Source organism: Bradyrhizobium sp. S3.12.5, from assembly GCF_040548225.1.
Taxonomy (GTDB): Bacteria; Pseudomonadota; Alphaproteobacteria; order Rhizobiales; family Xanthobacteraceae; genus Bradyrhizobium; species Bradyrhizobium cytisi.
Window position 1 is genome coordinate 1 of record NZ_JBEPRF010000001.1, and the last position, 113,117, is coordinate 113,117.

General features: G+C 61.9%; 101 protein-coding genes and 1 pseudogene (1 of these 102 running past the window's edge). 50 read left to right on the plus strand and 52 right to left on the minus strand.

Going from position 1 to position 113,117, the window contains the following annotated elements; genetic code table 11:
* Positions 1-112 precede the first annotated feature (112 nt).
* Positions 113-613, minus strand: coding sequence for a YkgB family protein (locus tag ABIC09_RS00005; RefSeq protein ID WP_354108016.1), 501 nt, complete (start codon positions 611-613; stop codon positions 113-115).
* Positions 614-1,778: 1,165 nt separating this feature from the next.
* On the opposite strand from ABIC09_RS00005, the gene ABIC09_RS00010 reads away from it, so the two are divergent.
* Positions 1,779-2,693: a helix-turn-helix domain-containing protein gene (locus ABIC09_RS00010; protein ID WP_354108017.1), complete on the plus strand. Its 915-nt coding sequence runs from the start codon at positions 1,779-1,781 to the stop codon at positions 2,691-2,693.
* Between the two features lie 118 nt (positions 2,694-2,811).
* Here ABIC09_RS00010 and ABIC09_RS00015 read toward each other — a convergent pair whose 3' ends face one another.
* Together ABIC09_RS00015 and ABIC09_RS00020 are read right to left on the minus strand one after the other, a co-directional pair.
* Positions 2,812-3,330 carry a YkgB family protein gene (locus tag ABIC09_RS00015; protein WP_354108018.1) on the minus strand — a complete coding sequence of 173 codons (519 nt, stop codon included), beginning with the start codon at positions 3,328-3,330 and terminating at the stop codon, positions 2,812-2,814.
* 47 nt (positions 3,331-3,377) lie between these two features.
* Complete coding sequence (locus ABIC09_RS00020) at positions 3,378-3,914, minus strand: carboxymuconolactone decarboxylase family protein (RefSeq protein WP_354108019.1); 537 nt, start codon at positions 3,912-3,914, stop codon at positions 3,378-3,380.
* 117 nt (positions 3,915-4,031) lie between these two features.
* On the opposite strand from ABIC09_RS00020, the gene ABIC09_RS00025 reads away from it, so the two are divergent.
* The 10 genes from ABIC09_RS00025 (at position 4,032) to ABIC09_RS00070 (ending at position 13,011) form a co-directional block, all read left to right on the plus strand.
* On the plus strand, positions 4,032-5,042 hold the full coding sequence (locus tag ABIC09_RS00025; RefSeq protein WP_354108020.1) for an AraC family transcriptional regulator: 1,011 nt from the start codon (positions 4,032-4,034) through the stop codon (positions 5,040-5,042).
* A 611-nt stretch (positions 5,043-5,653) separates the two neighbouring features.
* Positions 5,654-6,208, plus strand: coding sequence for a YkgB family protein (locus ABIC09_RS00030; RefSeq protein ID WP_354108021.1), 555 nt, complete (start codon positions 5,654-5,656; stop codon positions 6,206-6,208).
* Positions 6,209-6,285: 77 nt separating this feature from the next.
* The gene (locus tag ABIC09_RS00035) at positions 6,286-6,861 is read left to right on the plus strand and encodes a carboxymuconolactone decarboxylase family protein (protein ID WP_354108022.1); all 576 of its coding nucleotides are present in this window, start codon (positions 6,286-6,288) and stop codon (positions 6,859-6,861) included.
* Between the two features lie 81 nt (positions 6,862-6,942).
* Complete coding sequence (locus tag ABIC09_RS00040; RefSeq protein ID WP_354108023.1) at positions 6,943-7,647, plus strand: glutathione binding-like protein; 705 nt, start codon at positions 6,943-6,945, stop codon at positions 7,645-7,647.
* A gap of 66 nt (positions 7,648-7,713) precedes the next feature.
* Positions 7,714-8,253: a 2,4'-dihydroxyacetophenone dioxygenase family protein gene (locus tag ABIC09_RS00045; protein WP_502917633.1), complete on the plus strand. Its 540-nt coding sequence runs from the start codon at positions 7,714-7,716 to the stop codon at positions 8,251-8,253.
* Positions 8,250-9,068, plus strand: coding sequence for an alpha/beta fold hydrolase (locus tag ABIC09_RS00050; protein WP_354108024.1), 819 nt, complete (start codon positions 8,250-8,252; stop codon positions 9,066-9,068). Before ABIC09_RS00045 ends, ABIC09_RS00050 begins: the two co-directional genes overlap by 4 nt.
* A 66-nt stretch (positions 9,069-9,134) precedes the next feature.
* Positions 9,135-10,019 (plus strand): D-2-hydroxyacid dehydrogenase family protein, encoded by an 885-nt coding sequence (locus ABIC09_RS00055; protein WP_354108251.1) that lies wholly within the window; start codon positions 9,135-9,137, stop codon positions 10,017-10,019.
* Positions 10,020-10,034: 15 nt separating this feature from the next.
* A complete protein-coding gene (locus ABIC09_RS00060; protein ID WP_354108025.1) occupies positions 10,035-11,150 on the plus strand; it encodes an SDR family oxidoreductase in 1,116 nt (371 codons plus the stop codon).
* Between the two features lie 9 nt (positions 11,151-11,159).
* Positions 11,160-11,411, plus strand: coding sequence for a DUF2798 domain-containing protein (locus ABIC09_RS00065; protein WP_502917630.1), 252 nt, complete (start codon positions 11,160-11,162; stop codon positions 11,409-11,411).
* A gap of 682 nt (positions 11,412-12,093) precedes the next feature.
* Positions 12,094-13,011: a haloalkane dehalogenase gene (locus tag ABIC09_RS00070; RefSeq protein WP_354108026.1), complete on the plus strand. Its 918-nt coding sequence runs from the start codon at positions 12,094-12,096 to the stop codon at positions 13,009-13,011.
* A 110-nt stretch (positions 13,012-13,121) separates the two neighbouring features.
* On the opposite strand, the gene ABIC09_RS00075 is transcribed toward ABIC09_RS00070, so the two are convergent.
* A complete protein-coding gene (locus ABIC09_RS00075; RefSeq protein ID WP_354108027.1) occupies positions 13,122-13,712 on the minus strand; it encodes a hypothetical protein in 591 nt (196 codons plus the stop codon).
* A 222-nt stretch (positions 13,713-13,934) separates the two neighbouring features.
* Between ABIC09_RS00075 and ABIC09_RS00080 the strand changes: the two genes are divergently transcribed.
* Entirely contained in the window at positions 13,935-14,063 is a 129-nt protein-coding gene (locus ABIC09_RS00080) for a hypothetical protein (RefSeq protein WP_354108028.1), read from the plus strand.
* Between the two features lie 390 nt (positions 14,064-14,453).
* Here the strand turns inward: ABIC09_RS00080 and ABIC09_RS00085 are convergent, their stop codons facing one another.
* The 11 genes from ABIC09_RS00085 to ABIC09_RS00135 form a co-directional block, all read right to left on the minus strand.
* Positions 14,454-15,557, minus strand: coding sequence for an alkene reductase (locus ABIC09_RS00085; protein ID WP_354108253.1), 1,104 nt, complete (start codon positions 15,555-15,557; stop codon positions 14,454-14,456).
* A gap of 87 nt (positions 15,558-15,644) precedes the next feature.
* Complete coding sequence (locus tag ABIC09_RS00090) at positions 15,645-16,304, minus strand: peroxiredoxin-like family protein (RefSeq protein ID WP_354108029.1); 660 nt, start codon at positions 16,302-16,304, stop codon at positions 15,645-15,647.
* 146 nt (positions 16,305-16,450) lie between these two features.
* On the minus strand, positions 16,451-16,768 hold the full coding sequence (locus ABIC09_RS00095) for a hypothetical protein (RefSeq protein WP_354108030.1): 318 nt from the start codon (positions 16,766-16,768) through the stop codon (positions 16,451-16,453).
* A gap of 374 nt (positions 16,769-17,142) precedes the next feature.
* Positions 17,143-18,021 (minus strand): LysR family transcriptional regulator, encoded by an 879-nt coding sequence (locus ABIC09_RS00100; protein WP_354108031.1) that lies wholly within the window; start codon positions 18,019-18,021, stop codon positions 17,143-17,145.
* Positions 18,022-18,432: 411 nt separating this feature from the next.
* The gene (locus tag ABIC09_RS00105; protein ID WP_354108032.1) at positions 18,433-18,987 is read right to left on the minus strand and encodes a carboxymuconolactone decarboxylase family protein; all 555 of its coding nucleotides are present in this window, start codon (positions 18,985-18,987) and stop codon (positions 18,433-18,435) included.
* A 243-nt stretch (positions 18,988-19,230) separates the two neighbouring features.
* On the minus strand, positions 19,231-22,134 hold the full coding sequence (locus ABIC09_RS00110; protein ID WP_354108033.1) for an ATP-binding protein: 2,904 nt from the start codon (positions 22,132-22,134) through the stop codon (positions 19,231-19,233).
* Between the two features lie 153 nt (positions 22,135-22,287).
* Positions 22,288-25,224: an ATP-binding protein gene (locus tag ABIC09_RS00115; protein ID WP_354108034.1), complete on the minus strand. Its 2,937-nt coding sequence runs from the start codon at positions 25,222-25,224 to the stop codon at positions 22,288-22,290.
* Between the two features lie 147 nt (positions 25,225-25,371).
* Complete coding sequence (locus ABIC09_RS00120) at positions 25,372-26,304, minus strand: helix-turn-helix transcriptional regulator (RefSeq protein WP_354108035.1); 933 nt, start codon at positions 26,302-26,304, stop codon at positions 25,372-25,374.
* Positions 26,305-26,571: 267 nt separating this feature from the next.
* A complete protein-coding gene (locus ABIC09_RS00125) occupies positions 26,572-26,895 on the minus strand; it encodes a histidine kinase dimerization/phospho-acceptor domain-containing protein (protein WP_354108036.1) in 324 nt (107 codons plus the stop codon).
* A gap of 193 nt (positions 26,896-27,088) precedes the next feature.
* Positions 27,089-27,421: a nuclear transport factor 2 family protein gene (locus tag ABIC09_RS00130; RefSeq protein ID WP_354108037.1), complete on the minus strand. Its 333-nt coding sequence runs from the start codon at positions 27,419-27,421 to the stop codon at positions 27,089-27,091.
* Between the two features lie 488 nt (positions 27,422-27,909).
* The gene (locus ABIC09_RS00135; RefSeq protein ID WP_354108038.1) at positions 27,910-28,167 is read right to left on the minus strand and encodes a hypothetical protein; all 258 of its coding nucleotides are present in this window, start codon (positions 28,165-28,167) and stop codon (positions 27,910-27,912) included.
* Between the two features lie 890 nt (positions 28,168-29,057).
* Here ABIC09_RS00135 and ABIC09_RS00140 point away from each other — a divergent pair.
* The 3 genes from ABIC09_RS00140 (at position 29,058) to ABIC09_RS00150 (ending at position 31,479) form a co-directional block, all read left to right on the plus strand.
* On the plus strand, positions 29,058-29,855 hold the full coding sequence (locus tag ABIC09_RS00140) for a sensor histidine kinase (protein WP_354108039.1): 798 nt from the start codon (positions 29,058-29,060) through the stop codon (positions 29,853-29,855).
* A gap of 529 nt (positions 29,856-30,384) precedes the next feature.
* Positions 30,385-31,014, plus strand: a complete 630-nt coding sequence (locus ABIC09_RS00145) for a response regulator transcription factor (protein ID WP_354108254.1) — start codon at positions 30,385-30,387, stop codon at positions 31,012-31,014.
* A gap of 99 nt (positions 31,015-31,113) precedes the next feature.
* Entirely contained in the window at positions 31,114-31,479 is a 366-nt protein-coding gene (locus ABIC09_RS00150) for a response regulator transcription factor (RefSeq protein WP_354108040.1), read from the plus strand.
* Between the two features lie 35 nt (positions 31,480-31,514).
* Here ABIC09_RS00150 and ABIC09_RS00155 read toward each other — a convergent pair whose 3' ends face one another.
* On the minus strand, positions 31,515-37,088 hold the full coding sequence (locus tag ABIC09_RS00155; RefSeq protein ID WP_354108041.1) for a trifunctional serine/threonine-protein kinase/ATP-binding protein/sensor histidine kinase: 5,574 nt from the start codon (positions 37,086-37,088) through the stop codon (positions 31,515-31,517).
* Between the two features lie 547 nt (positions 37,089-37,635).
* On the opposite strand from ABIC09_RS00155, the gene ABIC09_RS00160 reads away from it, so the two are divergent.
* Positions 37,636-38,544 carry a winged helix-turn-helix domain-containing protein gene (locus ABIC09_RS00160; RefSeq protein WP_354108042.1) on the plus strand — a complete coding sequence of 303 codons (909 nt, stop codon included), beginning with the start codon at positions 37,636-37,638 and terminating at the stop codon, positions 38,542-38,544.
* Positions 38,545-38,693: 149 nt separating this feature from the next.
* Here the strand turns inward: ABIC09_RS00160 and ABIC09_RS00165 are convergent, their stop codons facing one another.
* A complete protein-coding gene (locus tag ABIC09_RS00165; protein ID WP_354108043.1) occupies positions 38,694-39,455 on the minus strand; it encodes an enoyl-CoA hydratase/isomerase family protein in 762 nt (253 codons plus the stop codon).
* A 611-nt stretch (positions 39,456-40,066) separates the two neighbouring features.
* On the opposite strand from ABIC09_RS00165, the gene ABIC09_RS00170 reads away from it, so the two are divergent.
* The 4 genes from ABIC09_RS00170 (at position 40,067) to ABIC09_RS00185 (ending at position 44,091) form a co-directional block, all read left to right on the plus strand.
* On the plus strand, positions 40,067-41,458 hold the full coding sequence (locus tag ABIC09_RS00170) for an FAD-dependent oxidoreductase (protein WP_354108044.1): 1,392 nt from the start codon (positions 40,067-40,069) through the stop codon (positions 41,456-41,458).
* Positions 41,459-41,777: 319 nt separating this feature from the next.
* Positions 41,778-42,758 (plus strand): NHL repeat-containing protein, encoded by a 981-nt coding sequence (locus ABIC09_RS00175; protein WP_354108045.1) that lies wholly within the window; start codon positions 41,778-41,780, stop codon positions 42,756-42,758.
* An 11-nt stretch (positions 42,759-42,769) separates the two neighbouring features.
* The gene (locus ABIC09_RS00180) at positions 42,770-43,693 is read left to right on the plus strand and encodes an alpha/beta fold hydrolase (RefSeq protein ID WP_354108046.1); all 924 of its coding nucleotides are present in this window, start codon (positions 42,770-42,772) and stop codon (positions 43,691-43,693) included.
* Positions 43,690-44,091: a hypothetical protein gene (locus ABIC09_RS00185; protein WP_354108047.1), complete on the plus strand. Its 402-nt coding sequence runs from the start codon at positions 43,690-43,692 to the stop codon at positions 44,089-44,091. Before ABIC09_RS00180 ends, ABIC09_RS00185 begins: the two co-directional genes overlap by 4 nt.
* Before the next feature lie 55 nt (positions 44,092-44,146).
* On the opposite strand, the gene ABIC09_RS00190 is transcribed toward ABIC09_RS00185, so the two are convergent.
* The 6 genes from ABIC09_RS00190 to ABIC09_RS00215 form a co-directional block, all read right to left on the minus strand.
* The gene (locus ABIC09_RS00190; protein ID WP_354108048.1) at positions 44,147-44,335 is read right to left on the minus strand and encodes a hypothetical protein; all 189 of its coding nucleotides are present in this window, start codon (positions 44,333-44,335) and stop codon (positions 44,147-44,149) included.
* A 474-nt stretch (positions 44,336-44,809) separates the two neighbouring features.
* A complete protein-coding gene (locus tag ABIC09_RS00195) occupies positions 44,810-45,112 on the minus strand; it encodes a Rid family hydrolase (RefSeq protein WP_354108049.1) in 303 nt (100 codons plus the stop codon).
* Between the two features lie 244 nt (positions 45,113-45,356).
* The gene (locus ABIC09_RS00200) at positions 45,357-48,527 is read right to left on the minus strand and encodes an efflux RND transporter permease subunit (protein ID WP_354108050.1); all 3,171 of its coding nucleotides are present in this window, start codon (positions 48,525-48,527) and stop codon (positions 45,357-45,359) included.
* The gene (locus tag ABIC09_RS00205) at positions 48,524-49,918 is read right to left on the minus strand and encodes an efflux RND transporter periplasmic adaptor subunit (RefSeq protein WP_354108051.1); all 1,395 of its coding nucleotides are present in this window, start codon (positions 49,916-49,918) and stop codon (positions 48,524-48,526) included. Before ABIC09_RS00205 ends, ABIC09_RS00200 begins: the two co-directional genes overlap by 4 nt.
* The gene (locus ABIC09_RS00210; RefSeq protein ID WP_354108052.1) at positions 49,915-50,322 is read right to left on the minus strand and encodes a FixH family protein; all 408 of its coding nucleotides are present in this window, start codon (positions 50,320-50,322) and stop codon (positions 49,915-49,917) included. The genes ABIC09_RS00205 and ABIC09_RS00210 overlap by 4 nt, the downstream gene beginning before the upstream one ends.
* Positions 50,323-50,425: 103 nt before the next feature.
* Positions 50,426-50,773, minus strand: a complete 348-nt coding sequence (locus ABIC09_RS00215) for a hypothetical protein (RefSeq protein ID WP_354108053.1) — start codon at positions 50,771-50,773, stop codon at positions 50,426-50,428.
* 29 nt (positions 50,774-50,802) lie between these two features.
* Between ABIC09_RS00215 and ABIC09_RS00220 the strand changes: the two genes are divergently transcribed.
* From ABIC09_RS00220 to ABIC09_RS00235, 4 genes are all read left to right on the plus strand, one after another.
* Positions 50,803-51,033, plus strand: a complete 231-nt coding sequence (locus tag ABIC09_RS00220; RefSeq protein ID WP_354108054.1) for a hypothetical protein — start codon at positions 50,803-50,805, stop codon at positions 51,031-51,033.
* The gene (locus tag ABIC09_RS00225; RefSeq protein ID WP_354108055.1) at positions 51,030-51,215 is read left to right on the plus strand and encodes a hypothetical protein; all 186 of its coding nucleotides are present in this window, start codon (positions 51,030-51,032) and stop codon (positions 51,213-51,215) included. The genes ABIC09_RS00220 and ABIC09_RS00225 overlap by 4 nt, the downstream gene beginning before the upstream one ends.
* A 166-nt stretch (positions 51,216-51,381) precedes the next feature.
* Complete coding sequence (locus tag ABIC09_RS00230) at positions 51,382-51,954, plus strand: hypothetical protein (RefSeq protein WP_354108056.1); 573 nt, start codon at positions 51,382-51,384, stop codon at positions 51,952-51,954.
* A 10-nt stretch (positions 51,955-51,964) separates the two neighbouring features.
* Positions 51,965-52,789 carry a hypothetical protein gene (locus ABIC09_RS00235; RefSeq protein WP_354108057.1) on the plus strand — a complete coding sequence of 275 codons (825 nt, stop codon included), beginning with the start codon at positions 51,965-51,967 and terminating at the stop codon, positions 52,787-52,789.
* A 371-nt stretch (positions 52,790-53,160) separates the two neighbouring features.
* On the opposite strand, the gene ABIC09_RS00240 is transcribed toward ABIC09_RS00235, so the two are convergent.
* The 4 genes and pseudogenes from ABIC09_RS00240 to ABIC09_RS00255 all read right to left on the minus strand — a co-directional run bounded on the left by ABIC09_RS00240 (position 53,161) and on the right by ABIC09_RS00255 (position 56,332).
* A complete protein-coding gene (locus tag ABIC09_RS00240) occupies positions 53,161-54,855 on the minus strand; it encodes a DUF6538 domain-containing protein (RefSeq protein ID WP_354108058.1) in 1,695 nt (564 codons plus the stop codon).
* A gap of 257 nt (positions 54,856-55,112) precedes the next feature.
* Positions 55,113-55,273: pseudogene (locus ABIC09_RS00245) on the minus strand (beta-ketoacyl-ACP synthase II); the annotation flags it as partial.
* A gap of 22 nt (positions 55,274-55,295) precedes the next feature.
* Positions 55,296-55,604, minus strand: coding sequence for an alpha/beta fold hydrolase (locus ABIC09_RS00250; protein WP_246230415.1), 309 nt, complete (start codon positions 55,602-55,604; stop codon positions 55,296-55,298).
* Between the two features lie 149 nt (positions 55,605-55,753).
* A complete protein-coding gene (locus tag ABIC09_RS00255; RefSeq protein WP_354108059.1) occupies positions 55,754-56,332 on the minus strand; it encodes a TetR/AcrR family transcriptional regulator in 579 nt (192 codons plus the stop codon).
* 157 nt (positions 56,333-56,489) lie between these two features.
* Here ABIC09_RS00255 and ABIC09_RS00260 point away from each other — a divergent pair, with 157 nt between their 5' ends.
* The 5 genes from ABIC09_RS00260 to ABIC09_RS00280 are packed head-to-tail and all read left to right on the plus strand — an operon-like array spanning position 56,490 to position 61,835.
* Positions 56,490-57,596: an efflux RND transporter periplasmic adaptor subunit gene (locus ABIC09_RS00260; protein ID WP_148755840.1), complete on the plus strand. Its 1,107-nt coding sequence runs from the start codon at positions 56,490-56,492 to the stop codon at positions 57,594-57,596.
* Positions 57,597-57,636: 40 nt separating this feature from the next.
* Positions 57,637-58,095, plus strand: coding sequence for a nuclear transport factor 2 family protein (locus ABIC09_RS00265; protein WP_148741716.1), 459 nt, complete (start codon positions 57,637-57,639; stop codon positions 58,093-58,095).
* 3 nt (positions 58,096-58,098) lie between these two features.
* Positions 58,099-61,209 (plus strand): efflux RND transporter permease subunit, encoded by a 3,111-nt coding sequence (locus ABIC09_RS00270; protein ID WP_354108060.1) that lies wholly within the window; start codon positions 58,099-58,101, stop codon positions 61,207-61,209.
* Positions 61,210-61,224: 15 nt separating this feature from the next.
* A complete protein-coding gene (locus tag ABIC09_RS00275) occupies positions 61,225-61,626 on the plus strand; it encodes a TetR/AcrR family transcriptional regulator (RefSeq protein ID WP_354108061.1) in 402 nt (133 codons plus the stop codon).
* A complete protein-coding gene (locus ABIC09_RS00280; protein WP_354108062.1) occupies positions 61,620-61,835 on the plus strand; it encodes a hypothetical protein in 216 nt (71 codons plus the stop codon). Before ABIC09_RS00275 ends, ABIC09_RS00280 begins: the two co-directional genes overlap by 7 nt.
* Before the next feature lie 136 nt (positions 61,836-61,971).
* On the opposite strand, the gene ABIC09_RS00285 is transcribed toward ABIC09_RS00280, so the two are convergent.
* Together ABIC09_RS00285 and ABIC09_RS00290 are read right to left on the minus strand one after the other, a co-directional pair.
* Positions 61,972-65,601, minus strand: a complete 3,630-nt coding sequence (locus ABIC09_RS00285; protein WP_354108063.1) for a hypothetical protein — start codon at positions 65,599-65,601, stop codon at positions 61,972-61,974.
* A gap of 355 nt (positions 65,602-65,956) precedes the next feature.
* Positions 65,957-66,907 carry a LysR family transcriptional regulator gene (locus ABIC09_RS00290; RefSeq protein WP_354108064.1) on the minus strand — a complete coding sequence of 317 codons (951 nt, stop codon included), beginning with the start codon at positions 66,905-66,907 and terminating at the stop codon, positions 65,957-65,959.
* A 99-nt stretch (positions 66,908-67,006) separates the two neighbouring features.
* On the opposite strand from ABIC09_RS00290, the gene ABIC09_RS00295 reads away from it, so the two are divergent.
* Positions 67,007-68,188, plus strand: a complete 1,182-nt coding sequence (locus ABIC09_RS00295; protein WP_354036230.1) for an MFS transporter — start codon at positions 67,007-67,009, stop codon at positions 68,186-68,188.
* Between the two features lie 39 nt (positions 68,189-68,227).
* Here the strand turns inward: ABIC09_RS00295 and ABIC09_RS00300 are convergent, their stop codons facing one another.
* From ABIC09_RS00300 to ABIC09_RS00325, 6 genes are all read right to left on the minus strand, one after another.
* Positions 68,228-69,133, minus strand: a complete 906-nt coding sequence (locus ABIC09_RS00300) for a DUF6492 family protein (RefSeq protein WP_354108065.1) — start codon at positions 69,131-69,133, stop codon at positions 68,228-68,230.
* A gap of 8 nt (positions 69,134-69,141) precedes the next feature.
* Positions 69,142-70,125 (minus strand): glycosyltransferase family 2 protein, encoded by a 984-nt coding sequence (locus ABIC09_RS00305; RefSeq protein ID WP_354108066.1) that lies wholly within the window; start codon positions 70,123-70,125, stop codon positions 69,142-69,144.
* A 15-nt stretch (positions 70,126-70,140) separates the two neighbouring features.
* Entirely contained in the window at positions 70,141-71,106 is a 966-nt protein-coding gene (locus ABIC09_RS00310) for a glycosyltransferase family 2 protein (protein WP_354108067.1), read from the minus strand.
* Positions 71,107-71,153: 47 nt separating this feature from the next.
* Positions 71,154-72,341, minus strand: a complete 1,188-nt coding sequence (locus ABIC09_RS00315; RefSeq protein ID WP_187435415.1) for a hypothetical protein — start codon at positions 72,339-72,341, stop codon at positions 71,154-71,156.
* 195 nt (positions 72,342-72,536) lie between these two features.
* Positions 72,537-74,150, minus strand: coding sequence for an amidohydrolase family protein (locus tag ABIC09_RS00320; RefSeq protein ID WP_354108068.1), 1,614 nt, complete (start codon positions 74,148-74,150; stop codon positions 72,537-72,539).
* Positions 74,147-74,965 (minus strand): uracil-DNA glycosylase family protein, encoded by an 819-nt coding sequence (locus ABIC09_RS00325; protein WP_354108069.1) that lies wholly within the window; start codon positions 74,963-74,965, stop codon positions 74,147-74,149. The genes ABIC09_RS00320 and ABIC09_RS00325 overlap by 4 nt, the downstream gene beginning before the upstream one ends.
* Positions 74,966-75,203: 238 nt before the next feature.
* Here ABIC09_RS00325 and ABIC09_RS00330 point away from each other — a divergent pair, with 238 nt between their 5' ends.
* The 5 genes from ABIC09_RS00330 (at position 75,204) to recQ (ending at position 82,283) form a co-directional block, all read left to right on the plus strand.
* Positions 75,204-76,781 carry an amidase family protein gene (locus ABIC09_RS00330; protein WP_354108070.1) on the plus strand — a complete coding sequence of 526 codons (1,578 nt, stop codon included), beginning with the start codon at positions 75,204-75,206 and terminating at the stop codon, positions 76,779-76,781.
* A 217-nt stretch (positions 76,782-76,998) separates the two neighbouring features.
* Positions 76,999-78,300: an O-acetylhomoserine aminocarboxypropyltransferase/cysteine synthase family protein gene (locus ABIC09_RS00335; RefSeq protein WP_354108071.1), complete on the plus strand. Its 1,302-nt coding sequence runs from the start codon at positions 76,999-77,001 to the stop codon at positions 78,298-78,300.
* 12 nt (positions 78,301-78,312) lie between these two features.
* Entirely contained in the window at positions 78,313-79,314 is a 1,002-nt protein-coding gene (gene metA, locus ABIC09_RS00340; RefSeq protein ID WP_354108072.1) for a homoserine O-succinyltransferase MetA, read from the plus strand.
* 105 nt (positions 79,315-79,419) lie between these two features.
* Positions 79,420-80,163, plus strand: a complete 744-nt coding sequence (locus ABIC09_RS00345) for a polysaccharide deacetylase family protein (protein ID WP_354086397.1) — start codon at positions 79,420-79,422, stop codon at positions 80,161-80,163.
* A gap of 254 nt (positions 80,164-80,417) precedes the next feature.
* Positions 80,418-82,283 (plus strand): DNA helicase RecQ, encoded by a 1,866-nt coding sequence (recQ, locus tag ABIC09_RS00350; protein WP_354108073.1) that lies wholly within the window; start codon positions 80,418-80,420, stop codon positions 82,281-82,283.
* A gap of 192 nt (positions 82,284-82,475) precedes the next feature.
* Here the strand turns inward: recQ and ABIC09_RS00355 are convergent, their stop codons facing one another.
* Positions 82,476-83,492, minus strand: a complete 1,017-nt coding sequence (locus ABIC09_RS00355; RefSeq protein WP_354108074.1) for a 1-aminocyclopropane-1-carboxylate deaminase — start codon at positions 83,490-83,492, stop codon at positions 82,476-82,478.
* Between the two features lie 160 nt (positions 83,493-83,652).
* Between ABIC09_RS00355 and ABIC09_RS00360 the strand changes: the two genes are divergently transcribed.
* The 3 genes from ABIC09_RS00360 (at position 83,653) to ABIC09_RS00370 (ending at position 86,058) form a co-directional block, all read left to right on the plus strand.
* A complete protein-coding gene (locus tag ABIC09_RS00360; protein ID WP_354086395.1) occupies positions 83,653-84,117 on the plus strand; it encodes an Lrp/AsnC family transcriptional regulator in 465 nt (154 codons plus the stop codon).
* A 107-nt stretch (positions 84,118-84,224) separates the two neighbouring features.
* The gene (locus tag ABIC09_RS00365) at positions 84,225-85,370 is read left to right on the plus strand and encodes a PLP-dependent cysteine synthase family protein (protein ID WP_354108075.1); all 1,146 of its coding nucleotides are present in this window, start codon (positions 84,225-84,227) and stop codon (positions 85,368-85,370) included.
* 127 nt (positions 85,371-85,497) lie between these two features.
* Positions 85,498-86,058, plus strand: coding sequence for a carboxymuconolactone decarboxylase family protein (locus ABIC09_RS00370; protein ID WP_354108076.1), 561 nt, complete (start codon positions 85,498-85,500; stop codon positions 86,056-86,058).
* An 8-nt stretch (positions 86,059-86,066) separates the two neighbouring features.
* On the opposite strand, the gene ABIC09_RS00375 is transcribed toward ABIC09_RS00370, so the two are convergent.
* Positions 86,067-86,939 carry a hypothetical protein gene (locus ABIC09_RS00375; RefSeq protein WP_354108077.1) on the minus strand — a complete coding sequence of 291 codons (873 nt, stop codon included), beginning with the start codon at positions 86,937-86,939 and terminating at the stop codon, positions 86,067-86,069.
* 217 nt (positions 86,940-87,156) lie between these two features.
* On the opposite strand from ABIC09_RS00375, the gene ABIC09_RS00380 reads away from it, so the two are divergent.
* Positions 87,157-87,405, plus strand: a complete 249-nt coding sequence (locus ABIC09_RS00380) for a hypothetical protein (RefSeq protein ID WP_148756471.1) — start codon at positions 87,157-87,159, stop codon at positions 87,403-87,405.
* A gap of 7 nt (positions 87,406-87,412) precedes the next feature.
* Here the strand turns inward: ABIC09_RS00380 and ABIC09_RS00385 are convergent, their stop codons facing one another.
* Entirely contained in the window at positions 87,413-88,348 is a 936-nt protein-coding gene (locus ABIC09_RS00385) for an alpha/beta hydrolase (protein ID WP_354108078.1), read from the minus strand.
* A 124-nt stretch (positions 88,349-88,472) separates the two neighbouring features.
* Here ABIC09_RS00385 and ABIC09_RS00390 point away from each other — a divergent pair, with 124 nt between their 5' ends.
* Complete coding sequence (locus tag ABIC09_RS00390) at positions 88,473-89,369, plus strand: branched-chain amino acid aminotransferase (protein ID WP_354108079.1); 897 nt, start codon at positions 88,473-88,475, stop codon at positions 89,367-89,369.
* 6 nt (positions 89,370-89,375) lie between these two features.
* On the opposite strand, the gene ABIC09_RS00395 is transcribed toward ABIC09_RS00390, so the two are convergent.
* Both ABIC09_RS00395 and phaR read right to left on the minus strand, forming a co-directional pair.
* Positions 89,376-89,993, minus strand: coding sequence for a class I SAM-dependent methyltransferase (locus ABIC09_RS00395; protein WP_354086391.1), 618 nt, complete (start codon positions 89,991-89,993; stop codon positions 89,376-89,378).
* A gap of 105 nt (positions 89,994-90,098) precedes the next feature.
* The gene (gene phaR / locus ABIC09_RS00400; RefSeq protein ID WP_354108080.1) at positions 90,099-90,695 is read right to left on the minus strand and encodes a polyhydroxyalkanoate synthesis repressor PhaR; all 597 of its coding nucleotides are present in this window, start codon (positions 90,693-90,695) and stop codon (positions 90,099-90,101) included.
* Positions 90,696-91,000: 305 nt separating this feature from the next.
* Between phaR and ABIC09_RS00405 the strand changes: the two genes are divergently transcribed.
* From ABIC09_RS00405 to yddG, 3 genes are all read left to right on the plus strand, one after another.
* Positions 91,001-92,179: an acetyl-CoA C-acetyltransferase gene (locus ABIC09_RS00405; RefSeq protein WP_148756466.1), complete on the plus strand. Its 1,179-nt coding sequence runs from the start codon at positions 91,001-91,003 to the stop codon at positions 92,177-92,179.
* Positions 92,180-92,408: 229 nt separating this feature from the next.
* Complete coding sequence (gene phbB, locus ABIC09_RS00410; protein WP_085403614.1) at positions 92,409-93,134, plus strand: acetoacetyl-CoA reductase; 726 nt, start codon at positions 92,409-92,411, stop codon at positions 93,132-93,134.
* Between the two features lie 100 nt (positions 93,135-93,234).
* A complete protein-coding gene (gene yddG / locus ABIC09_RS00415) occupies positions 93,235-94,104 on the plus strand; it encodes an aromatic amino acid exporter YddG (protein WP_148756465.1) in 870 nt (289 codons plus the stop codon).
* Positions 94,105-94,110: 6 nt separating this feature from the next.
* Here yddG and ABIC09_RS00420 read toward each other — a convergent pair whose 3' ends face one another.
* The 3 genes from ABIC09_RS00420 to gloB all read right to left on the minus strand — a co-directional run bounded on the left by ABIC09_RS00420 (position 94,111) and on the right by gloB (position 96,111).
* Positions 94,111-94,794 carry a flavin reductase family protein gene (locus tag ABIC09_RS00420; RefSeq protein WP_148756464.1) on the minus strand — a complete coding sequence of 228 codons (684 nt, stop codon included), beginning with the start codon at positions 94,792-94,794 and terminating at the stop codon, positions 94,111-94,113.
* Positions 94,795-94,869: 75 nt separating this feature from the next.
* Positions 94,870-95,292 (minus strand): cupin domain-containing protein, encoded by a 423-nt coding sequence (locus ABIC09_RS00425; RefSeq protein WP_148756463.1) that lies wholly within the window; start codon positions 95,290-95,292, stop codon positions 94,870-94,872.
* Positions 95,293-95,343: 51 nt separating this feature from the next.
* A complete protein-coding gene (gloB, locus tag ABIC09_RS00430; protein WP_354108081.1) occupies positions 95,344-96,111 on the minus strand; it encodes a hydroxyacylglutathione hydrolase in 768 nt (255 codons plus the stop codon).
* Positions 96,112-96,219: 108 nt separating this feature from the next.
* Between gloB and ABIC09_RS00435 the strand changes: the two genes are divergently transcribed.
* Positions 96,220-96,960, plus strand: a complete 741-nt coding sequence (locus ABIC09_RS00435) for a methyltransferase domain-containing protein (protein WP_148756461.1) — start codon at positions 96,220-96,222, stop codon at positions 96,958-96,960.
* 64 nt (positions 96,961-97,024) lie between these two features.
* Here ABIC09_RS00435 and ABIC09_RS00440 read toward each other — a convergent pair whose 3' ends face one another.
* Positions 97,025-97,816: a DUF4167 domain-containing protein gene (locus tag ABIC09_RS00440; RefSeq protein WP_148756460.1), complete on the minus strand. Its 792-nt coding sequence runs from the start codon at positions 97,814-97,816 to the stop codon at positions 97,025-97,027.
* A gap of 462 nt (positions 97,817-98,278) precedes the next feature.
* The gene (prmC, locus tag ABIC09_RS00445) at positions 98,279-99,175 is read right to left on the minus strand and encodes a peptide chain release factor N(5)-glutamine methyltransferase (protein ID WP_148756459.1); all 897 of its coding nucleotides are present in this window, start codon (positions 99,173-99,175) and stop codon (positions 98,279-98,281) included.
* Positions 99,176-99,266: 91 nt separating this feature from the next.
* Here prmC and ABIC09_RS00450 point away from each other — a divergent pair, with 91 nt between their 5' ends.
* A complete protein-coding gene (locus ABIC09_RS00450) occupies positions 99,267-99,692 on the plus strand; it encodes an HIT family protein (protein WP_354108082.1) in 426 nt (141 codons plus the stop codon).
* Between the two features lie 11 nt (positions 99,693-99,703).
* Here the strand turns inward: ABIC09_RS00450 and ABIC09_RS00455 are convergent, their stop codons facing one another.
* From ABIC09_RS00455 to ABIC09_RS00470, 4 genes are all read right to left on the minus strand, one after another.
* Entirely contained in the window at positions 99,704-100,402 is a 699-nt protein-coding gene (locus tag ABIC09_RS00455) for an ABC transporter ATP-binding protein (protein WP_354108083.1), read from the minus strand.
* Complete coding sequence (locus ABIC09_RS00460) at positions 100,399-102,231, minus strand: branched-chain amino acid ABC transporter ATP-binding protein/permease (protein WP_354108084.1); 1,833 nt, start codon at positions 102,229-102,231, stop codon at positions 100,399-100,401. Before ABIC09_RS00460 ends, ABIC09_RS00455 begins: the two co-directional genes overlap by 4 nt.
* Positions 102,232-102,242: 11 nt before the next feature.
* On the minus strand, positions 102,243-103,118 hold the full coding sequence (locus ABIC09_RS00465; RefSeq protein ID WP_354108085.1) for a branched-chain amino acid ABC transporter permease: 876 nt from the start codon (positions 103,116-103,118) through the stop codon (positions 102,243-102,245).
* 98 nt (positions 103,119-103,216) lie between these two features.
* A complete protein-coding gene (locus ABIC09_RS00470) occupies positions 103,217-104,551 on the minus strand; it encodes a substrate-binding protein (protein ID WP_354108086.1) in 1,335 nt (444 codons plus the stop codon).
* 252 nt (positions 104,552-104,803) lie between these two features.
* Between ABIC09_RS00470 and ABIC09_RS00475 the strand changes: the two genes are divergently transcribed.
* Both ABIC09_RS00475 and ABIC09_RS00480 read left to right on the plus strand, forming a co-directional pair.
* Positions 104,804-105,418: a hypothetical protein gene (locus ABIC09_RS00475; protein ID WP_354036200.1), complete on the plus strand. Its 615-nt coding sequence runs from the start codon at positions 104,804-104,806 to the stop codon at positions 105,416-105,418.
* 108 nt (positions 105,419-105,526) lie between these two features.
* Entirely contained in the window at positions 105,527-106,006 is a 480-nt protein-coding gene (locus ABIC09_RS00480) for a MarR family winged helix-turn-helix transcriptional regulator (protein ID WP_354036199.1), read from the plus strand.
* A 15-nt stretch (positions 106,007-106,021) separates the two neighbouring features.
* On the opposite strand, the gene prfA is transcribed toward ABIC09_RS00480, so the two are convergent.
* The 3 genes from prfA to ABIC09_RS00495 all read right to left on the minus strand — a co-directional run bounded on the left by prfA (position 106,022) and on the right by ABIC09_RS00495 (position 110,951).
* Positions 106,022-107,107 carry a peptide chain release factor 1 gene (gene prfA / locus ABIC09_RS00485; RefSeq protein ID WP_354108087.1) on the minus strand — a complete coding sequence of 362 codons (1,086 nt, stop codon included), beginning with the start codon at positions 107,105-107,107 and terminating at the stop codon, positions 106,022-106,024.
* Positions 107,108-107,159: 52 nt separating this feature from the next.
* Entirely contained in the window at positions 107,160-109,427 is a 2,268-nt protein-coding gene (gene ptsP, locus ABIC09_RS00490; RefSeq protein ID WP_148756450.1) for a phosphoenolpyruvate--protein phosphotransferase, read from the minus strand.
* A 267-nt stretch (positions 109,428-109,694) separates the two neighbouring features.
* Positions 109,695-110,951 carry an aspartate kinase gene (locus tag ABIC09_RS00495; RefSeq protein ID WP_148756449.1) on the minus strand — a complete coding sequence of 419 codons (1,257 nt, stop codon included), beginning with the start codon at positions 110,949-110,951 and terminating at the stop codon, positions 109,695-109,697.
* A gap of 178 nt (positions 110,952-111,129) precedes the next feature.
* On the opposite strand from ABIC09_RS00495, the gene ABIC09_RS00500 reads away from it, so the two are divergent.
* The 3 genes from ABIC09_RS00500 to ABIC09_RS00510 all read left to right on the plus strand — a co-directional run.
* Positions 111,130-111,597, plus strand: coding sequence for a PH domain-containing protein (locus ABIC09_RS00500; RefSeq protein ID WP_148756448.1), 468 nt, complete (start codon positions 111,130-111,132; stop codon positions 111,595-111,597).
* 15 nt (positions 111,598-111,612) lie between these two features.
* Positions 111,613-112,386 carry a bifunctional 2-polyprenyl-6-hydroxyphenol methylase/3-demethylubiquinol 3-O-methyltransferase UbiG gene (ubiG, locus tag ABIC09_RS00505; RefSeq protein ID WP_187435493.1) on the plus strand — a complete coding sequence of 258 codons (774 nt, stop codon included), beginning with the start codon at positions 111,613-111,615 and terminating at the stop codon, positions 112,384-112,386.
* Between the two features lie 120 nt (positions 112,387-112,506).
* A protein-coding gene (locus tag ABIC09_RS00510; RefSeq protein ID WP_354108088.1) for an EamA family transporter crosses the window boundary here: on the plus strand, positions 112,507-113,117 show its 5' portion. Its footprint extends 289 nt past the window's final position; only the first 611 of its 900 coding nucleotides appear in the window; its start codon is at positions 112,507-112,509; its stop codon lies beyond the right edge, outside the window.

Sequence of the window (113,117 nt, forward strand, 5' to 3'; positions counted from 1 at the left end):
TCCCCACAGCCGCCCAAACCACCCGTTGCCACTGCGAGGAATTGCCGCATCCTTAGATGGACCACGCAAAACGAGAAAGATTGGCAAGCTCTCAGCGCGCCATCTAGAATGCTCATCGCTTTAGCTCGATGGCCGCACGAGCCAGATCATGCTTGAGCAGATAGAACGAAGCGGCGAGGAACATAACGTCCTTCACCAGGAAGCCGAGCGGCAAGGTCATGATCGGAAATCCGCCGGCCTCGGGGGCCCAACCACCGGGCAGGAAGGGAATGATGCCCGTGGTGCCGATGAAAGTCACAATCGATCCAAGCGCGCCAAGGATGCCAAGCCGCGGGCTCCAATAGCCGAGAAAAATGAGACAGCCGAAGATCGTTTCGGTTGTTCCGAGAAAGTAACCGGCTCCCCGGACGCCGAAGGCTGGGAGCAGCCAGAACACGACAGGGCTATGGCTGATCAGGGGGACCAGCATCTCGGCGGTATACTGGCTCCATTTTTGGATGCTGAAGGTCAAGAACGTAAAGACCATCGCAGCACGAATCAAATGACGGTCCAGGCCGCTGCGGAATGGAGCGGTCCTCGATGCATAAAGAATAAGCCCGTTCAACTGGTTCATGATGCCGTCTTTCTCATTCCTGTTTCCGCCAGCCTCGTGGACCGGTTCGGGGCGCCGTAAGTGCCTTTGCCTGCCCCGGGTAAGCGAATAGATAGAACGTGAGGTTCATCGAGACACGAGTGACGCGATAATCTGAGCAGATCCGAATGCTCGAAAAGCTAGACGGAACGCGCCCCGCGGCGTGAGTTCAACGATGTAAGAAGGTGTTAATCGTGCGGCTTTGTTCGTCGTGCAGAGAGATTTCGCAATGACCTTCCCATCGACAAATCCGATCGTGCGCGAAGTCTGCCTTACGGCGCATTGACATTATTTCGCTCGGGCCTGCCCAGGCCTCGTCAGGCGTCCGGGCTCGCTGGCGTCGTGGCGTCGCGTTTATGTCAGGCGCAAGACCGGGGTTGATTTCTCCGGGATCGAGAGGTGCCGTCGGTTTGGGCGTGGCAAGCGTCACGGTCGCGCCTTTATCGTCGCCAATCGGCGGCACGCAGCCCAGTGACAGGTGTGGCCCGTCAACGATGTCACCGAGGTGTTTCGCCCAGGAAGCGCTGCAGCGGCCTGATGGAGATTGCCTCCTAGTATTCGAATTGTGCGCGTTTCCTATCTCTAGGTTTCGAGTTTCGGCGCGCGCTATCGAGAAAGGGACGGTCGTCAAGTACGATCGACCACCTCTCCGCTCGACTGTTTTGCTGGCCTATGCGCGGGTCACCGACTCGCTAAAGGACGAGTCAGTCGCGAGCAGCATGGGGCTGAGCCTGAGATTTAACGACTTATTGCAAGATTAAACTCGTTTGGCTCGTGGGATTGCCCGAGAGATGATTTAGGGAGAGAAAATTGCGGGACCGCCGCGCGACCGCGCCGTATCACGACAAAGTAGACGGGCTCGATCATTTTGGCGGTTGAGAGTACGAGCTTCGACCTACGATAGTCTTGGAAATACATCAAACACCGGACGTTTGCTCTCGAACGAAGTGTGCACGGGGCGAGAGTCGGACGTCGGGAGCCGGCGCCGCCGATTTCGTCCGCCGAACTAGTGACCTTGGCGCAGTGTATCGCGACAAGCTGTTGCGCGCCGCTTTGCGCGCTTTCGAGGGACGGCGCTGCTGTGATCTGACCGTAAGCCACGTGCTGTCCGAATCTGAGCTGGAGGCATGCGATGGGAAGATCCAGGTTGTCGGGCCGCTCGACTGGCCTTTACGGTCGAAGCTTGGGAGAAAAGCTTGGCCTGGAGGAAGCACCGGCCATCGTGACGCGGACGCTAGGGCAGGCCGAGGTCGCCGCGACTCACCTTCAGGTGATCAATCCAACCCATGAGTTGTCAGGCTCCTTGCCATCCGTAGATGCGTACATGATCTCGCTTGCCATGGATGACGCCGCAAGGAACCACTATTGGGAAGGTGGTCGGCAGGTTTCATCCGCGCCGATTCGAGCGGGCCAAATACTGATCAGCGATATCAGGCGCGATCCGCGTGTGCTGGTGGATAGGCCCTACCAATCTGTCGTTTATTATTTGCCGAGAATGGCAATCGACCTCTTAACGGATGAAGCGGATCAGCCTCACATAGACGAGCTCCAGTACGAGCCCGGCGTGTGGATTTCGGACGAGACCATCAAACATCTGACGTTCTCGCTGACGCCGGCGTTTCGCAATCCCGAAGAGGTCAGTCGGCTTTTCATGGATCACGTGACGCTTGCCGTTGCAAGGCATACCACTCAAACCTACGGCGCAATAGCAGCGCCGAGGCCGGTGAAGGGTGGCCTTGCGCCGTGGCAGGAAAGACTGGCGAAAGAATTGATTGCCAACAATCTGGACGGGGCAATATCGCTCGGCAAGATCGCCGTAGCGTGCGGACTGTCGGTTGAGCATTTCTCGCGGGCTTTCCGCAATTCGACCGGCTTCCCACCGCATACTTGGTTGCTTCGCGCTCGCGTCGAGGCTGCGAAGGTCATGCTTCGGAACCAGGACGCCTTGTTGCCGGCGATTGCTCTCCGCTGCGGCTTTGCGGACAGAAGTCATTTTACGCGCGTATTCGGCAGGTTCGTGGGCCTCAGTCCTGGCGCTTGGCGTAAGTTGGTAACGCGATGACTTGTCGCGTTGCTGACCTTTGGGAGTTGGCGGTCGTCGAAATTGAATGCCTAAGCGCAATCGCCGGCGAGCGCGATGCTCGCCGGCGACGCAACGCCAATCATCGGCAGAGTGCCACCTAATGCCGAGTCAGGCGAACCAGGTCCTGTCTCAAGAGGTAGAACGAGACAGCGAGCAGAACGACGTCCTTCATGAGGAACGGGACGTTTCCGGTCATGGCGGGAAAGCCTCCCGCAGCTACATCCCAGCCTTCCGGCATAAAGGGGATGATCGTAACGGTCGCGATGAAGGTCCCGGTCGAGCCCAGGGCGCCGAGAACGCCGAGGCGCTTATCCCAGAACCCGGCGAGCAGCAGGGCTCCGAAGGTCCACTCCGATGTGCCCAGGAAATAGCTCGCGCCCGCATGCCCGAAGACCGGATAGAGCCACCAGATCAGCGGCCCGTTGCTGATGAACGGAACTAGGCGTTCGAACTCGTACGGAAACCACTTCTGATAGCCGAAGAAGAGGAACATGATCACCATCGAAGTTCGAACGACGTGATAGTCGAGGTCCTCCGCCAAGACGCCGGAACTGCGAAGCACTCGGGCGAATAGATTTTGGGCGCTTGAAGGGGCGGTGGAAGAAAGCACGGTCATTGTCGCGATCCTTTCATAGATTTGAGATCCGAGGCGCGGACTTCGCTTCATGCGGCCGCGGGAAAATCGATCTCGGTGTCGTTGATGCGGTTGAAGACGTTGGTGAAGACAGTGGTTGCGAACGCCAGGCTGATTTCGACCAACTGAGCGTCGGTGTACCCGGCGGCCTTGATGGCGGCGAAGTCTTCGTCGCTGACCGTGCCGCTCGAGCGCGCCAGCTTTCGGACGAAAGCAACCAGTGCGTCGCGCTTGGTGTCGCCGGTGGGTTCGCCGCTGCGGATCTGATTGAGCGCCGTCGGCACTACTCCTGCGAGCTTGGCGAGGTGATTATGTGCCGCCACGCAGTAATGACAGCCGGCAGCGTCGCTGATCACCAGCTTGATCACTTCTTGGTCGCGCCTGCTGAGCGATCCGGAGGCGAGCACGGCATCTGCCGCCAAGATAGACTTGAGGGCGGCGGGGCCATGGGCGCCGATGGCCGCGAACGTGTTGGGCACTCCACCGATCGCCTTTTTCAGTTGCGCGTAGATTTCACCGGTGGCGCCTGTGGCGGACTGAAGATCGGGAACGGATAGACGGGACATTTGACACTCCTTGTTTGGGGGTTGGGTAACGATTGCGGAGTGATTGTATGACCAGGCGATGAGACGTTGAATGCCTACCGGTCTCGAGTATATGCTTGATCGTCTCATGAGAACGGGGTGTCCGCCATGGATTGGCTGAGTCGACTTTTCGAAATGATGCCGGTGCGGGGGCGGCTCGACCTGCGATGCTCCTATGGCGCGCCATGGCGCATCGATCAGGGGCCGGGCGAGGCAAGCGAAATTCCGTATCACGCGGTCGTCGGCGGATCGGCCTTGCTGGACGACCCGGCCGGCGGCAAGCCGCTGCGGCTGGAGACCGGAGACATCCTGTTGCTTCCCGGCAATCCGCGTCACGTCATGCACGACGGCAGCGGCGCTCGCGCGAAGCGGGCGCAAAACCACCAACAGGTCAACCTGATCGTCAGCGAGAACGCCGGCCGCGGCGAGCGGCTCGATCTGCTCTGCGGCCACTTCGCGATCGCGCCTCCGCACGACCGATTGCTGCGCGGCTATCTGCCGCCGCGCTTGGTCGTGCACTCCGCCATCGGAAGCGGGCGGGCCGAGACGGCCGCTCAGCTCGCAGGGCTCGTATCCTTGATGCGCAGCGAATCGATGGACGACCATCTGGGCGGTCGTGCGATGCTGAACGCGCTATCGACGGCGATGTTCGCGCTCGCGTTGCGGCTCGCCAGCGAGGCTGAGAACGCGCCCCGCGGCATTCTTGCCCTGGCCGGGCACCCTCGGTTGGCGCCGGCGGTGGCGGCTCTGTTCAACGAGCCGGCACGCCCATGGTCTCTGCCGGACCTGGCGCGCCTGTGCAACATGTCGCGGGCGACGCTCGCGCGTCAATTCCAGGAGAAGCTGGGTCGCTCGGCCAGCGATCTTCTGTTGGATGTCCGGATGACGCTCGCCGCGACCGAACTGAGAAAATCGTCTCTTTCCACCGGCGCCGTGGCGGAAGCTGTGGGGTATCAATCGGAAGCCGCCTTCCAACGAGCTTTCAAGGGCCACATGGGTCTCACGCCGGCTCAATGGCGCAGGATGCAGGAGTTGCCGGGCCAAGGTATTTTCTCGAGCCTGGCAACTCCCAGCGAGGCCAATCGGCCGCGGGCCGATGTCGGCGGTTAAGGCGCTACCTCACTAGCGACCGGCGGGCGCCGACCAGCCCCCCGTGTAGATGCTTGACGGTACCGATGGAGCGGCCGGAATCGCAGCGTTACTGTCGCGCCAACTCTCCGACTTCGGGCCGCCGAAATAGCGCTCGGAGCCTTGCGCTGAGATCGGTTGTGCCTTGGCATGGTGGCGCATCTTGGCCGACGACGGCTGAATCGTCGAAGTGACTGAAACGGATAGCACGAGAACGGAAGCGAGAATCGAAAGTCGTGACATTGGACACTCCTTGTTGCCGGTGAGCAGTGATCGCGGAGCGCATGTAGGCGTCGGCTCGGGATCGCCAGTGTAGTTTCGTTCGCGATGAGCAACGATTTACGCCAATTGACATCTCACAACGATCCACGACCTCCGCGTTTGCGGTGCATCGTGACCGCACAGGCCTTGGCTCGCTGCTGTCGGCGCCGGAGCTAAGCTCGATTAACAGTATCTTAGACTGTTTAACTCGCCCCAATAGCGAAACTGCGCGACGCTTTGCGAGAAATGCATTCTGACGTTGCCAAAACGCCTGTCCCGGTAGAGCGGTTGCGGTGCTGCCATTTCGTCCGGTGCTCTTTGGAGGAAAAGACATGATCCTTCTCAACACGATCATCGCTCCCATTGCCCTGATCATGCGTCGCTTCGGACTTCTGACCGAAGATCTCGATTATCATCTGGTTCGCGCATCGATGGTGATCATGTTCTTTCTCTTCGGGTACCAGAAGTGGTGGCCCTATGAAGCGGAACGCCTGGTGCCCTATATCAGCAACGGGCCGCTGATCTGGTGGCTGTATCCCGTATTCGGACATCAAGGCGCATCCTATTTCCTGGGTATCTCCGAATGGACTTTCGGCGCTTTGCTGTTCGCGGGCTTCTGGGAAAAGCGGCTCGGTATTCTCGGTGCGCTTGGCTCGACCGGGACCTTCATCGCGACCGTCACGATCATCCCCTTCATGCCAAACGGCTGGGATCCCGCGGCAGGATTTCCTGCGATGTCGGGTGATGTCCCGTTCTTGTTGAAGGACCTCATTCTGCTCGCCGTGTCGTTCTATCTGCTTCGACAAGACGTGGTCCGCGTCGCCAGGAACGCTCGTGTGGTCTCCAATTCCAGGCTCGGCAGGCTCGTGCATTCCGGCCAGGAATGAATGATATCGCTTCAGGCAGTCTGCTCTGGAGCCGGACGGCCGGGCAAACCTAGCCGTCACATCATGGGAGACGACAGATGATCAACGGCTTCACGCTTCACGACGCTGCGACCGCACCAACCGCATCGTCCAAGGTGCTTGAGGGGGTACAGAAGGCCTGGGGATTTGTTCCCAACCTGCATCGCGTGCTGGCGGAGAGCCCGGCTGCGATCGAGGCCTACGCGACCTTGTGGGGGATCAGCGAAAAGACGGCATTCACGCCGGAGGAGCGGAATATCGCCTACATCGCGATCATCTACGAGAACGAGTGCACCTATTGTATGGCCGGGCACACCAATCTGTCGCGCGTGGCCAAGGTAGAGCCTGACACGATCGCCGCGGTTCGCGAGGGGCGCCCGATCGCCGATCCGAAACTTGAGGCGCTGCGGCGGTTCGCCGCCAAAGTGACCCGCGACCGCGGTGCAGTCAGCGAGGCGGACGTCTCCGCCTTCAAGTCGGCCGGTTACGACAATCGCGCTGTCCTGGACGTGCTCGTTCTCGCGGCTACCAAGCTGATCTCGAATTACACCAACCACCTGGCTCAGACGCCGCTCGATGCCTTCATGAAGGGTGCCGAGTGGGATCCGCCGGGCAGGCTCAAGCCCGCCGCCTGACCCGTGGCCGGCGCCGCCCGTTCCCTCATAGGACGGGCGGCGTGGTCGTCCTGCATATAGCGCCGAGCCGTGGAGACCCACATGATTGAATTCTATTACTGGCCCACGCCCAACGGGCACAAGATCACGATGTTTCTCGAAGAAGCCGAGCTGGATTACCGGATTCATCCGGTCGACATCAGTTCTGGAGACCAGTTCAAGCCCGACTTCCTAGCGATCTCTCCGAATAACCGTATGCCGGCGATCATAGATACCGCGCCGTCCGACGGAGGCGAGCCGATCAGTGTATTCGAGTCGGGCGCTATCCTGCTTTACCTCGCGGAGAAGACCGGTCGCTTCCTGCCGACGGATGTACGTGGTCGCAAGACCGTGACGGAGTGGCTGTTCTGGCAGGTGGGCGGGCTCGGGCCAATGGCCGGGCAAAATCACCATTTTGGGGTCTACGCACCCAGCAAGATTCCGTATGCGATCGATCGCTACGTTGCGGAGACAAACCGTCTCTATGGCGTGCTCGATCGTCGTCTCGAAAGCCGTGCGTTCGTCGCCGGCGATCGCTATGGCATCGCTGACATGGCCTGCTATCCCTGGGTCGTCCCTTGGAAGCGTCAGCAACAGAATTTGGAGGACTTCCCGAATTTGCGTCGCTGGTTCGAGATGGTGCGCCAGCGTCCCGGGACGTTGCGGGCCTACGCGCGAGGCGAGCCGTTCTCAGGCCGCCCGACGGTCACGGAAGACGGAAAGAAGATTCTGTTCGGGCAAACAGCGAGCAGGGCGTCGGTGGTCTGACGGCGTGGATAGAGCGTCGTTTCAAGCGATGGAAGGAGAACAGCGATGAGGTCATCGTTGGAAAACATGCAGCCGTCTGGAAGCAGGCCCATCGATCAAAGCAAGATCGCTTACCAGAAACCGCAGCCCGGCGGCATGGTGCGGGATGTATTCATTGGCTCTGCACTGGAGCTTGACGGGGACGAACGGGAATGGGTCCCGCAATCGCCGACCGTCGCCTTCAAGCCGCTCGTGCTCAATGTGAGCCAAGGCTACTACATCAACATCCTTCGGGTCCGGTCCTCGGGTGTGTTGTCGCGCCACAGACATTCCGGACCGGTGCATGCCTTCACGTTGCGCGGAAGCTGGCGGTACCTCGAGCACGACTGGGTAGCGTCCCCCGGGGACTATGCGTTCGAGCCGCCCGGCGAGACGCACACGCTCGTCGTTCCGGATGCCGTCAAGGAGATGGCCACGCTCTTTCACGTGACGGGCGGGTACACCTACGTCGATCCTTACGGCGAGGCGCTCGGATATGAGGATGTCTTCACCAAGCTCGAACACGCCGTGCAGCATTACGAGGCCGTCGGGCTCGGCAAGGACCATGTGAAGAGGATCGTTCGATGACAAGAAGAGAGACTGTCGATGTGGCCGGCGTTCCCATCAGCTATCTGACCGCCGGCGAGGGGGGGCAGTTGCTGCTGTTGCTTCATGGCACCTATTGGAGTCGTGTCTGGCAGCCGGTGCTCGACGATATAGCCGCGGGGGGGCTTCGTCCGGTCGCGATCGATTTTCCCGGTTTCGGCCGTTCCGGGGGTGAACTGACGGTCGAACAAGCATCGATTCCTAGCCTCTCAAATTGGCTCGTTGGCTTCCTCGAAGCACTCGGACACACGGGGCCGGTCATGGTTGCCGGCCACGACATCGGCGGAGGGGTGGCGCAGCATCTTGCCCTCGGAGGTGTCATCGAAGTGCCGCGCGTGGCCGTCATCAACGGTACGATGTACGACTCGTGGCCGGTGCCGGGCGTCGCCCGTTTCCGGGATCCCGCCGTGGCCGCGGCGACCACACGCGACGACGTACTCGCCGCGCGACGGGTATCCGCCGTCAAAGCGCTAGGCCGTTCCGCGAGCGAAGCCGAACTGAGCGAATATCTCGATCCATGGAGAGATCCGAGGGTGGCCCGATCGTGGCTGGCGCTCGCGGGAGCGGCTGACCATCGGTACACGATGGAGATGCTGCCCGCCCTCCTGAAATCGCAGATGCCAAAGCTTCTCGTGTGGGGCGAGGACGACCAATTCCAGACTATCGATTATGCCGAGCGATACGCTCGTGAGATTCCGCAAACGCGCCTCGTTCGGATCAAGTCTGCCGGCCACATTCCGATGGAGAACAACCCGAAAGCGGTAGCTCGAGCGCTGACCGATTTCTTCGCCGCATAACACGAGTGACGGAGGACTTCTGTGAAGGTTGCAATTCTGGACGACTATCCGAACGTGGCACTGCAAATGGCCGATTGGTCCGCGGTGAGGCGGCAAGCTGATATCACTGTATTCAACGATCACGTTGCCGATCCCTCGGCCGTCGTCGCGCGTCTGCACCCGTTCGACGTGGTGTGTGCCATGCGTGAACGTACGCCGCTGACCAGAGAAATCCTGGAGAAACTGCCGAATCTCGGGTTGATTGCATCGACCGGACCGCGCAACGCCGCGATCGACAGTCAGGCTGCAGCCGAACTTGGCATTGCGGTGACCATGACCGGCTACGACTCGACGCCGACGATCGAATTCACCTGGTCGCTGATTCTCGCCAGCGTGCGAGGACTCGATCGGGAAGCGGCTTCGCTCCGCCGCGGTGGCTGGCAAACGGGGCTCGGCGCCAACCTGAGAGGCAGGACATTGGGTGTTCTGGGGCTTGGCAACGTTGGAAGAGAAGTCGCCCGCATCGGAGCCGCCTTCGGAATGAAGGTGATCGCCTGGAGCCAGAACCTGACTGCGGACAATGCCGACGCGGTCGGCGCAACTCTCGTCGACAAGCAAACACTGTTTCGAGATGCCGACATCGTCACGGTCCATGTCGTGCTGAGCCATCGCACGAATGGCCTGGTCGGCGCAGCCGAATTTGCCCTGATGAAGCCGTCAGCGCGGCTCGTCAACACGTCGCGCGGGCCGATCGTGGACGAGCCCGCCTTGATCGAAGCACTACGAACGCGCCGGATCGCGGGCGCTGCGGTTGACGTCTTCGATATCGAGCCGTTGCCCGCCGACCATGCCTTTCGGAAGCTCGAAAACGTTCTTGCGACACCGCACATCGCTTACGGCACCGAAGATCTCTACCGGATTTTCTACGGCGATGTCGCGTCGAACATCGCAAGATGGCTCGAGTCCCGCTGACATAAGGTCAAGTTGATGAAGCGGAGCAGCGCAAAGAAGCCCGTTCGGAACAAGGTTCTGGTTACCGGTGCCAGTGGCCTCTTGGGTATCGCCGCGATCGAGAAATTCCTGTCCGCGGAGTGGAACGTCGTGGGCGTGTCACGCCGTAGGCCCGAGCTCCCCAGCGGCCGAAGCGTCGACTATCTTTCGGTCGATCTCCGGGACGAAACGAAGGCCCGCGATGCGTTCGAGAAGCTCACCGACGTCACGCACATTGCCTATACGGCTCTGCACGAGAAGCCCGAGCTGGTCGCCGGCTGGTCGAGCAAGGATCAGATCGATACCAACAACGCCATGCTGCGCAACATGGTCGAGCCGATATTGCGAAAGGCCCCCAACTTTCGGCACATCAGCATCCTGCAGGGAACAAAAGTCTACGGCGTGCACCTGCATCCGATCCCGATTCCGGCTCGTGAGCGCGACGCCCATCCGGATCACCCGAACTTCTTTTTCGACCAGGAGGCCTTCGTCCGCGAAAGGGGGGCAAAGCATGGGTTCGACTACACCGCGTTACGTCCCCAACTCGTCACCGGTCCGACGCCGGGGGCGTTGAACGTTCTCCCCGCGATCGGCGCGTATGCGGCGATCCGCCGCGAGAAGGGCGAGCCGTTCGGCTTTCCGGGTGGGCCGTCGTTCGTTTGGGAAGCTGCCGACGCAGACCTCGTCGCCGACGTCATGGTATGGGCGTCGCAATCGCCCGAAGCCGCGAACCAAGCGTTCAACATCACCAACGGCGACGTCTTCGAATGGCGCAACGCTTGGCCGGGTCTGGCCGAAACGCTAGGCGTGCGAGCCGGGCCTGATGTGGAAACGAGTCTCGCCGTGTATCTCAAAGAGAATGAGGACGTTTGGGACCGGATCGCGGCCAAACACGAACTTCGTGCCCGGAACCTGAGGGAGTTCGTCGGTCAGGGCGACCAACATGCGGACTTCGCATTCGCTCTCGGCGCTCCCGCTGGGCCGCGGGCTTTCGTGAGCACTATCAAGCTCCGACAAGCCGGGTTCACGAAGACTGTCGATACCGAAGCCTCTTTCAGCGCCGCGCTCCGATCCCTGATGGATCGCAAGTTCCTGCCGGCAGCGGTGACGTGAGCCGACGAAATGTCAGCGTCGAAGGTGAGTATGCCGGCGATTCCGCAGAAATATAGCCACTTCGTCTTTGGGACCCTGCAGTCGGGTTTGACCAGCGCAATTGCCACAGCCATCGCCAGTTATCCGCTCATGAATTCGGGCCACATTCTGACTCACTGGGTCCAGTCGTGGCTCTTCTCCTGGTTGGTCATGCTACCCGTCGTGCTCTTTGCCGCGCCGGTCCTTCGCAAACTGTCGCTCGCTCTCACCAGCAAGGAATGAGAGTTCAATAAGGTCGCATCGGCCCGGTGCGGCGCCGCCCGGGAACGCCGATCTGGAATGGTCAGATAGGCGGCGTGCGGAATAAAAGTTATTCCGATTGGGAATGAGAGCTTGGAGGAGGTTCCGAGCTAGGATTCGGGGCGGATGACTCGGCGAAGCCGGGTCCAGTTAGGGCTTAGGCGCGGCCTCGGATCTTGCTTTTGTGCTTCCTATAGAAGTCTTTCAGGCGCGGCATCAGTCACCTGCCCGCGAAAGTCGGCCGCGTTGCGAGATGCAGGGATCCTCGGCCGGCGGGGTATGCCATGGCCCGCAACGATGCTCTGCCGATACGCTGCAGCGCGCCGGTGAGTTCGCGCTGATACATGGCACCGACTTCCGTGAGGGCGATCCGCCATCCCTCGCGACGGAACGGGTGACTTCCATAAGTGCCTCAAGTGCAGTGCCAGCCAGCTTATCGCGCGCAGAGCGAGCGACGTTTGTCCGCTGCGTGTGTGAAGCTGAGATGCCTGGCGGGCGCGACGACATCGAAGGAGTGAGGCAGCGTGGCTGGATCCATAAGCTCAGCCCGAAAACGTCGCTCGCTTGAGTTCGCGGAGGGGCAAACCAACGTTGTGGCACCGCTCCACTCGTTTGAGAGTGATGGAAACAAGGAATCGCGGTCACGGATCTAGGGAGGAGTTGGATGTATGGACGAAGCAGTGCGGTGAAGCGGCGGCCGATAAGCGCTGCATTCCCGTACGAAATGAAACGAATGCCTGTGCTCGGCACCGAGATGGCGTACGTGGATATCGGACAGGGTGATCCGATCGTGTTCCTTCATGGCAATCCGACATCATCCTACATGTGGCGGAACGTTATCCCATATGCAGTGCCGTTCGGACGCGTCCTCGCGCCCGACCTGATCGGCTTTGGCCGATCTGGCAAATCGCCGCGGGGCGCGTATCGCTTCTTCGACCACGTCGCCTATCTCGACGCCTGGTTTGAGAAGATGGCTCTGACCAAGAATATCGTGCTCGTAGTGCAGAATTGGGGTGCCGCTCTTGGGTTCAATCGAATCTTTCGTCATCCCGATAGCGTTTCAGGCGTCGTCTACATGGAGGCGATGGTCCGCCCTCGTCGATGGACCGATATGCCTCCTGAGCGTCAGATGATCTTCAGGCGCCTGCGCGGCATCGAAGGAGCGAGTCTTGTGCTGCGTGACAACTTTGCCGTCGAAAAGATGCTGTTCGAATACGGCATCATTCGAAGGTTGAGTGACGAGGAGAAGGCGGTTTATGCGGCCCCGTTCGATACGCCGGAATCGAGATTGCCGACACTAGTCTTACCTCGCGACACTCCGTTCGAAGGAGAGCCTGCCGATATCAGCGCTGCAGTCGAGCGTTATAGTGCGTGGATCGGGGCGAGCGGATACCTTCCCAAACTCTTTATCGATGTATCGCAAGGCCACGGCACGGCCGGAGCGGCCCGAAAGCACTGTCTCAATTGGCCGAACCAGATCGTGGTCAGAGTCGAAGCGAAGCACTATGTACCCGAGGATGCCCCGCACGAGATCGGTGAAGCCCTCGTCGAATTCCTAAAGCAGGTTCGGGGCCGCGTATGAACAAGAGCTCGCGCCCTCGCGAGAACGCGCTTCGTGACGCGCTCGGTCCGGCGGTTCGCTTCGATACAGCGCATAAGGCCGCGTACGCATCTGACGCCTCCAACTAAGCGTCACCTACAAGCGATCTCCAGCTCATCGAAATCGCGTGTTGCCTCGTCCTTGTCCGCGCCTTTCGCGTTGACAAACCGCATATTTACCCGCGGCGGAAGGGCGAAGTCTACGTCTAGGTAAGCAGTTCCAAACTTCATGGTATTTTGGATTCGTTTGGCCGCAACGGCGCTGCTGATTAACCCAGCGACCAGTACACCGGCGCCTGCCGATCCTTTCGCGGCAATCTCCTCAATTTTCTGAGCCGGCGGCGCACCTCCCGACTTCAATCGCAGGCGCGCCTTGGGTGGCAGGCCCCACGTAACTTTGAAACTGCTGACCTCATATCCCATTTGCTCCAGGAGCGGCAGCGCAGCTCCGACTTGCTGAGTAAAGGAATTGAATTCAGCCATCATCTTGCTTGAGGTATCGGAGAAATCTGGAATGCTGAGATCGGGGACAGAGGGGAGTGACACCGATGGAAGTGACAGCATAGACGGCAACATATCCTTCGCCGATTTTGCGATGGTGTCGATTGTGCCCGCGGGCTTTTCGTCCGCCCCGACGGCGCTAATGCTGGCGATCATTGCGACCGAAGCGACGAACATTCTCATCACGCTATTCTCCCGCGTTATGGTGGCGCTCAGCGCGAAATTGTTTTGCGATAATCATCGATCATGGCGGCTGTGACATCAGCCGGGTAACAGAGCGGTGCAGCGCCGCCCGGTCGCGAATAGGCGCTTCTCCCTCCGCATGCGCGACCGCTGCGGGTGAGGTCATCCGGGCAAGCGCAAGGGTGGCCGGTGGCGTAATAGCGGTCTCGACTAGCCTTAACGATGATTGCCGCGATCGCCGCCGCAGTCAGCGCAACCTCGAGCTTCTGCTTTACTTCCGATGTCGGAGGCGCCAGCTTCGATGGATTGGGCTTCGCCGCCGTTTGCGTCGATGTGCTCGGCGAGGGCTGAGGCTTGTCAGGTTGGGCTTCCTGCGGTGTTTCGGCGAGCGCGACTGGCTTGGCTGTGCGGGGTGCAATTGCTGACTGCGGCGGCGGAGCCGTAGGCGCGTCATGGCGCCCGGCCGTATAGGCAATCAGGGCTGTAAGCCCTACTAGGATAAAGACCGCTCCTCCCCGCATGGCGGATATTCAAACTGAGGAGGCTGACCCGCGCAAGATGTACCAATGGCTAGAGACACCGCGTTCAGTCTCAATTTCATCCAGCGTAATCGATTGCGACCAGCCTTCTCAAAAAGTACCCCAGTCGCTCGAAGCGCGTATAAGCTTCGAGTTTAAGTGATGCCATCGTCGGCGAGCCCTGAACTCGCCGGCGATACCTTCGATATCGGGCGAACGTCGCTCAGGCGGCGACCGCAGCTTCCGCGGGTGGGTAGTCCGTATAGCCCCGCGCGTCACCGCCGTAGAAAGTCGAGCGGTCGTAGCGGGTGAGCGGCAATTCGCGCCGAATGCGCTCCGGCAGATCCGGATTCGCGATAAAGTGGCGGCCGAAGGCGACGAGGTCGGCATCGCCGAAAGTGACGGCGGCCTCGGCCGAAGCCGGGGTGAAACCGCCGGCGGCGATCAGCGTCCGTGAGAATCTCTTACGCAGGTGCTGGGCACCGATCGCAGTCTCGTCGTGCGCGACGTCCTCGGTGCCTTTGATGCGCGGCTCGACGACGTGGAGATAAGCGATCCCCAGGCGGTCAAGCTCGGTCGCGACATACCCGAAGGTCGCCCGTGGATCGCTGTCCGACATGGATCCATAGGTGCTGCTCGGAGAGATGCGCACGCCGACGCGATCGGGTCCCCAGACCGAAATCGCGGCCTGCGTCACCTCAAGCAGAAAACGCGCGCGGTTCTCGATCGGACCGCCGTACTCATCGGTGCGCTTGTTCGTCCCGTCCTGCAGAAATTGATCGGGTAGATAGCCGTTCGCGCCGTGGATTTCGACGCCATCGAAACCAGCCCGCAGCGACCGTTCGGCGCTCGACCGAAACTCCTCGATGATGGCGGGGATCTCATCCAGCTCGAGGGCGCGCGGCACCGAGAAAGATGCTTCGCCGCGTTTGGTGTACGCGTAGCCCTCGGCCGCGATCGCGGACGGCGCGACCGGCGCATCTCCGTGCGGCTGCAGGTCGACATGCGATTGCCGGCCGACGTGCCACAATTGCTGGAAGATGCGGCCACCCTCGGAATGGACCGCGTCGGTGACGCGCTGCCATCCTGCGATCTGGGTGTCTGAGTAGATGCCTGGTGCGCCGGCATATCCATAGCCGCGGATCGAGACAGGCGTCGCCTCGGAGATGATCAGGCCGATTTTGGATGCGCGCTGGGTGTAGTATTTGACCATCAGCTCGTTCGGAATGTTACCCGGATCGGATCGCATCCGCGTCAGGGGAGCCATCACGACGCGATGGGACAGTTCGTAGGGACCGACCTTGCTGGAGGTGAACAATTTGGACATCGGAGTCTTCCTTTGGGAATCTGAATGAAGATGACAGCGACCGATGGTCGGCGGCGGTCCGCGCTCCATCGGCCGCATCATGGACCGTCAGGCATGGACGGAGACTGCCCGCTGCAGGACCGGGATCATGTCGCTGGGCTCGGGCCGGCGGGTGTAGTCCGGGTTGACTTCTGAGTAGAGGATCACGCCGTCCTGGCCGATGACGTAGCGGGCCGGCATTGGCAGCGTCCAACTCGGATCATCATTGAACGTCGGCAGGTCGTTCTTGAGCTGCTTGTAGAGCTCGACCAGATATTCTGGCAGGTGGAAGCGCAGACCGAAGGCGGAGCCAACGTTGCCCTTCACGTCCGACAGGATCGGAAAAGAGAGTTTGTTCTGACGCACCGATTTCCGGCTATTTGGAGCTGTTTGCGGCGAGATCGCGATCAGGGAAGCGCCATACCTGTCGAATTCGGGCTTGAAGGCCTCGAGCGCCTGTAGCTCCATGTTGCAGTAGGGGCACCAGACGCCTCGGTAGAAGCTTAGGATCAACGGGCCGCGCCTCAACAGGTCCCCCGAGTTGACGACGTTCCCGTCCGGATCCTTCAGAGAGAAGGACGGGGCGACATCGCCAGCCTTCTTGGCGCGCCGGGCGGCTCCCGACTCGGTCAACTCGGCGGTGGCGCGGAGCATGATCTCGATCATTGCGGCAGGCTTTCCAGCCTGGAATTCGGCTCTGAAAGCGTCGAGCTTGGCTTGTAGCGACATGACGGTCTCCTTTGAATTGCGTGGGACGGCGGAGCCGCCCGTTTCGTTGAACTCATGCGAGGAAAATAGAGCAGACCGTCTCATCAGGTAGCTGGGTCGCTGGACTAGAGCTTATTCCATCGCGGAATGATCGATGCCGGCCGGAGTTAGCAGCGCCTGCAGATCACCAGCTTAGCGTCCAGCTCGCGGTCTTCCTGGATTTGCTGGCGCTCCCAGTCCGAAACCGCTTCGTGCTGCGGGACGTCCGCCTGGCTCGGTTGGCGGTGACCGACCGGAGCGATCCACGGCGTGCTCGATGTCAACAGGATCGGCTTATGATCTTGGACGGCGGCCGCCGGCAGTTCGGGAAATACCGCAGCGTTATCTTGTCGAGGGGTCGCGTTCGCCGACGAGATCAGGCTGGCGAGTGCGGCGGCGACGGCGACAGCGCGGACAGAGCTATTCAGGGTAACAGGGCGGGGCATGGTGACACTCCTTTGCGGGAAGCTCGGGATGAGCAACTCCCTGGAATGTCACCAGCTTACGGATTTTCATGAGATGATGAATGCTAAGAGAGCGCAGAAATATGCTCGTTCAACTCATACGCAGGAATGCTCTCCGGGTGGCCGCTGGAGACGGCATTGCGCGCTCCGAAGCGGGCTCGGACGCCCAGGATCCGGAAACGCCGCTTTCGGATATGAGGGGGCTGTGGAAGGTCCCGAGACCGGGGAGGTTTTTGGTCGAGATTCTCGCGCGAAGCGTTCTGAGGCGCGTCCAATCCGACGACAATGTGGTCGGGGCGACCGGATCTCAATTCGAGAGTGCAGCAGAGCGATCCGAAGAATGCGCTTGCTGCCGGCTATGACTTGAACATGCGCTCGAAGAAATCCACGAACGCCCTCGCCTTGGCGGTCGCGGCGCGTCCGGTCGGAAGCACGGCCCATAGGTCGAGCGGTGGTAGGCTCCATTCCAAGAGGACCGCGCGGACCGCGCCCGATCGAAATTCGGGGCTGAACATCCACTCGGACGCAATGGCAACGCCTGCATCGGCGAGCACTGCGGCTCTGAGGCCTTCCGCGGCGGTCACCCGAAGCCGGCTCTGAACGGTCACGGCCAATTCCGTGCTTTCGCGTTGGAAGGACCAAACGCTCCCCTCCCGCAGATAGATTATGGTCTGGTGCTGGCTTAGTTCACTCGGCGTGGAAGGCGTGCCCGCACGATCGAAGTAGGAGGGCGTGCCCAGTACGAACCGCTTGCATCGCGCAACACGGCGAGCCGTCAGTGACGAATCCATCATCTTTCCCATACGTAGCGCCACATCTATGCCTTCCTGGACGAGATCGATCTGGCGGTCGTCCATAACGACCTCCAACTCCAGGTCCGGATGTTGCGCCAAGAACCTCGGTAGTATCGGAATGAGATGGATCCGGGCGAAAGTGACGGCCGCGCAGACGCGCAGGCGTCCCTTTAGTCCCGCGCCGGCGCCCCGCGCCGCAAGCTCTGCCTCAGCCGCTTCTTCCAGCGCCCGCCTGGCGCGCTCCAGATAGCCCAGACCTGCTTCCGTCGGAGTGAGCCCCCTGGTTGATCGCGTCAGCAGCTTGACCCCGAGATAGTCCTCAAGCTGCGCAATCGACTTCGATACTGCCGGCTGGCCTACCCGAAGCTGCCGGGCCGCCCCGGAGAAGGATCCTGTCTCCACTACCCGCACGAAAGTCTCCATCGAGGCCAGACGGTCCATCCTATTCTCCGCAGAAATGAGCGATATCGCTCCGCCCTGTCTGCCATGTCGCCCGGGAATTGGCCACCAGTGCGTGCATCCGACCGGCCGTGGAGAGAAGCGATGACGACCTATCCGCGCCCGATCGTAACATCCGCCCGAAGCGCGAGATCCGACGCTCGTCGCATGTAGCGGGCGAAGGCCGCCGCGCACGGAGCAGCTCAGACTCGAGAGAAGCTCTGCTTGCCTACGCGACGACGGGAAACCCTGTGGCGAGCGTCGCGATCATCGTCGCGTCGCATCTTGAGTTGCTACTGAGATTCATTCCCTCCGGCAGAGGATAATCCCCGAGCGCGTTGCGGAAAAAGGCGCCGCCCTCCGAGGGAAGAGGGCGGCCAGTCCGGGAGGAACTCGAGCGTCTACTTGTGTGGGTCAGTGAACAAGATCGCGTTCTTCGATCGCAGGGAAATCGATTGCCGTATCGTTGATGCGGTTGAACACGTTTGTGAATACGGCCAACGCGAAGGCGAGACTTATATCCACGAGCTGGGCGTCGGTGTATCCGGCGCTTTTGATCGCGACGAACTCCTGTTCGCTGATGGTGCCGCGTTTCTTCGCGATCGTGCGGACGAACCGGACCAGCGCATCACGTCTGAGGTCGCCGGTCGGGCTGCCGTCTCGGATCTGCTGCAACGCCTCCGGCGTCAGCCCGGCAAGTGTCCCGAGTAGGTTATGCGCCGCCACGCAATAGTCGGATCCGGCGATACTGCTGACGACAAGCTTGATAGTCTCTCGATCGCGTTTCGTAAGCGTCCCGGTACTGAGCACGGTATCCGCTGCGAGCATCGTCCTCAGCGCTGCGGGCCCGTGCGCCCCCATGACAGCGAAGGCATTTGGCACGCTGCCGATAGCCGCCTTGATTTGACCGTACAGCTCTGCCGTTCGCCCCGTTGCGCGGTCTATGTCGGGAACAGCGATGCGAGACATTTGACCCTCCTCTTGACTGCTCCGAAGCGCCGCGAAAGTCGCCGTGTGAGAGTGCGTTACATGAACGTGACGCAATCCCGTGACCCGAGCGAGTTTAACCTCGTAAGATCATGTAAAATGTTGTGTGCGATAGGTGAGGCAACGCACGGAGCATTGTTTTTGCGGCGAGCAAGGACTCATCATGACTAGCCGAACGGCCAATCGCGCCTGATGCCAGGCAGTCCACGTGTCTTAGGGAACTGATCAGGCCAAGGACGCAAGCATCTCGCTTGCCGCAATGAGATCCGGCGTTTCGACGTCGCCTTTGAGACGATCGTAGATCGGGCTCAAGATGTTTCTGGCTTTGTCGCGCTGGCCGCCTTCCGACAGCAATCGCGCCAAGCTCGTGGCGGAACGTAACTCGTAGACCGCGGCGGACTGCTCGTGCGCGGTCCTCATGGCTTCTTTTAGAAGACTCGCGACTTCCTTCCGGTTTCTCCGCGGCATGTTGACGAGCACCTCCGCCTTCAGGCGCAACAGTTCGGCCATGTCGAACGTCGAGCCGAATCCCTTCGCTCGATTAATCGCTCCGTTGATCGTGAGGAGAGCCTCCTCCAATTGGCCGGTCTTGAGTAACCCCTCGGCGAGGGAGGCAGTAAAGACGGTCAGCAGAACGTTATGCTGATCCGCGTATAAGACCTCCAGCGCCTCCCGCAACAATCGAAGACCGGCTTCCGTTTCGCCTCTCGCCAACGCGAGTTCGCCTTTCAGTGCAACGCCGACTGCTCGGTAAGGCGCCAGCGAGTATCGCTCCGCGTTTTCGACGAGCCGATCGACCAGACGGTCGGAGCGTTCGAGATCGCCGATCCAGCGGAAGACAGGCGACGAGTAGATCAACGATATGCAGACCGAAATCGGCTCGTCCTTCTCGGCGGCCTCATCGATGGCTTGCTGCGCGGTTTTGAGTGCTTGCCTGGAGTTTCCCCGAAGCCACAAGGCTCGTGCCAGTGCGACCAGCGCACGAACGCGATGGTCGTACCCAAAAAACCTGGGCGGCGGCACGCCAAGCGATGCTGCTTGGACCATTCCGCTTTCGCAGTGATACTGGGCGGCCTCCTGGTTTCCGACAAGATGATGTGAGACCCCGACCATCCACTCGGCGGTTACGAGAGTGACGGCGGTCTTGTCCGCCTGCGCGATAGGCATCGCCCGCAGGGCGACGTCGAGGGCCCCTTGGAAATCTCCGATTCTCGTGAGAAAGATGTTTAGACCGGCCAAAAGCTCGAATTGGTGACGAGGGTCATCCCACTGTTCGGCGAGCTCGAGCCCTCGCGCGATAGCGGATCTGACTTCGGCGCTGTTCCCCTTGGTGAACATCGACGAAAGAGCAAGAGCCTTCTGCAGAATCATTTCCCATCGCGTGCCGCGAGAAGCTTCGTCGATCAGGGCAAGAGCCCTTTCGCAATAACTGCGGCATTCGTCGAGTGAGGAGAGGCGGATCAGCAACGGAGCTGCGCAAGCGGCTAGTTCAACCGCCATCACTCGATCGCTCGCTTCGGAAAGCGCCCAGTCGAGAGCCGCGCGCACATTACCGATCGGCGTCAAGTAGTGTTCGTCGTCACCGGTTCCAAAGACGTAGTCGTCATGAAGATATCTACGAAATGCTGCAGCATGCCGCTGCGCGAGCCGATCCGTCTCTCCGCGGTCGGCGAGCTTTTGAAGGGCGTAGGCCCGCGTGGTGTCGAGCAGCCGGTGGTAGATCGATCGCCCGAGTTGGGTCGTCGAAACCAAGGATTTCGCTACGAGAGCGGCGATGGCCTCCGTGATGCTCTCACTGTCGAGCATGTCGTCGGCGGCGATGTCACACGCTGCGTCGACCGTGAATTCGCCGGCGAAGACAGATAGCCTGCAAAACACCCTCTTTTCCGGTTCAGAGAGCAGGTTGTAGCTCCAGTCGAGCATCGACTCGAGCGTCTGATGTCTCGGCAAGGCCGTCCGTCGTGCATTCCAGACGCCTCTGAATCTGTTATCTAGCAGTTCTGCCGTCCCGCCGATCCCAAGTGAGCCGACGCGACTCGCTGCGAGCTCGATCGCGAGGGCGATACCGTCGAGGCGACGGCAGATGTTCGCGACGACCGGGGCATCGGAGTCGGACAGGTCCGAGCGATGGCCGCCGGCGACGGCACGTTCCATGAAGAGCTGCACGGCCGGAAATTTGAGAGCCTCGGAGGCCGGCAAGTCGACACGATCCGGTGGGGTATCGAGTGAATACAACAAGTGGATATGCTCGCCCTCGGCCCGCAGTGCTTCGCGGCTGGTCGCAAGGATGTGGGTTTGCGGCGCTTCACTCAATATGCGTTCGCCGAGTTGGGCAGCCGCGTCGACGAGATGCTCGCAATTGTCCAATATTAGAAGGACTCGCTTATCCCGGAGGCCACCGATCAGGTTGAGGAGCGGATCCTTCAACGTCATCATGAAGCCGAGCGCGGTGGCGACGGCGCTTGGGACCAAATACGGATCAGCGAGTGCACTCAGGTCGACAAAGAAAACCGAACCTTGGAAGCTTCCAACCAACGCATGGGCTACGGCGGCCGCGACCGTGGTCTTTCCGACGCCTCCCGGGCCGACGATGGTCACGAGTCGGCAGGTCGTCAACTCACTGAGAAGTATCGCGACGGATTCGTCCCGCCCGACCACCCTGGTTGGGAGAGCGGGTAGCCTTTGAACCGCACCCGAGGGGGCGGCAGCGGCGCCTGTCGATGGAACTTGGATTGCGTCCGCACGCGTGACCTCGGACACGAAGCAGTATCCGCGTCCGGCGACGTTCGATATGTATCGGGCGCCGTCGACGCCGTCGCCGAGTGCCTTGCGAAGCGCGGCGATGTGCACGCGAAGATTCGCTTCCTCGACGATTACGTCGGGCCAGACGCGCGCCACCAGCTCTTTGTTTGTGACCACTTCGCCTGCGTGTCTCAGCAGCGTGATCAAGACATCGAGCGCGCGGCCGCCGATGGCTACTGATTTGTCGTCTCGCTTGAGTTGTCGTGCGGCGAGGGAAAACTTGAAGGGCCCGAAACAGAGAACGTCGCCCGCGCGGAGACCGTCCATGACGGACACCGGGACGGCGTTGCTCAGCTCAGCTTCAGGCCCGGGCTCGTGGTTCGGCATAGCAAATGTCATCTCCGTGAAGAGCGCGCTGTTTGCCGCCCTTTGCGGCCGGACAGAGCGTCTTCGCCTCGGCTCGGCGAAACGGCGCCGAGAAGAACATGAGAGCCTCGCTTGGTGAGCCTGACTTGAATTTGAGGGCCACCAAAGGCAAACCTATCCGGATAGGATCGTGCGAGCGGTCCGCAGGTCGGCCGTCTCGAACCCCTCCGTGAATTGTCCGTAGATGTGCGACAGAAGGCTGCGCGCTTCCTCCGCGCGCCCGTGTTCGCTCAACAAATGACATAGCGAAATTGCCGAACGCAATTGCCAAGCCAGCGAGAATTGCTTTCGACCCCGATCGAGGGAGGCCATCAGAAGCGTTTCTGCCGTTGTGCGGTCTTCGGGCGACAACACCATCAGGGCTTTGGCTTTGGTCCGGAGTAGATCTGGGAGCTCAAATGTTCTGCTACCGCGCTCAGCGTTGGCGACGGCGGCGTCGATCACATCGAGTGCCTCCTGCGGGCGCCCCTGCTGGAGCAATCCCTCGGTCAGAGCGCGAGAAATCGCGGGGGCCAGAACATGATTGCGTTCGGAGGTCAGAATCGCGTGCGCGCGGCGAAGATGCCTGATACCGGCAGATGCTTTGTTCTGTGCGACCAGAAGCTCACCCGATCTGGCGAGGCCGGTCGCGGAATAAAAGACCAGCGAGTAATTTTCCGCAACGGACATCAATTCGCTGATGAGCTTTTCGGCAAGCTCCTCGTCGCCACGCCAAAGAAAGACCTCGACGCCAAATAGCAGGCATCTACACAGCGTGATCGGATGTCCATCTCGGCGGGCGAAATCGATGCCGCGCTGAGAGAAATGCGCCGCGCTGACTGGGAATCCCCGCAGCCATAGAGTTCTGGAAAGGCCGATACGGGCCCATAACTCGTGGTCGATGCAGAAGTAGCGGCTGTCGCTCAATCCGGTGGCGGCGGCGCGTTCGAAGCCAATTTCGAAGAACCGCTGCGCCTCGGCCTGGTTTCCGATAAGATGCTGGCTGTTTCCCAGCATCCAATCGGCCACCGCTTTCTCGCGAGAGCCGGGGAATTCGTTCGCCGCGGCGGAGAAGCGTTCCGCAGCGACGCGCGCTCCTGCGAAATCTCCGGCTCTCGTGCGAAAGAGATTTCGACCGGCGAGCAAATGCAGCAACTGGTCCGTGTTCCGAAGTGCCTCGGCTAAAGCTATTCCGCGTTCGATAGCCCGATCGGCCTCTCCACTGTCGCCTTGAGCGAACATGGACGACATGGCGAGCGAAGTCTGGAGCGTAAGCTCGCTTTGGGTTCCCCTAGTCGTGTCGTCGAGCGCGGAGATGGCCTTTCGACACCAGTAAGCGCAGTCGCTCAGCAGCCAGTTCAGGAAAAGGGGGGCGCTGCAGACCGCGAGCGCGACGCCGATTGATGGGTCACCCGAAGGCGAGAAGCTCCATTCCAAGGCCGCCCTGATATCTCCTATCTGCTTGGCGTGATTCTGGCTGCGGTGGCTTTGGGAGAAGTCGGGGCGGATCGCCGCTAGGCTCTGTGCGAAATAGTTCGCGTGGCGGGTCGCGATCGTGCGTTCATCCTCGCGTCCCGGCAGCTTCAGGGCGGCATAGGCTCGTGTCGTGTGCAGGAGGCGGTAGGATCCCAGATCATCGCCCGTGCAAGCCAATAGGAGCGATTTGTCGACCAGCTTGGTAACTGTGCCGATGAAGTGCGGTGGTGCTTCGTCCGGCTCTGCCGCCACAGATTGGGCAGCGTCGAGAGTGAAGGGGCCGACGAACAGTGAGAGCCTGCAGAGAACGCTCTTTTCGTCCTCCGATAGAAGATTGTAGCTCCAGTCGAAGGTCGCCCTCAACGTCTGATGTCGAGACGTGCTCCGACGCCCCCGCCAAGAGAGCGCCAAACGGTCGCTGATGAGTCCGGAGACTCCCCGAATCCCGTACTTGCTCACTTGTCCAGCGATCAGTTCGATAGCCAAGGGTATGCCGTCGAGTTGGCGGCAAATGCTCGCGACAATATCGGCATCGTCGTGCCCAACGGTTTTGGTGTAGCCACCTGCCGCCGCTCGCTCCAAGAAAAGTTGGACCGCCGGAAAGGAATAAAGCTCGGCGCCCGTCGCTTGACCCGGTGGGAGTGCGAGTGGCGGGAGCCAGTAGAGATTTTCGCCGAGAACCTGCAAAGGCTCGCGGCTTGTAGCGACGATGTGAACCGAGGGCGCGTCGCGGAAGAGGCATTCCGCCAAGGCGGCGACGGTGTCTACTACGTGCTCGCAGCTATCGAGGACAAGAAGGAGCTGGTGCTCGGTGAGAAAAGCCAAGAGCGCTGCAAGGGAGTTCTGGGCCTGGACGTGATAGCCGACGGCCGACGCAACGGCGGGAATGACAAGCGAGCCATCTTCGAGAGTGGAGAGATCTATGAAGCAGACCCGACCGTCGAAATCCGTCTTCATCGCATGAGCGACGGCGATGGCAACCGTCGTCTTGCCCATGCCGCCGGTACCGACGATGCTAACGAATCTATGGGACAAAATCATCGTTCGGACGGATTCGATGCTTTCATCACGACCGATCATTCGTTGTAGGCGGGGCGGAAGGCGTTGGATTTCGATAGCCCTAGTCGCGGCCAACGTCTTTTGATCGGATTGCCCTTGAGCCGATTCGACGAAGCAATAGCCCCTGCCGGCTACATTCGTGATGTAGCGCGCGCCGTCCTTGCCATCGCCCAGAACTTTGCGGAGAGTAGCAACATGTACGCGGAGGTTAGCCTCCTCTACCGCAACGCCAGGCCATGCCTGTATGCTTAGCTCCCTGTGAGTCAGGACCCGGCCGGGCCGCTTCGCGAGGACGATCAAAAGATCGAGTGCTCGACCCCCGATCGAAAGCGGCTCGTCGCCTCTCTTCAACAGCCGTTCGGCCACTAATAGCCTGAAAGGACCGAACTCTACGATCTCGTGGGCATGGGAGTTTACGAGCATGGCCGGAGATCCGAAGTACCCGACCTTGCCGATAGGCTGCTTGCCATGTGAGGTAAAGACCGCGCTTGGCAAATAGTCGCGTCGCTTGCTGGCAAGCACCGTTTCGTGCGCCAATCGTGCACAAAATGCATGGATCGTACACAGCCGGCAAGCCGGCACGCGCCATTCTGTGTGTCCTTCAAAAGCTGGAGCATAGCGCCCTTTAGAGTAGTGATTTCGGCTGCGCCGGCAGGCGCACTTCGAAGTTTGACCTCGGGGTTTTTATCCAATGATTGTGTTGCTCCAGGCTCGCGGGCTGACTCCCACCAGCCTCGTAAAAACGCGGGTGAAGTGGCTTCTGTCGGCGAACCCGCAACTGAGAGCTACCTCGGAGAGAGACGCGTTTGGATGCCGAAGCTTAAGCTTGGCCGATTCAACGCGTGCATGGAGTAGCCAAGCGTGCGGAGCAAGACCGGTCGATGCACGGAAAGCCCGCGAGAAATGACCGATCGAAAGCCCGCACGATTTGGCGATTTCGTTCAACGAAATGGTACCTGATAGATTGTTGGCTATTACTTCTTTTGCCAGTCTTTCCTGCCACGGCGCCAGGCCGCCCTTGATCTGTTTCGGATTCATGCGGATGCCGCCGTAGGTCTGCACCGTATGACTGGCGAGCGCGAGCGTTACGTGATCCAGGAACAGCCTGTTGGCTTGAGCGGGGGCGTTGAACGCAGGCATCAGCGAGAGGCTGAGGTGCTTAACGGTCTCGTCCGAGATTCCCGCGCCGTGTTCGTAACGAAGATCGTCGATGCGGGGTGCGCCGGCCTGATCCGTGAGAGCATCGATTGCCGTTCTTGGTAGATAGAAGAGAACGGAGTGGAAAGCACTGTCCATCAGCACACGGGGCTCATACCTCGCGTCGCTGATTACCATTTGGCCCGCAAGGAGCGGCCTGGAGGAGATTTCGCGACCGTCTTCCCAATAGTAATTTCTATCTACGCCGGAGACGGTCAAACTGATCAGATACGCGTCCACGCGCGGAAGGGGGGCCGAAAGTTGCCCGGACGGATTTCTGACTTGGAGGTCGGTTACGGCAATCTCCGCCTGTCCCAGCGTTCGCGTCACGATGGCAGGCGCGGCTTCCAAGCCGAGTGCCTCTCCCAGTTTTCGCCCGTAAAGAAGGGAGGGAGCTCCTAGAGAGACCGATTTGGTCATTGCTACCTCAAAGCGTTCGATCCGGGCCCGTAATGGTATGGCGGCATTCCGTTTGGTGTACCCAAAATCCGAGCTGCGGCGATCGTTGAATTAGAACGCACGTCGCGAGCTTATTTCCGGCCTGATGTCTCAACCCATTTCCGACGCTGCAGTGCCTTACGAAAGCGTGACGCGGCGGGCGCAAGCGGCGCCGGGCGGAGGAGCCGGTCGCGCATGCACGCCGACAAAGCCGCATGCGGGACGGGCAGGCGGCAAGTGGCGCACGGTTCAGCTCTCCGAGCTTGTGGTGCGAGGCCGCAGCGCGTCGAGCAACTGATCGAGTTGGTCTCTCAGCCCATTGATTGCGGTTTGGCCATAGCTCAGTACACGCAACTCCGCTTCCGTTCGTTCTCCACTCCCGAGCAGGTCGTGGACGCTTTGGATAGCCTGGAGCGGCTGGCGAAGATCATGTCCCGCTATCGCAAGCAAAACGGACTCAAAATCTGAGAACTGAGAACCTGCATCATCGCCATCCATCACCGGAGGAATTGGCCGCCCTTCCATCCGTATGACATCGCTGTAAGGCATGCGGCTGGCCTCTGTCTTGCGCATCGGCAATTCCGTGCTTGAAGGTGGACCAAACAAGTGCGGTTGCTGGCTCACGAGTATCGAGCAAGCCTACTGCCGAGGAAAGTTCAGCGTTGTGAGATGATGTTAATCGTCGTTGTCAAAGACTTGCCGCGCATAGCGACGGCGCAAGCGTGAAGCGGCCCTTTCGCGGCCGCGAAAGCTTCGAATCTCAAGCTCAGATATCGTATCGATTCCGAAGGATGATCAACTGCACCAGGTGATTTCCGTGTGCAGCAAAATAGAAAGCGAGCACATACGGATCTGGTAGGCCGCGCTTGTCGAAGTTACCGTCGACATCGGCGGTCACGATGCAATTGCCGTAGTGGTTGACCACCTTGGTTGCCTTGATCGTCAGCTTCTCGCCTACGATGTCGCGCTCTGCCCACTGTCTGATCGCCAGCTTGCCCCAGTAATCCCGCAACTGATCGTTGACGAGGGCATCTTCGGCGAATGTAGCCAGCAGCCGCTCAATATCGGAGCTGTTGGTCGCTTCGATGAAGGTGGCCACTAGAGGCGGGAGCGTTACCGGCTGGTCCGGGGGTGTGGATGGCTCGATCACAATTTAGGCCCTGAGCTATGGTGCTACTTCGACGAGCTATGCCCGATAGACGACATCGTGGCGCGTTGATTTCTGTTAAAATCTGAAAAACCGCAGGGCGGTCAAGGCCGCGATCATAGCCGGGAATAGTCCGGCCGAGGGCGTCGATAAGCTGCGGGCCTTTTGGCATGCAGTAACCGCCAGCCCGGGTTTGGCTGGGTGTCCGTGTTGGAGACCCCTGGACGAAGGGTGACTTCGTGCGTGGGTTCTTCAACCAGATGCGCGCGGCCATGGTCATGGTCCAGGGAGCGGCCAATTTCTTCTCCCCGAGGTATCCGCCGCCTTGGCTGAATGGGGATGGTACGATCGAGGCGCCGACCGTGCGGATCCGGCTAGGCTGCGGCAGGTGATGCCGGGCGCCGAAAGTGAGAAGATATGGCGCCCGGCTCGATGGCTGCCTAGCAACCGCGACAGATGCGGAGCCTTCTATCGAACGCAGTATTGATAGCGTCTTGGTCCCCATTGAAGATGGTCAGACGACGTTGCACGATATCGTCCTGCGATGTGTTCGGCACGAAGCCGGGGCCGCGGGGCTGCACGTGTACGCCTTCCGGCGGTCGCGAGTCAGCTTTTTGCGTGGACGGACTTTCGGCGAAGGCGTCGACGGAAAAGGCGGCGAGCGCGAGGAAGGCTGCAAGTGACGGAATCGGATTCATACGTGAGTCTCCATTCAATCAACGTTCGGTCGAAGCCGATCTTGCAGGAGTATGTTGGATATCGAGATGGCGCGAGTTTAACTTGGTAAGATTGTGCTAATTGTCGATCGGAAGACTAGTACGCCCGATGCCCGAATTATTTCGCGACGCGGGCCGCGAGATAGCGATTGCAGTCCACATCAATCTCGCCCTGATCGAAGACTTTGCAAACTTTAGCGCAAGCAACGGAAATTTTGCGACCGCTCGCGTCGGGCGCGCTGTATGACCATATGGATCTGCACTGCACTCGTCGTGGGGGTGGCGCTCGTTGACGGCATTTGGACATCTGCCGAGTTTCAGGGACTTGTGTGTTTGATTTCGGCCTCATCGATTATGGGCTATCGATGGTTTCGGCGTGCCACCTCCCCTGTCGATCGAGCGAGGCTCGGCTAGACACGCTGATTTGCGAAAATTGGAGAATAATGCGGTCCTAGGCCCCGATCCGGGTGAGGGCGCCTTAGGGAAGCTCGGGCGTCAAGGTGGCTCAAGGTAGCCTCTCGTCGGCGTAAGAGGGGGCTTGGAGAGGCAATTGTCATCTGCCGCGAGCTTCCCCTCAGGCCGGTCTCCAAAAAGCCTGGAGGGCCGTCCTCTCCGACGGGGGGTTATCGATCTCTCGCATGCTGCTGACGTCCCATTTGGAGCATAGGCTATCACGACCGATCGCTTGCCGGCGGGGCTGTTTGAGGGGGGAGGGCGCTTGTGAAAGCGAAACGACCGTTGTTCGGTGCCGGCTGCGCCATAGTCCTATTTTGCAGGTTATTAGAACGTTTAACTGGCGATGTGGGGAGCGATCGCGCGAGTCTTGCCGCTGCATCGGGATATCGGATGCGCCCTTCTGCGAGAGAACGCATATGAACGGGACAGGAAGCGGTATTGGCACGGTCGAGTGGGAAGAGGAGCCTTCCGCAGCCGGCATCGTCTTGAACCAGGCGGTGCGGACCGCGAGCAGTGATGCTCGGACGCATGTGAATGCGACGCTGCTGCTTAGGATGACGGGTGAGGAGCTCCTTCGATCGGTGGAGGTAATTCAAAGCGCTCACGAGCATTTCAACTTTGGTGTCCGGACGACCTCCGAGCAGAGGTGGTTGCAGTGTAGCAAAAGAGCGATTGACCGGTTCAAGGAGCAACTGGAGCAGATCCAGATTGCGCTTCAGGTCCATGATCGCGCGCGGCTGCTGGAGCTCAAGCCGGTCTGCGTTCACGAGGTGCTACGGCGAGCCTGTCGCGAGTATGAACATGCGGCACTGAGCAAAGGCATCTGCATGCACGTCGTGGCGAGTAACGACTTGATAATCAGTGACGCTCTTCTGCTTGGCGCCGCACTGCGGAATTTGGTCAGTAATGCTATCAGATATACCGAGCCAGGCGGACGCATCCTGATCGGTTGCAGGCGGTCCGGCGCGTACATCCGGATCGATGTGTACGACACCGGCGTGGGAATTCCGGGCGAGCAGATTCCGAAGATTTTCGACGCATTCACCCGTCTCAGTCCCCAGCGATGCGAAGGTTTTGGCGTCGGCTTATTCATCGTCCGCCAAGCGCTCGGGATCCTAGGTCATAGAATAGACGTCGCCTCGACGCCACGTCGTGGGTCTCGCTTCTCCATTTTCGTGATGCGTGCGGGCGGCGCGGCCGGGCGTCGGCAGTGAGGTCCAGAGCGGGCGCTGATGCGTCTGCGTCCCGTGGTCGTGATAGCGTGAAGAACCGACCCTCAAAGGCGGGAGCACGCCCTCGCCGGCCCGTCAGGGAGTGCTCGGACGCGTCACCGAACTTCCAGATTAGCCTCGTTCCCCCCGCCTAGTCGCGGGTTCCGCCGAGCGCGGACCCGTCGGCCGGGCCCGTGCAGGGTTGCGATCGCGCGCTGCGGGAGCGGACTTTGCAGGCGCAGGTTAACGGGTCGCAGGCTCAAGACGCGGCCGCCCCCTCCAATGAGTGCGACGCTTTTGAGCCATATCCGGATTGGCGTCGACCGTCGGCCGAAAAGGAGAGCGGCCTTCTTGGCGCAGTTCAGCCCAGAGCCCTTTTTGTTGCAAAGCGAAAGCGATATGCTACAGCGCGCGCATCTTCCAATTTTGCCAAGGGAAGGCGCTCCTGGTCGAAGTTCAGGCCATGGCCGAACGGACTCTGGATCGTGCGGGCTTTAGAACTGTTTCCGTCAATAGGACCTCGCCTCGGATCATGGAAGCAAGGATAGAGGGCCAAGTAGTGCTAGTAGTCGACGATGACGCGTCAGTGCGAAAAGCGCTGACGTATCTCTTCGAGTCCATGGACTTGCCGGTGCGAGCATTCACCGGCGCTTCCGAATTGCTCAAAACCAAACTCCCGGATGTGCCACGTTGTCTGGTGCTCGACATCAGGTTGCCCGGTGGTAACGGTCTGGAGTTTCAGGATGAATTGTTGAAAGCCGGTATTCATATTCCGATTGTTTTTCTAACGGCACACGGGGACATTCCCATGTCCGTGAAGGCAATGAAGGCCGGTGCCATCGACTTCTTGACCAAGCCGTGCCGCGATCAAGACATGTTGGACGCTGTGACAAGGGCGCTCGACTACGATCGGAAGAGGCGGACCGGTGAAAAAACGCAATCCGAACTGCGGCATCGGTACGAGACGTTAACCCCGCGCGAGCAGGAAGTAATGGCATTAGCCGCTTCCGGATTGAGAAATAAGCAAATCGCATATGAGCTTGCGGTGGAAGTGATCACCGTGAAGATTCATCGCGGAAGGGCCATGAAGAAGATGGCGGCGCGATCTATTGCAGATATGGTCAGTATGGCGGCGGAGCTCGGACTCAAGCGAGCGCTCTAACACGCAACCTAAGTATGATATTCATCTATCGTACCAAAGGTAGAGTTCTTCGCCTGGGATATTTCGAGTTCCCCCGAGGCGGCGTTGAAGAAGGCTCCGATGATCGCAATCATCGACGACGATGAGACTATGCGCATCGGCTTGCGCTTCTTGGTGTCGTCGCTCGGTTACGGTACATGTGTGTTTGGCTCGGCCGCGGACTTCCTTCAATCGCCGCAAGCGCGCTGCGCTTCTTGTGTGATCTCTGATATTCGCATGCCGGGGATGAGCGGAATTCAGCTTCAGGCTCATCTGCGCAGCGCCGGTTGCAAAATACCCTTCATTTTCATGACGGCGGTTCCAGACGACAATGTTCGACAGCAGGCGTTCAAAGATGGTGCCATCTGTTTTTTGAATAAGCCGCTGGACGAGCAGGCTTTGATAGCGTGCTTGGAAGAGGCCGTCGAAGCGGGGGAGCCTCTCTAGCGATTGCGCTTTCTAAAAGGAACGAGGAGCTCCTATCAAGTGATGTTCCGCCCGGCGGGCTGTTGGCCTGCCAAGCCACGCGTAGGAACTTGCTCTGGATAAGCCGGTAATATGAAATGAAACGAGGCGCCCGGAGGTCGACTGTTCGTCGCCCACAACCGTCCCTGATGCTTTTCGATGATGGAACGGCAGATCGACAGACCCATACCTAGACCGTTCGGCTTCGTGGTGTAAAAGGCATCAAACAGATGCTCGATTGTTTCCGGCGCCAGTCCGGGGCCCGAATCGCACACCTCGACGAGTACGTCAGAAGGTTCCGCCTTCCTCGTGCGGATGAGTAGTTGCCGTTCTCCATCGCTCGTAGCGCTCATAGCTTCCAGCGCATTGATAGCCAGATTGAGGATCACCTGCTGCAATTGAACCCGGTCGCCCTCAATAGCCGGCAAGCTCTCCGCGAGGTCGAGCTGCACGGAAGCGCCGCTCCTCACCGCTTCACCACGGATGAGCTCGACCACCTCCAAAACCATCGTACGGATATCAAGGCGCTCGCTTCGATCGGGCGCCTTCTTGATGAGAGCGCGAATTCTGTCGACGACGTCGCCCGCTCGGTGGCCAGTCTCAATGATGATTTCAAGCGTCTCGCGCACTTTACCCAAATCGGGTGGCAGACGGGCCAGAAAACGTAGCGCGGCTTGAGCGCTGACGACCGCGGCGGCGATAGGCTGCTTTACTTCATGTGCGATGGAGGCGGTAAGCTGACCCATGGTGGCGACGCGGTTGGCATGGGCCAGTTCCATTTGGACGTCGCGGAAGCGTTGTTCGCTCGTACGTGCCTCAACTTCGGCTCGCTTGCGCTCCGTTAGATCGAGTACAAACGTGACTCCCTCGTCGCGGCCTACGTCAAACGCCGCAGCGCCAATCAAAACCGGTACGATGCTGCCGTCCTTGCGCAGATACTCCTTTTCATAAGCTTGAGCGGCTCCCGTCGTATCTAACTCTTCGATCGCGTCAGCCGTGGCGTTGAGCCGTTGCGGTGGTGTGAGATCGGTCCAGCGCAGAAGGCCGGCGGAGAGATCTTCCCGGCCATAGCCCACAATCTTGAGAAACGCGTCGTTGGCCTCGACGATTCGCCCGTCCCGACTGGAGATGAAGATGCCGATGATGTTGGCTTCGACTAAGCGCCGGATCTTGGTCTCGCGCTCTGCGAGGTCGCGATACAATGAGGCATTCTCCAGCGCGATGGCTGCCTGAGACGCGAGTAGCTTAAGAGCTGCGGTGCGTGCGGGGGCAAAAGCTCGTGCGGTCAAGTTGTTTTCAAGATACAGGGCTCCAATGAGCTTGGACTGGGTGATCAAAGGCAAGCAGAGAATCGACCTGGCTTGCTGCTGGCGGACGTATGGATCGACGCTAAACGATGGCTCGGCAACGGCATCGTCAAGAATGACGTTCTCCCGGGTGCGCAAGACGTAGTTGAGGACCGAGATAGGGAGCGCAGCCGCAGTCGCAGGCTCGCTGCGCAGCTCGACGACGACCTTCTCGCCGCGAGTCATGGCTTCCGCTTCGACATGCGGCTCGGCATCTGTCCGCACGATCAATAGGCTGCGATCCGCGCCGGCTTGAGCAGTCGCCGTGCGCATGATCGCGTCGATCAGTCTGTCTAGAACGATCTCGCCGGATATCGCCTGTGAGAGCTTTATTACCGTGGCAAGGTCTAGTTGTTCAACAGACGTCGATGTCGTGCTCGTCGGATCCGGCAGCGACCTTTGATGTCTGAGGTGCGGATATAGGCCCTCGAGTTGCTGCACCTTTCCATCGGCCCCCCATTGGAGATAGCAGTCGCGAGCGTCCCGCAAATGCGCCTGCGCGTTTTTCTCCAAGTCGCACGCAACATAGAAGCGCGCCGCGAATTCGTTGGCCAGCGCTTCGTTGTGAACAAAGCCATTCGCGCGCGCCGACCTGATCGCCTTCTGGTACAAGTGCATGGCGTCGAGGTGACGGCCTTCTATACGTGCGATTTCCGCGTTCACAAGCGCGGCGCGACTCTCGAAGTTTTGCGGGCAATTCTCAGCCCATAGCTCAAGGAAGGCACGGTGGGTTGTCAGAACCTCAAAATGACGGTCTCTCTCATCCGCGGCGGCCGAATCCCAGCCCACCGCATGAGCAAGCGCACTGTGGAACCTAAACTCGGCCGTCTCAAAATGAGAAGTCGAGCTCCGGAGGAGAGGGTGCGCGCGGCACGACGCGGCGACAGCCGCAGGGTAGTCTGCCGCAAACAAGTGAGCTTGTATTTTTCGGACCCAATACCGAAACTCCGATATCGTCAGAAACGGATTGGCAGCTAGATGACGTTCATATCGAAGTTCATTGAATCCGGGTTCGTCGAAGGAGCCGAATTTTGGCGTCAGCCCGCGAAGCGTACGGATAAGCCCGAGCTGTACGGTTAGGTTATTGATCACATGGCTGAACCGAATTTTCCTTGCGAACTCTAACCGATCCTCGGCCTGGCGTTGTACGCTTGCGAGCGGTTCGCCTAATGCGACAAGGTGTGTTATCATAAAATTGCAGCTGACGGCCGCGAAGGTGAGATCACCCATCTCGTTCGCAATCTCAAATGCGCGCCGCCCCAGCGCTGGGCCGGCCCGGATATGTTCGATCCATGGCAGGACCATATTTCCGAAGGCCCCATAGGTTCGCGCCCGATAGCGCGTCAATCCGCGTTTTTCGACGAGCTCATATCCCAATCGGCCAAATTCGATCGCGGCCTTGTAATTGCCGAAGCGTGGTCCAGCAATGGCAGCAAAGAATACATAGGCGAAGCATGAACCATCGGTGTTTCCATGCTCAAGACTGATATTGACCATGCGACAAGCGACGAGCGAAGAGAGATTCGGGTCGACGTAGTAGGCTCCGGATACGACCCTTGTTAGAACATCCATGGTGGCGAGAGCGTCGGGATTGCTGATTAAATGCAGATCGCCAAGACTCCGGATCGCCCGATCTCCGAGCAGCGACCAAACACGATCGTACTCCTGTCGGACCTCCTCTTCTGTTGGATGCGCGGACCATTCGATACCGAGGTATCGAATGTACTCGAGGCAAACGGCGACCGCGCGATCGAACTTGTCCAAGATCGTGTACAGATCATCCTGTAAGCAGGTAACTCTTGAATGTTCGACCGCGCCAACAGCGCGGGTGGACAGCGTGGCGAGGCGCTTCTCCGCGGCCGGGGACTGGGTCAGGAACTCGCATTCGGCCCGGTGCAATTCAAGGGAGAAGACCAAATCACGGTGACGTTCCCATGCGTCGCCGGCAAGAAGTGCGGCGCCATTCGTGAAATAGTTGAGCGCTGCAGGATAGGCCGTAGATGCCTTGGCACGCTCGCCCGCGGCCAGGTTGAGTCGTGCCACTTGATCTCGCTCGCTTTGTGAGGTGATCAAGCTGGCGCCGCGGTTGAGCTGATTGACGATGTCGAAGATCGCCTCATCCCGCGCTGCGGGACCGGCATATGACAACAGAATGCGTCCGATCCGCAGATGTGCTTCGGCCCGAGCATCCTCCGGGATCAACGAATATGCCGCCTCCCGGACTCTGTCATGAAGAAATCGATAGGCATGCTGGGAGGAAAGGACGAGCCCCGCGAGTACGGCTTCGTGCAGGGCGCTGTGCATCGCATCCGTCGATTCCGCACAAGTCAAAGCCAGTAGCTCGGACTCCACGCTGTCGCCCAAGCACGATAGCTGCCGCAAGGCGATCTGGGTTCCTGCGGGCAGCCGGTGCAACTTTTCCAGCATGAAGTCCAGTACATTGTCGGTGTAATCCTTGGCCTCGATCCGCTCGAGATCCCAATCCCACTGCGCTTGCCGATGATCGAAGGTGAGCAATCTCTCCTCGGCGAGCGAGAACAGGAACTGAATAGTAAAGAACGGATTTCCCGCAGTCTTCGTGTACACGAGATCCGCAAGCGCGGCGGTGTGCTCCGGTCTGCGCCGCAGAGAATCACCGATCATTTGTTCCAAGTCCTGACGGCCCAGCGGAGCAAGCACTATGTCCTGTACGCAACCTCCCGCGCCACGAATTGCGTCGAGCCTCTGCACCAGCGGATGTGTCGAATCGACTTCGTTATCCCGATAGGCGCCAATCAGCATCAGGTGCCGCACATCCGGCTGCGTCAGCAGGTCTTCGATTACATCCAGCGTCGCTGCGTCGAGCCAATGCAGGTCATCGAGAAAGAGAGCGAGCGGATGCTCGGCTCGTGCGAAAACGCCAATGAAACGCCGGAATGTGAGTTGGAAGCGATGTTGCGCATCCTGTGGCGGAAGAACGGCGACCGGTGGTTGCTCGCCAATAATGAGCTTCAATTCAGGTATGAGCTCGACCACGAGTTGGCCGTTGGGGTGGAGCGCGGTTTCCAACGCACCCCGCCAGTCTTGCAACTCAGCTTCGCTCTTGCCCAGGAGAGGACGGACGAGGCTCTGGAATGCCTGCACCAAGGTAGCATAGGGGATATCCCGCTTGTACTGGTCGAATTTTCCCGAAGCAAAGAGGCCTCGAGACGGGACGAAAGCCTTATGCAATTCGTTGACGACAGAAGATTTGCCGATACCGGAATAGCCTGAGACGAGCACCAACTCGGGCCTGCCCGTTGTAACGACCCGATCGAATGAAGCGAGCAGCATCTCGATCTCGGATGAGCGCCCGTATAGTCTCTCAGGTATCAAGAGCCGCTCTGGTGTATCGTGCCCGCCGAGCATAAAATCTCCGATGCGGGACTCGGCCTTCCATTCAGCGAGACAGTGCCGCAAGTCATGTTCAACCCCGGCTGCCGTTTGATAGCGATCTTCTGCCGTCTTCGCGAGAAGCCTCATGATAATCGCCGAGATGGGGACTGGAACACTCTCCATGCGCTGGCATGGCGGGACCGCCTGTCTCGCTACATGGCAGTGAACCCACTCGATCGGCTCGGAGGCAGCGAATGGAAGATTGCCGGTGAGCATCTGGTACAGGGTGACGCCCAAAGAGTAGAGGTCACTTCGGGAATCGATCGATCGGTTCATCCTTCCGGTCTGTTCCGGTGCCATATAAGCAAGTGTTCCGGCAATCAGCTCGGGAGGTTCAGGCGACACGCGCTCACGCGGAAAGTGCGAAGCGAGTCCAAAGCCCATCAGCCACGCCTGGCCGGTTCTCGCATTGACCAGCACATTCGTTGGCTTGATATCTTTGTGGATAAGACCACGGGCATGCACTTGGCAAAGCGCAGCCGCCAGGCCGATCGCGAGCCGCAGGAATAGTTCGACCTCCATGGGCGGCCCAATGAGATGGTCGAGCGGCTCGCCTCCTGGATCCTGAAGCAGGAGCATTACCCGCCCGTGTTCGCGCACAAGGTCCAGCGGCCGGGCTGCCCACGCGTCGTCGAGATCGTCCCTTAACTCATACTCGCGCCCGATACGGTTGAGGTTCGCCGGCGTTGGGTGCTCCGCGGTGGGGATCACCGCCAAAAGTGTCTGGGCAACGCCGTTAGTGACCCGCGCTATCCTGTGGACGATTCGTGCGTCGTCCTCGCAGAGCGCGCGATGGTCCCCATTTAAGTCCGCCAATTGGGACAAGTTCACCCAAGAAACTCCTCTAGCGGCCGGTCCGGACGGATTTTCCCTTGATCTCTGGATTATCCAAGGCCGCACAGTGCGCTGGAGCCTTGCCACAGGTCTCGACATGCAACGAGTCAAAGGAATGCATGTAAACCGGCCCCAAAGAGCAACGCCTGATAGTCCAGAGAACTGGTCAATTACCGATGAGCTTCCAGAAGCCGACCGAACTACTCCGCCTTCGTACCCGACTGTACCAGAAGAGAGTGTTGTTGGCACGGGTGCTCCGGAGCACGCCATGGTCTGAATAAACGCTCAGACGATCGAGCTTTAGTGGCGTCCCTGGACCAGGACGCGCCCTCGGCCACGTCTCGGAGCGAGCGTGGAAACTCACGCCTGTTCGTACCTAAACCAAGGTATGATCGAGGCGACAAAAGGTGAAAACCTAAGTGTAATTTGGCTTTTCTGGGTATTCTTTATGCTGGGAGGATGAGGCCGCGGCCGCGGGAGATTTGTCTGGACGGTCATGACGCGGTGCATGGTCATCCGAAGCAACCAAAGATGGTGATAAATCATGCTCATGGAACGGTCTCTCGACATGAAGAGCCGCCCACGTTCGCCAATCAAGCATCTGCATTCTGGGCCTATGGCGACGGGCAAGCAGTCGTCCGATCTCATCCCTGACGTCATCGCTTCGAATGTCAGGAACGAGTTCATATTTGGCCCGTTCGTGCTGTCGGCGGCCGAGAGGTCGCTGAAAAGGGACGGAGAGGCGCTTTCGATTGGCGATCGTGCGCTGGATCTTTTGATTGTCCTGGTCGATCGTGCTGGGGAAACTATCAGCCACAAGAATCTGATCGCATCGGCTTGGCCTGGCGTGGTCGTGGCGGAAACAAACCTCAGAGTGCATATCTGTGGCATTCGCAAAGTGCTCGGCGATGGTCAGGATGGCGCTCGGTATGTTTCCAATGTTGCCGGCCGGGGTTATTGTTTCGTAGCGGCCGTATCACGCTCTTCTATGAAGCCAACTTTGCCGCAAGCCGATGCCGCATATGCCGCGAGAAGGGGCCTCGGGGTCGGGCCGAGTCGTGAGGTCTTAGTGACGGTCGAACAACCTATGGCAGCCCTTGGAATGCTTCGGGAAGTGCTCAAAACTTTGCATTCCGAACAGGACAATGCCGCCTTCACGATATTTGCCGACGCCTTAGCGCAGGGGCTATCGAAAGCTTTGATTGCAGCGGCCTCGAGATCGGACTGTGTACCCACCGTGGATTGCCTAAAGGAAGCGCTGAGGTTCGCGCGCGAGAAATCTGCTCTTGTCGGCGAGTTGCGCTCAGCAATCATCCTTGCGCGTCTGCTTTCTCAGAGCGGCCAGCGGGAGGCGGCACGAAGCATCCTACAGCCAATCTATGACCGCTACACTCAGGGGTTTGAGATGAAATATCTTCGAGACGCGCGAGCTCTTCTCGTGTCTCTGTGCTGATCTCGACCCACTCATATTCCGGGCTATGATGTGGGGAGTCCTATCTGACAACGAAGATGTTCGCGGGCAGCCGGTCGTCGCTGACTTTGGTCACATTGTGACCCGAGGGACAGCTTCGATCGGTTGCTCGCGCTAACAATCGCTTTTGACTACTTCATGCTTCGGGCCACGTCGGCGGCGCTGATCCCCTCAAGCGCAAGACCGTAGCCGGTGCCTTCGTCAATGATCCTGCGCAGGCGCTGCGTGAGTGCGATTCGCGTGTAGCGACTCGTCAAGGGTGGAAGCGCGGCAATGCCGTCAGCGATCTCGTGCGCTCGCGCCAGAAGCCGATCGGACGGCAATATCTCGTTGACGACGCCCCAGGACTTTGCGGTGGCCGCGTCGAGGACTTGGCGGGTCAAGATGAAATAGCGACCTCGAATGGAGCCCAGAATTTCCGGCCAGAGAAGATTCACGCCGTCTCCGGGGACGATGCCAAAGTCGAAATGAGGCTTGTCCTGAAAGACGGTTTCCGGAGTAGCCAGGATGATGTCGGTCAGAAGAGCGTACTCGCTGTGCAGCAGAACGGACCCGTTCAGCGCCGTGATCATCGGCACTTCGATGTCGAGAATATTGGATAGGACCTTGCGCCCTTCGCGGAGAATCTTGTCGTAGCCCTGAGGGGTAAAGAAATCGAACCCCTCGGGGCTGATGGCGTCCATGAAAGCGTTTCCGGAGCCCGTAAGAATGACTACGCGGTTGTCGCGGTCTTCTCCGACAGCGTGGAACAAGTCGACGAACTGCTCGTGCGCATGGCCGTCGAAGACCAGCTTGTCGTTCTTGGTGTGCAGCCGGATCGTCAGAACTCCGTTCTCCTTGCGAGTCAACACGGCATTGGGAAAGCGATCGCGGTAGTCTTCGAACTTGCTCATTTTGGTTTCCTGCTTAGTGGGAGTTAAGTTCTTCGAACGGAGTAGTCGTCTCCGCTCCTGTAGGGATGATCTTCCGTAGTGATAGCCTTCATTCCACGCGGGAATGGTCGAACGACCTGAATTGATCCGAATGTGGAGGGCCCCGCCTGCGATACGATGTCTTCGCACCCGGAGCGGGCACGCGGCCCCACCGGTGCTGCCAAGCTCTCTCAGCTTTGCAGCGCGGATTCCGGATTGCAGGCGAAAGCAGCATCGCGCAATCCCCCGAAGGGGAGGAGTTTAGCGTTGTGAGATGGCGTTAATCTTCGTTCGACACGCTGCCCTTGAAGAGCTCTTGCCGAATGTAGGGCTCGTCGAAGATACACCGTGCGTCCCGCCGGGCGGGGTTTTAGACGACTGGGCACGACGTCGGCGCGCACGATTAACAGTATCACACACCGTTAAACTTGCTCGGCCGGTTGGGCGTGGTGATGATGCCCTACTCGCTCGTACTCCCAATCGGGTTTCGAGGCTCGAAGAGAGCGCGAGAGAGTCGAGCGCCGGCAACTTCGGCACGAGCGCGGTTGCCTCCGATACAGATCATTTCCGAGACAGGACCGAGAGGAATACCCGTGCCCCAGACAGAACACTTCGACTGTGTCATCCTCGGCAGCGGGCAGGGCGGAAAGCTGCTGGCGTGGCACCTTGGCCGATCGGGTAAACGAGTCGCCGTCGTTGAACGTCGTTGGGTCGGTGGCTCCTGTCCGGCGGTCGCATGCCTCCCGTCGAAAAATGAACTATGGAGCGCAAGGGTCGCTCACCTGGTTCGACACGCCGCCAAATACGGCACGATCACCGATGCCGTGAAGACCGACATGCGCAAAGTGCGTAGCCGCAAGCAGGACATGATCGATCGGGAAGTCGCCTTCCATCTGAATGCCTACAAGGAGAGCGGCGCCGAACTCATCATGGGCGGTGGTCGCTTCGTCGGTCCGAAAACCGTGCAAGTCGCTTTGAACGACGGAGGCCTTCGTCTGCTCGCCGGCAAGGAAGTTGTCATCAATGTCGGGTCACATGCGGCCATCCCGAGTATCCCAGGTCTCGAAGAGGCTCGCGCGCTCACCCACATCGAAGCTCTTGAGCTCGACTATTTGCCGTCGCACCTGATCGTACTCGGCGGCGGTTACGTCGGTATCGAGATGGCTCAGGCGTTCCGCCGGTTCGGCAGCAGGGTGACGATCTTGGAGCCGGGTCGCCAGCTCCTCGGTCGGGAAGACCACGATATTTCGGAGGAAATTCGGCGTGTTCTCGGCGGTGAAGGGATCGATGTGTTGTTGAACGCTCTTCCTTATGCCGTTAGCGGAGTTTCCGGCGATGCTGTCACCGTAAAGGTACGCACGGCCGAAGCCGAACGGACAATCGAAGGCAGCGACTTGCTGGTGACGGTTGGTCGGGTCGCCAACACGAGCGGGATCGGGGTCGACGAGGCCGGAGTTCAACTCGATGCGCGCGGCTTCATTCAGGTCGACGAACGCCTGCAAACGACGGCTTCCGGCGTCTGGGCCATCGGTGATTGCTGCGGCAGTCCTGAATTCACGCACGTTTCGGTCGATGACTTCAGAATTGTCAGGGACAACATGGCCGGCGGCAACCGAAGGACGGACGATCGCCTTATCCCTTATGTGGTGTTCACCGATCCGCCGATAGCGAGGGTCGGCATGTCCGAGGAAGAAGCCAAGCGACTGGGTATTCCCGTGCGCGTGTCGAAGTTGCCGATGAGCCACGTCCTGCGGACGGAGGCGACAGACGAGACGGACGGCTTCATGAAGGTGCTGGTTGGCGCGAACGACGATCGGATTCTCGGATTTTCGATGATCGGTTCGGAGGCCGGAGAGGTCATGGTCGCGATCCAGGCTGCGATGATTGCCGGCCTTCCGTTCCAAAAGCTGCGTGATGCAGTCATCGCTCATCTGACGATTGCAGAGGGATTCGGCCCATTGTTCGGGAGCGTTCCACCGCGTTAGCGGGCGCGTCCAGGCCCGCGAGGCCGAGGTTCTTGCGCATTGCAAGCGATGTTCTCGTCGTAGAGTAAGCCATGGAGCCAGTATGCTGAGCAAGGAATATGAAGCGACGGCGCAGACGTTCCGTCGGCTCGCGCGGGACATCACCGACCCAATGATCGCTGGGCGTCTCCAGGCTCTTGCGGATGATTACGATCGTCGAGCGGAGGTGGCTTCGAGAGCCACCGACAGTTCCGACGTGAAGCCGGTACGTCGGCGCAGAGCGCACGTCGCGGACCACATTGACGACGAAGCTGGTCAATAGGCCGCGGGTCTGGCGCGGGTGCGTCTGGATTGGCGCCGGCCCGTTGGGCCGACCGCTTCATTCCTGATCGGAATAGGATTTATCGCCACGTACACGCTGGTTTGTGCGGATGGCGCAAAATATCAAGAAGGATGCGCTAACGAGCAGTGCATCGCAGCAGCGGGAGTTGTAATGGCGCTTCTCGTAACAAGTGCTTCAGGGGCCAACGGCGCCGGCCGCGGCAAGCTGCTGGCCTTCAGCGATAATGGGGAGTTGTTGGGCTCCTTCAGCGAGGATGCCCGGATCGTTGATCCGCGGGGCCTCGGCGTCGACGACGATCTGTTGTTCTTGAACAGCGGTTCGAACCGCATTTTGGCGCTCGACGACAGAGGGCGCGTCGTGCGGGAGACCGGTGCCCTGCAGGGGTTGGACCCCGGTGGTGGAAATTTTGGACCCGACGGCCGTTATTATGTCGGATTGCGTGCCGCGCGCACGATCATGGCGTTTCCGCCCGCGCTCGGTGGCGCCGGCGAAGCCATATTTCCGTCTCCAGTGGTCCCGTTTCCGCGCGGCTTCGCCTTCGGTTCGGACGGCACGCTGTTTCTCGCCTCCGGCATCGGGCCAAGCGGAGACGGTGACGATACCATTCTGGCGTTCGATCCCGAGCTTGCGATCAAGTCCACCTGGAAGGTCGAGGATTCCGCGTTGAGTCCGCTCGATCTTGCAATTGCGCCGAACGGGAATGTGATCGTGAGCAGCGAACATCCCTTTGGAGATCCGGATGCGGTGGCGACCGTGCGCGAATACGATCGCGCCGATGGCAAGCTTGTCCGCGTGTTCGCTGCGGATCGGCGAGTCGGCTTCAGGAAGCCGCGCGGCCTTCGCTTCGGCCCCGATGGGAAGTTGTATTGCGTGGCTCGGGACGTGGTCGTCGCGTTCGATTTCGCGAGTGGCAAATATTTGGGAACAGTGGTCGAGCTGCCTGGTATCAACGGGCAAGCTTTGATTTTCTTTGGTTAGGGAGGAGTGGCATGGAGGTTTCGGGCGCGTCGCAACCCTTCGCGCATGAGCAATGGTCGTACGAGCCGAGGTTCAAGCAAGTCAACGGCTGGCGTATGCACTACATCGACGAAGGTACCGGCGATCCTGTGGTTCTGCTCCACGGAAATCCGGCGTGGGGATTTCTGTACCGGAAGTTCGTTAAGCCGCTGACAGCCGCGGGAAGGCGGGTGATCGTTCCGGACATGGTCGGCTTCGGCCTATCCGAGAAACCCGTTCGCGAGCAGGCGCATACGTTGGACGGACACATCGCGAACCTGACCGGCTTGCTGCGTCAACTCGACGTGCGCAACGCGACGATGGTCTGTCACGACTGGGGCGGGCCGACCGGTCTTGGATTCGCCCTCTCGAATTCCGATCGCGTGCGCGCGCTGGTCATCATGAGCACGTGGGCATGGCCGCTGCCGCCCGCGGAATTCCACAAGCGGATTTTTCCCTGGCGGATGATGCACGCGCCACTCGTCGGTCCTTACCTGCTCGGACGGCACAACGCGCTTGCGGGCCGCGGGATGTACCTTTCGGTCGTCGACCGAAAGAAGTTCAAGGCGGAGGCCCAAAGCGTCTACGAGAACATCCTGCCGGATCCGGCATCGCGTCTTCTCACGTGGACCTGGCCGCGTTGGATCCCCCTGGATGAAGGTGCCCGCGGCCTCGCTCGCTTCGAGTGGCTCGAGCGCGAGCTGAAGAAGTCGAAACTGCCGACCTTGCTGGTCTGGGGCCGGGAGGATGAGGTGTTCGACCAACAGACTTTCGCGACCCGTTTCAAGAAGCTCGTGCCGCACGCGGAAGGACCCGAGCTTGTGACGGGTCGGCATTTCCTCCAGGAGGACTCCGGTGAGGAAATCGCCGGCAAGATCGATCGTTTCCTGGAACGCATCGAGGGGAGGCAGCCATGACAACTATTCAGATCATCGAGAATCCTGTCCTACAAGGCTCCAGAAGAGCGCTCGTGCTTACGGAAGACCGAGTAGGGCATTACGCCGAATTCCAGGAGTTCTTCGTTCGGCAGTTTTCGCTCGACACGGGTGGGCTTTCCCGTCCCGGTTATGTACGAGCGCCGTCGGGGATGACGTACGCGCTCGTATTCATTGGTCGTAGTGGAGAGCCGTTTCCGGACGGAATTGAAATCTATGCTTTGCCGGACGCGCTGGAACCTCTGAACGATGCGGATGTCGACGCCGACCTCTGGGCGTTGCTGAGGTGGATGGTTGCCGGCGTCGGTGGCGAATGGCGCATAGAGGATCTTGACGCGACGGGTCGCCTCTATCAGTTGAGCGTGGCTGCTGATGCGTAGCGGGTGAACGTCACGGTGGCGAAGCGCCGCGGCCGCGACGCCGTTCGCGAGTAGTCTATTCGGCGGCGGTCAGGGCGCGATGACCCGCGGCCCGCAATCCTTCCTCGCTCTGCTCGCCGCGTGCTGCGGCTTCAAGTATTTTGCAGGCAACCCTTGACCACGTTTCGGTCTCGCATTTGGGGATCTGGGCACAGACTTCCTTGAGAACGGAACGCACGCGATCGATGACTTCCGCCGAAAACATGGATTGACCTCCCGCCGTTTATCTGTGGCGAAGCTCCATGTTTTGTCGCGAGTGAACCAGCTTATTGTTGTAATATCCTGCAAATCGTCGCCCAAAAGAACTTTTCGTTCGTAGAACGGACCGACTACGCGATTCCGCTGCGCGCATTCGCGGCGGGCGCTATCGCGGTCGCTGCTATGGGCCGCGCCTGCGCCACTCCGCTGAGTAAACCCGGCCAGCAGAGGCGAGCGATAGCAAAACGCCAGCCTCGATCGAGATCGAATACTCGCCGAGGGGCGGAAAAGTCTTGTGAAAGTTGGTCGACAAAGTGGGTCGGGTTGAGCGAAACTCCGACCCAAGGTCTGCGAGGTCTCGGAAGAAGATCAGCTACTCGCGGCGGCAACGGCCTTGATCTCGATGATCAGGCCAGGGCGCGCTAAGCCCGCGATGTCGAGAATAGTCCACGTCGGGAAAGGTTCGGGGACATACTGGCTCTTAAACTTTCGCAAACTCGGCGAGATGCGTACTGAGCCCGACGTGATAAGAGACGAGTTCGACCAGATCCGTCATCTGGCAGCCGGTTTCCTCAAGGACCAATTTCAGTCGTTCAAATGCGTTAATGAATTGCTGCTCGGGCTTCTCAGGAATCGAACCGTCAGCGTTGAGGCCGATCTGCCCGGCCACGAAGACGAGACCGCCGGCTCTTACCGCGGACGAATACTGGAATTTGTCGAAGATCGTGCCGCCGCCGGCTGCGGCGAACATCGGATTCTTGGAGGCGTAGGTCTTCTTGGTCATCGAACATCCTTGCTTTCGATCGGTGGTTCAAAGGCGGGTGCCGGACGCCAGTTCGAGATCGAGCAGGAGGCGACCGTAGGCCTCTGAGATCGGTTCTGGCTGAAGTAGAAAGTGCGAGCTCATCGCATCGATGTCGCGGAATAGCCGCTCGATACGCGTGCCTTAAGTTCGGTTTCTCGGTTCGTCATCTGCGTATCTCTGGTAGTTCGGTCTTGCGGCCCGTCCGGTCACAGTGACCGGCGCGTTATTCCGCAGCTTCCGGACGGTCGAACGCGCTATCCGCCGGAACATCGGCGATCCCGCCGGTCGGCAGCCCGATGCCTTTGACGAGGCCGAAGATCGCAGGGATCACGATCAGCGTCAGCAAAGTCGAGGAGACCATGCCGCCGATCATCGGCACCGCGATGCGCTGCATGATCTCGGAGCCGGTGCCGGTGCTCCACATGATCGGCAACAGCCCGGCCATGATGGCGACCACCGTCATCATCTTGGGGCGGACGCGCTCCACCGCGCCCTCCATGATGGCGTCGTAAAGGTCGCTGCGCGTCAGCATCCGGCCCTCGGCTTCGCGCCGGCCCTTAATCTCGGCCAGTGCCTGATTGAGGTAGATCAGCATCACGACGCCGGTCTCGGCGGCGACGCCGGCGAGCGCGATGAAGCCGACGACGACAGCGACGGACAGGTTGAAGCCGAGCCACCACATCAGCCACAGCCCGCCTACCAGCGCGAATGGCAACGAAAGCATCACTATCAGCGTCTCCGCGATGGAGCGGAAATTCAGGTACAGCAGCAGGAAGATGATTAGCAGCGTAACCGGCACAACGATCTTCAACCGAGCGGCGGCTCGTTCCAGATATTCGTACTGGCCGCTCCACATGACGTAGTAGCCGGGCGGAAACCGGATGCTGGCCTCGACGGCGCGCTGCGCGTCAGCGACGTAGCCGCCGAGGTCGCGGTCGCGGATGTCGACGTAGATGTAGGTCGCCAACTGGCCGTTCTCGGTCCGGATTGACGTCGGGCCTCGCGCCGGCGCGACCTTTGCGACCTCCCCGAGCGGCACGGCGCCGCCGGCTGGCATCGGCACCAGCACGTCGCTTGCGATGGCCTGCGGATTATCCCTCAGGTTCCGCGGGTAACGCATGTTGACCGTGAACCGCTGCCGGCCCTCGACCGTCGTGGTGACGGTCTGGCCGCCGAGCGCGGTCGCGATCACGTCCTGGACGTCCTGGACCATGATGCCGTAGCGCGCCATCGCCGCGCGGTCAGGCGTCACGTCGAGATAGTAGCCGCCGATGCCGCGCTCGGCATAGGCGGATGAGGTCCCGGGCACGGCCTTCAGGACTTGCTCGATCTGCTTGGCGAGCTTGTCCATCTCGACCAGATCGGTACCGATCACCTTGACGCCGACCGGCGTCCGGATGCCGGTCGACAACATATCGATGCGGGCCTTGATCGGCATGGTCCAAGCGTTGGAAACGCCCGGGAACTGCAGCGTCTTGTCCATTTGCGCTATCAGACCGTCGATCGTGACGCCGGGACGCCATTGCTCCTTGGGCTTCAGATTGACGACCGTCTCGAACATCTCTGACGGCGCCGGATCGGTCGCGGTCGCGGCGCGGCCGGCCTTGCCGTACACCGAAGCCACCTCCGGGAACGACTTGATGATCCTGTCCTGCGTCTGCATCAACTCGCCTGCCTTGGTGACAGAGATGCCCGGCAGCGTGGTCGGCATGTAGAGCAGCGTGCCCTCGTTGAGGTTGGGCATGAATTCGGTGCCGAGCTGGAGGGCCGGCCAGACGGTGACCGCAAGAACGGCGAGCGCAAGCACGATCACCAACAACTTGGCACGCATCACGCCCTTGATGACCGGGCGATAGATCCAGATCAGAAAGCGGTTGATGGGGTTCCGATGTTCCGGAACGATCCGTCCGCGGACGAAGATCACCATCAGTGCCGGCACCAACGTCACCGACAGCAGTGCGGCCGCCGCCATGGAGAACGTCTTGGTGAACGCCAGCGGACTGAACAGCCGCCCTTCCTGCGATTCCAGCGTGAAGATCGGCATGAAAGAGACGGTGATGATCAGCAGGCTGAAGAACAGGGCCGGTCCGACCTCGGAGGTTGCGTCGATCAGGATATCGATCCGGGACTTGCCGGGATCTGCCCGCTCAAGATGCTTGTGGGCGTTCTCGATCATGACGATCGCAGCATCGATCATGGCACCGATCGCGATGGCGATGCCGCCCAGGCTCATGATGTTCGAGCCCAAGCCCAGCAGCTTCATGGCGCCGAAGGCCATCAGCACGCCGACCGGCAGCATCAGTATCGCCACCAGGGCGCTGCGAACGTGAAGCAGGAACACGATGCAGACCAGCGCGACCACGACGCTCTCCTCGAACAGGGTGTGCTTGAGCGTGTCGATGGCTGCGTAGATCAGGTTCGAGCGGTCGTAGACCGGCACGATCTCGACCGATTTCGGCAGGCTGGAAGCGATCTCCTTGAGCCGCTTCTTGACGTTTTCGATCACATCGAGCGCGTTGACCCCGAAGCGCTGCAGCACGATGCCGCTCGCCACCTCGCCTTCGCCGTTCAGTTCGGTGATGCCCCGACGTTCGTCGGGGCCGAGTTCGACGCGGGCGACGTCCCGCAACAGCACCGGCGTGCCGTTGTTCACCTTCAGCACGATGTCACCGAGATCGTTGATGCTCTTGATGTAGCCCTTTCCGCGGATGACGTACTCGAATTCGGAAAGCTCCACGGTCCGCCCGCCGACGTCGGCATTGCTGGCGCGGATAGCGTCTCGCATCTTCTGCATGGTGATCCCGAGGTCGCGCATCCGCTGCGGATCGAGGATGACATTGTACTGCTTGACGAAGCCGCCGACGCTCGCGACTTCGGCCACGCCTTCCGCCTTCGCCAGGGCGAACTTCAGGTTCCAGTCCTGGATGGTCCGCGTGTCGGCGAGGTTCAACTCCTTCGACATCACCGCGTATTGGTAGACCCAGCCGACGCCGGTCGCGTCCGGACCGATGGTGGGCGTCACGCCCGCCGGCAGCCTGGAGGTCGCGCCGTTGAGGAACTCGAGCACGCGCGAGCGCGCCCAGTAGATGTCGGTGCCGTCCTCGAAGATTACGTAGACGAACGAGACGCCGAAGAACGAAAACCCGCGCACCACCTTCGAGTGCGGCACGGTCAGCATGGCCGTCGTTAGCGGGTAAGTGACTTGGTCCTCGATCACCTGGGGCGCCTGGCCCGGATACTCGGTGTATACGATGACCTGAGTGTCGGAGAGGTCCGGGATGGCGTCGAGCGGCAGATGGACCAGCGCGTAGATGCCGGCGGCCGCGGCGAAGCCGGTGCCGAACAGCACTAGGAGCAGATTATTCGCCGACCAGGCGATGAGGCGGACGATCATTGCTGGGCTCCTTCGGCAAAGCCCTTGAGCGCCGCCTTCAAGTTGCTTTCCGCGTCGATCAGGAAGTTCGCGGAGATCACGACCGACTCGCCTTCGGCTACGCCCTGCCTGATTTCGACGTATCCGGCGCTGCGGTGGCCGGTTTTGACCTCACGTGGTTCGAAGCGGCCCTGTCCCTTGTCGATGAACACCGTCTGCCTGCTGCCGGTATCCATCACCGCGCTCTCTGGTACGGCGAGAACCGGCTCTCGCGTGCCGGTGTCGATCTCGGCGTCGACGTACATGTCGTGCAGTAGCGCCAGGTCTGGATTGGGCAGTTCGATGCGGATGCGGGCCGTCCGGGTCTCCTTGTTGATCTCCGGATAGATGACCTCGACCTTCCCGGAGAACTCGCGCCCGGGGAAGGCCCTTGCCCTCACGGTGGCCGTTTGGCCCTTCGACACCGCGCCCAAATCGCGCTCCGCGACGTCGATCAACGCCCACATCACCGAGTGATCGGCGATTCTGAATAGCACGCCGCCCGGCTGTACGCGCATGCCCTCGATCGCATTGCGCGCCAGTACGATGCCGTCGCGCGGCGCGGTCCATTCGATCGAGATCGGCACGATTTGGGTTTTCTCGATGGCCGAGATCGCCGCGTCTGGTACGTCGAGGTTCATCAGACGCTGTTTTGATCCGCGGCCGTACGCGAGATCATTGCCTACCGTCTTCGACGTGATGGTGGCGAGATACTCGGCCGCCGCGGACGAGACCGAGGGACTATAGACGTCCATCAGCGGCTGCCCCCTCACAACATGCGATCCGGTAGTGACGTTGGCGACCTTCAGGATGAAGCTTTCGGACCGCATCGCGATGACGGAAATCCGCCGCTCGTCGAGCGCGATCGTGCCGGGGGCGCGGACTATCGTCCGGATCACGCGCCTGGCCGCCGGCTCCGATTTCGCGCCGGTGCGCTGGATCTTGCCTGGAGACAGCTTGACGGAGCCGTCGTCAATGTCGTCGCCTTCGTAGACTGCGATGTAGTCCATCCCCATGGAGTCCTTCTTCGGCGCCGGCGAGGTGTCCGGCAGACCCATGGGATTGCGGTAGTATTTGATCTTGCGGTCGGAGGCGCCCGCGGTCGCCGTTGACGGCATCGCCGCCTCGTCGAAGTTGACATCGGCGGCGGCCGGGACTGGCCGATAGTCGCGGCCATCCAGGGTCTTCTTCGGGTCCAGCGAGTACGAAGGTTTGCCATCCGGATCCTGGAAATAGATCGGCGCGGACTCTGCCGCCGCCACGGGGCCGACTATGGCGATGGCACGCGCAGGCTGCCGTTGCGTCACGACGAAAGCGGTGCCAGCCGCTGCGATCAACGCGGCGACTGCGGTTACGGTAAGGGCGCGGATCATTTCTGCGCCGTGATGACGAGCTTGTTCTCGACGGTGCCGGTCTCGCCCTGGACCTTGGCGCCGAGCGAAAGCTGCCAGCGGCCGGCCATGCCGAAGCTGGCCTTGAACTTGTAGGTCCCGGGCTCCCCGCCCGGCGCCGGCGCGATCTTCGTCACCATCTCCTGCATGCCGTCCGGAGCCATGTCGAGCCGGGTCGCGAAGATCACCGCATCGGGCACGGGCTTGCCGGTCTTCGTGTTCATCAGCCGGACGGTGATGATCTTGTCTGGGCCGGCCTGCACGGTCTGGTCGACGAGTTCGAACTTGTAGTCCTTGATGTCGGCCATGACGGCCGTGCTCGTGCCGGTGATGACGGCAGCGATCAGCGCCGCCTGGACGGCGCGCGTCAGAGTGAACGTCTTCATTTTTTTAAAGTCCTCGATTTTCCTGAAGCCGTCGCAAGACGGCATGCGTCGTCCGCACGCCCGAAGGCGAGCGGCAGCAACCGGCGGCTAGGCGCCGGTCAGGTCAGCTTCGAGGGGGATGGTCGGGAGGCGGACGGTCGAGCCCGTCGGCGGGAACATCGTTACTAACCGCGTGCGTCGCCCGGATGGCATGCCGCAGCGGGAGCGCTTCAGTGGCGGACGGGCCGGCCTGGGCGGTTTTCAGGACGCACATCGCGAGCAGTGGGCAGTCCTGGCAAGCCTTGTTTTTCGGCTCGTCCGGGCAGCAGGGCATGTCTCCGGATGCCGACATGTCGGTCATGCCGGCCATTTGTGGGTGCGCCGAAGCCCCTGGCGTCGCCAAGGGCGACAACGCCAGACCGACGGTCACGAAGACCGCAAACAACAGATTGAGGAGCCAGCGATAGTCCATGGGTGCTATCATTCCACGGCAGAGAACCCATGCAAAGCCCGGTTTCTTCACGAATCCGCCAACAGTGCCCGAGCGCGTCGCGGCTGTCGGGCATGAAAAGCCGGGGTCGTGCATGGTGGTCATTCAGCAGCGGCCGCAACTGCGGTAGTGGACACGCCGAATCGGCGCAGCGGTCCGTCGAGGCCCTGAAATTCGCTGGAGACGCCATTTTCACCGACGTGGCGGCATTCTGCCAGGCGCTGAAGCGCAAGGGCGGATGAGCGACGTCACGCAATCCGTCAGCTCCGCGTTCTGGTTGATCCCCGAGGCCGACTCCGAACTCCTCGGCATCGTCGCGCTCTCGCTGCGGGTCAGCCTGACCGCGAGCATCGTCGCGCTGCTGGTCGGAGCGCCCATCGGCGCCAGCACTTCCCTCCAAGCACTTCCTTGCCGGCGCATCTGATGTTCTCCCGGCCAGACACTCCTGGCTTGCGGGGAATGGGGGAAAAAACGGCGGCGATGTACAAATAGGGAACAATTTCGAGATCCGGATCGAGAATCGGGTAGTATTCGGGACAGTAAAGAATCACCGGTTGTGGCTGAGGCCCGCCGGCACTACGGAGCCAAAGATGGAAGAGCTTTTATTTCAGAAGTCGTTTTATCAGGTCTGGCAGCTTCAGATGCAGGCTGCTGCTGCGGACGTGCAGAAACTTGATCGAAAGATGTTTAAGGACCCGTCCCTCGGCGGCGTCCTCCAGTCGATCTCAGAAAAATACAAGATCGAGGTGGCCCGCTTACAAGGCGAAATGACCGCCACAAGGCGGACGGAAGAGCGGCAGCGCCAGGATGGATGGGGCGACTACCGAATGATGAAAACAACATGGCTCGATGTAAGCATTCCGTTCGTGGGCGAGGCGGAGACACTGAGGATTGGGCCGTCATCCATGACGCTCTTAGATCGGCGAGCGACGATCGGACGCAACACGCTGACAATCAGCGTGACGGACGATGACCGGGCTGACGCCGCCGTGCAGAACTTCAAACAGATGGTCGAGGGCAATCTGCAAACGTTGCGTACAGAATATGAGCGGAACAAGCCTCAGCTTGAGCAAGCGATCCAACAGGCGGCGTCTCAGCGAAAAGCCCAAATTGAAGCTGAGGATGCGCGCGATAAAGGTCGCAGTTTCCGCGTGACAAACTGAGGGGCGATTCGTGACCGACAACGACGCTGCAGGCAATCTGCCCGAGCTACCGAAAGGCGGTAAGGCCAGCGGCGCCGCTCGGTTTGTGCTCAACACCGCGGCTGGCGCGATTCCGTTCGTCGGCGGAATTTTAGCGGCTGGTGCGGGAGCTTGGTCGGAGCGCGAGCAAGCGCGGATAAACGATTTCTTAAAGCACCTGGCGGACATGCTGGCCGCCGAAATGAGGGAAAAAACACAAACCATTTTAGAGCTGACTTCCCGCATCGATATGCAGGATGAAGAGATAGCGAAGCGGATACGCAGTTCGGAATATCAATCGCTGCTACGCAAAGCGTTCCGCGACTGGGCGGGAACGGAGAGTGAAGAGAAGAGGATATTTGTCCGAAATCTGCTAAGCAACGCTGCCGCCTCGACGCTGGCCAGCGATGACGTTGTGAAGCTGTTCCTTCAATGGATCAGGGATTATTCGGAGCTTCACTTTGCGGTCGTGGGCGCCGTCTACAATTCCGCCGGCATCACGCGCGCCAAGGTCTGGGAAAAGTTAGGTCGGAAGCCGGTACGCGAAGATTCGTCAGACGCTGATCTTTTCCGGCTGATATTTCGGGATCTCAGCACGGGCGGCCTTGTTCGGCAGCACCGTGAGACCGATTGGCAGGGCAATTTTCTGGCAAAGCAAACTCGGACGGGGCCCTCGGCTCCGAAGGGTACACAGCGAACGATGAAATCGGCGTTCGATGACGGCGAACAATACGAACTGACGGCGTTGGGCGAGCAATTCGTCCACTATGCCATGACCGATATCCCACCGAAGATTGAGTTCAAAGAGGCGGGCTAAGGCAGCAAAAAGGGCGCCCCGTGAGAGGCGCCCTCGTTGTTAGAACAGCCTTGTGAGTAAGGCTAACATCGAAGCCAGATGCATATCGCACCGGAAGCCAAGACGGTAGGTCTTACCGCAGGGCTGACTGGCTTCGAGATAGAGAAAGACACCCATGGGCGTCTCCTTTTATCTCTCCACGCGAGGGACCCTTGCGGTACGTGCCTTCGCGTAGGTTAGGCCAGCAGTCAGGGATTTTTTGTTGAGTGCACTGGTGATCCCCAACACGCCGCACGTATTTCGATGTTCGTTTTTAGCCTAATGCAACTTTACGGCGATTCAGTGGCTGAACGATTCCCACGTCCCCACTACCCGCTCCCTCTTCCGATCGCCTAGCCAGCATCCGAAGCCCGCGTAGCGCGCGCCGTCTTGCGCCTTTCCTTTGCGGCCTTCGCGACCGCGACGTCGAAATTCGTGCGTCGACGCCGCTTGTGCGGCACTGGCGGATGGTCCAGAGCCGCGATGTCGTAGCGCGGGTACTTCTCGATCTCCGCCGACATCGTCTCGATCCACGGGTCACCGTAGTCGTTACCTGCGTTCGAGTCCTTCGGGCGATGGCCCGTGATGAAACCCTCGACCTCGCGGTCCATCTTGACGTGTCTGGCCACGCTCTTGAACAAATGGCGCCAGCCGTGGTTCGGTTTGACGTCGTAGGGGATGCCGAGGCTGTGCACCCATTCGCCGATGCGTTCGGCGACCTTGTGGAATTGCGGGTGTCTCACCGTTCCGCCGCGGCGGCGCTCCGGATCGTAGAACAGCGGCTTCTTGAGCTTGGCTCGGGCCGCGACGTAATCGAGAAAGCGCAGTCCTTCGGAGCCCTGGTCGATGATGTGCGAGTGGATTGGGACGACGCGCCACGTCTTCGTCTTTTCCAGCGAGGGCTTGATCCTCATCGCCCACAGATTAATCCCGTAAGGCGCGATGTCCTCCGGCCTCAGACTGGTCAATTCGTTGACCCGCGCGCCGCTGTAGGCGCACAGCCACGGCACCCAACGGCGGGCCATGGCCATCTCGACCGAGATGAACTCGCTCGGCGCCACGAGCGTGGCCGTCAGGATCTTCTTGGCTTCCTGCGGCGTGAACGCCTTCCGCGGCGGGTCCTGCTGCGGCTGTTGTTGCTGCTCTTCGTCTTCCGGCTCGTCCTCGTCGCGGACGCGGATGCCGAGGAAAGGGTTCTGGTCGAGTTTGCGGCGTTCGACCAGGAAGCCGGCCGCGGCGGAAAGCGCCGCGATCCAGACCTTGCGGATACTGTCGCGGGGAATCTTCCTCTCGATCAGACGATCGACCCAATCGTAGCCGTCGGACGTCTTGATCTTCTTCAGGTCGCGGTGGCCGACGAAGTCGCAGAACTCCTTCACCTTCGGACGCCACCGCGTCGCGGTGCGTCCGGAGGCGCCGCCTCTCAGCCCGCCCTTCGCGGCGTACTCTTCGAAGCCGGCGATGAAGTCGAGCGCCGGCGTCGACCGCTCCGGGATCTTCGTCAGATCCGCGATCTTGTCGTAGTCGCCGGCGCGGGCATGCTCGACGTCCGACACGGCTTCCCGCCTGGCCTGGATCAGCAGCGGAACGAGCCGTCCGACGTTGGCGAGCGAGGCCTCGTAGCCGCCGCTCTCCAGCAGGTCGATGGCGTCCAGGTGGAGCGACTCCTCGTCGCCGCCCTGTGTCAACCTCAGTTTGCCGAACCCGGTCGGCGGGTCTTGCATCCAGCGGTCGCGGATCCTCGTGTGCTCCTCGCGGCGGAGGGCATGGAGGTCCTGATGCGTGAGCTTGAAGGGGGCTGGCGCTGGCGGCAGGGCGGGGCCGGCCTGGCGGGTTCCCTGGGCGCGAAGGCGGGCCCATTGTGCCTCGATCGCCGCGTTGGCCGCGCCGATCCTGATGTTGGCCTGTCGCTCGTCCTTGGTGCCGAGGCTGGCCCAGATCTCGGTCTTGCCGACAAGCGGGCGCAGGTCGACCGGCACCTTCTTGCGGATCCAATAGTTTTCGGAGGTCGGGCGTGTGATCGGCTTGGGCATCTTGGTTGTCGGCATGGTGGAGCACCTCGGTGTAGCACCGGCCGTTCAAGAACCCCTGAAAATGAAGGTTAGACTTGTAAACAAGGGGTCTCAGGACCCCGAAAGGGGTGAGTCCCACTCTCTCCGCCATTCCACGATTCTGTAAGCCAAGCTACGATCTTCTACGATCCTAACAGCGCGGTTGAGCGCCTATCAGGCCGTGTCGGCGATCTCCTGGATCGCTCCCCCCGCGATAGGCTTCCTGTGGCTGCTAACGGGTGCGGTCGAACCCCTCATTGCCAGCGCGGAAAGATCACGCTGGCGTTGATGCCCCCGAAGCCGAATCCGTTGGAGACCGCATGCTCCATCGTCATGCGCCTGGCATCGCCGGGATCGCTTCCGCTCTTCCGGCCGCGCCGAGCAGATGACCGGTTGCCGATTTGGTGGCGCTCACATGGTTGCTTTCGATCATGCGCTCATTCTGTCGCCAATACAGCGCGAGCCAGCTCCGACGGATTCTCGACCGCGGAGAAATGGCCGGTGTTCTTGGGCGTCACCATCTGCGAGGCTGGAATCGGCGACCGGGTGCGTTGGCGTTCATTGGGCCGAGACCAATCGCTATCGCCATAAACGAGCGTCACGGGTGCCGAGATGTGCCGATAGTAGTCGCGGGCCTTGCTCCAGGAACGCCAACCCGCCAGCACCTTGCGTGCGACCCGCTTGTATCCCGCGTCGAAGCTCGCGCTCGGATCAATTTGGTGAGTGGCCGTGGCCCGGGAGGTCAATGGAGTACACCGTATGTATGAGAAGCAGCGGAGGCCCGCTGCCGGTCTTTTGGAAACGTACGCTTAGCTTGTCCGATATCTTCAGCAAGCTTGGCTTGGCTTCGGTCGGGCTGAGCATTCGATCTCTCCGTGTTTCGAGGAGCGTGCTTTCAGGCGGCAGCGGCGTCGCGAACCTGTTCGGCCGCAGCATCCAAAAGCGCCTGAGCCAGATCAGGGTCGTTGACGACGCGCGAGAGCGTCACCGCGCCAACCATCGTCGCGAGAATGGCCATCGCTTTGCCGCGGGGGGTCTCGTCGCCGGTCCCGGCGACGAAACGGCTGAGCACGTCGAGATGCGCCTTGATCCCGGCCTCGAATGCCGCCTTGACGTCGGGGCCCTGTCGGGCGGCATCTGAGCCGAGTGCCACGATCGGGCAGCCGTCCATCTTCTCTTCGCGATGGTCGCCACTGAGGTAAAACCCGATCACTGCGCTAAGCGGATCATCAGGATTTTGAGCGGCTGCGTCCGACCATCGGCCGGTCGCGCTCTCCAATGCCCGCCTGGACGCCTCGACCGCCAGATCCTCTTTCGACGCGAACTGCTTGTAGAAGGCGCCTTGGGTTAGGCCGGCCCCCTCCATCAGATCCTTGAGCCCGATGCCATCGAAGCCGCGCTCCCTGAAGAGGCGACTTGCCACATTGATCACGGTTTGGCGGTTCTCCGCGGCCTGAACGCGACTTACTCGCATCGGCATCCTCCGAAGTTAGATTGTGCTCGAACTCTAATAGGCTAAATAGCGGCTGAACGCAATCTAACAAGAATCATCTCCCCTTCTTCTTTTAGATTGCATTCGAACTCTAAGCGAGATATAGAGTGCAAACGAAATCTAAATTTGGGAGACTGAGATGAAGATGCGGGGTTTTGCGGTCTTGGCCGGTATTTTGATCCCGGCGGGGGTGGCCACGTTCGTTAGTCTTGGCATTTTCGCCCCAGAAGCCTCCGCCGTGGGCGACCCGAGGCAGGAACCGCCGATGGTCAGCTTGGTCACGGCCGCACGGGTGAGCGGATCCGAGCGCGGGTTTACGGGCACTATCGGCGCGAGAGTGGAAAGCAATCTCGGCTTTCGCGTCGCAGGCAAGATCGTTGAGCGGCTGGTGAATGTCGGTGAGCAGGTCAAAGCCGGGCAGTCGCTGATGCGGATCGACGAAACCGACCTGCGCCTCGCGGTCGCAGCGAAGCGCAACGCCGTCGCCGCCGCGCGTGCAAGTGTCGTTCAGACCGAAGCCGATGAGCGGCGATACGCCAACCTGGTGAACGACGGATGGACTTCCAAACAGCGCTATGAGCAGGCGAAGGCCGCGTCGGATACTGCCAGTGCGCAACTCGCCGCGGCCGAAGCCGACGCTCGCGTCGCCGAGAACCAGGCGACCTATTCCGTCCTGCTGGCCGATGCGGACGGAACGGTTACCCAAACGCTTGGCGAGCCGGGACAAGTGGTCTCCGCCGGCCAAGCGGTCGTTCGGCTGGCACAGTCCGGTCCTCGCGAAGCTGTGGTGGCGCTTCCCGAAACGATCCGACCCGCGATCGGCTCGCTCGCCGAGGCGAGCCTGTATGGGAGCGATGGACGCCGCTATACCGCGCATCTCCGGCAGTTGTCGGATTCCGCCGATCCCCAGACCCGCACCTATGAGGCCCGCTACGTGCTTGATGGTGAGGCCGCGGCGGCACCGCTTGGCGCGACGGTCACCATTCGGCTCGCAAGCCAGGAGAGTCAGCCGGAAGTCCAGGTGCCGCTGGGAGCCCTGCTCGATGACGGCAGAAAGACCGGCGTCTGGGTCTTCGACAACGCTACCTCGACCGTTCACTTTCGGTCCATCAAGCTTGTGCGTGTGACCAGCGAAGCCGCCGTGATCTCCGGGCTGAGCTCTGGTGATCCCATTGTTTCGCTGGGCGCTCATCTCCTGCAGGACGGCGCTCACGTCAGGACCGCCTCTGAAAGCCGGAGCAACTGAAGCGTCTCAATCTTTCCGCGCTGGCCGTTGGAGAAGCCACATGCTGTACAGCTACATCGTCGAGCAAGAAATCCGAAAGACCTTCGACCACGTCAACAACCATCGCTGGGATGAAGCGGTGAAAGCAGTCGCGCCGCATGTCCATCACCGCGTTTCCGGCGCCCACGCCCTTGGCGGCGAGCGCCACGACAAACAGGCTGTGCGCCGCTGGTTTGAGCGGCTCGGACGCGTCCTGCCCACTCTCCATCTCACGGTCAACAATGTCTGGGTGAAGGGCTGGCCCTGGAACACCACTGTCTTTGTCGAGTGGGACGGCACCGCAACGCTGCTCGACGGCGACGCCTCGTACGTCAACCGCGGTCTCCACGTATTCACTCTGCGGTGGGGCAGAGTCCATGCACTCGAGGAATTTCAAGATTCACAGCAAGCCGCTCGTGGGCTTGGCGTCCAAGCGGCAGCTGGCCTCACAGAGGCTGTCGCCGAACCAATTGTGAGTTAGCAGATGAACCTCAATCTTTCCGCGATCGCTGTTCGCGAACGGGCCGTCACCCTGTTCTTCATCCTCCTGCTGGCGGCCGCGGGCGCCTACGCCTTCTTCATGCTCGGGCGGGCGGAGGACCCCTCCTTCACCATCAAGACCCTGACGGTCACCACCGTGTGGCCGGGCGCGACAGCACGCGAGATGCAGGACCAGGTCGCCGAACCCTTGGAGAAGCGGATTCAGGAACTGACCTGGTACGACCGGGTGGAGACGACGACGCGGCCCGGCTATGCGTACATGACGGTTACGCTGAAGGACAGCACGCCGCCATCGAGCGTGCAGGAGGAATTCTACCAGGCCCGCAAGAAGCTTGGGGACGAAGCGCGCAAGCTGCCCCCTGGCGTGCTCGGCCCCTTCGTCAACGACGAATATTCGGACGTGAGCTTCGCCCTCTATGCCCTCAAGGCCAACGGCATGCCGATGCGCGAACTCGCCAGGCAAGCCGAGACCATTCGCCAGGATCTCCTGCATGTACCCGGCGTCAAGAAGATCAACATCCTCGGGGAACGCCCCGAGCAGATATTCATCGAGTTTTCCTATGCCAAACTGACAACCCTCGGCGTATCGGCACCGGACATTGTTGCCGCCTTGCAGCGGCAGAACACGGTCACACCGGCAGGCTCGATCGACACCAAGGGGCCGCAGGTCTTCATCCGGGTCGATGGTGCTTACGACAGCGTTCAGGCGATCGCCGACACGCCGATCGTCGCTGCCGGGCGAACGCTGAAGCTTTCCGACATTGCCGAGGTCCGCCGCGGCTACGAGGATCCACCCACCTACATCATCCGACACCAGGGTGAGCCCACAATCATGCTCGCGGCCGTTATGCAGGAGGGCTGGAATGGTCTCGCGCTCGGCACGGCACTAGAGGAGCGGTCCGCAGCTATCGCTCGGACACTGCCACTCGGGATGAGCCTGGCCAAGGTCAGCGATCAGGCCGTCAACATCACCTCGGCGGTTGACGAGTTCATGATGAAGTTCGCGATGGCACTCGGCGTGGTGCTGCTGGTCAGCCTGCTCAGCCTCGGCTGGCGCGTCGGCATCGTTGTCGCGGCTGCCGTCCCCCTGACGCTCGCCGTCGTGTTCCTCATCATGCTGGAGACCGGCCGGTTCTTCGACCGCATCACGCTCGGCGCCCTGATCCTGGCGCTTGGTCTTCTCGTCGACGATGCCATCATCGCAATCGAGGTGATGGTGGTGAAAATGGAAGAGGGCATGGACCGCATCTCGGCGGCGGCCTATGCGTGGAGCCACACTGCGGCGCCGATGCTGTCGGGCACACTCGTGACGATCGCCGGCTTCCTGCCGGTGGGCTTCGCCCGCTCGACGGCCGGCGAATACGCCGGCAACATCTTCTGGGTCGTGGGGTTCGCTCTCGTCGTCTCCTGGATCGTCGCGGTGGTCTTCACGCCCTATCTGGGCGTCAAGATGTTGCCCGCGATCAAACCGATCGAAGGTGGTCACCACGCGATCTACGGTACGCCGAACTATCGGCGCCTGCGCGCGCTCATTACCTTCGCCGTGCGCCACAAGTTCGTTACCTGCGGCATCGTCGCCATCGCTTTCGCGCTTTCCGTCGTCGGCATGGGCGGAGTCAAGCAGCAGTTCTTCCCGACGTCCGACCGCCCCGAAGTGCTGGTGGAGGTTCGCCTGCCGGAAGGCACCAGCATCGAGACGACAACCGCCACGGTCGAGAAAGTCGAACACTGGCTGCAGGACCAGCCGGCGGCCAAGATCGTCACGAGCTATGTCGGTCAGGGCGCTCCCCGCTTCTTCTTCGCGATGGCGCCGGAGCTGCCTGATCCGGCCTTCGCCAAGATCGTCGTGCTGACGCCGGACGCGGAGGCGCGCGAGGCTTTGAAGCATCGGCTCCGACAGGCGGTGTCACAGGGCCTTGCACCTGAGGCCAATGTACGCGTCACCCAGCTCGTGTTCGGACCCTATACGCCTTTCCCTGTGGAGTTTCGGGTCATGGGTCCCGACCCCGCCCAATTATACGCGGCTTCTCAAAGGGCCCTCGAGGTCATGCGCGGCGTTCCCGACGTGCGGCAGGCGAATCGCGACTGGGGTGATCGTACGCCCGTGCTCCGTTTCATCCCGGATCAGGATCGATTGAACCTCATCGGCCTTTCGCCAGCCGAAGTGGGCCGGCAGCTCCAGTTCCTCCTCACCGGCATCACGGTTACGCAGGTCCGCGAGGACATCCGCAATGTCCCCATCGTGGCGCGCAGCGCCGGCGGTGAGCGACTGGATCCGGCGCGCCTGGCGGATTTTTCGTTGACGAGCCGGGACGGCCGATCAATTCCGCTCGATCAGGTCGGCCATTCGGAAGTCCGATTTGAAGAGCCGATTCTGAAGCGCCGCGATCGCATCCCTGTCGTCACGATACGCTCCGACATCAATGAGGCGACCCAACCTCCGGAGGTCTCTAAGGAGATCAAGATCGCCCTTCAGCCGCTGATCGCATCCCTGCCGGCCGGCTATCGTATCGAGTTGGGCGGATCGATCGAGGAGGCAACCAAGGCCAACGACGCGCTGGCGACGATCTTTCCCGCCATGATCGCTGCCATGCTGATCGTCATCATGCTGCAGGTGCGATCCTTCTCGACGATGGCCATGGTCGTGCTGACGGGACCGCTTGGCCTCGTTGGTGTCGTGCCGATGCTGCTGACCTTTCACCAGCCCTTCGGATTCAATGCGATTCTGGGCCTGATTGGACTGGCGGGCATCCTGATGCGCAACACCCTGATCTTGACCGAACAGATCAAGGAGAACCTTGCCGCCGGACTTGATGACTATCACGCCGTTATCGAGGCAACGGTGCAGCGCACGAGGCCTGTGATCCTGACCGCACTTGCTGCCGTGCTAGCGTTCATCCCCCTCACGCATTCCGTTTTCTGGGGGTCGATGGCCTATACGCTGATCGGCGGCACCGCAGTCGGAACGGTGTTGATCCTGCTGTTCCTCCCCGCGCTTTACGCTGCCTGGTTTCGGATCAAGCCCACCGCAGATGATATGCACGAGGTCTCGCGCGAGGAGCCGGAATTGCGACCAGCAATGGCTGCCGAATAAGGCTCCGTTACTCCAATGGATCGTCCGGTCCGAACGGGAAAAGAGTCCGACGAGGCCCGCGCGCGGATACTGGGAGCGGCGGAGGAGCGCTTTCGCCGCGTCGGTCATCACAGGACGTCGGTGGCCGACATCGCCGCTGAACTCGGCATGAGCCCGGCCAATATCTACCGTTTCTTTCCTTCCAGGAATGCAATCAACGAGTCCGTCTGCGGGCGTCTCATGAACGAGGTTGCCGACATCGCTTTCGCGATCGCACGCACCAACGCGCCGGCCGGGGAGAAACTCGACCAGCTTCTGACCGCCGTTCACCACCACAACAAGATGATGCTGGTCGGGGCACGGCCCATGCACGAGTTGATCGTCGCTGCCACGCAGGGAAACTGGCCAATCTCAAGGCGCATATCGAGCGGATGCTGACGATTTCTGAGGCGATCATACGCGAAGGCACCGAAGCGGGCGAGTTCGACGTCGAGGATGCCGTGCAAGCGGCGCGGGCGGTTAGATCCGCGTTCACGCCATTCTTTCATCCAATTCTGATCGAGCACTGCGTTCAGCACGACGGAACCGAAGCACGTCTGCGCGACCAGATACGCTTTATCCTGAAAGCTCTCGGCAAGACCGGTTAGCCAGTTTCCTATTTCCAGCCTACACCGAGGCCTGAGGTGCAGCGGGCAGCTGGTTAGTGGTAGCGAGGACCGTAGGTGCCCACGCGCCGAGATAACAAACAGCCCGTACATCGACGCGGATCGACTGCCACTCTCTTTACACGATCACAAAGTTCGATGCGTGCAACTGGCTGATCGCGGTGTCGATGAAATCGAGAGACCCTGCGTTAGGAGCACTGCCCAGGGCAAGCTGGGTCCCGCCATGTCCGTCGCTCTTTAGCGCGCTCATGATGTCGGCGACGGAGTGGTAATTGCCTGCGCCGTTTCCAAGGTCGATGACGCCGAGCGGGTCATTACCAAATCCGGAGATCGTATCGATTTGGCTGCTGGAGTTGACAGAGACGGTCAGACCCGTGCCGTGATCGTTGATGTCGACATGGGCCGGGCCATTGATGATCGCCTGATTGCCGAACCCGACAAAGTTGAACTGGTCCGATCCGCCATTGACGGTAATGACGTCCAGGCCAATCTGGTTTGTCACACTTGCCGTGGACCCGTTGAGCGCCACGTGATTGGCGACTCCGCCAAGTGTGATTGTATCGTGGCCCGCGCCAGCAACGACGTTATCCGCTCCGTTGCCGGCTATGATCGTGTTCGTTCCGGAACCGACGGTGATCTGGTTGACCATCCCGCCGAGATTCACGGTGTTGTCGCCATCACCGAGCGTGACGCTGTTGGCGCCGCCTCCGCCCGTGACGAGATCGTTGCCATTTCCAAGCATGACCGTGTTGCCAAATCCGGAGAGCGTCACTTGGTCGTTGCCGTTGCCAGCCGTCGTTAGGCTGGTGCCGTCACCGGGATGGACAAGATTATCGCCGTTGCCCAGCGCGATGATGTTCCCGTAGCCGCTGGCGTCGATGGTGTCGTTGCCATGACCGAGCGTAATCATGGTGGCGCCTGTCGATCCCGTCACCGTGATATTGCCGTCGCCACCGGTTACGCGGTTGCCGAACCCCTCCAGGTGGACGGTGCTGTCGCCGCTCGGCACATCAACCGTGCCGTATAGTCCGGCATAGATCGTGTCGTTCCCGCCATTTCCGTGGATAATATTGAACGAGCCGTAGGCGTGGATGATGTCGTCGCCCGTCGTGCCCTGAATAGTCGCATAACCGGATGCGGGGCCGTCGATCGTCGTGGGACCGGCTTGATGTGTGTCTATGACAGAGGTGTAGGCGTCGCTGACGGTCAAGCCCACGCTGCTTGTGTCGCTCAGCGTGAATATGGTCGTTGCGCTGCCGTCTCCGTGCGGCGAGGACACAAAGGTGAGCGCGTGCAGTTCGGCGGTCAGCTTGTCAGCGCTGGTCGCTGCAAGCTCGTAGATTCCATTTCCAAGCGAGGTCAATCCTGTCCCGGACAGAATGCCGGCCGCGCCCGCGAGGGTGATGAGGAGGCTATCCGTTGCTCCCGCGTTTGGATCTGTGATCGTTACGGTCGCGAATGGATTGATCGCAGCTTCGTTGCTGGTCGCTTGTCCCGATACGACTCCAGCGATGGAGGGCAGCGCTGCGGCCGTCAGCAGAATGCCGCCGGAGCCGTCTTTCGTGATGCCGAAACGCGTAACCGACGTATCCGCCAGTGAGAAGGTCTCGCTGGCCGCACCGTTGCTGACCGTGAGCTTCGAGTCGGATACAGTCGCCGTCGCGCCGCTGGAATAGGACAGACCGGAAAGATCGATCTGGTCGCCCAGCGAGACGCCCTTGATCTGGCTTGCAAAGGTCGATGGGCCCGAAACCAGCTTCTGCTCAATCTTGAATGTGCCTTGGCCGGAGAAGGTGATCGCGTCGTCCGACATCGCGCCCGCCTTGAGATCGAGCGTGCCGCCGGCGATCGTGGTCGCGCCGACAACGCCACCCGATTCGACGAGTTCCGCGGCGCCACGATAAATTGTCGACGCGTTCGCAGTGCCTTGATCCAGCACATCAAGCATGCCGCCGTTCAAAGTCGTGGAAGTGACGATGCCGCCGTCCGAGACGGAGATGCTTCCTGAATTGAGCATCGTTCCGCTCGCTGTGCTGGCGTCGACCGCCGGTGCGCTTGGGTCGCTCGTGGGGTCTGCAATCGACCCCGAAACCGTCATTACACCGCCATTGATAGTGGCGTTCTTGGCGATCCCCGCCCCGGACAGGTGCAATTGGCCGCCGCTGCCGACGACAGCTGAATCGACTTCACTTCTGATGACGAAGGCGTATTGGCCCCCGGGAGAATGATAGACGGTTTCTCCCGAAGCATTGACGATGCCGCCTGATTTGACAATTGTGCCGCTGGCAATGCCCCCATTGGTGAGATGCTGGACGCCGCCGGCATTGACGGTCGTTGACGTGACGATGCCAGTATCGACATCTTGCGCGCCGCCATTGTTGACGGTCGTATGATCGGCCCGCCCTGGACCCGGCTCATCGTGTATATAGAGGCCGGTTACACGCTGAATGCCGCCCATGTTGATCGTGGTGTAACTCGCGGTGGAGATAAGTCCAACATCCTGTTCGCCGCCATTGATAACGGTGTTGCTGGCGGTGCCTCCTTCGCCGTAGTTACCTAAGATTTCCTTGCCGCCCGCTGATATCGTCGTGTTCGTGGCTGTGCCGAACACCTCAAAGAGTATGCCGTTCGACACGGTGAAGCCGTTTTCCGTGTAGCCATAGTCGATAATAAACGTTGCGCCACTCTGGAAGGTGGTATTGGACAGCGTCGCGCCGGCTTCAGCGATAAGCGTTCCGCCTGCGGAGATACTACTGTTATTGAGGACACCGCCGTCCAAAACCGCTAGCGTCACGCTCTTCGCGACCGTAAATCCGTTCTCGATCGTGCCGTCGCCGATCTCGAGAGTGCTGCCGGCGTTGAAGACTGTCCCCGAAAAATTGGCGTTACCAAGCACGATTAAAGCGCCGTACTGATTGACGGTCGTGTTGGTCGCGGTTGCGCCAGCGGACAGTTGCATCGTTCCGTAATTGATTATCGTGCCGGTCGCTGTGCCACCTGCATCCACATTCAGCCTGCCGAAGTTTTGGAGGGTGGTCCCGGATACCAACGCTCCGTTCGATACCGTCAGGATTCCAAAACTTTCGACGGTGGTGCCGGTCGCCATGCTGGCGTCGACGGCGGGCTGGCCCGGGACGTTGGCGAACGGATCCGGTATCGATCCCGAGACGGTCATGGCGCCGCCGTTGACGATGGTGTTCACTGCAGTCCCGCCGCCAGTGACGTCGAATTCACCCTGATAGTTGATGGTTGCCGCGGTCGCCACGCTTTGGATAACCGGCGGCGGATACACCGGCGCCGTTTCCACGGTTTCACCTGAAACTTTGAGAACGCCGCCGGAATTGACGATCGTGCCGCTGGCGCTGCCGCCGTTCGTCACGTTCTGGACGCCGCCGGAATTGACGGTCGTCGTCGTTGCGATGCCCGTGTCGACGTCCTGCTCGCCGCCGTCATTGATCGTGGTGTGATCAACCTCGCCGGGAGTTGGACCTTCATGGACAAATTCGCCAGTTATGCGCTGGATTCCGCCCTGGTTGATGGTCGTGTAGCTGGCGACGCCGTCGAAGATAACGTCCTGTTCTCCGCCATCGATGACAGTGTGGGTTGCCGTGCTCGTTGAGAAAGATCCGCCGACCGTCTGCAAGCCGCCAGTTTGGATCGTCGTGTTATCGACGGAAGCGCCGCCACTGACATCCATCGTGTCGCCATTGTGGATGGTAATGCCACTGGCGGGAGGAATAACCGTCATATGAATGCTCCACGTTCGGTGCTTGGAAAATCAAACGAGCAAAGCAAAATCATGCGAGGGCTATTCAACCTAAAACTGCGATGGCTGAAAATGTCTGTCAAGCAGTTGCTGTCTCTGAACGAAATGTTGAACGGATGCTCGCACGATTTCTGCTGCCGAAATCGTGACCTGCATATGCGTGCATATTGCTGGATCAGTTTATCGTCAGCATGACGAAAATTGCGGCGGCCACCCGTTCTCGAGTGTCTGCGCGAAACTATTGCGTCACATGGTGGGGTATGGAAAGTTCCATCGTCGTGTCGTGGCCCGGCGAAGGTCCGAGCCCGGTTCCCCCTCTCTCCGCCAACCGGACTTATCACACCAACTTCCACCGCCCGTCCCCTGCGCGCTTCAGCGCGGGATCGCTCACCCGCACATGCTCCGCGAGGAAATCGATGAATGCGCGCACCCGCGCCGGCAGCGGCGCCGTATGGCCGACATAGACGGCGTGGATGTCTTCGCGGTCGCCGGGATTATAGTTTTGCAGCACCGGCACGAGGCGGCCGGCTTCGATGTCGGGGCCAATGTGGAAGAGGGCAAGGCGGGCAAGCCCGACGCCGCCGAGCGCAAGGCGGCGGGCTATCTCGCCATCGCTGGCGCGGGCGGCCGGCGGCGGCACGGCTTCCTCGGTGTGCTCGCCGCGCTTGAACGGCCAGCCGCGGATCGAGCGCGGAAAGGTCCAGCCGATGCCACGGTGCTCGGCGAGATCCGCCGGCGACTTCGGTATGCCCGCGCGGGCAAGGTAATCCGGCGCGCCGACCACGACCATGCGGCTGGAGCCAAGTTTTCGCGCGACGAGACGTGACGTGCGCAGGGGACCTGCGCGGATGGCGACATCGGCGCGCTCCTGCATCAGGTCGATCAGGGTGTCGGTCAGCACGAGGTCGAGCGTGACGTCGGGATGTTTGGCGAGAAAGCGCGGAATCAGCGGCATCACGTGCAGCATGCCGAAGGGGATGTTGCTGTTGACCGTGAGGCGGCCGCGGGGCGTGGCGCCGGATGCGGCTTCACGTTCGGCTTCCTCCATCTCGCCGAGGATGCGCACGGCGCGTTGGTAGAAGGCCTGGCCTTCCTCCGTCAGCGTGAGCTTGCGCGTGGTTCGGTTGATCAGCCGCGAGCCGAGCCGCGCCTCCAGCCGTGAGATCAGCTTGCTGACGCCTGATGGGGTTAGGCGGAGTTTTCGCGCGGCCTGGGTGAAGCCGCCGAGGTCGAGGACGCGGACGAAAACCTCCATCTCGGCGGAGCGGTTGGTGTCGAAACGGGCCATGTTGAATTCACGTCACAAATGATTGGATTGCGGACATTCTAATGGTTTTGCTGCGGCGCGGCTATCTGCGTGGCTCGTCTTCATTCATCGGAGCAACGCATGCCTCCCGCCGTTCTCGCGCTCACCGCCGGTGCCTTCGGCATCGGCACCACCGAATTCATCATCATGGGCCTGCTGCTCCAGGTCGCGGCCGACATGCATGTGTCAGTGCCGGTCGCGGGCCTGCTCATCTCCGGCTATGCGCTCGGCGTGTTCGTCGGCGCGCCTGTGCTGACGCTAGCGACCCGGCGGCTGCCGCGAAAGACCGTGCTGCTGGCGCTGATGGCGATCTTTACGCTCGGCAATGCAGCCTGTGCGCTCGCGCCGAACTACGAATTGTTGATGGCCGCGCGGGTGCTGACCTCGCTGGCCCACGGTACCTTCTTCGGCGTCGGCTCGGTGGTGGCGACCAGCCTCGTCGCCGAGGACAAGCGCGCCTCCGCGATCTCGACCATGTTCATCGGCCTCACGGTCGCGACACTGCTTGGCGTGCCCTTCGGCGCCTGGTTCGGCCTGATGCTCGGCTGGCGCGCGGCATTCTGGGCGGTGACCGTGATCGGCGTGATCGCCTTTGCGGTGGTGGCGGCGCTGGTGCCAGGTCACGTCGGTAACGGCGACAAGCCGATCTCGCTGGCCGAGGAGATTGCCGTGCTCGGGCGAGGACAGGTGCTGCTCGGCCTCGCCATGACCGTGTTCGGCTTTGCCGGCCTGTTCGTCGTCTTCACCTATATCCAGCCGATCCTGACGCGCTTCACCGGCTTTTCGGAAGCCTCGGTTTCGCCGATCCTGCTGGTGTTCGGTGTCGGGCTTGCGATCGGCAACGTCGCCGGCGGCAAGCTCGCCGATCGTGGTCTCGCGCTTGCGCTGACCGGCACGCTGGCCGCGCTCGCCATCGTGTTGCTTGGCCTCTCCGCTGTGCTGTCGGTCAAGATCCCCACCATTGCGCTGATCCTGTTGCTTGGCATCGCGTCGTTTGCGACCGTCGCGCCGTTGCAGTTGCGCGTGCTGGAGGCGGCCGGCTCGAGCGGCCGCACGCTCGCCTCGAGCCTCAACATCGCCGCGTTCAATCTCGGCAACGCGCTCGGCGCCTGGGCAGGCGGCATCACCATCGATCGCGGGTTCGGCCTTTCCGCGCTGCCGCTGGTTGCGGCCGGGATCACCGCAATTGGACTCGTGCTGGCGCTGTGGAGCCTTCAGCTCGACCGCAGGCAGGCCGCAGTTGCGGCGTGCCCGGCGGAATAGCGGCATCATCGAGCATGGAAAAGCTTGGTTCGAAGGATGTCAGCCAAATCGCTGGGCGCACGCCTCTATGAACGAGCAGGCCTGCTCTTTCGATTGGAACAGTCCACGGGTCTGCCAAAACCGCGCAACTGCGTGTGTAGTATCTCTGTCGAAGGTCGCGAAAGCATTTCTATGAACTGCCAGAAACGGCGATTCCCGCGCTTCGGCCAGCCTTCTCGCTGCTTCCGACTTGTCGCTGAGCTGCCAAATGACGGGACATTCCTGGCCATCGAATCTGTATAAATCCGAAAAGTCGCCATAAGTATGCAGCAGGTAGCCGGCATACAGCGCAAACTCAGTCATCTGCTTGCTTCTCGCGCGCTCGAGAAACGCATATGAGAATATCGTCTTCTCGCGAGCTTCAACGTATTCGATCAACTCACGGACGACGGAGGCCGAGAGAACAAACGGAGTGATGGGTGGCATGAATTTCCTAATTGCGGCCTCGTCGATCCGAAAATACCGGCACGTGCTCTCGAAGTAGGCGCGCAAAGGATGCTGCTGGAAATTCCGGACATATGAACGCATGAATTGCCCGTCGACCGTCTCGAGATAGGCTCGCGACAACGGATTGACCAAATGGTTCTTCGCATCCAGCACAATGTAGCGAGGCGTCTCGATCGTGCGGGCAACCATCAGCTTCAGAGCCTGCTGGCGAAACCAGCCCGCCGTATGCGGAAATGCACCAAATGCACAGGCTTGCATGAAGCGCACCCGCGGCGCCAGCCGGCCGTAGCAGTTGAAGAGCCGGGTCCGATCGAGCTCTCCCTCATCGGAGTTGTCGATGACGACGATGCTGCTAACGAAGCCGTCACGATCATCGAGAAACCGGTGCAGCGAACAAGCCTGGAGCTCTAGGAGCGGTTGATCCAGCGCATGTGAAACTGTCACGACGGTATATGGCATGGGAGCAGTCAAACCGTCCTGATCCGAGAATTGCTGTAGCGCTGATCGTGCATGATGCTACGCAGACGTGCGGCATGGTATCTTATCTGGTGTTCGCACGAAGCACCCCGCTCGGCCTCTATCCTCGCGCGGATGAACCGAAGGAGGGTTTTGCCGTCGATCTTTCCGTGCAGATAATTGGCGTAAGCGTCGTGACAATGCCGGTACATCTCCTTCAGGTCGGCATTGACGCGCAGTCTGGCATGCGACCCAAGGCCCGTAGTCGCCGCCGAAGTCAGGGAGTCTGGTCTCATCCTGCGCCAATACAGGACCTCGCTCGTCCAGGACACCGATCCGGCAAGCAGAAAAAGATTGGTCAGGAGAACATCGTAGCCGAATTTGAAGCCACCATAGAACCCTCCGAGAGCGGCGAGCGACGACCGCCGAAACAATCCATGATGAGGCGCTCGATACTGCAGCCGTTGGTCTAGCAATCCTTGCGGTCCGGCCGAAAAAATTCGTTCGCCGGCTTCAATTCGGTCATGACGATCGTGAAACCGGCGCAACGTCGAAAAAGCATAATCGGATCGGTTTGTGCAGAGCTTATTCAACAAGGTCTCGACGCGGGTGGGAACGCTCCAATCGTCGGCATCCTGCACTAGCAGGAACGGATCCTCCGTTGCTGCGGCGGCTACAGCCCGACAGAAGTAGGGCCCCCGGTTTTCTCCCAGGTCAAATCGAATCAGCCTTGGATCGTCGATCTGGGACAAAATAGGCCACGGGTTGGTGGGATCGCCATCGCTAACGACGATCACCCGGATTTTCCGGTGCGATTGTTCAAGGAGGCTCGTGACCGAGTGATAGAGATACGAGTTGCACCGGTAAGTCGGGATGCAGGCAGTTATCCAGAGGTCGCGAATGGCGCGATCCGTCATCGCTGGACCATCTGAAAGCTGCCGGCATCCGGAGGCGGACGTTTTGCGTCCGCGCTGATGCGGGTTCGGCAGGGACACGCTTGTTCGGCTGGGCTAGTCGCCATCGCATCGCTCCTTGAGCAGGGAAAATTTGTCGGCAAACCAGCGGAAATCCCGCGAGAAGGACTGGTGCAATCGAGCACGGTGATTCCAAATTCCATTGCTGGCGACTTCGGCCAGCCAGCTCGCGAGAGCAGCAGGTGCAAGCGTCGCATAATAGTCGTATGTCTGAACGAGCAGTTCTTTCGGCAGATAGCAGCAGGCAAAGCGTAGATAGTTGCGGTGAAGCACCGCGCTGTTGTCTTGAAGGAACGAGCCAACATCGGACCGCGGCCGGAAGCGATGACTTATCAGTAGCTCCGGAACAGTTCTGATCTCACAGCCGCTCAACCACGCGCGGAGGCTGAATTCGGGCTCGGCCGCGCCGTAGAGCGGCAATGACTCGTCATAACCGCCGAGCCGCCAAAATGTCGATTGTTCGATCACCGTGCCGGTACACGCGGCTATCGGTGCGAAGCCGCCATATCCGTCGGCTTTGGGTATCCAGGTGACGCCCATCGACGGTAGCAGCAGCTGACAACCATAGCCGCGAAACGAGGACGCCATGTCGCCGATGGTTGCAGCGAGGATTCGTCGGCTCGCGAGGTTCTGCCAGATGGGCAAGTCCCAGTTCGGGGGGAAACGGGTATTGCCATCGGTGATGACATAGATGGGATAGCGCGCCACGCGCGCTCCGCGATTGCGGGCGAAGGGGATTCCCGACCAGCTTTCGAGACGTATCACGACGAGGCTGGCCTCGCCGTAGCAATCCGCGACCGGCATTAGGCCGTCACATGAATTGTCCGTTGATCCGTCGTCAACGACGACGATCTCCACCGGAAACGAGCGCGATCGTCCCGACAGAATCGACTCCACCGTTTGTACGATCCGGTCGCCCTCATTCCTGACTGGAATAATGACACTCACCGGCGTGATTCGCATGTTTTGGCTGCTCATTCCGGTCTTTGTAACGACGAGCATTCCGCTATCGAGGAGCGCCTTCAAGCGGTTCGACCGTGACGCGAACCTTATTCCTCCTTCGACTCGCGCATCACGCCATCGCCGAGCGCGACGACTGCAACCACGCCGACCACGACCAGTCCAACAACACCCACCACACCGAGGGCGGACGATCGGATCAACTTGCTGACTGCACGCTGACCGAAGTCGGACAACGGGGGCGGCGGAGGGGACGGCGCATCCGGGGGAGTCGCGTATGCCGGATAGGCTGGTGACGCCGGCGGCACCCACGCCGATCTTGCAATGCCCGTGGTGCCGCTACCATTGGGCGGTGGACTTGGCGGCTTGGGTGGTTTCGGAGGTTTAGGAGGCTTTGGGGGAGGCTTGGGTGGCTTTGGAGGCTTGGGCGGTTTAGGGGGCTTGGGTGGCTTCGGCGGGGGAACAGGAATCTTGCCGCCCAGCGAGTTGAAATCCTTGATCAGCTGAGCCCAATCGACGCCGTTCGGAGCTTTGTCCTTCCCCTTTTCGAGCTGATCGGGCGTGAACAATACGTAAGCATCACCATGGTTCGCGGCGGAGCAGTACTTCTTGATCGCCTTCCACGTCATGGTGCCGAGAAGACCCCAGCTGTCGATGATCACACCATCCGCGGTGTATCCGACGCCAGCAACGCAATGCCCATTTTTCTCGACGGGCGGCCCAGCTGCGTCCCAGACAAAATTAGGCGCAGAAGGTGCCGGACTTATCCATTTGTTAGGAAGCTCCAGCCCGAGAAACAGGTTCTCGAACAGATAAAGCGCCGCGGCCAACTCGTTCCTGTTCGTCGGATCCACCGCTAGTGATCCGAGAAGCTTGGTCCCGTTAGCGAAGCCGTGTTCGAACCAGTAGTTGAGGGCTGTCGACTCATCGCAACCATTGTCGGTGCTGTCGTCCCCCGGAACATATCCGCCGATCGCGCTGTAGTCTGCGATAATCTGCTGCGAGGAAGCCGTAAACAGGTCATTGGCGTTGCCTGTCTCCACGCCGACCACGTGATAGCCGCTCGCTATAACGCAGTCACCCAACTGGGAATTGAGATAGTCGTTATCGAGAACCGGCTTAGCCGGCGCACTGTAATCGACGGCAGGAGGTGGCTTGGGAAGCTTCGGCAGCAGGTAGTTCTTGAGGAAGAGCCGGGGCCCCCGGGCGACCGGTCTGCGTCGCCCCATTTTTACGGTTCGATTGAGGTGCGGCAAATAAATCTTTTTTAAAGCCATAAGAGCAAGGCCCTTAACCTAACGGTTTGAAAAGGCTTTCAATGCGAAGAATAAAAATCAATTAACGTGAGTCACTGTAATCTATGGTTGTATGGAGCGCAATCGCTTGAGGTCGGGATTTTTGGCCTCGTGTGTCGGGCTTGAAATGGCACGGCCCTGCAAGCAGAGATTCTGAGGTTTAATGGTCAGCTATAACTAATAGAAAGCAGCGATCGCGGCGCTGATCCCCGCTGGAAGATTGGTCTCGCCCGTCAACGTGGTGATGAAGACGGGATCATCGACCACAGCGAGACCGTCCAGCTTGATCGGATGCAGCGGCGCCGCCGCGGCTGTGACGGCACGCAAATCGGGACCGGTCCGAATGCCGTTATATTCGAGCCGCGGTCGCAATTGGACATTGTTGCCGAACTGCTCGTCGAGCGCGAGGCGCCAACCATGACGCGACACCTTTCCGCTGGCGATCGCCGCACTCATGGCGAGGCTATGGTGCTGCAGCGTGCCGAGATTGCCGAGCGCGGCGCCCAACCGGCTGGTCGCCTCCGCCAGCGTGATTTTCTCGATGCCGGGATCCTGATCGGGCGAGGTGAAGTCGATCAGCCGCGCCGTCCCTCCGATCACGAGGTCCTCGCCGCTCCCTCCGGCCTGTTGCATGGCCTTCTTCGATCCGTAATGCGGTTGCCCACCGATCGTCACCAAAGCGATATCCTGCTCGCGCGACTTGATCAGATGATCATAAGGATCGCCATCCCGGCCGTTGACGACGAGGAGATCGGCAAACTTGCCATTCGCGATCGTTCCCAGCTTTCCATCCCATTTCAGGATCTCAGCCGGATTGCGCGTCGCCATCAAGACGATGTCGTAGGCGCTGAATCCGAGCCCGAAATGCGCTGATACGACCTTCGCAGCCTTCAGCTCGCCCAGCAGATTCTTGCTGCCCGACGGCGACCAGTCCGAGCCGAGCGCGATGGTGAGGCCGGCCGCACGTGCGGCGACGACATCCGTCGTCTTCCCGTACAGCAGCAGATTGCTCAGGGGAGACCACACGACCTTGGCCTTGTGCTCGGCCATCGTGGAGAAGTCGGTCGCGTCGAGCGCCGTGCAATGGATGCCGGCCAGCGACGGCTCGATCGCCCACGTTCCCGCGGCATTCTTCAGCGCAAGGAAATGACTATGCGCCTTGGCATCGATGCCCTCGCTGAGATGAAGCAGAAAGCATGCCGACGACTTGAGCTCGTTGTCGAACTTCGCCCAATCCTGGGCGTCCACATCGGGGATCTTCGAGTGTGCCCGCGGCAGATCGGGAGGGCTGCCGATCTCGACGGCGCGCAGCGCTCCCTTGTAGTATTTGTGGATCGTCCCGCTCCAGTTCGACAGCGTGATCCCCTGGCTCGTCGTCGTGCCGGCGACCAGACATTTGGCTTCGACGTAGCGAACCAACGCCGGCAGCAGCGAGCCGTCGTCGGCAAGCGCAATCGCGCTCATCGGGCCGGTCACCGAGGTCTTGTACGATGCCGCGTTCTGCCACTGGTCGCGGTTCTGGTACAGCTGCGGCACGGGCCAGAGCGGCAGGATGTTGTAGCTCAGGTGATTATGCAGCTCGATCAGGCCAGGGTAGATGGTGCCGCCGGTGTCGATCGCATCGACGGTCTCGAAGCCTGCCGGCGCGGACTGTCCCTTCGGCGTCACGGCAGCGATACGATGATCCTCAATGAAGATCGTTCCGCTGTCGATGATGTCGCCTTCGGCGGCCATGGTCACGATCCGCCCGGACAGGGCCCATCGTTTCGGCGCGATTGGGGCCGGGCTCATGGGATCACTCCATCGGGGACGGTGATCGCGATCGTGCGCCGCTTGGCCGCCGCGTCAGCGCCCTGGCGTGTCGCCCATGGTGCGTCTCCGCGCATCCAGACCGGCAGGCCCGCCGGAATATCCTTTGCGATGATGTCGACCAGCTCGGAAAGCTTGAAGGCGTCGCCATACGGCACGAGTGCGGCTGCTGCGTCGGGATGCTTGATCTGCGGTCCGAGAGCTGTCAGCGCGGCATTCCACTTGGTCAGCATGACCTTGGTATTCGCCGCCTGCGTCGCGGCATCGGGTGCGGAGCTCTCCGGCCAAGTCGGATGAGGAATGTGCTGATATGCAAGGGCCTTGTAGGCGGCGCCATCTGCGGTCATGAGCCAGGCGTGCCAGGCGTCGTCCGCAAGACTGCCAAGCGAGACAACGGCTTCGATGCTGCCGAGCCCCAGGACGGCCTTGAACCATTTGTTGCGATAGAGGACGATGCCCGGCTCGTTCTTGTGCTTGTTGCCGCCGCTCTGTCCGTAGACGCTGTACAGGAAGGTGTTCACCATCACATAGCTCTGCGTGATGCCGAGCTTCGTCAGAAAGCCCTGGGTCCGCCGGCCCGCAGTGCCAATCAGGATCCGGCGCACGATCGTTTCGTGCTGGGCGGGATCCTGACCGATTACGAGCACGCGCGCTGATCCGTCGAGCCGGCCGCGGTGAAAGATCGGACCCCATTCGACCCGGAAATCGTGTGGATCATAGGCCTCAGGGCCGGGGTAGTCGGCGCATAGATCGTGAAATGGCTGCTGGCTGTATCCGCTGTCGAAGTCAACGAGCATGGCAATGCTCCAATCTGTCGATGCAAAAGAACTGCGTCAAAATAACTCGGTCGCAACCCGGCAATCTTAACGCTAGTTCACCGCGCCGTTCAACCACTTTGTAGGCCATGAGCGCGGACCTAAGGGGCCTTCGCCGGGCACGCGATGGTGCGTCGCGCCAGCGCGCCATGCAGAATCGCACCTGTACAGCCGCGCATGCCGTCCGTAACGTTCGCCGCGCAATTTCAGGAGATGCGGCGTGGCGAAGAAGACGGCGATGAAGAAAAACGCTTCCAAGAAGGCAGCGAAAACCTCTGGCAAGAAGAGTCCGGTCCGCAAAGGGGCCGTCGCCAAGACGATAAAGAAGACGACAAAGAGGACCGTGGCGCCAGCGCGCAAATCGGCCACTGCGCGCCCCCCCAAGGGGCCAGCCTGGCAATGGTCGGCGGTAGAGACCGCGGCGGCGATCCGCGCCGGCGCAATCTCCGCGGTGGAAACCGTCGAGGCGCATCTGGAGCGGATGCATGCGGTCAATCCGCGGCTGAACGCGGTCGTCGTCGATCTCGGCGAGGACGCGCTGAGGGCCGGGCATGCGGCCGACAGGCGGCGCGCCAAGGGCGGCGAGCTCGGCCTTCTGCACGGCGTGCCCATCACCATCAAGGAAAACGTCGACTACGAAGGCCGACCCAATTTCAACGGCGTCCCCGCCAACAAGGATCTCGTTGCGCCATCGGATTCGCCTGTGGTGCGTAACCTGAAGAAGGCCGGGGCAATCGTCATCGGCCTCACCAATACGCCGGAATTCTCGTTCCGCGGCTTCACCGACAATCCGCTGCACGGATTGACCCTCAATCCCTGGGACCCGAACATCACCTGCGGCGGCTCCTCGGGCGGCGCGGGGTCGGCGGTTGCCGCCGGCATTGGCACCATCGCGCATGGCAACGACATCGGCGGCTCGCTGCGGTGGCCGGCGCATTGCAATGGCGTTGCCACCATCAAGCCGACGCAGGGCCGCATTCCCGCCTTCAACGCAAGCGCGACGGCGGAGCGGCCGATGCTGGCGCATCTGATGTCGGCACAGGGGCCGCTCGCCCGCCACGTCGGCGACGTCCGTCTCGCGCTGGAGGTGATGAGCCAGCGCGATCCGCGCGATCCCTGGTGGGTGCCGGCGCCGCTGACCGGACCGAAGCCGAAGGGCCCGATCAAGGTCGCGCTGGCCAAGATCCCGGAAGACATGGCGGTCGATCCGGCGGTCAGCGCGGCGCTGCGCCAGGCCGCCGATCACCTGGAGCGCTCCGGCTATCGCGTCAGCGAGGTCGAGGTGCCCGACATCAACGGCGTCTGGCAGACTTGGTGCGACATCATCACCAACGAGACGGTGGTGATGCAGGAGGCCGGCATGCTGAAGGTTACGTCGGACGACTTCCACAAGGCGTGGGGCGGCATGAAGACCAAAGCCAACGCGCTCGATCTCAAGGCCTGGATGCAGGCGACAGCCGCCCGCAACGGCCATATCCGTGCCTGGCAATTGTTCTTCGAGGAGTATCCGGTGGTGCTCGCGCCGACCACGGTGAAGCCGACGCCGGGTCCGCGCGACGACACCGTCAGTGCCGAACGCGTGCAAGAAATCTTCTGGGGCGAGATCCGCTTCATCTCCGCGATCAACGTGCTGGGGCTGCCCGGCGCCGTGGTGCCGGTGGCCGTGCACGATGGCAGGCCGATCGGCGTGCAGCTCATCGCGGGCCGCTACCGCGAGGATCTCGCGCTGGACGCTGCCGCCGCGATCGAGAAGCGCGCCGGCGTGCTGACCCACCGGCTCTGGGAGACGATGGCCTGAACTTGCTCTCGGGGCCTTCGCGCGGTACGTGCGAAGCCCCGCGAGAGGGGATCGTTCAAATTTTAGCCAATTCACCAACAAATATTAGGGTTACTTCCTCTATCTCTAGGCGAATTATTGTCCGCTTTACCACCCGCCTCTAACAGAGGGCCGGCGGACAACGCACATGCCTCATACAGGCCAATAAGTGCAGCCCGCTCCACGCGGAGGTGGTACGATGCGCAACGAGACGATTGCTATTCACGCCGGCTACGAGCCCGAAGCCACCACGCACGCGGTTGCCGTGCCGATCTACCAGACCGCGGCGTACGCCTTCGACAGCGCCGATCATGGCGCGGCCCTCTTCAATCTCGAGGCCGAAGGTTTCCGTTACAGCCGCATCGCCAATCCGACCAGCGCGGTGCTGGAGAAGCGCATCGCCCAGCTCGAAGGTGGCGTCGGCGCGCTCGCGGTCGCGACCGGCCAGGCTGCGTTGCATTTCGCCTTCGTCAACGTCGCCGACCACGGCGGCAACATCGTGTCCGTGCCGCAGCTCTACGGCACCACCCACACGCTGCTCTCGCACATCCTGCCGCGGCAGGGCATCACCGGTCGCTTCGCCGAGAGCGACAAGCTTGATGCAATCGAGAAGCTGATCGACGAGAACACCCGGGCGGTGTTCGCCGAGACCATCGGCAATCCTGCAGGCAATGTCTGCGACATCGAGGCGCTGGCCAGGATCGCGCATGCCCACGGCGTGCCACTGATCGTCGACAACACCGTCGCCACGCCCATCCTGCTCAAGCCGTTCGACTACGGCGCCGACATCGCCGTGCATTCGCTGACCAAATTCCTGGGCGGTCATGGCACCACGCTCGGCGGCGCCATCGTCGATTCCGGAAATTTCCCCTGGGCCAGGCACGCCGATCGCTTCCCGGCCTACAACAAGCCGGACGCCTCCTACCATGGCCTCGTCTATGCCGAGCGCTTCGGCAAGACCGCCTATATCGAGCGCGCGCGCAGCGTCTATCAGCGCACCATGGGTTCGGTGCTGTCGCCGTTCAACGCCTTCCTGTTGCTCCAGGGCATCGAGACGGTGGCGCTGCGCATGGAGCGCCATTGCGAGAACGCCCGAAAGGTCGCTGAATTCCTGCGCAACGATCCGCGCGTCGCCTGGGTCAACTACACCGGCTTCCCGGATAGCCCCTATTATCCGCTGGTCCAGAAGTATCTCGACGGCAACGCCTCCTCGCTGTTCACCTTCGGCATCAAGGGCGGCATGGAAGCCGGCAAGAATTTCTATGATGCGCTGAAGCTGATCACCCGCCTCGTCAATATCGGCGATGCCAAGTCGCTGGCCTGCCATCCGGCCTCGACCACGCACCGGCAAATGTTGCCGGAGCAGCAGCGCACAGCTGGTGTGCTGCCGGAGACGATCCGCCTCTCGATCGGTATCGAGCATGCCGCTGATATCATCGAGGACGTCGACCAGGCGCTGGAGAAGGCCTGTCCGGCCGCGCGTCTTCAGGCCGCGGAGTAGGCAATCCGGCCGATGAGCGTCTTGATCGACAGGGATCAAGGTATCGCAAGCCCGGCACTGGTGCCGGCCGAGGGCGATCTCGCGCGCGATCATGCCGGTGCCGAGCTCAACATCGGGCTGATCAACAACATGCCGGATACGGCGCTGAAGGCGACCGAGCGGCAGTTCATGAAGCTGCTCCAAGCCGCTGCAGGGCCACGCCGCATCCGCTTCCATTGCTTCTCGCTGCCGTCGGTGACGCGCTCGCCGGAAGCGAAGTGGCATGTCGAGAGCGAATATTCCGATCTCTCCGATCTCAAGCGCGAGAGGTTCGACGGGCTGATCGTGACCGGTGCCGAGCCGGTCGCGCCCGAGCTCGATCAGGAGCCGTACTGGCGCGATCTCACCGAGCTGGTCGACTGGGCCAGGACCAATACCCGCTCGACGATCTGGTCATGCCTTGCCGCACATGCGGCGGTGCTGCATCTCGATCGCATCGAACGGCAGCGGCTGCCGGCCAAATGTCATGGCATCTTCGACTGCGCGACTGTGACCGGCGACCCGCTGACGCGTGATGCGCCGGCGCCGCTCAAGGTCTCGCATTCCCGTCTCAACGAAGTCACTGAGGGAGATCTCACGCAGGCCGGCTATCAGGTGCTGACCCGGTCGGCGCAGGCCGGCGTCGACGTCTTCGTCCGGCAGTATGACAGCCGATTCGTGTTCTTCCAGGGTCATCCCGAATATGACGCGCTGTCGCTGCAGCGCGAATATTTGCGCGACGTCGGCCGCTTCCTCGCGCGCGAGCGGGAGGCCTATCCGGCGTTCCCCGTGAGTTATTTTGACGCAGCGACGGAGGAAAAACTTGCGCGCTTCGAAAAGCGGGCGAGGCACCAGCGGCATCCGGCACTGACCAATGAATTGCCGGCGCTGACTTTGCGCACCGATATTGCGGCCGGCAGCGCCGCGGCCGCGCTTTTCCGCAATTGGCTGCAATATCTCGACACGGACGCGGAAGCTCCGCTGCTGGCGCGTTAACCCAAGGCTGTAGGTCACGCGTTAGGATTACCCAGGCGTTAAGCTTGCCTCAGACCGCGCGCAAATGTTTCAGTAGAGAAATATGAAATCACAGGGAATGCACCCGTGCTGTCGGCTCTCAACGGACGCTTGAGCAATCGGCTGGCCCGGCATTTCCGCGCCGCGCCGCACCGCTTGCCGGCGCACGCGCCGATGGTGAGCTTCACCTTCGATGACGCCCCCGATAGCGCCGCAGGCGAGGGGGCCTCGCTGCTGGAAGCGCATGGCGGGCGCGGTACGTTCTATCTCGCCGGCAGCCTGATCGATCGGCCCTCGGATCATTGGCATGGCCTGTCGAACGATGCGATCGTCCGGCTGCATCGCGGCGGCCACGAGATCGGCTGCCACACTTTCTCGCATTCGCGCGCGGTCGATCTCGACGAGAGCGCGATGGCGCGCGAGATCGAACGGAACCGCAGTTATTTTCTCGGCATCGATTCCTCGATCCGGCTCGAGAATTTCGCCTATCCGTATGGTCTTGCCTCGGTCTGGCGCAAACCGCAGCTCGCCCAGAACTTCCGCTCTGCGCGAGGCATCCTTCCGGGTGTCAACAGCGATGTCATCGATCTCCAGTTCCTGCGCGCTTCGCCGTTGGTCAATTACGAGATCGATATGGCGGGCGTGGACCGTTATTTCGACGAGGCGGTCGCAAGCGGCGGCTGGCTGATCTTCTATGGCCACGATGTCGTCGACGCGCCGAGCCCCTATGGCTGCACCCCGGCCTTGTTGCGCCACGCGCTGAAGGCTGCGGAAAAGCGCAACATGCCGATCGTGACGGTCGCCGAGGCCCTGCGCCGGATCGGGGCGTAGCAGACTCTTCCCTTCTCCCCTTGTGGGAGAAGGTGGCGCGAAGCGCCGGATGAGGGGTATCTCTCCGCGAACTCCAATGCCGAACAGGAACCGGGGCTAGATACCCCTCACCCGTCTCGCCGCTTCGCGGCCACCCTCTCCCACAAGGGGAGAGGGAAAGAGCCGCGCCCGCCGCGCAAACAGTCTTGCAACGCCCGCGCCGTCATGCGACTGGCGTTATGACGAATCTCGCAAACCCCCGACACGCCACGCTCATGTCCGCCCCTTCCACCGCTCCGCTGCCAGCGCCGGCCGATGGCTGCGATGCGCTGTCGGTGCTGCATTCGGTGTTCGGCCTGCCGGGGTTCCGAGGCGCGCAAGGCGAAATCATCCGGCACGTGACCGACGGCGGCAATTGCCTGGTGCTGATGCCGACCGGCGGCGGCAAGTCGTTGTGCTATCAATTGCCGTCGCTGTTGCGTGAGGGCTGCGGTATCGTTGTCTCGCCGCTGATCGCACTGATGCGCGACCAGGTCGCAGGTTTGATCGAGGCCGGCGTCAATGCTGCCGCGCTCAACTCGTCGCTGACATCGCAGGAGGCCTCCGACATCGAGCGGCGCCTGATCGCAGGTGATCTCGATCTGCTCTATGTCGCGCCGGAACGCCTGGTGACGCCACGCTGCCTGTCGATGCTGGCGCAGGCCAAGGTGGCGCTGTTCGCGATCGACGAAGCGCATTGCGTCTCGCAATGGGGGCATGACTTCCGGCCCGAATATGTCGGCCTGTCCATCATCGCCGAGCGCTTCCCCGACGTGCCGCGCATCGCGCTGACCGCGACCGCCGACGACCTGACGCGGAAGGAGATCGTCCAGCGACTCCAGCTGACAGACAGCCCGCAATTCGTATCGAGCTTCGACCGGCCCAACATCCGCTACGAGATCGTCGACAAGCGCAATGCGGTGTCGCAGCTGAAGGAGTTCATCCGGGAACGCCATGCCGGAGACGCCGGCGTGGTCTATTGCCTGTCCCGCAACCGCGTCGAGGAGGTTGCTGCCGCACTCGCCGAGGCCGGCATTGCAGCGCTGCCCTATCACGCCGGGCTCGATGGCCAGGTGCGCTCGCGCAATCAAGATCGCTTCCTCAATGAGGACGGCATCGTCATCGTCGCGACCATCGCTTTCGGCATGGGTATCGACAAGCCCGACGTGCGCTTCGTCGCCCATCTCGATCTGCCCAAGAGCATCGAGGCCTATTACCAGGAAACCGGGCGTGCGGGGCGCGACGGCAAGCCGTCGGCGGCGTGGATGGCCTACGGCCTATCCGACATCGTGCAGCAGCGCCGCATGATCGACGAGTCCAGTGGGTCCGATGACTTCAAGCGCGTGTCGATCGGCAAGCTCGATGCGCTGGTCGGGCTCGCCGAGACCGCGCAGTGCCGGCGCCGGCGGCTGCTCGCCTATTTCGGCGAGACCTCGCATGGCGAGACTTGCGGCAATTGCGACAATTGCCTGACCCCGCCGCAAATGCGCGACGGCAAGGTGTTGGCGCAGAAGCTGCTATCCTGCGCCTATCGCACCGGACAACGTTTCGGTGCGATGCATCTGATCGACGTGCTGATCGGACGTCTGACCGAGAAGGTGACGCAGTTCGGCCACGACAAACTGTCGGTGTTCGGCATTGGGCGCGAGCTCAACGAGAAGCAATGGCGCACCGTGCTGCGGCAGCTGGTGGCCATGGGCCATTTGCAGAGCGACAGCGAAGCCTTTGGCGCGCTGAAGCTGACGGAGACCGCGCGCGGCGTGCTGCGCGGGGAGACAGAAGTCTGGCTGCGCGAGGAGGCGCCGGGCACCCGGGTCCGGTCAAGCCGCGCAAAATCCCGCCGCGGCGACCTCGCGCCGGCGGCCAGCGCACCGAAGGGCGACGTCGATCCCGAATTGCGCGCGCGGCTGCGCTCCTGGCGCTCGGATATCGCGCGCGAACGCGGCGTGCCCGCCTATGTCGTGCTGCACGATGCCACCATCGACGGCATCGTCCGGGCCTGGCCGACCACGCTGGACGAGCTGCGCAATGTGCCGGGGATCGGCGACAAGAAGCTCGAGCACTACGGCGACGAGCTGCTGCAGATCGTCAGGACGCGGTAGGAAGTAGCGCAGCGGTTGTCGGCGCGCTCAACTCCCTCCATACGTCATCCCGGACAAGCGCAGCGAAGCGGAGCGCAGATCCGGGATCCATACCGCGTGATCTATCTTGGGGCACGCGCGGAGAGGGTCTCGGGTCTGCGCTTACGCTTGCCCGGGACGACATCGGAGTGGAGGCGCGAGGTGCTGCCTACTTCACCCGTTCCGGAACGCATACCCATAGCCGTTCAGCGCCGGCGCGCCGCCGAGATGGGCGTAGAGTATCTTCGCGCCCTTCTCGAAATGGCCCTTCCGGGTCAGGTCGATCAGGCCCTGCATCGATTTGCCTTCATAGACGGGGTCGGTGATCATCGCCTCTAACCGCGCGGTGAGGCGGATTGCCTCCTTGGTCTCCTCCGACGGCACGCCATAAGCGGGATAGGCGTAGTCCTCGATCAGCACGACGTCGTCTGCCACGATGTCCTTGCCAAGCTCGACGAGCTTTGCCGTGTTCTGCGCGATCTCGAGCACCTGTGCCTTGGTCTGCGCCGGCGTGAACGACCCATCGATGCCGATCACTTTTCGCGCGCGGCCGTCGGCGGCAAAGCCGACCAGCATGCCGGCATGGGTCGAACCGGTCACGGTGCAGACGATGATGTAGTCGAACTTGAAGCCGAGCTCTTTCTCCTGGTTGCGCACTTCCTCGGCGAAGCCGACATAGCCGAGCCCGCCAAATTTATGCACGGAGGCGCCGGCCGGGATCGCGTAGGGCTTGCCGCCCGCGGCTTTCACGTCCTCGATCGCCTGCTCCCAGCTCTTGCGGATGCCGATGTCGAAACCATCGTCGACCAGGCGCACGTCAGCGCCCATGATGCGCGAGAGCATGATGTTGCCGACGCGGTCATAGACGGCGTCCTCGTGCGGCACCCAGGCTTCCTGCACCAGGCGGCACTTCATGCCGATCTTGGCGGCGACCGCCGCGATCATGCGGGTGTGGTTCGACTGCACGCCGCCGATCGAGACCAGCGTGTCGGCATTCGACGCGATTGCGTCGGGGATGATGTATTCGAGCTTGCGCAGCTTGTTGCCGCCATAGGCGAGGCCCGAATTGCAGTCCTCACGCTTGGCGTAGATCTCGACATTGCCGCCGAGGTGCTTCGACAGCCGTTCCAGCTTCTCGATGGGCGTCGGGCCGAAGGTCAGCGGATAGCGCGCGAATTTGTTCAGTCTCATTGGATCATCCCGATGGGCGTTGGTGTCTGGGATGTGGCTAGCATTGCACAGCAAGAAGGTGCTCTCGAATATTGCGCCCATGTTGCACATAATCTTGCAAATATTATCTTGAGACCTAATATTCCTTCCGTAGTAGCATCAATTTCCGGAAGCTTCTTCCATGTCCGCCCGTCTCGACCGTATCGACCTCAAGATGTTGAGATTGCTGCAGAATAATGGCCGGCTAAGCAACGCCGAGCTGGCCGAAACCGTCGCGATCAGCCCCGCCACCTGCCACCGTCGCACCCAGCGCCTGTTCGAGGACGGCTTTATTGCCGCGGTCCGCGCCATGGTGGCGCCGAAGAAGGTGGCCAAGGGCACGCTGGTGATGGTCGGCGTCGTGCTCGACCGCTCGACCCCGGAGAGCTTTGCGACCTTCGAGCAGGCGATCACGAGGCTGAAATTCGTGCTCGACTGCCACCTCGTCGCCGGCGACTTCGACTACTTCCTGAAAATCCGTGTCGGCGACATGGAGGACTTCAACCGCATCCATGGCGAGCAGCTCATCGCGCTGCCCGGCGTTCGCCAGACCCGCACTTTCTTCGTGATGAAGGAGGTCGTCGACAACGCGCCACTGGAGTTTTGAGCCAGAGCGTTTTCCAGCGAAGTGGAAACCGGTTCGCGGCATGAAAACGCGTCAAACAATAATGCAGAGCTATTGATGCGCGATACGCATCGTGAGAGATTCGTCCGATGCAGCCGCTTCCCTTTCGCCCGCATGAACCTGTCGCCCCGGCCTACCGGCGCGGCTGGGTCGACGAGGCCGTAGCTGCGATCGAAGCCGACCAGTGCCGCACGGCCGACACCCACCTGATCCGGCTGATCGTGCCGGCGCTGGCGGGCATCGACCTCTATCTGAAAGACGAGTCCACGCATCCGACCGGCAGCCTGAAGCACCGGCTGGCGCGCTCGCTGTTCCTCTATGCCCTCTGCAACGGCCATATCCACGAAGGTACGCCCGTTGTGGAGGCGTCATCGGGCTCGACCGCGGTGTCGGAGGCGTATTTCGCGCAGATGATCGGCGTGCCCTTTTACGCCGTGATGCCGCGCACGACCTCGGCGGAAAAGATCGCCGCGATCGAGCATTATGGCGGCAATTGCCATCTGATCGACGACGGCCGCGCGCTCTATGCGGAGGCTGCCGCGCTCGCGACCCGGCTGAGCGGCCATTACATGGACCAGTTCACCTTCGCCGAGCGCGCCACCGACTGGCGCGGCAACAACAACATCGCCGAATCGATCTTCACCCAGCTGAAGGGCGAGCCGCACCCGCTGCCGGACTGGATCGTGATGGGGGCGGGCACCGGCGGCACCTCGGCTACCATCGGCCGCTATTTGCGCTATCGCCAATATCCGACGCGGCTGTGCGTCGCCGATGTCGAGCATTCCGCGTTCTTCGACTGCTTCCGCTCGCAGGACCGCTCCCATGTCTGCGAACGTCCCTCGCTGATCGAAGGCGTCGGCCGGCCGCGGTGCGAGCCGTCGTTCGTGCCGGGCGTGGTCGACCGCATGATGAAGATTCCGGATGCGGTCACGATTGCCGCGATGAACGTTTTGTCGCGCCGGCTGCGGCGTGCGGTCGGCGGCTCTACCGGCACCAATTTCCTGGCGCTGTGCCGGCTCGCCTCGGAGATGCGCAAGGCAGGCCAGACGGGATCGCTGGTGACGCTGATCTGCGATTCCGGCGAGCGTTATCGGCAGACCTATTATGAGCCCGCCTGGCTCGCCGCGCGCGGTCTCGATCCGGCGCCGTTCGAGGCGGCCTTGTCGTCGTTCCTCGACACCGGGCAGCCGCTGGCGCTCGCGGTCGACGATATCGTCAATCCGCAGAGCCCATGACGCCCCGAAGGCTTCAGATCGGCGCCTCTCCGTCGTTTGCGAAATTGCACTGTCGTCACGGCAACTTCACTTGCCTTGCGCGCGTACGCGGGCGAGCTTTCCATCTTCTCAACGAGGAGATCCTGCCGTGCGCCTTCCCATTCTCGATCCGAAAGAGCTGAGCGACGAACAGAAGCCGCTTTATGCCGACATGCAAGCCGGCATCAAGGACCATTTCAAGGGCTTTGTGAACATGCGCGACGACGGCGCGCTGCTCGGCCCCTGGAATCCCTGGGTCCGCGAGCCGCGCTTCGGCAAGCCGGTGTGGGAGCTGGTCAAGGCGATCGCGTCGAACCCGCTGCTGCCGGCGCCGGTGCGCGAGGTCGCGATCCTCGTCACCGGTTCGCATTTCCGCTCCGGCTACGAGCTCTATGCCCATGTGCTGGTCGCCGAGCAGCGCGGCCTCACCGACGAGAAGCTTGCGACCATCGTCGCGGGACAGCGGCCGGTCGATCTGACCAAGCAGGAAGCGGTTGCCTACGACATGGCGTCTGCGCTGGTCAGCGGCGGCGTGTTGCCCGAGCTGACCTATCGGGCTGCGGTGAAGGAATTCGGCGAGCACGGCGCGGCCGAGCTGTCCTATCTCGTCGGGGTCTATTGCATGGTCTCGGTCACGCTGAATACGTTCGACGTGCCAGTGCCGGAGTAGCCGGTACCCTAGTTGCGCACTGCATAAAGCGGCGTGCGCAGCGTCATCTGGTAGGACGGCTTCGGCATCCACGCGATCTGTGCGGTGATGCCGAACAGGCGGTTGTCATTGTCATCCATGCGGTCGAGGTCGAGGCGCAAGATCGGCTGGGTGAACGGCTCCGCAAGCGTCCGGCCTGCGAGCTGCCCACCGCCGAACGACTGCACGCCGAGGCGTCCGGTGAATTTCCAGTTGCTCGGCCATTGGTAATAGCCGCCGGCGTAGAGGATTGTGTTCGGCCTGATCCGGGCAACAAGGCTGGCAATGTCGGTGTGGGTGTATTGCACGCCGGCGAGCCAGCCGCGCGTCTCGTCCTTGTCGAGCGCGTAGTCGAATTCCAGGATGTTGTTGAACGAATTCGTCATGCCCTGCTCGTTCGGCACCGATTGGGTCAGCGTGGATTGCAACGTGATCGTCGGGATCCTGCCGCCGTTCTGCTGGTAGAGGTCGGCCTGCACGCCGATGTTCCAACTGGTGATGTCGAATGTCGACCAGCCGCCGCCGATATCCGTCGTCGAACCTGATACACCGCCATAGAGCGATACGCGATCGCTGACGTCCACGGTCAGCGGCAGGTCGACGGTGATCGATTTCGCGGCCGGCAAGCCATTCGGCAGCGTCGCGCCGCGTTGTGCCGCCAGCGCTTCGAACGCGGCCGAGAGCGAGGTGTTGCCGAAGCCGAGCCCGAGCGTGCCCGCAGGGATCGTTGCATAGGTCGTGCGAAGATCGAGGTAGATGTTCGGGACGACGGACTTTGCCGCCGTGTCCTCGTCCCCATCGGCGGCGTAGACAGCGCCCGCCGGGATCGTCAGACACAGCAGTCCTGTTGCGACAGCGCGCAAGACCGAGTCGGACGTTGGGCTGCGGTGGGACACGTGACAATCCGACGCGTGGCGATCTGGTGACGGAACCGCCCGCTAGATGGAACGTGATCGTTCGTGTGGTCAAGGTCTATCTGCGGACCATGGACGATGCGCATGCGCGCGGTTACCCTGCCGTGATCGCGCTGACACACACTCGCCCGCCACAGTGCAGGCCGGACAATGGAGGACGACAGCGATGAACACGTCACGCCGCATCTTGCTTGCCGGACTAGCGGGGCTCGCCGTGGCTCCATCCGCAGCCCCCGTCTTCGCTGCGACACAAGCGGACCACGGCGCGACGGTGGCCGAAGAACGCTTTGCCCGCACGATCGCCGCAGCACATGCGCCTGATATCGCCTGCGCGCACCAGGCCGAGCGTTACGCCGACGCGCATTGGCGCGAGTATCTTGTGGCGGCGCGCGCTGTGCTCGACGCACGGGCGTAGTCGCGCCTCATTTCTCCACCGCGCGCCTGACCTGCTCGCCGATCTGCGACAGCACGAGCTGCGCCTGCGGCAGGATCGCACCCATGGCGTGGAAATTGTGGACCATGCCGTCATGGCAGGCGTGCTCGACCGCGACGCCCGCGGCGAGCAGCTTGCGCGCGTAGGCATTGCCCTCGTCGCGCATCGGGTCGAACTCGGCTGTGTGGATGATTGCGGTCGGCAGACCTGAGAGACGCGTCGCGCGCAGTGGGGAGATGCGGGGATCGGCGGCATCCAGGCCCTCGGGCAGGTAATCTGACAGATCGGCCTCGATGGTGGTGCGGTCGATCAGATGTCCCTCGGCGAAGGCTTCGCGCGAGGGCGAGGTCTCCTCGAAATCCAGCACCGGGCAGATCAGGCATTGTGCGACGATGGAGAGGCCGGCGCTCTGCGCCTCCTCCTGGCATACGATCGCAGCGAGCGTCGCACCGGCGGAATCGCCGCCGACCACCAGCCGCTCGGCGTCGATGCCGAGAGATGAAGCTTTGCGCGCGACCCATTCGGTGGAGGCGATCGCGTCATCGACAGCAGCAGGAAATTTGTGCTCGGGCGCGAGGCGGTAGTCGACCGAAACGAGTCGACAGCCGGTCGCATGCGCCAGTGCCGCCGCGATACGGTCATGCGTCGCAATGCTGCCGGCGACGAGCCCGCCGCCATGAAAGAACACGAAGCCCGGCGCGCGCTCGCCGGCAGACGCCGGCGAATAGAGCCGATAGGGCAGCTCGCCGCCAGGGCCGGGCAACTTGCCGTCCGAGGCCGTCACATCCGGCGCCTCGGTGCGCGCGAGCTGCATCAGCTTCGCCAGCGATTGTCGCCGCGCCTCGACGCTCGGCCGGCTCCGCGCCTGCGGCGTAGCCGCAGCCATCATGGTCAACAAGCGCTTTGCGAGCGGATCGAGCGGCATGGCAAACTCCGTGAAGGGCCTGACACTATAACCTCCCGGTATGCGAGAGTTGGTGCTTCCCGGCAGCAAATCGTTTAGAAATTGGGACAATAGTGCCTGGATATTTTTCGAGAGGAGGCCGGTCATGGCCGAGATCAGGAAGCCGATCGAATATTCGCCGAGTTGGACCTTCTTCGAGGGCAAATGGCATGACGGCAACGTGCCGATCATGGGGCCGCGCACGCATGCGGCCTGGCTCGGCTCGGTCGTGTTCGACGGTGCGCGCGCATTCGAGGGCGTGGCGCCGGATCTCGACCGTCACGTCGCCCGCGCCAATCAATCCGCGATCAATTTTGGCCTGAAGCCGGTGGTCGATGCCGGCACCTGGCTTACGCTCGCAAATGAAGGCATCGCGCGCTTTGCGCCGAACGCCGAGCTCTATGTTCGTCCGATGTACTGGGCGCAGAACGGCGCAGGCGGCGGCGTGCTGTTCGATCCTGAAACCACCAATTGGTGTCTGTGCATCTACGAGGCGCCGATGCCGAAACCGGTCGGCAGCGCGATCACGCTTTCGCCGTTCCGCAGGCCCACCGCCGAATGCGCGCCGGTCGAAGCCAAGGCCGCCTGTCTCTACCCGAACAATTCGCGGGCGCTGGCGGAAGCCGCCTCGCGCGGCTTCCAGAACGCTCTGATGCTCGACATGCTCGACATGCTCGGCAATGTCGCGGAGTTCGGCAATTCCAACGTGTTCATGGCGAAAGACGGCGTGGTCTTCACGCCGGTGCCGAACGGCACCTTCCTCAACGGCATCACGCGCCAGCGCGTGATCGGCCTGCTCCGCGGTGACGGCGTCACCGTGGTCGAGAAGACGCTGCGCTATGCGGATTTCCTTGCCGCCGACGAGATCTTCTCCACCGGCAATTTCGCAAAGGTCGCGCCGGTGATTCGCATCGACGCGCGCGAGCTGAAGCCGGGCCCGCTCTATACCAGGGCGCGCAAGCTCTATTGGGATTTTGCGCATGCGGTGAAGCTGGCGGCCTGACGGGAGCTAGCCCCGCCGCCGAAACCGGCTGAACTGAAACGCCTGCGTCGAATGCCACGGCGTGTGGTGCGTCTCGTTGCGCGTCTCGACCAGCTCGAACTCCGGCCCGAGCTCCGCCGAAAGGCTCGTGCTGTCATGCCGCTGGACCGGCAGGCCGCTGCATTTCTCCGGGCCGTCGGGCGCGAATGTCGCGATGATCACGTGCCCGTCCGGCGCAACCGCCGACCGTAAGCGCTCGACGTAAGCGGCCCGGTCGTGCGGATCGGTCAGGAAGTGAAACGCGGCGCGATCGTGCCAGACGTCCCAGATCTTCGCCGGCCGCCATGCGGTGACGTCGGCGACGATCCAGTCGACCGTTGAGGCGGCCGCGCCGATTCGCTTCTTCGCTATGTCGAGCGCGTTGGCGGAAAGGTCCAGCACGGCGAGATTGCGCTGTCCGTCCTGAAGCAGTGCATCGACCAATCGCGATGCGCCGCCGCCGATATCGATGATGGCGGCGTCATGGTTCGGGCTGGCCGCACGAATCATCTCGAGCGAGATCGCCGGGTTGTCCTGAAACCAGCTGACCTCGGCCTCGCCCTTGGTGGCGTAGACATTCTGCCAATGCGTGGTTCGGTCAGACATGGTGGGCTCCGGCCTTGGCCGGTATCGCGGCGACGTGGCTATGCCGCAATCAATCGGTCGTTTGCGCGCCCGCCGCATGCGGACGCGCCGGTGCGGACGAGAGACCTACTCGTCCTTCTTCGACATCTTTTCGAGGCGTTCCTGCATGTCCTTCATCTGCTGGCGCAGGTCGTCGATGTTGGTGTCCTTGGCCGGCTCGGCGCTGGCGTCCGGTTCTGGCTCCGCCGAGCCCGCGGGACGGCCTGCGGTGGGGACAAACGGCTTGAACATCGAGAAGGTCTGCTGGAACAGCTCCATGTTGCGGCGGACCTGTTCCTCCAAGGGCGCAAACGGAGTTCCGGACAGCGAGTTGGCGATCTGCTTGCGGAACTTCTCCTGCTCCTGGGTCAGCGTCGCGATCGACTGCTCCAGATATTTCGGCACCACCATCTGCATGCTGTCGCCGTAGAAGCGAATCAGCTGGCGCAGGAAGGTGGTCGGCAGCAGGTTCTGGCCCGCCTTGTTCTCCTGCTCGAAGATGATCTGGGCGAGCACGGAGCGCGTGATGTCGTCGCCGGTCTTGGCGTCGTAGACCAGGAAATCTTCGCCATCCTTGACCATGGCGGCGAGGTCTTCCAGCGTCACGTAAGTGCTCGTTCCGGTGTTATAGAGCCGGCGGTTCGCGTATTTCTTGATGGTCGTGGGTTGGTCTGATTTCGCCATGGGCTCTCACTTCAAAGACGCTGAGAACGGGAACCTGCAGGGCCAATGCCGCAGGGCGGGAAGAGTACGCAACGCAACAAAATAAGCATTTTCAAAGGGGGCACGCTACCGTTTTGTGCGGCACGGTTAATCGCACAGCAAAAACGTGCTTGCGAAATCGCCAAGAACGCTATTTTGAATGCGCTGCGGCATGAATTCGGTCGCCAGCCGATTGACATGCCGCAACGACGTTAACAGGATGCCGTTCGAGACTGGCGAGCCATTTCCCAGCCCCGTCTGCCCCCATTCAACCCCAGGAGATGCCCATGTCAGACGATGTCGTCATCGTCAGCGCCGCCCGCACCCCGGTCGGAAGCTTCAACGGAGCGTTCGCGACCCTTCCCGCCCACGATCTCGGCGCGATCGCCATCAAGGCCGCGCTGGAGCGCGGTGGCATCGAGCCCGGCCGGGTCTCCGAAGTCATCATGGGCCAGATCCTGACCGCGGCTCAGGGCCAGAACCCGGCCCGCCAGGCCTCGATCGCCGCGGGCATTCCGGTCGAGAGCCCGGCCTGGGGCGTCAACCAGCTTTGCGGCTCGGGCCTGCGCACGGTCGCGCTTGGCTACCAGGCGCTGCTCAACGGCGATTCGGAAATCGTGGTCGCTGGCGGCCAGGAATCCATGAGCATGGCTCCGCACGCCCAGTATCTGCGCGGCGGCGTCAAGATGGGCCCGGTCGAGTTCGTCGACACCATGATCAAGGACGGCCTGTGGGATGCCTTCAACGGCTACCACATGGGCAACACCGCCGAGAACGTCGCGCGGCAGTGGCAGATCACCCGCGCCCAGCAGGACGAGTTCGCGGTCGCCTCGCAGCAGAAGGCCGAGGCCGCGCAGAAGGCCGGCAAGTTCAACGACGAGATCGTTCCCGTCACCATCAAGACCCGCAAGGGCGACATCGTCGTCAGCGCCGACGAATATCCGCGCCATGGCGCAACGCTTGACGGGATGGCGAAGCTCAAGCCCGCCTTCGAGAAGGAAGGCACGGTCACCGCAGGTTCGGCCTCCGGCATCAATGACGGCGCTGCCGCCGTGGTGCTGATGACCGCGAAGCAGGCCGCCAAGGAAGGCAAGAAGCCGATCGCGCGCATCGTGTCCTGGGCGCAGGCCGGCGTCGATCCGAAGATCATGGGCTCGGGCCCGATCCCGGCCTCGCGTGCCGCGCTGAAGAAGGCCGGCTGGAGCGTTGGCGATCTCGATCTGATCGAGGCCAACGAAGCCTTTGCGGCGCAGGCCTGCGCCGTCAACAAGGACCTCGGCTGGGATACCTCCAAGGTCAACGTCAATGGCGGCGCGATTGCGATCGGCCATCCCGTCGGCGCCTCCGGCGCGCGCGTGCTGGTGACGCTGCTGCACGAGATGCAGAAGCGTGATTCGAAGAAGGGCCTCGCCACGCTGTGCATCGGCGGTGGCATGGGCATCGCGATGTGCATCGCGCGCGACTGAAGATCACCGACGCGTGCGCTGCACGCGTCAGTGAGTGCGTTGCACGCGACTAAAAAGGCGGCGGTTGCAAATCAAATATTCTTCGCAACCGCGCAAGCCTCGACTAAATACAAACGCCCGGCTCAATGCCGGGCGTTTTGTTCTTGATGTCCGTCAAAGCAACCGCATAATCCGTACCTAAAAACGATCGCTCAGAAACGTCCGAAGAGTCCAAGGGAAGGAATACGACATGGCACGAGTTGCATTGGTGACGGGTGGTACCCGGGGCATCGGAGCTGCGATCAGCAAGGCGCTGAAGGCGGCCGGCTACAAGGTCGCGGCGAGCTATGCCGGCAATGATGTGGCGGCGGAGAAGTTCAAGGCCGAGACCGGCATCGCCGTCTACAAATGGGACGTCAGCAATTTCGATGCCTGCGCCGAAGGCGTGAAGAAGGTCGAGGCCGAGCTCGGCCCGGTCGATGTGCTCGTCAACAATGCCGGCATCACCCGGGACACCGCCTTCCACAAGATGACGCTCGAGCAGTGGAACGCGGTGATCAACACCAATCTCGGCTCGCTGTTCAACATGACCCGCCAGGTGATCGAGGGCATGCGTGCGCGCAAGTTCGGCCGCGTCATCTCGATCTCGTCGATCAACGGCCAGAAGGGCCAGTTCGGCCAGGTCAATTATTCCGCGGCGAAGGCCGGCGACATTGGCTTCACCAAGGCGCTCGCAATCGAGAACGCCAAGGGCGGCATCACGGTCAACGCCATTGCGCCTGGCTATATCAACACCGAGATGGTGCAGGCCGTGCCGAAGGACGTGTTGGAGAAGAACGTGATCCCGCAAATCCCGGTGAACCGGCTCGGCGAGCCCGAAGAGATCGCGCGCGCGGTCGTATTCCTGGCGGCCGACGAGGCTGGCTTCATCACCGGCTCGACCTTGACCATCAATGGCGGTCAGTATCACGCCTGATATGGCGTCAAGCCTGTAGCGTTGGGCGTGACAAGGCGATAGTGAAGACGAACATGCCCGGCCTCGTGCCGGGCATCATCGTCCTCAGAGCCTTTGATTCATGACCCCGCGCACCGCCACACTGATCGGACTGACCGCGATCCTGATGTGGTCGCTGTTGTCAGTGATGACGGTGGCGACCGGAAAGATCCCCGCGTTCCAGCTTGCGGCGATGACCTTTGCGATCGGCGGTCTCGTCGGCCTGCTCACCTGGATCGGCCGCGGCGACGCCGCGAAAAGCCTGCGTCAGCCGCTCATCGTATGGCTCGTCGGCGTTGGCGGCCTGTTCGGCTATCACGCGCTGTATTTCCTCGCGCTGCGCTTCGCGCCGCCGGCCGAAGCCGGCCTTCTGAACTACATGTGGCCGCTGCTGATCGTGCTGTTCTCGTCGTTCCTGCCGGGCGAGCGGCTCGCCGCGCATCACGTCATTGGCGCCGTGCTCGGCCTCGTCGGCACCGTGCTGCTGTTTGCCGGCAATACCTCCGGCTTCGCGCCGGGCGCGGTGCCGGGATTGGTCGCGGCATTCGTCGCCGCCTTCGTCTGGGCGACTTATTCGGTGCTGTCGCGGCGATTGAAGGCGGTGCCGACCGATGCGGTCGCGGGCTTCTGCCTCGCCACGTCAGTGCTCGCCGCGCTGATGCATTGTCTGCTTGAAACGACGGTGTGGCCCGAGACGAATTTGCAGTGGCTCGCGGTGATCGCACTCGGCGTCGGTCCCGTCGGCGCTGCCTTCTACGCCTGGGACATCGGCATGAAACGAGGCGATATCCGCGTGCTCGGCGCCGCCTCCTACGCGACGCCGCTGCTCTCGACCGGCTTTCTCATCGCCGCCGGATTTGCCAAAGCCAGCGCCAGCATTGCGATTGCCGCAATCCTGATCGCCGGCGGCGGCCTGATTGCGGCAAAGGACATGGTGCTGCGGAAGCGATGAGGCGCATCAAAGCGCCGGCTGCCAGCCCAACGGGCGGTACTTCGCTTCCGGTATCTGTCCGAGCTCTGAGCGCCGCAAACGTTGCGGCGTCAGGCCATAGAATTCCTGGAAGCTGAGGATCAGCGGCCGCCATTTGTCGGGATCGATGCGGTTGTCCACGCCGTCCATCATGATGTCGGGATGCGCATGAACACGGGTGATCCGGAGCTCGATCGCCACGAGACGGCTGCGCCAGACTGCATCGTCCTGCGCCATCCCGTGCACATGCGCGACCTTCGCTTCCATCTGCACCGGGCATTCGGCAACGCGCGGCGCACTGACTGTCTCGCCGGCTAACGCCGTCAGGTCGCTCAAGCCGAACTTGTCCTTCTCGTGCCGGTAGCCACGATAGAGTTTGCCTGGCGGCACGGGATCCGAGCCCGTGGTGCGGGCGAGACGGTCGACAGCAGCGACGAGGTCCGCAGACGGCAGATTGAGCACGCATTCGCCTGTGCGCATCATGTTCTCGGTCGTCTTGGAATTGCTTGCGAGCCCGAGCATGCAACGCCATCCCACCCACCACGCCGACGACATCGGCGCGAGATTGTAGGTGTCGTCGTCATTGGTCGACCCGATGAGGACGACCGGCGTTCCGAAATATAAAATGGCCGGGTCGATCTGGACGGCGGCGGGATCGAGTGTTCCATGCATCGTGCGCTCCTATTGATTGGAAGCGCAGTCCTAATGGGGGAAAGGCATCGAACCCACCCGATTCCAGATCTGGCGTTACGGCTCCCAGCCCCGCGGCGCGAGCTCGAATTTTGCGAACTCGAAGGCGGGCGCCACGGTGCAGCCGACCAGCGTCCATTCGCCGGTGGTCTCCGCCATCTGCCACGCATCCGCCGGGACGATGGCCTGCGGCCGCTCGCCGCTCACGAGGTCCGTGCCGAGCCGCACCTCGTGCTGGGAGCAGCCCTCATGCGCGATGCGCAGCATCAAGGGGCTTCCGGCATAGTAATGCCAGGTCTCGACCGCATCGATGCGATGCCAGTGCGAGCGCTCGCCGCGCGCGAGCAGGAAGTAGATGAGGGTCGAGCGCGAGCGGCCATTGGCGTCGGTGGTCTGGTCGCGAAAGGTCTCGCGATAATGTCCGCCCTCGGGGTGCGGGCGGAGCTCAAGGCGCGCGATGATCTCGGCTGCAGTCGGCATCGATCCCCGTCAGGACTTGGTCTTCAGGACTCGGTCTTCAGGACTTGTGCTTCAGGACTTGTTTTTGCGCTCGCGCAGCTCGCCGAACACCGCGGCGGCAGCCGCGCCCTTCATGTGTAGCCTGGCTGCGACCGACGGTTCATCGGCGCGCAGGAACACGTTTGCTCGCTTCTCATCACCAAGCAGTGAGGGAATGGTCGGCTTGTTCTCCGCCCGCAGCCTCGTCACTTCCGCCGCGCGCGCCTGGAGGGCCGCATTGTCGGGATCGACGGTCAGCGCGAACTTGACGTTGGACGCCGTGTATTCGTGGCCGCAATAGAGCTTGAAGTCGTCGGGCAGGGCGCGCAGCTTCAACAGCGAGTCCCACATCATCGGGTAACTGCCCTCGAACACGCGGCCGCAGCCGATCGAGAACAGCGTGTCGGCGGCGAACAGGGTCTTCTCGGTGTCGAACACGTAGGAGATATGGTCGAGTGTATGGCCGGGCGTTTCCAGCACACGCCCGAGCAGCGTGCCGACCTTGACCACATCGGCATTGGCGACGCGCAGGTCGACGTCTGCGATCTTTGTCGTCTTGTCATGCGGCGCGACGACGCGGCAATTGAATTTCTGCTTGAGTTCGGCGACGCCCCCGACATGATCGCCATGATGATGGGTGATCAGGATGTCGGTGAGCTGCCAGCCCTCGCGCTCGAGCGCCGCCAGAATCGGACCGGCCTCCGGCGCGTCGATCGACGCCGTCGCCTTGGTTTCCACATCGTGGATCAGATAACCGAAATTGTCGTTTAAACAGTTGAAAGTACGAATTTCGGCGGCCATGTCATCTCCATCGCGCTCAGCCCCGTCAGACAAATATGGCGTTAACGCTGCGCAGGCAATGCAATATTCCGCGCGCAGCCGCCGCCTTGTGCATGTTACATTGCCGTCATGACCATCGACGTCGTCGACCTTCGCGAGTTCTATTCCCGGCGCCTCGGCATCGTGGCACGGCAGATGATCAATCGCGGCATCCGGGAGCGGTGGCCGAATGCCGATGGCCAGCGCGTGCTCGGCATCGGCTATCCGACGCCCTATCTCGGCCTGTTCCGCGAGGACGCGGAGCGCTGCATCGCCTTTATGCCGGCGGCCCAGGGCGTGTTGAAATGGCCCACTGGGCGGCCCGCGCTGGCTGCGCTGGTCGATGAGTTCTCGCTGCCGCTTCCCGACGCCGCGGTCGACCGTATCCTGCTGGTCCATGCGCTCGAGATGTCGGACGACCCGGCCGCGCTGCTGCGGGAGGTCTGGCGGGTGCTGTCGCCGTCCGGCCGCGTCATGGCGGTGATCCCGAATCGGCGCGGCGTGTGGACGCGCAGCGACAACACGCCGTTCGGCCATGGCCGTCCCTATTCGCGCTCGCAGATCACGGACCTGTTGCGCCAGACTTGGTTCACGCCGACTGGCTGGGGCGAGGCCTTGTTCATGCCGCCTTATGCGGGCCGCTGGGTGCTGAAGTCGGCGCAGATGTGGGAACGTGCCGGCGCTGCGCTGTCGCTGCCGTTTGCCGGCGTCCACATCGTCGAAGCGACCAAGCAGGTCTATCGCGCGATCCCCGCCAAGCGCGAACGGGCGCGGCTGATTCCCTCGTTGAAGCCGGTGCTGGTGCCGTCCTCGACGGTGACGCGGACCTGAAAACAAATCGTCCCGGCGAGGCCGGGACGATGCAGTCCATGAAGACCGGAAGATTTGGTGCGGCTTACTCGCTGGGGGCGAGATCGTCGCCGGAAGCGGCAGGAGCTGCCTCGCGCTCGGGGCGCGGGCCGTTATGCGGCCGGCGGCGCCGCCGCGGGAAACGCTCGCCACCGCCGCCATTGCCACCTTCGAGGCTGCCCGGAGTGCCGCTCGTCTGTGGCTGCGCGCCGGTGATGAACGACGGCAGGCGGTCGACATTGCCGGCGTCGGCGACGACAGGCTGCGGCTGGTTCGGCGGTTGCGGCTGGTGCTGCTGATATTGCGGTTGCGGACGATGGTCGCGTTCGCGGTGCTCGCGCGGCTGCTGCTGGTCGCGAACATAGGGCTGCTGGTTATTGTCGCGCTGCTGATAGTCGCGATTGTGATCGCGCTGGCCGTCACGCTGATAGGGCTGTTGCTGCTGCGGCGGCTGCGGAACAAAGCCTGGCTCCTGGCCGAAATTCGAGAAGTTCTCGCCGTCGTCCTCGCCGTCGTCGCTGCTGGTGCTGATGGGCTCGTCGCCGCGCGGCTGCTGATTCTGGCGGAACTGTTCCTGCGCCGCCGCGATCAGGCGGAAATAATGCTCGGCATGCTGGTAGTAGTTTTCGGCGGCGACCGGATCGCCGGAGGAGCGCGCGTCACGCGCCAGCTGGAGATATTTCTCGGCGATGTGGGAGGCGGTGCCGCGGATCTTGATGTCGGGGCCGTTCGATTCGTAGACCCGGGTCATCGGGTTCTGGCCGCGCCGGTTATTGTTGTTGTTGTTATTATTATTGTTGCGGTTGCGCATCCGCTGCTTGTTCTGACCGTTTCTCATGTCCTGCCTTTAATTACAGCCCTAAAGGTTGCACGCACTACTGATTGCCACGAGTGACCTGATGACAGCGGTTCACATGCCCCACGCGCACCGCGCGCAAGAGCGGATTAAACCCTGCCGATGTTCGTCGACCGTCGCGTTCAACAAAGACGCGTTCCCCACCGCCAGCATTCATTGCCAGCGAACCCATTCATATCGCTTGCCGAAACAAGCCCTGCTTTGTTGCGTAAGTCTTCAAGCGCAATATCAGGCTTTCGTTCACGTTGCGGTCGGAAAGCAGCGTACCTCAATGGGCCATCGCGCTTAACAGGACCTGCGGCTTGGAACCTTAAATCAGTGAAGCTCTCGCCTGAGAGCCCGGCTTTCGCCCGTAGGTCTACGGGGCCGACACCGATGTGCTGATCGGAAGGTAGTCGTTCCCAGGGGATATTCCAAGAGGTTTTTTAGAGCCCAATCCGGCTTTTATCGGGGCATTTTTCGGGCCGAGACCGCCCTGGGAATGCCCGCCAGGTCGGCCTTGGGCGGCGTGTCGATCGATAACGCGGCCGCCGCCATCAAGGTCTGGATATCGCCGGCCTGGCCCTGTCCGGCTTCGACGATCAGGGTGCCGCCGGGCACGAGCCGTTCGGCCGCCTGCGGAATCAGCGCGCGGTAGGCGTCATAGCCGTCATTTCCGCCGTCGAGTGCCAGATGCGGATCGTGCTCGCGCACCTCGACGCTCAGTTTCGGAATTTCCCCGGCAGGAATATAGGGCGGGTTCGACACGATCAGATCGAACGGGCCATGAAGCGCCGACGCATAGGAGCAGGCGACGAACGCCGCGCGATCGGCAAGGCCGAGGGCGGCGGCATTGCCTTTTGCCGTGCCGAGCGCAGTGAGGCTGAGATCGGTGCCGACGCCGAAAGCATCTGGAATCTCGTGCAGCAGTGCGAGCAGGATCGCGCCTGATCCGGTGCCGATATCAGCAATACGTAGGCCCTGTCCCGCGGTCGTGCGTTCACGAAAAATCTCGAGCGCCAGCTCCACCACGGTCTCTGTGTCCGGCCGCGGCACCAGCGTCGCCTCGGAGAGGCGGAACGGCAGGCCCCAGAATTCCCGCGTGCCGAGAATGCGGGCGACCGGCTCATGTGCAAGCCTTCGCTGCGCATATGCTTCGAGCCGCGCAGCCTCCTCGGGTGTGAGATGTCGTGCCGCCTGCGCGATCAGGCCGGTCAGATCGAGCCCCAGCGCGGCGCCGACGAGAAGGCGCGCATCGAGAGACGGCTCTTCGATGCCGGCCGATTGCAGCCGCGCCACGAGCGCGCGCCGCGCACTCTCGATGCTGTGTCCGGAATCGAAACCTGTCGCCAATGGAGCCATCCTGCCTGGCATCGTGGATAGATCGGCGGCATTGCTTGCGTCAACGGAAAGCAGCGCGTTTGATCGCTCTGCTCAGCCGAGGAGGGCATCCATGACGGCCTATGACGATCAGAATGTGTTCGCAAAGATCCTGCGCGGCGAGATTCCCTGTTTCGAGGTGTTCAGGGATGACCGCAGCTTCGCCTTTCTGGACATCATGCCGCGCTCGCCGGGGCACACGCTGGTCATTCCGAGGGCGCCGGCGCGCGGTGTTCTCGACATTGCGGATGACGATCTCGCCGCGGTGGCGCGAACCGCCAAACGGATCGCGATTGCGGCGATGAAGGCGTTCGACGCGGAAGGGATTATCCTGCAGCAGTTCAGCGAGCCGGCCAGCGGGCAGGTGGTCTTTCACCTGCACATGCATGTCATGCCGGTCTGGGCTGGCGTCGAACTGCTACCGGCGCAGACGCGCAAGGAGGAGATGGCCGTGCTAGCCGGTCATGCCAAGCGGATGATCGCGGCAATTGGTGGCTGATGAGCGACTGACTAGACGCCGAGATAGCGCTGCAGCAGCTCCGGCTGGGCCTTGAGCTCCTGCGCCGGCCCCTCGTGGACGATGTGGCCGTTGTTGATGATGTAGATCCGCGTCGCCAGTGCCAGCGTTGCCGCCAGATTCTGCTCGACCAGCACGATGGTCTGGCCGGCGGCCGCGAGCTCGCGACAGGCCTTGACGAGATCGTGGACGATGACGGGCGCCAATCCTTCGAACGGCTCATCCAGCAGCACTATCTTGGGATCGCGCACCAGCGCCCGCGCAATCGCGAGCATCTGCTGCTCGCCGCCGGAGAGCTCGGTGCCGCGGTTGCCGCGTCGCTCCTTCAGTCGCGGGAACATTTCGTAGATGCGACCGAGCGGCCAGCGTTTCGGGGCGGTGATGCCGGCGAGGACGATGTTCTCCTCCACCGACAGGCTGCCGAAGATGCGGCGTTCCTCGTGCACGAGCTGCATGCCCGCCTGCGCGATCTTGTGGCTCCTGCGGCCGGCGATATCGGTGCCGTCGAACTTCACGCTGCCGCTGCGCGGCGTCACGACGCCCATCAGGGTTTTCAGTGTGGTGCTCTTGCCGGCGCCGTTGCGGCCAAGCAGCGCCACCACCTCGTGACGTTCGACATGCATGGCGACGTCGAACAGGATGTGGGAATCCCCGTAATAGCTGTTCAGGCCGTTGACCTCGATCAGGCTCATGCGGCGATCTCTCCGTGCACGCCGCCGAGATAGGCTTCCTGCACTGCGGCGTTGGTCTTGATTTCCTCAGGCGTGCCGGAGACCAGCACGCGACCCTCCTGCAGCACGGTCACGCGCTCGACCAGCTCGAACAGCGAATCCATGTCGTGATCGATGATGATCATGGTGCGGCCACGCGCGATCGATTTGAGCAGCTTGACGGTCTCGACCCGCTCGCGCGGGCTCATGCCGGCGAGCGGCTCGTCGAGCAGCAGCAGGCGCGGCGATGTTGCGAGCGCAAGGCCGATCTCCAGCCTGCGTTTCTCGCCATAGGCGAGCTCGGACACGGGCGTGTCGGCACGGCGGGTCAGGTTCACCAGAGCGAGCGTGTGCTCGACCTGCTCCGTCAGGCCCTTGACGCCGGAAAGTGTGCGGAACAGATCGAGTCGGAATTTTCCGCGCAGCTCGGCGAGGGCTGCGATCGTCAGGTTCTGCCGCACCGTCAGGCCCGTGAAGAGCTGGTTGACCTGATAGCTCTTGGTCAATCCGAGCTGGCATACTTCAGTGACCTTCAAGCCGGTGATGTCGCGGCCTCCGAACACAATCTGACCCGAGGTCGGCGGGACCTCGCAGGTCAGCATCTTGAAGAAGGTGGATTTGCCGGCTCCGTTGGGGCCGATGATGCCGCGCAGCTCGCCCTGATTGACGCTGAAGTCGATGTCGCTGTTGGCAACGAGGCCGCCGTAGCGCTTGGTGAGACCGGTGGCTTTCAGGATCGGCCCGGAATAGGCGGGATGCTCGACCTTCCTCGCCTGCATCGGCGCCGGGGCAGGTGGCTGCGTGACTTCAGCATCCGGCTCCGCTTCCGTCCGCTTATGCTTGCCGAACACGAGGCCGTAGAGATCGACGAGGCCGCCGATGATGCCGCCGCGCAGGAAGCAGACCAGCAGCACGAACACGACGCCGAGCACGAGCTTCCAGGCCGCTCCCAAGCCGAGCGCGGACTGGAGGAAATCTTGAAGGAACAGCCAGACGGTTGCGCCGACCAGCGGGCCGAACAGCGTGCCCCTTCCGCCGATGGCGGTCTGCATCACGAGCTGGCCGGAGGTGTCGAAAGTGAAAGCGTCCGGCGGCATGAAGGCCTGGAGCACGCCGAGCAGGCCGCCGGCGAAGCCCGCGTAAGCGGCGGCGATGACGAAGGCGGTCAGCTTGTAGCCGTGGATGTTGTGGCCGACGGCGCTGGCGCGCAGCGGATTGTCCCGGATCGCGCTCAGGATCGCGCCGACCGGTGAGCGCACGATCCTGAGCGCGATGATGATGCCGATGAAATAGCACAGCGCGATGAACTGATAGAGCGACCAGCCATCGGTGAAGTGGATGGTGGTGAAGCCGAGATTGAAGCTCGGGGCCGGCACGCCCGGCAGGCCGTTCTCGCCGCCGGTGAAATCCGAGAGCGGATTGAACTCGACGAAGAAGAACACTTCCGCGATCGCCACCGTGATCATGGCGAAGTAGATGCCGGTGCGGCGCAGCGCAATCAGGCCGATCAGATAGCCGGTCGCCGCCGCCGCGATCATGCCGATGACCAGCGCGCCGAGCACGTTGCTGAAGCCGGCGCGGGTCAGGAGGTAAGCGGCAACGAAGCCGCCGGTGCCGTAAAAGGCGGACTGTCCGAACGACAGCAGCCCGGTGAAGCCGAACAGGATGTCGAAGCCGAGGCCGAACAGGCCCCAGACCAGGATCCGGTTCACCGTGTTCGGCGCAAAGCCGAGATGAGGCAGCACGAAGGGAGCCACGATCAGGCCGATGGCCGTCAATGTCTCGATCAGGAACGGGCGTTGCTTGAGCATCAGCGGATCACTTACTCGCGGCCCGGGACGCCGAGCAGACCATGCGGTCGCACCACGAGCACGAGCGTCATCGCCGCAAACAGCATCACATAGGCGTAACCGGGGTTGAACATGGAGGTGACACTGATGATCTCGCCGGCGATCAGGCCGCCGAGGATCGCGCCGGGGAACGAGCCGACGCCGCCGATCACCACCACCACGAAGGTCTGGACCAGGATGTCGTCGCCGATGCCCGGTGTCAGCGACACCACCGGCGCGTTGACGATGCCGGCAAAGCCGGCTGCCATTGCGCCGATGCCGAACACGACCATGAAGACGCGGTAGACGTTGATGCCGAGCGAATCGACCATCACCGAATCCTCGATGCCGGCGCGCACGATCATGCCGAGCCGAGTGCGGTAGAGGATGATGAACAGCGCGCCCAGTGCGACCGCGACGATGCCGACCACCGCGAGGCGGTAGGTCGGATAGAACATGAAGCCGAGATTGGTGATGCCCTGGAACAGCGCCGGCGGCGGCACCAGCTGCGACTGGCTCGAAAAGATCAGGCGCACGAGCTCGACGAAGCAGATGCCGAGCCCGAAGGTCACCAGCAGCTGATCTTCGTGCGGGCGATGATAGAAGTGGCGGATGATGACGCGTTCCATCACGACGCCGAGCAGCATCACGAACAGCGAGCCCGCGATGACGGCGAGGATGAACGATTCCGTGTACTGGTAGGTGACGAAGCCGGCATAGCCGCCGATCATGAACATCGCGCCATGCGCGAGATTGAGCACACCGAGCGTGCCGTAGATGATGGTCAGGCCGGAGCTGATCAGCGCGAGCAGGGCGCCGAGCGCGAGCCCGTTGAAAAGCTGCGAAACGAGATTGGGCCAACTAATCATGCGACGATCGCTGTTGTGACGCGCGAAGGGCTTGCGTCAAAAAAGGTGACGCCGCAGGTCCAGAGGCGGCCTACGGCGTCACAGGGGTTAGCTCGGGATCAGGTGTAGTCGCCGAGATGGCAGCCGAATGCGTCCGGCTTCTGCATCAGGCCTTCACCCGGGACGATCTCGACGACGTCGTACCAGTCTTCCTTGTTCTTCATGTCTTTCTGCTGCTTGCCCTTGACGATGATCACCGGGCGAATGCACTGGTGATCCTCGGGGCGGTAATGCACGTCGCCGACGAGGGAGGGGATCGTCTCGCCCTTCTCATAGGCCTTGATCACGTCGGGCGGATTGAAGCTGCCGGCTTCCTCGCACATGCGGGCCCAGTGAGCGAAGCTGACATAGGCGTTCTCGGCGCCCCATTCCGGCTTGTAGCCGTACTTCTTCTCGAAGGTCTCGTTGAACATTTTGGCCAGCGGGAACTTGTCTTCGATCGTCCACCAATAGTCGGTCGCGGCGTAGACGCCTTGCATCAGGCCGCCGGTTTCACGCGCGATGAACGGCACCTGGTAGGGAACCACCAGCTTCATCTTGTCGAGCACGCCGAACTGCTTGGCCTGCTGGGTCGAGAGCACCGCGTCATGACCCCAGTTGACGTTGATCAGGACGTCGGCGCCGGAGTTCGCGACGTTGAGCAGATACGAGGAATAATCGGGCGCGCCGAGCGGCGCGACCTGGTTGGTCACGGTGGTCCAGCCGGCGCTCGCCAGGAAGTCCTGCATCGATTTGGTGACGGTGTGGCCGTAGGTGTAGTCCGGCGTGAGATACGCGGCCTTCTTGCCCTTGCCGAACTGCCGCACCATCACCGGGCCGATCGCCGCCGCCGCGGTCTGGCCGAAGAAGTTCTGACGGACGCCGTAGCGCACGCAGTCCTTGCCGGTGGTATCGTTCGAGCCCGAGATGCCGCATACGAACAGCACATGCTCGCGCTGCGCGAGCTTGTTCAGCGCGACCGCAACGGCGCTCGACGTGCCGCCGGTGATCATGATCGCCTTGTTCTCGCTGATGAAGCGCTGCTGCGCCTGCACCGCTTCGTTTGGCTTGGCCGCAGAATCCGCGACGCCGAACTTCAGCTCCTTGCCGAGCACGCCCTTGCTGGTCTTGGGCGAGATCTTCTTGATCAGCTCATGGCCTTCATTGATGTGCTCGATCGCGAGCTGATAGCCCTTGAGCTCGTCCTCGCCCTGCACGGCGTAGGTCCCGGTGCGCGGCACGGAAATTCCGATGAAGGCCGTGGAACCCGACACGCCCGCCGGATAGGAGCCGATCGCCGGCTTGTCCTCGGCTAAGGCCGGCATCGCCGGCAGCACCGTGCCGCCGATCAGGCCCGCTGTGGTCTGGAGCAGGCCACGGCGCGAAAGGCCGCGGCGGATGAGATCGTCAGTCATGGTCGTTTCCTCCGAACATCGTTCTTGTTTGCAGGCAAAACACGACCTGTCCGGCGGCAAGCCGGCCTCATAGGCCTGCCTGCGCCGGGCACGTCACATCCGCGTGTAGCTCTCGGCCATAAGCATTGCTTGTGAACGCCTTCTGTCAATTTCGTCTTTGGTCGAACGACGAAAATTATGTCGTGAAAACATATCGGAGCACGATATATATTAGCCTTTGTGAGTACGGGGCTGGCGGGTTCGGCGAGCGAGATGGCGCGGCAGACGACAGTGGCAGGTGCCCGGAAGCGACGATCCTGGCCGCGGGAGGCGGAGCGGCCTGAGGCGGCGTGGCCCGCGGAGGGCAACGACCAGCGCGCGACGCCGCAGTCCGGCGAGCCCTCCCGCACGTCCGAGCCACGCAACCGGCCGGCCGGCGAGCGGGGACCGGCCGTCGGCTCCGTTCCGGCCAAGCGCGCGCCGGCGCCGATGAAGAGACTGAGCGTGCGGGCCCAGAACGTCCTGAAGGAGCTCGCGGTCGAGCTCACCGGCGAGCAGCCGCCGAAGGGCGACTGGTCGCCTTCACGCGAGCTGCTGCGCGCCCTGACGGCCGAGCGCCTCGCGACCGCGCGCAATTGCGGTCCGCATACGATACGGGAGATCGTCGACTGGGCGCAGGGCTGTGGCGTCACCATCAAGCCGGTGCTTCCGCCCGGCGGCTCGCTGTCGCAGATGTGGTCGGAGCTGATCGCCAATGCGTCGGCCGGCGCCTTGACCAGTGCGGAGATCGCCGGCGCGCTGCAGCGCTCGATCCGGCGGAAGAGCGTCCGCATCCCGATCGCATTTCAGGTCATCCTGGTGAAGATCCTGTTGTCCAGCTTCGAATAGGCGGTCGGATAACTGTGCATCCGTGACACCGGCCGGTTGGTCCGGCTGCGGCCGCTTGCTACTTTAGGCTATGTCTCCCGCGACGCGGGGCGGCATGGTCGAGGTGGCATGGTTCAGGCGAAGAAGGCGCAGCGGTCCAAGGTGGTGACGTCGGCCAGGCGCACCGGCAGCGCGATGCGTGATTCCGATTACGCAGCGCTGGCGCAGTTTCGCTACCAGATCCGGAGCTTTCTGGCATTCAGCGAGGCGGCGGCTGCCGAACAGGGATTGACGCCGACGCAACACCAGGCGCTGCTTGGCATCAAGGGTTTTGTCGGCCCCGGTCCCGCGACCGTCGGTGATGTCGCGCGCTTCCTGCTGGTCCGGCATCATTCCGCTGTCGAGCTGATCGATCGATTGGCCAAGCTCGGGCTCGTCAGCCGCGGTGCCGATCCGGAGGACGCCAGGCGCGTACATCTCAAGCTGACGAAGAAGGGCGAGCAGAAGCTCCAGGCGCTCTCGCGGAAGAATCTCGAGGAGCTCCGCCGTGCTGCGAGCCCGGCGCTGAGTCGTCTGTTGAAATCGTTCGGAGAGTCCAGCGAGGCCTGAGCGCCGCGCCGCCCGTCACGCTGCCGCGCCCTCCGCGGCGAGCTGTGCGGCCTGGTGCTCGGTGGTCAGCGCATCGGTCAGTTCGCCAAGCGCTTCGCCCGCGATCACCTGCGGCAGCTTGTAGAGCGTCAGATTGATGCGGTGGTCGGTGACGCGCCCTTGCGGGAAATTATAGGTGCGGATGCGCTCGCTGCGGTCGCCGGAGCCGACCTTCTCCTTGCGCTCGGCCGAGCGCGCGGCATCGAGGCGCTGCTGTTCGGCGTCGTAGATGCGCGAGCGCAGGATGTTCATGGCGGAGGCGCGATTCTTGTGCTGCGAGCGGCTGTCCTGCATCATCACCACGATGCCGGTCGGAATGTGGGTGATGCGGATCGCCGATTCGGTCTTGTTGACGTGCTGCCCGCCCGCGCCTTGCGCGCGCATGGTCTCGATGCGCAGATCGTCGTTCTTGATCTCGACGTCGACCTCCTCGACTTCGGGCATCACGGCGACGGTGGCGGCCGATGTATGGATACGCCCCTGCGTCTCGGTGTCGGGCACGCGCTGCACGCGGTGCACGCCGGATTCGAACTTCAGCTTGGAGAACGCGCCGCGGCCCTGCACCTCCGCGATGATTTCCTTGTAGCCGCCGACGGTGCCTTCGCTGGCCGAGATCACCTCGACCTTCCAGCCCTGCAGGCTTGCGAAGCGTTCGTACATCCGGAACAGATCGCCGGCGAACAGCGAGGCCTCGTCGCCGCCGGTGCCAGCGCGGATTTCCAGCACGACGTTGCGGTCGTCCATGGCATCCTTGGGCAGCAGCGCGACGCGGATTTTCTGGACCAGCTCCTCGATCTTCGGCGTCAGCTCGTCGCGCTCGGCCTCGGCCATGCTGCGCATCTCGGCATCGGTCGCAGGATCGGCGATCAGCGCCTCGGTGTCGGCGAGTTCCTTGAGCGCCGACCGATAAGTCTTCACCGCCTCGATCAGCGGGGTGATCTCGGCGAGCTCGCGCGTGACCTGCACGTAGCGCTCGGAAGAGAGCTGTCCCAGCGATTCGGCCTCGAGCGAAGCGTGATGCGCGAGCAGGACGTCAAGTTTGGCTTCGGGAAGTGACGACATCGGTTTGGTCTCAACAGGCGGAGGGGAGGCGAGGCGGCGAGCGGCAGGCCCGCTACAACGCCAGGCCTTCGGCCTCGGCAAATTCCGTCAATTTCTGCCGGATCGAGACGCTGCCGGTCGGCGCATCCAGCAGCGGCCCAAGCATCGCTTCGGCCTTCTTGGCGTCGAGGTCGATCACCATCGCCTTGACCGGGCCGAGCGCGGTCGCTGACAGCGACAGCGAACGGTAGCCCATCGCGATCAGCGCCAGCGCGCCGATCGGCTTCGAGGCCATCTCGCCGCAGAGCGACAGTGATTTCTTCGCGGCGAGCGATTTTTGCGCGATGTCGCGTAGCGCGCGCAGGATCGGCGCCGACATGGTGTCGAAGCGTTCGGAGACCTTGGCATTGCCTCGGTCGACCGCGAACAGGAACTGGAACAGATCGTTGGAGCCGACCGAGATGAAGTCGACCTTCTTCAAGAGCTCGTCGAGCTGGTAGAGCAGCGCCGGCACCTCGACCATGGTGCCGATGTCGATGCGCTCCGGCAGCGTGTGGCCGTGCTGGCGCAGATAAGTCAGCTCGCGCTCGACCAGCGCCTTCGCCGAATCGAACTCGGCGACCTCCGAGATCATCGGGAACATGATGCGCAGCGCGCGGCCGCCGCCGGCGCGCAAGAGCGCGCGGATCTGGCCACGCAACAGGCCGGGACGGTCGAGCCCGAGCCGGATCGCGCGCCAGCCGAGCGCGGGATTCTCCTCGATCACCGTCTCCATATAGGGCAGCGCCTTGTCGCCGCCGATGTCGAGGGTGCGGAAGGTGACGGGTTTCTGGCCCGCGGCATCCAGTACGGTGCGATAGAGCGCGAGCTGATCGCTGGTGCGCGGCAGGCTCTGGCCGACCATGAATTGCAGCTCGGTGCGGAACAGGCCGATGCCGGCGCTGCCGGTGTCCTCGATATGCGGCAGGTCGATGGCGAGACCGGCATTGATCAGCAGCTCGACCTTCTGGCCGTCCTTGGTGACGCAAGGCCGGTCGCGTAGCGCCAGATATTGCGCCTGGCGCCGGGCGCGGAAGCGGACGCGCTCGGCAAAGGCCGCCTCGATCTCCTGCGACGGCCGCACATAGATCGTGCCCGACGTGCCGTCGACGATGACGGCGTCGCCGGGATCGGCGATGCCCGGCGCATTCGGCACCTCGCCGACTGCGGGAATGCCGAGCGCGCGCGCCACGATCGAAACGTGGGAATTGGCGGTGCCTTCCTCCAATATGATGCCGCGCAGGCGCTTGCGGTCGTAGTCCAGCAGCGCCGCCGGTCCCATCGCGCGCGCGATGACGATGGCGTTGTCGGGCAGTTGCTCGCGCGAGGGCGCGTGGTCCTGGCCGACCAGCTGCCGCATCAGGCGGTAGCCGAGATCCTCGAGATCGTGCAGCCGGTCGCGCAGATAGGGATCGGTCACGCGCAGCATGCGGGCGCGGGTGTCGGACTGGACGCGTTCGACCGCGGCTTCCGCCGTGAGGCCGGTGGCGACCGCCTCATGCAGCTTGTGTGACCAGCCCTGATCGTTGGCGAACATGCGGTAGGCTTCGAGCACGTCGCGATGCTCGCCGCCCTCGGCGACGTCGCCGCGCTCAAGCATCCGGTCGAGATCCGAGCGCAGCTTGGCGAGCGCGGTGTCGAGCCGCTTGATCTCCTTCGGCAGATCCTCGGCGATGTAGTCCTTGATGACGACGCGCGGCTCGTGCAGCACGACATGGCCGAGCGCAATGCCTTCCGAGAGGATCGCGCCGGCCTTCTGCGTGGAATGGCGCGCGGCCGGCTCGAGGCCCGGCTGAGCGAGCGCGGACAATTCGCCCGACGCAATCAGCTCCGCCAGCACCATGGCCGTCGTCTGCAGCGCCTCGAGCTCTTCCTCGACATAGGTGCGCTTGGCGCGATTCTGCACCACCAGCACGCCGAGCGTATTGCCGGCGCGCAGGATCGGCACGCCGAGGAACGAGTGGTAGATCTCTTCGCCGGTTTCGGGGCGGAACGAGAAGGCCGGATGGCTCTGTGCGTCGTTCAGGTTGAGCGGCGTCGCCTCGCTGGCGACGAGACCGACCAGACCCTCATGGGCACTCAGCACGGTATGGTGCACGGCCTCGCGGTTGAGGCCTTCGGTGGCGTAGAGCTCGAGGGTGTTGTCGACGCGCAGCACGTAAACCGAGCACACCTCGGCCACCATGTTGGCGGCGATCAGCACCACGATCTTGTCCAGCCGCTCCTGGGCCGAGACCTGCTCCGCCATGGTTTCGCGGAGCCGTCTCAACAAGACGCGGGGACCTCCCGACGCGCTCCGCATGAACCGTCAATCTCCTCCGTCTGCCCGACCCGGCGATATTGGCCGGCGGCTGGCCTAAAATTCCAGAAAAACAATCAAATTGTCCGTCCGGCGCAGGCGCAAGCCACCGCTTGCACCGAATCAGCAGCCTGAACTGGGACACAGTCTGCGGCAGCCCACCCTGTTCGCCGTATAGCGAATTGAGGCTTGTTTTGCCAAGCAAAACGCCTGCCAAACGCGAAGGTGTGTACACTTCGCGTTTGCTGCAACCGCTAAGAGAAAATTAGTCTAAACCTGATCGAGGCCGTAAAGTGTATGCAGGGTGCGCACCGCAAGCTCGGTATAGGCGGTGTCGATCAAAACCGAGAATTTGATCTCGGAGGTTGTAATGGCCCGGATGTTGATGTTCCGTCCGGCGAGGGCCGAAAACGCCTGAGCGGCGACGCCGGCATGGCTGCGCATGCCGCTGCCGATCACCGAGATCTTGGCGACGTCGGTGGCGGTATCAAGCCTGATATAGCCGATTTTGGCCTTGGCGGCGGTAATCGTGTCCTTGGCGCGGTTGTAGTCGGCGGCCGGCACCGTGAAGGTGAGGTCGGTGGTCTTGCCGTCCTCGGACACGTTCTGAACGATCATATCGACGTTGATATTGGCATCCGCGAGCGGGCCGAAGATCGACGCCGCCACGCCGGGCTTGTCCTCGATCTGGCGCACCGAGATCTGGGCCTCGTCCTTCGAAAAGGCGATGCCGGTGACGACGTGGCTTTCCATGATCTCCTCCTCGCTGCAGATCAGCGTGCCGGGCGGCTGGTTGGCATGCGGGTCGATGTCCTCGGGCTTGTCGAAGCTCGAGCGGACGAAGATCGGCATGTTGTGGACCATGCCGAGTTCCACCGAGCGCACCTGGAGCACCTTCGCGCCCTGGGAGGCCAGTTCCAGCATGTCTTCAAACGCGATCTTGTCGAGCCTTTTGGCCTTCGGCACGATTCGCGGGTCGGTGGTGTAGACGCCGTCGACGTCGGTGTAGATGTCGCAGCGGTCGGCCTTGACGGCGGCGGCGATCGCCACGGCCGAGGTGTCGGAGCCGCCGCGGCCGAGCGTGGTGATGCGGTTGGTCTTGGGATCGATGCCCTGGAAGCCGGCGACGACCGCGACCTCCTTGCGATCCCTGAAACGGGTGATGATCTCGCTGCCGTCGATGTCCTCGATCCGGGCCGAGGCATGGGCGTCGCTGGTCTTGATCGCGATCTGCCAGCCCTGCCAGGAGCGGGCCTGGATACCCATGCCCTGGAGCACGATGGCGAGCAGGCCCGAGGTCACCTGCTCGCCGGAGGCGACGACGGCGTCGTATTCGCGCGCATCGTGCATCGGCGAGGCCTCGGTGCACCAGGCCACCAGCTCGTTGGTCTTGCCCGACATCGCCGAGACGACCACAGCCACTTCATGGCCGGCGTCGACCTCACGCTTCACATGGCGTGCGACGTTGCGGATACGTTCGATGTTGGCGACGGACGTGCCGCCGAATTTCATCACGAGGCGGCTCATGACGACGCGTGCATTCCCTCATAAGGATCAGTATGGTGACCCGCAATGGACCGGTGCTTGCGGACACCGACCGCGCGTATACATAGCGGCGGGGCCGGGGGCAAGCGGGTTCCTGCGGGGCAGGCTTGAGGTCGCCTTTGGGGGCGTCGCCTTTGGGGGTAATGGGTTAACCGAGATCATGGCGCGTTATATCGACGAGATCCTGCAGCCGGGCGAGCGGGTGCTGTATTCGACCAATGCGCACTGGATCTTCTATTTTCCGGCGATTGTGGCCTGGATCGTAGTCTTGGCGCTGTTCGTGGCGTCCCGGCAAACCATTGTTGAAGGCCTCGTCCTGCTCTGTCTCGTCGCGTCCGGCCTCGTGGCTCTGGCAGCGCTCTACTGGACCGTGAAGGGCTGGTTCCATCGCTTCACCACCGAGACCGACGTCACCAACCTCCGGGTTGTGCACAAGACCGGCTTCATCAAGCGCCGCACCTTCGAGATGGCGCTGGACAAGGTCGAGAGCGTCGACGTCGATCAAACCATTCTTGGACGAATTCTCAACTACGGCGACGTGACCATTCGCGGCGTCGGCGAGGGCATTGAGACGATCAAGACCATCGCCTCGCCACTCGCCTTCCGTAGTTCGATCACCACGCGGTAGGACCGCGCGTAACCCATGAGCATGCAGCAAGATACTTCCGCAACCGCACCCCGCGCGCCGGGCTCGACCGTCGATGCCGCCGAGATCGCGAAATTCTCAAAGCTCTCGGCCGAATGGTGGGACCCCAAGGGCAAGATGGCGCCGCTGCACCGGATCAATCCGTTGCGGCTCGGCTATATCCGCGACGCCGCCTGCCGCAAGTTCGAGCGCAATGTGCGCAGCCTCAACTGCCTCGGCGGCCTGCGCGTGCTCGACATCGGCTGCGGCGCCGGCCTGTTGTGCGAGCCGCTGTCGCGGCTGGGTGCGCAGGTCATCGGCGTCGATCCGTCGGCCAGCAACATCGCCGCGGCGAAGCTGCATGCCGACAAGAGCCATCTGTCGATCGACTATCGCTGCACCACGGTGGAGGAGATCGATCCGCGCGAGCGTTTCGACATCGTGCTGGCGATGGAGGTGGTCGAGCACGTCGTCGACGTCGGCGTCTTCCTGAAGCGCTGCGCCTCGATGCTGAAGCCCAACGGCCTGATGGTCGTGTCTACCCTCAACCGCAATTGGAAGAGCTTTGCGCTCGCCATCGTCGGCGCCGAATACGTCCTGCGCTGGCTGCCGCGCGGCACCCACGAGTGGAACAAGTTCGTCACCCCCGACGAGCTGACCAAGTATCTCCTCGACAACCGCCTCGTCATCACCGAGCAGACCGGCGTGGTCTACTCCCCCTTCGCCGACAAATGGACCCTCTCGTTGGATATGGACGTGAACTACATGGTCGTGGCGGAGCGGATGGTGTGAGGGGGTGAGCGAGGCGCGAGCATCGCTCCTATGACGTTGCGCCGATTGACCTGTTGCCGCGCCCTCGGCAGTTTGCAGTCATTCACCCCGTAGTGCAGTCACCCCCCGCTCACACACCCCATGCTCACCGTCACCAGCCTCTGGATTCCCTTCACCGTCATTGCTGCGCTCGGCCAGGTCGCGCGCAATGCGATGCAGCGATCGCTGACGAAGCCGCTGGGGACCTGGGGCGCGACCAATATCCGCTTCCTGTTCGGCTTCCCGTTCTCGCTGCTATTCTTAGGGCTTGTGCTGATCGCGACCGGCGATCGTCTCGGCATGCCGCCGACCGTGTTCTGGCCGTGGCTGCTGCTCGGTGCGCTCAGCCAGATCGTCGCCACCGGGCTGATGCTGCTCGCGATGAACGACCGCTCCTTCGTGGTGACGACAGCCTATTTGAAGACCGAGGCGATCCAGACTGCGATCTTTGGCTTCGTCTTCCTCGGCGATCACCTGACCTGGCTGAAGGTGTTGGCGATCGTGATCGCGACCGTCGGCGTCGTCATCACCGCGCTGCGGCCGGGCGGCGAGAAGAGTTTTGCGGAGCTGAAGCCGACGATCACCGGCCTGGTTGCGGCCGCGGCCTTCGCGCTCTCCGCTGTCGGCTTCCGCGGCGCGATCATCAACGTTCCCGGCGTCTCGTTCGTGACCTCGGCCTCGTTCACGCTGGTGCTCGGCCTGTTCGTGCAGAC

Excerpts from the sequence above, each read along its gene's own strand:
- ABIC09_RS00005 (WP_354108016.1), bottom strand. The coding sequence starts at position 613 with ATGAACCAGTTGAACGGGCTTATTCTTTATGCATCGAGGACCGCTCCA.
- ABIC09_RS00015 (WP_354108018.1), bottom strand. The coding sequence starts at position 3,330 with ATGACCGTGCTTTCTTCCACCGCCCCTTCAAGCGCCCAAAATCTATTC.
- ABIC09_RS00020 (WP_354108019.1), bottom strand. The coding sequence starts at position 3,914 with ATGTCCCGTCTATCCGTTCCCGATCTTCAGTCCGCCACAGGCGCCACC.
- ABIC09_RS00030 (WP_354108021.1), top strand. The coding sequence starts at position 5,654 with ATGATCCTTCTCAACACGATCATCGCTCCCATTGCCCTGATCATGCGT.
- ABIC09_RS00035 (WP_354108022.1), top strand. The coding sequence starts at position 6,286 with ATGATCAACGGCTTCACGCTTCACGACGCTGCGACCGCACCAACCGCA.
- ABIC09_RS00040 (WP_354108023.1), top strand. The coding sequence starts at position 6,943 with ATGATTGAATTCTATTACTGGCCCACGCCCAACGGGCACAAGATCACG.
- ABIC09_RS00045 (WP_502917633.1), top strand. The coding sequence starts at position 7,714 with ATGCAGCCGTCTGGAAGCAGGCCCATCGATCAAAGCAAGATCGCTTAC.
- ABIC09_RS00050 (WP_354108024.1), top strand. The coding sequence starts at position 8,250 with ATGACAAGAAGAGAGACTGTCGATGTGGCCGGCGTTCCCATCAGCTAT.
- ABIC09_RS00055 (WP_354108251.1), top strand. The coding sequence starts at position 9,135 with ATGGCCGATTGGTCCGCGGTGAGGCGGCAAGCTGATATCACTGTATTC.
- ABIC09_RS00060 (WP_354108025.1), top strand. The coding sequence starts at position 10,035 with ATGAAGCGGAGCAGCGCAAAGAAGCCCGTTCGGAACAAGGTTCTGGTT.
- ABIC09_RS00065 (WP_502917630.1), top strand. The coding sequence starts at position 11,160 with ATGTCAGCGTCGAAGGTGAGTATGCCGGCGATTCCGCAGAAATATAGC.
- ABIC09_RS00070 (WP_354108026.1), top strand. The coding sequence starts at position 12,094 with ATGTATGGACGAAGCAGTGCGGTGAAGCGGCGGCCGATAAGCGCTGCA.
- ABIC09_RS00075 (WP_354108027.1), bottom strand. The coding sequence starts at position 13,712 with ATGAGAATGTTCGTCGCTTCGGTCGCAATGATCGCCAGCATTAGCGCC.
- ABIC09_RS00080 (WP_354108028.1), top strand. The coding sequence starts at position 13,935 with ATGATTGCCGCGATCGCCGCCGCAGTCAGCGCAACCTCGAGCTTCTGC.
- ABIC09_RS00085 (WP_354108253.1), bottom strand. The coding sequence starts at position 15,557 with ATGTCCAAATTGTTCACCTCCAGCAAGGTCGGTCCCTACGAACTGTCC.
- ABIC09_RS00090 (WP_354108029.1), bottom strand. The coding sequence starts at position 16,304 with ATGTCGCTACAAGCCAAGCTCGACGCTTTCAGAGCCGAATTCCAGGCT.
- ABIC09_RS00095 (WP_354108030.1), bottom strand. The coding sequence starts at position 16,768 with ATGCCCCGCCCTGTTACCCTGAATAGCTCTGTCCGCGCTGTCGCCGTC.
- ABIC09_RS00100 (WP_354108031.1), bottom strand. The coding sequence starts at position 18,021 with ATGGACCGTCTGGCCTCGATGGAGACTTTCGTGCGGGTAGTGGAGACA.
- ABIC09_RS00105 (WP_354108032.1), bottom strand. The coding sequence starts at position 18,987 with ATGTCTCGCATCGCTGTTCCCGACATAGACCGCGCAACGGGGCGAACG.
- ABIC09_RS00110 (WP_354108033.1), bottom strand. The coding sequence starts at position 22,134 with ATGCCGAACCACGAGCCCGGGCCTGAAGCTGAGCTGAGCAACGCCGTC.
- ABIC09_RS00120 (WP_354108035.1), bottom strand. The coding sequence starts at position 26,304 with ATGACCAAATCGGTCTCTCTAGGAGCTCCCTCCCTTCTTTACGGGCGA.
- ABIC09_RS00125 (WP_354108036.1), bottom strand. The coding sequence starts at position 26,895 with ATGCGCAAGACAGAGGCCAGCCGCATGCCTTACAGCGATGTCATACGG.
- ABIC09_RS00135 (WP_354108038.1), bottom strand. The coding sequence starts at position 28,167 with ATGAATCCGATTCCGTCACTTGCAGCCTTCCTCGCGCTCGCCGCCTTT.
- ABIC09_RS00140 (WP_354108039.1), top strand. The coding sequence starts at position 29,058 with ATGAACGGGACAGGAAGCGGTATTGGCACGGTCGAGTGGGAAGAGGAG.
- ABIC09_RS00145 (WP_354108254.1), top strand. The coding sequence starts at position 30,385 with ATGGAAGCAAGGATAGAGGGCCAAGTAGTGCTAGTAGTCGACGATGAC.
- ABIC09_RS00150 (WP_354108040.1), top strand. The coding sequence starts at position 31,114 with ATGATCGCAATCATCGACGACGATGAGACTATGCGCATCGGCTTGCGC.
- ABIC09_RS00160 (WP_354108042.1), top strand. The coding sequence starts at position 37,636 with ATGCTCATGGAACGGTCTCTCGACATGAAGAGCCGCCCACGTTCGCCA.
- ABIC09_RS00165 (WP_354108043.1), bottom strand. The coding sequence starts at position 39,455 with ATGAGCAAGTTCGAAGACTACCGCGATCGCTTTCCCAATGCCGTGTTG.
- ABIC09_RS00180 (WP_354108046.1), top strand. The coding sequence starts at position 42,770 with ATGGAGGTTTCGGGCGCGTCGCAACCCTTCGCGCATGAGCAATGGTCG.
- ABIC09_RS00185 (WP_354108047.1), top strand. The coding sequence starts at position 43,690 with ATGACAACTATTCAGATCATCGAGAATCCTGTCCTACAAGGCTCCAGA.
- ABIC09_RS00190 (WP_354108048.1), bottom strand. The coding sequence starts at position 44,335 with ATGTTTTCGGCGGAAGTCATCGATCGCGTGCGTTCCGTTCTCAAGGAA.
- ABIC09_RS00195 (WP_354108049.1), bottom strand. The coding sequence starts at position 45,112 with ATGACCAAGAAGACCTACGCCTCCAAGAATCCGATGTTCGCCGCAGCC.
- ABIC09_RS00200 (WP_354108050.1), bottom strand. The coding sequence starts at position 48,527 with ATGATCGTCCGCCTCATCGCCTGGTCGGCGAATAATCTGCTCCTAGTG.
- ABIC09_RS00205 (WP_354108051.1), bottom strand. The coding sequence starts at position 49,918 with ATGATCCGCGCCCTTACCGTAACCGCAGTCGCCGCGTTGATCGCAGCG.
- ABIC09_RS00210 (WP_354108052.1), bottom strand. The coding sequence starts at position 50,322 with ATGAAGACGTTCACTCTGACGCGCGCCGTCCAGGCGGCGCTGATCGCT.
- ABIC09_RS00215 (WP_354108053.1), bottom strand. The coding sequence starts at position 50,773 with ATGGACTATCGCTGGCTCCTCAATCTGTTGTTTGCGGTCTTCGTGACC.
- ABIC09_RS00220 (WP_354108054.1), top strand. The coding sequence starts at position 50,803 with ATGCAAAGCCCGGTTTCTTCACGAATCCGCCAACAGTGCCCGAGCGCG.
- ABIC09_RS00225 (WP_354108055.1), top strand. The coding sequence starts at position 51,030 with ATGAGCGACGTCACGCAATCCGTCAGCTCCGCGTTCTGGTTGATCCCC.
- ABIC09_RS00230 (WP_354108056.1), top strand. The coding sequence starts at position 51,382 with ATGGAAGAGCTTTTATTTCAGAAGTCGTTTTATCAGGTCTGGCAGCTT.
- ABIC09_RS00240 (WP_354108058.1), bottom strand. The coding sequence starts at position 54,855 with ATGCCGACAACCAAGATGCCCAAGCCGATCACACGCCCGACCTCCGAA.
- ABIC09_RS00255 (WP_354108059.1), bottom strand. The coding sequence starts at position 56,332 with ATGCGAGTAAGTCGCGTTCAGGCCGCGGAGAACCGCCAAACCGTGATC.
- ABIC09_RS00260 (WP_148755840.1), top strand. The coding sequence starts at position 56,490 with ATGAAGATGCGGGGTTTTGCGGTCTTGGCCGGTATTTTGATCCCGGCG.
- ABIC09_RS00265 (WP_148741716.1), top strand. The coding sequence starts at position 57,637 with ATGCTGTACAGCTACATCGTCGAGCAAGAAATCCGAAAGACCTTCGAC.
- ABIC09_RS00270 (WP_354108060.1), top strand. The coding sequence starts at position 58,099 with ATGAACCTCAATCTTTCCGCGATCGCTGTTCGCGAACGGGCCGTCACC.
- ABIC09_RS00275 (WP_354108061.1), top strand. The coding sequence starts at position 61,225 with ATGGATCGTCCGGTCCGAACGGGAAAAGAGTCCGACGAGGCCCGCGCG.
- ABIC09_RS00280 (WP_354108062.1), top strand. The coding sequence starts at position 61,620 with ATGCTGACGATTTCTGAGGCGATCATACGCGAAGGCACCGAAGCGGGC.
- ABIC09_RS00285 (WP_354108063.1), bottom strand. The coding sequence starts at position 65,601 with ATGACGGTTATTCCTCCCGCCAGTGGCATTACCATCCACAATGGCGAC.
- ABIC09_RS00290 (WP_354108064.1), bottom strand. The coding sequence starts at position 66,907 with ATGGCCCGTTTCGACACCAACCGCTCCGCCGAGATGGAGGTTTTCGTC.
- ABIC09_RS00295 (WP_354036230.1), top strand. The coding sequence starts at position 67,007 with ATGCCTCCCGCCGTTCTCGCGCTCACCGCCGGTGCCTTCGGCATCGGC.
- ABIC09_RS00300 (WP_354108065.1), bottom strand. The coding sequence starts at position 69,133 with ATGCCATATACCGTCGTGACAGTTTCACATGCGCTGGATCAACCGCTC.
- ABIC09_RS00310 (WP_354108067.1), bottom strand. The coding sequence starts at position 71,106 with ATGCTCGTCGTTACAAAGACCGGAATGAGCAGCCAAAACATGCGAATC.
- ABIC09_RS00315 (WP_187435415.1), bottom strand. The coding sequence starts at position 72,341 with ATGGCTTTAAAAAAGATTTATTTGCCGCACCTCAATCGAACCGTAAAA.
- ABIC09_RS00320 (WP_354108068.1), bottom strand. The coding sequence starts at position 74,150 with ATGAGCCCGGCCCCAATCGCGCCGAAACGATGGGCCCTGTCCGGGCGG.
- ABIC09_RS00325 (WP_354108069.1), bottom strand. The coding sequence starts at position 74,965 with ATGCTCGTTGACTTCGACAGCGGATACAGCCAGCAGCCATTTCACGAT.
- ABIC09_RS00335 (WP_354108071.1), top strand. The coding sequence starts at position 76,999 with ATGCGCAACGAGACGATTGCTATTCACGCCGGCTACGAGCCCGAAGCC.
- metA (WP_354108072.1), top strand. The coding sequence starts at position 78,313 with ATGAGCGTCTTGATCGACAGGGATCAAGGTATCGCAAGCCCGGCACTG.
- recQ (WP_354108073.1), top strand. The coding sequence starts at position 80,418 with ATGTCCGCCCCTTCCACCGCTCCGCTGCCAGCGCCGGCCGATGGCTGC.
- ABIC09_RS00355 (WP_354108074.1), bottom strand. The coding sequence starts at position 83,492 with ATGAGACTGAACAAATTCGCGCGCTATCCGCTGACCTTCGGCCCGACG.
- ABIC09_RS00360 (WP_354086395.1), top strand. The coding sequence starts at position 83,653 with ATGTCCGCCCGTCTCGACCGTATCGACCTCAAGATGTTGAGATTGCTG.
- ABIC09_RS00365 (WP_354108075.1), top strand. The coding sequence starts at position 84,225 with ATGCAGCCGCTTCCCTTTCGCCCGCATGAACCTGTCGCCCCGGCCTAC.
- ABIC09_RS00380 (WP_148756471.1), top strand. The coding sequence starts at position 87,157 with ATGAACACGTCACGCCGCATCTTGCTTGCCGGACTAGCGGGGCTCGCC.
- ABIC09_RS00385 (WP_354108078.1), bottom strand. The coding sequence starts at position 88,348 with ATGCCGCTCGATCCGCTCGCAAAGCGCTTGTTGACCATGATGGCTGCG.
- ABIC09_RS00390 (WP_354108079.1), top strand. The coding sequence starts at position 88,473 with ATGGCCGAGATCAGGAAGCCGATCGAATATTCGCCGAGTTGGACCTTC.
- ABIC09_RS00395 (WP_354086391.1), bottom strand. The coding sequence starts at position 89,993 with ATGTCTGACCGAACCACGCATTGGCAGAATGTCTACGCCACCAAGGGC.
- phaR (WP_354108080.1), bottom strand. The coding sequence starts at position 90,695 with ATGGCGAAATCAGACCAACCCACGACCATCAAGAAATACGCGAACCGC.
- ABIC09_RS00405 (WP_148756466.1), top strand. The coding sequence starts at position 91,001 with ATGTCAGACGATGTCGTCATCGTCAGCGCCGCCCGCACCCCGGTCGGA.
- phbB (WP_085403614.1), top strand. The coding sequence starts at position 92,409 with ATGGCACGAGTTGCATTGGTGACGGGTGGTACCCGGGGCATCGGAGCT.
- yddG (WP_148756465.1), top strand. The coding sequence starts at position 93,235 with ATGACCCCGCGCACCGCCACACTGATCGGACTGACCGCGATCCTGATG.
- ABIC09_RS00420 (WP_148756464.1), bottom strand. The coding sequence starts at position 94,794 with ATGCATGGAACACTCGATCCCGCCGCCGTCCAGATCGACCCGGCCATT.
- ABIC09_RS00425 (WP_148756463.1), bottom strand. The coding sequence starts at position 95,292 with ATGCCGACTGCAGCCGAGATCATCGCGCGCCTTGAGCTCCGCCCGCAC.
- gloB (WP_354108081.1), bottom strand. The coding sequence starts at position 96,111 with ATGGCCGCCGAAATTCGTACTTTCAACTGTTTAAACGACAATTTCGGT.
- ABIC09_RS00435 (WP_148756461.1), top strand. The coding sequence starts at position 96,220 with ATGACCATCGACGTCGTCGACCTTCGCGAGTTCTATTCCCGGCGCCTC.
- ABIC09_RS00440 (WP_148756460.1), bottom strand. The coding sequence starts at position 97,816 with ATGAGAAACGGTCAGAACAAGCAGCGGATGCGCAACCGCAACAATAAT.
- prmC (WP_148756459.1), bottom strand. The coding sequence starts at position 99,175 with ATGGCTCCATTGGCGACAGGTTTCGATTCCGGACACAGCATCGAGAGT.
- ABIC09_RS00450 (WP_354108082.1), top strand. The coding sequence starts at position 99,267 with ATGACGGCCTATGACGATCAGAATGTGTTCGCAAAGATCCTGCGCGGC.
- ABIC09_RS00455 (WP_354108083.1), bottom strand. The coding sequence starts at position 100,402 with ATGAGCCTGATCGAGGTCAACGGCCTGAACAGCTATTACGGGGATTCC.
- ABIC09_RS00460 (WP_354108084.1), bottom strand. The coding sequence starts at position 102,231 with ATGCTCAAGCAACGCCCGTTCCTGATCGAGACATTGACGGCCATCGGC.
- ABIC09_RS00465 (WP_354108085.1), bottom strand. The coding sequence starts at position 103,118 with ATGATTAGTTGGCCCAATCTCGTTTCGCAGCTTTTCAACGGGCTCGCG.
- ABIC09_RS00470 (WP_354108086.1), bottom strand. The coding sequence starts at position 104,551 with ATGACTGACGATCTCATCCGCCGCGGCCTTTCGCGCCGTGGCCTGCTC.
- ABIC09_RS00475 (WP_354036200.1), top strand. The coding sequence starts at position 104,804 with ATGGCGCGGCAGACGACAGTGGCAGGTGCCCGGAAGCGACGATCCTGG.
- ABIC09_RS00480 (WP_354036199.1), top strand. The coding sequence starts at position 105,527 with ATGGTTCAGGCGAAGAAGGCGCAGCGGTCCAAGGTGGTGACGTCGGCC.
- prfA (WP_354108087.1), bottom strand. The coding sequence starts at position 107,107 with ATGTCGTCACTTCCCGAAGCCAAACTTGACGTCCTGCTCGCGCATCAC.
- ptsP (WP_148756450.1), bottom strand. The coding sequence starts at position 109,427 with ATGCGGAGCGCGTCGGGAGGTCCCCGCGTCTTGTTGAGACGGCTCCGC.
- ABIC09_RS00495 (WP_148756449.1), bottom strand. The coding sequence starts at position 110,951 with ATGAGCCGCCTCGTGATGAAATTCGGCGGCACGTCCGTCGCCAACATC.
- ABIC09_RS00500 (WP_148756448.1), top strand. The coding sequence starts at position 111,130 with ATGGCGCGTTATATCGACGAGATCCTGCAGCCGGGCGAGCGGGTGCTG.
- ubiG (WP_187435493.1), top strand. The coding sequence starts at position 111,613 with ATGAGCATGCAGCAAGATACTTCCGCAACCGCACCCCGCGCGCCGGGC.